Raw genomic sequence first — 115,343 nt, forward strand, 5'->3', positions numbered from 1 at the left:
TCCAGTTCAATCTCAAAGGAAACCCATTGACTGGGTTCATATAAGTTACTGGCTATTCGGCACGCTGTTGAGTTCTCAAAGAACACGCGCACACCATCTTGTTCCGCGTCTTACCGCGGTGCAATCCGGGGCTTGTGTTTGAAGCTTAGCAAGCGATTTTTCAGACTGTCAAATCGGCTTGCGAGGCATTCGATTCGCTTAAGTTTTTCGGCCTCCGCCTCAGCCCGTTTCCGGTCTGTGTCGCGGTGACAAGGAGAAAGTTACACCCCCATGAACCTGAGTCCAAATCGGGGGTACCCCTACGTCCAAGGTCAACAAAACCCCAGCTCGGGGCCCCTGTCCGACCTCTCAGAGTGCCCCGTTCGGCCCCGAATCACACACAACTGTGACCGGGACCACTGGAAGTTTCTTTCACTGCCCCGCGGCGGGCAGGTGCACGGTCACCGCGAGCCCTCCGCCGGGCACGGCTTCGGCGTGCACGCGCCCTTCGTGCGCGGACACCGCCGCCCGCACGATCGAAAGCCCGAGGCCGGTCCCGGTCCGCGCGGTCCGGTCGGTCCCGCCCCGGCGGAACGGCTCGAACAGCTCGTCCACCCGCTCCGGCGCGATCGGCGGCCCGGACGACGACACCCGCAGCACCGACCACTGCGGACCGCCCTCGGTGACCACGTCGATCCAGCCGCCGACCACGTTGTGCCGCACGGCGTTCTCCAGCAGGTTCCCCGCGATCCGCTCCAGCAGCGCCGGGTCGCCGACCGCGGGCGCGGGCGCGGTGCGCAGGCCGACCCGCAGCTGCCGGTCCACCGACTCCGTCCGCACCGCCCGCCACGCCGAGTCCACCACGGCGGCCAGGTCGACCGGCTCGTGCACGGCCAGCCCGATGCCCTCGGTGCGGGCCAGCAGCAGCAACGCGCTCACCAGCTGCTCGGCGCGTTCGGTCGCCGACCGCACCACCCCGGCCATCCGGCGCAGCTCGGCGTCGTCGGCGTCCGGGTCGGACAGCGTCACGTCCAGCTCGGTGCGGATCACCGACAACGGCGTCCGCAGCTCGTGGGAGGCGTTCGCGACGAACCGGCGCTGCGAGTCGAACGCCGCCTGCAGCCGGTCCAGCATCTCGTCGAACGTGTCGGCCAGCTCCGCGACCTCGTCGCGGGGACCGGCCAACCGCAGCCGCTCCCCCATCGAGTCCGCGGACAGCCTGCGGGCCGCGTCGGTCACGTCGTGCACGGGTTTGAGCACCCGGCCGGTCAGCGCCCACGCCAGGACCGCGGCGGCCAGCACCACGAAGCAGAACGCGATGGCGCCGGACCGCACGACGTCGGTGCGGGCGTGCGCGCCGAGCACCTGGCTCAGCGCGTCCGTGGCGACCTCGACGCCGTCCACCTGGACGGTGCTGCCCGCCGGGTAGGTCGGCATCGAGTCAACGACCCGGCCGACGAGCATCCAGGCCAGCAGGAGCAGCAGGCAGCTCACGAAGGCGACGAGCGCGGTGGCGAGCAGGGTGATCCGCAGGCGCAGGCCCGGCCCGCGCCGTCGGGTGAAGTCAGTCCTCAGCGGAGGTCCCCGCACTGGGCACCCGGTACCCCGAGCCCACGACGGTGTCGATGATGCCGGGCTCGCCGAGCTTCTTGCGCAGCGTCATCACGGTGACCCGGACGGTCGTGGTGAACGGGTCGGCGTTCTCGTCCCAGACCCGCTCCAGCAGCTCCTCGCTGCTGACCACGGACCCCTTGGCCGCGAGCAGGACCTCGAGCACGCCGAACTCCTTGCGGGTCAGCTCCACGAGCGCGCCGCCGCGCCGCACGGTCCGCCGCGCCGGGTCCAGCTCCACGTCGCGCGCGCTGAGCAACGGGGGCGTCGCGGGGGTCGCGCGGCGGGCCAGGGCGCGGACGCGCGCCACCAGCTCGGGGAACGCGAACGGCTTCGCGAGGTAGTCGTCCGCACCCAGCGACAGCCCGGCGACGCGGTCGTCGACGCCCGCGCTCGCGGTGAGCATCATGACCCGCGTCAGGGCGCCGGAGCTGAGGATCTCCTTGCAGAGCTCGTCGCCGGACATGCCGGGCAGGTCGCGGTCGAGCACGACCACGTCGTACCGCGTGATGGTGGACTTCTCGTGGCCGGACTCGCCGTCGTAGGCGACGTCCACGGCCATGCCTTCTCGCCGGAGGCCGCGCGCGATCGCGTCGGCCAACGGCACTTCGTCCTCAACAACCAGGATCCGCACACCTCAACGCTACCGGGGCCGTCGGGGTGCGACGTCCCCACAACGGGCGATGGCCTCCGCGGGGACGGTGGTCGTCCCCGCGGAGGCCATCGGCGGGTCGTCGGCTACTTCTCGGCCCTGGCGTCCATCTCGGACGGCCGGGACGTCTCGACCATGCGGCCCGCCACCCACTCGGTGACGCGCCGGGCGACGCCCTGCGCGGTCAGGCCGAGCGAGGCGAGCACCTCGGGGCGTTCGGCGTGCTGGTGGAACTCCTGGGGCACGCCGAGGTCGCGCAGCGGCACCTCGACGTCGGCGTCGCGCAGCGCGGCGGCCAGCGTCCAGCCGAAGCCGCCGTGGCGGCCGCCGTCCTCGACGGTCACCACGAGCTTGTGCTCGGAGGCCATCGCGACGAGCTCGGGCGCGATCGGGAACACCCAGCGGGGGTCGACGACCGTGACGCCGATGCCCTGGTCCGCGAGGCGCTGGGCGGCGGCGACGCCGAGCTCGCCGAAGGCGCCGACCGGGACCAGCAGCACGTCGTGGTGCTCGCCCTCGGCGGGCTTGTGCAGCACGTCGACCGAGCCGACGCGTTCCAGCGCGGGCAGGTCGGGGCCTACGGAGGCCTTCGGGTAGCGCACGACCGACGGTCCGTCGTCGATCTCCACGGCCTCCCGCAGCTCCTCGCGCAGCGTCGCGGCGTCGCGCGGGGCGGCCACGTGGACGCCGGGGACGAGACCGCAGATCGACATGTCCCACATGCCGTGGTGGCTCGCGCCGTCCGGGCCGGTGATGCCCGCGCGGTCCAGCACGACGGTGACGCCCTGCTTGTGCATGGCGACGTCCATCAGCAGCTGGTCGAACGCCCGGTTGAGGAACGTCGCGTAGACCGCGACCACCGGGTGCAGGCCGCCCATGGCCAGGCCCGCGGCCGACGTCATGGCGTGCTGCTCGGCGATGCCGACGTCGAAGCAGCGGTCCGGGTAGGCGGTGGCGAACTTGTCCATGCCGACCGGGCCGCGCATGGCGGCGGTGATGGCCACCAAGTCCTCGCGCTCGCCGCCGAGCACGGCCAGCTCGTCCGCGAAGACGTGCGTCCAGGTGCGCTTGGACGGGCCGACGGCCTCGCCGGTGATGGGGTCGATGACGCCGGTGGCGTGCATCTGGTCGGCCTGGTGGTTCTCGGCCGGGGCGAACCCGTTGCCCTTGCGGGTGACCGCGTGGACGATCACCGGCCCGCCGAACGCCTTGGCCCGCACCAGCGCGGATTCCAGCGTGGGCAGGTCGTGGCCGTCGACCGGGCCGATGTACTTCAGGCCGAGGTCCTCGAACATGGCCTGCGGGGCCAGCGCGTCCTTGATGCCGCGCTTGGCGGCGTGCAGGGCGGCGTAGAGGGGCTTGCCGAACACCGGGGTGCGCTGCAACGCGCGCCTGCCGCTCTCCAGCACCTGCTCGTAGCCCGGCCGCAGCCGCAACGAGGACAGGTGGTCCGCGAGTCCGCCGATGGTCGGCGAGTACGAGCGGCCATTGTCGTTCACGACGATGACGACCGGTCGGGTCTTGTCCGCCGCGATGTTGTTGAGCGCCTCCCAGCACATGCCGCCGGTCAGCGCGCCGTCGCCGACGACCGCGACGACGGTGCGCTGGGAGCCGGTGAGCTGGAACGCCTTGGCCAGGCCGTCGGCGTAGGACAGCGCGGTCGAGGCGTGGCTGTTCTCCTCCACGTCGTGCTCGCTCTCGGAGCGCGACGGGTAGCCGGACATGCCGTCGCGCTGGCGCAGCGTGTCGAACCCGTCGCGCCGCCCGGTCACGATCTTGTGCACGTAGCTCTGGTGACCGGTGTCGAAGACGACCGGGTCGTGCGGCGAGTCGAAGACCCGGTGCACGGCCATCGTCAGCTCGACGACCCCCAGGTTCGGGCCCAGGTGACCACCGGTCCGGGAGACCTTGTCGACCAGGAATCCCCTGATCTCCTCCGCGAGCCGCACCAGCTCCTCGGCGGTCATCCGTTTCAAGTCCGCCGGTCCCTGCACGGATTCCAGCAGCGTCACCGCTCCACCTCGCCTGTGGTCTGCGTCGGTTCGGATTACGCATCGTGGTGGACGCGCATCGTCCGGTCAGTCTACGGAGGCACGGCTGAGGCGCAGTTCCTCACCCGCTCCCCCTGACCAGGACGTGAAGACCACCCGTCCGGTTGGCTTCTCAGGGTGTATGGAGGCTCACGTCCGGGGGACGAGCAGCGCCACGCACTCGACGTGGTGTGTCATGGGGAACGCGTCGAAGGCCCGGAGTTCGGCCAGCTGATACCCCAGTTCCGCGAACGTCGCCACGTCCCGTGCCAGCGCGGCGGGGTCGCACGCGACGTAGACCACCCGAGCGGGTGAACGTCGGGCGATCTCGCCCACGACGACCTTCCCGGCGCCCTTGCGGGGCGGATCGAGCACTACGACGTCGGGGACCTGGTCGACGAAGTCGGGCGAGGACAGGACGTCCTCGACCTTGCCCCGCCGGAACTCGACCTGGGCGAGGTCGGACAGGTTCGCGACGCCGTCCTGGACGGCCCGGTGGGACGACTCGACGACCACGACGCGGCCGGTGGGGCCCACCTGCCCGGCGAGCACGGACGCGAACAGGCCGACGCCGCCGTAGAGGTCCCAGGCGAGCTGGCCTGGTTCGCCGCCGGCCCAGTCGCGGACGACGGAGGCGAGGGTGTCCGCGGCGGCCGGGTGGACCTGCCAGAAGCCCTCGGCGTCCAGCCTCCACGTGCGCTCGGCGGCCAGCTCGACGGCGGTGCCGCTGCCGCGCCTGCGGATCGGCCTGCCGGGCACCGCGCGGCGCCCGTTGCGCGGCTGCGGCTTGCCGGACTCGGTGACGTGCACCTGGCCGCCCGCGTCGCGGGTGATGGACAGCTCGCCGCCCACCGCCCACTCGCGGCGCACGGCCTCGTCCAGGGCGCCGGGCGCGGCGATCACGCACTCGTCGACCACGACGACGCTGTGCCTGCGGTGGCCGCGGAACCCGGCCCTGCGCTCGGGGCCGACCGCCATCCGCATCCGGGTGCGCCAGCCGTCCGGGCCGCCGGGCAGCTCCTCGACGACCACGGACCTGCGCACGTTCGCGAGCCGTTGCAGCTGCTCCTCGACCACGGCGGCCTTCAGCTCGCGCTGGGCGTCCCACGAGGCGTGCTGCCAGTCGCAGCCGCCGCACAGGCCGGGCCCGGAGAACGGGCACGGCGGCTCGACCCGGTCGGCGGAGGGGCGGAGGACCTCGACGGCGTCGCCGCGGCAGAACGAGCCGCCGGTGTCGTCGGTGACCAGCACGACCGCGAGCTCGCCGGGCAGCGCGTGCCGGACGAAGACGACCCGGCCCTCGTGGCGGGCGACGCAGTGGCCGCCGTGCGCCACCGCGCCGATCTCCACCTCGATGCGGCGGTGGCGCCAGTCGGGCTTGTCGACGACGGCGGGCCGTCCATCGGATACCTCGGCGGGCCGTCCATCAGGTACAGCAGCGGGCCGTTGCTCGGACTCGCCCGCGCGCGGGTCGTGGTCGGTGGGCTTGTCCTGCGAAGTCACCTGGGGTCCCTCTTGTCCAGACCGCGACGGATCGCGCCGGGCGCGACCACGTCCTTCTCGTGCACCCTGCTGGAGGACGCGAGCTGCCACGGCACGCTCGTCACCATCACACCGGGTTCGAACAGCAGTCGCCCCTTGAGCCGCAGCGCGCTCTGGTTGTGCAGGATCTGCTCCCACCAGTGGCCGACCACGTACTCCGGGATGAACACGGTGACCACGTCGCGCGGGTTGTCCGAGCGCATCCGCTTCACGTAGTCCAGCACCGGCTTGGTGATCTCGCGGTAGGGCGACTCGATCACCTTCAACGGGATCTTGAAGGCTTCCTTCTCCCAGTCTTGCACGAGCTTGCGGGTGTCCGCGTCGTCGACGTTGACCGTGACGGCCTCCAGCACGTCCGGTCGGGTGGCCTTGGCGTAGGCCAGCGCGCGCAAGGTCGGCATGTGCAGCTTGGACACCAGGACCATGGCGTGGTTGCGGGCGGGCAGCATCTTCTGCCGCTCCTGCTGCCGCAGCTCCTCGGCCACCCGGTCGTAGTGCCTGCGGATCGCGGTCATCAGCGCGTAGATGGCGGCCATCGCGGCGATGGCGATCCAGGCGCCCTTGGTGAACTTGGTGATGAGCACGACCACCAGCACGGACCCGGTCATCACCAGGCCGACGGTGTTGATCGTCTGCGAGCGCCGCATCCGGTTGCGGGCGGTCGGGTCCTCCTCGGTGGACAGCAGCCGGTTCCAGTGCCGGATCATGCCGAGCTGGCTCAGCGTGAACGACACGAACACGCCCACGATGTAGAGCTGGATCAGCCGGGTGACCTCGGCGTCGAACGCGATGACCAGCACGATCGCCGCGCCCGCGAGGAACACGATGCCGTTGCTGAACGCCAGCCGGTCGCCGCGGGTGTGCAGCTGGCGGGGCAGGTAGCGGTCCTGGGCGAGGATCGAGCCGAGCACCGGGAAGCCGTTGAACGCGGTGTTGGCGGCGAGCACGAGGATCAGCGCGGTGACCGAGGCGATGAAGTAGAAGCCGACCGGGAAGCCGTCGAACACCGCGCCCGCGATCTGCGCGACCATCGTCTTCTGCTCGTAGCCCGGCGGCGCGTTGACGATCTGCTCGGCCGGGTTCTCGGCCATCCGCACGCCCGTGACCTGCGCGAGCACGATCAGGCCCATCAGCATCATGACGGCCATCAGGCCCATCAGCAGCAGCGTCGTGGCGGCGTTGCGCGACTTCGGCTTGCGGAACGCGGGCACGCCGTTGCTGATCGCCTCGACGCCGGTCAGGGCCGCGCAGCCGGAGGAGAACGCGCGCAGCACGAGGAACACGAACGCGAGGCCCATCAGGTGGTCGTCCTCGGCCCGGATCTCGATGTTCGCGCTCTCCGCGTGCATCACGTCGCCGAGCACGAACACCCGGAACAGGCCCCAGCCGATCATCAGCAGGATGCCGATCATGAACGCGTAGGTGGGGATCGCGAAGGCGGTGCCCGACTCGCGCAGGCCGCGCAGGTTGATGGCGGTCAGCACCACGATCGCCGCCACCGCGAACTCGACCTTGTGCGTGGCCACGTACGGCAGCGCCGAGCCGATGTTCGCCATCGCCGAGGCGATCGACACCGCCACCGTGAGGATGTAGTCCACGAGCAGCGCGCTGGCCACCGTCAGGCCCGCCTGCCTGCCCAGGTTGACCGTCGCGACCTCGTAGTCACCCCCGCCGGACGGGTAGGCGTGCACGTTCTGCCGGTAGCTGGCGACCACGACGAGCATCACAGCCACGACCACGAGGCCGACCCAAGGTGCCAAGGTGTACGCGGACAGACCCGCGACGGAGAGCACCAGGAAGATCTCCTCCGGCGCGTACGCCACGGAGGACATCGCGTCCGAGGCGAACACCGGCAAGGCGATGCGCTTGGGCAGGAGCGTGTGGGCGAGTCGATCACTGCGGAAGGGCCTGCCGACGACAAGGCGCTTGGCCGCGGTTGCGAGCTTGGACACGAGGTCAGAGCGTAAGGGCTGCGCTCACCGTTTCGGACCAATCATGGGTAGGTTCGGTCACGCCAGTCGCGCACGTCGTGCGCGTACGACGAGGAGGCACGTGGTGCACGTGGTGATCATGGGTTGCGGCCGGGTGGGGACATCCCTGGCCAAGGCCCTGGAGCGACTTGACCACCAGGTCGCGGTCATCGACAAGAACGCGCAGTCGTTCCGGCGCCTGGGGGCCGACTTCCACGGCCAGCAGGTGATCGGCAACGGCTTCGACCGGCAGGTGCTGATCGAGGCCGGGATCGAGCGCGCGGGTGCCTTCGCCGCCGTCTCCAGCGGTGACAACTCGAACATCATCTCGGCGCGGGTGGCGCGCGAGACCTTCGGTGTCCAGCACGTCGTCGCCCGCATCTACGACCACAAGCGGGCCGAGGTGTACGAGCGCCTGGGCATCCCGACGGTCGCGACCGTGCCGTGGAGCACCGACCGGTTCCTCCGCGTGCTCGTCCCGGAGGGCGCGACGACGGCCTGGCGCGACCCGTCCGGGACGGTCGCCGTGCTGCCGATCAGCGTCCACGAGGACTGGGTCGGGCACTCGGTCGCGGAGCTGCAGGAGGCGACCGCGTGCCGGGTCGCGTTCATCATGCGGTTCGGCACCGGGGTGCTCCCGGACTCCAAGTCCGTCGTCCAGGCCGACGATGTGATCTACGTCGCAGCCCTGTCCGGGACGCTCACGGACGTGACCGCCGCGGCAGGCCGCGCACCTGAGGAGAGCTGATGCGGGTCGCCATCGCCGGAGCGGGCGCGGTCGGCCGCTCCATCGCGCAGGAGCTGGTGTCCGACGGGCACCAGGTGATGCTCATCGAACGCGACTGGGCGCACTTCGAGCCGCACACCGTCGAGCAGGCCGAGTGGGTGCAGGCCGACGCGTGCGAGCTGTCCTCGCTGGAGGACGCCGGGATGCAGCTCTGCGACGTCGTCATCGCCGCCACCGGCGACGACAAGGTCAACCTGGTGGTGTCGCTGCTCGCCAAGACGGAGTTCGCCGTCAAGCGCGTCGTCGCACGGGTCAACGACCCGGCCAACGAGTGGCTGTTCACCGAGTCGTGGGGCGTCGACGTCGCCGTGTCGACCCCGCGCATCCTGGCCGCCATGGTCGAGGAGGCCGTGACCGTCGGCGACGTGGTGCGCCTGCTCACCCTGCGCCAGGGCCAGGCCAACCTCGTCGAGATCACCCTCCCGCACGACACCCCGCTGGCGGGCGAGCCGGTCAGCGAGCTCGTGCTGCCGCGCGACGCCGCGCTGGTGACGATCCTGCGCGGCGGGCGGGTCATCGTGCCGTCGGTCGACGACACGTTCGAGGGCGGCGACGAGCTGCTGTTCGTGGCGACCGCGGCCGTCGAGCAGGAGATCCGCTCCGCGCTGGGGTACTGACGCGCTGGGCTGCTGACGACTCCGCCCCGCCCGGACGTCCGGGCGGGGCGGTTCCGGTGCTCCGGGGTCGTCAGCTCTCGGTGACCGGCTTGGCGGTCGGGTGCGGCTCGGGAGCGGTGGCGTAGCGGGCGCGCAGCTGCTCCTCGGTCTCGCGGACCTCGGTCGCCTCGGCCTCCTCGATCGCCTTGAGCCGCTTGTCGGAGCGGCGGACCGCCCAGACGGTGGCGGCGACGGCGATCGCCATGAGCGGGTAGCCCATGGCGAGGCGGGCGAAGGCGAGCCAGCCGACGGAGGCGGTGTCGTAGAGCCACTGCTGGACGACGAAGCGGGAGCCGAAGACGAGCGCCCACACCAGCGTGGCGATGTCGTAGTCGCGGACCGACGGCTTGTCCTTGCGCCAGGCCGTGCCGCGGCCGTTGAGGAACGACCAGACGACGCCCGCGAGCGGCCAGCGGACGACGATGGAGAGCACGAAGGCGCCCGCGTAGACGAGGCTCTGCCAGATGCCGAAGAGGAAGAAGCCCTTCGCGGAGCCGGTGCGGTAGGCGATGAACGCCGCGATGCCGACGCCGAACAGGCCGGACACCGCGGGCTGGATCGAGCCCTTGCGCACGGCCAGCACGACGCCGATGAGCACCGCGGAGCCCAGCGCGCTCCAGATCGCCGGGTACAGGCCCGCGAAGGTGTTGACCAGCACGAAGACGACGACCGGGAGCGAGGAGTAGACGAGGCCGCTGACGCCGCCCATCTGCTCGAGCATGGTCGGCATCTTCTCGGGTTCTTCTGTCTTCGTGTTCTCTTCCGTCACGTCCTGGCCGTTCGTCGGGGTCATGAGGCGTTCTGCAGCTCGTAGTACGGGTTGTAGAGCACCTTGCGGCCGTCGCGGACCGCGATGCGGCCGCGGGCCTTGATGGTGCGGCCCGGCTCGATGCCCGCGATGCGGCGGCGCCCCAGCCAGACCAGGGTGACGCCCTCGGTGCCGTCGAAGAGCTCGGCCTCCAGCGTGGCGGCCGAGTCGCGCGGGCACATCTCCACGGAGCGGAGCCTGCCCATCACGGTCACCTCCTCGCCGGACTTGCAGTCGCACGCCCTCATGGCGCCGACCGCCTCGGCCTCGCGGGAGAGGTCGTCCGCGTCCAGCTCGGTCACATCACTGGTGAGGCGACGCATGAGACGGCGCCAATAGCCGTCTCCTGAAACACTCATCCCCGACTCCTGGTGCATCGCAAGGGGCATCGGCAGCGAAGCCCGTCCAGTAACCAGCGTAACCGGGTATGAGGGCGCCGGTATCCGACTGGGGGAGGATCCTGGCCGTGATGCGCCCGATGGTCGGTCTGGTCGGTCAAACCGCTGTGATGCTGCCCGGAACAGCCTCTGACGAGGTGTTTGTCCGCAGTGTCTTCGAGGAGCCGTTGGCACAGGTGGGAGCGGGTCTGACCACGCCGGCGACGGTGTCGGTCGACGAGCACCTGGCCGCGTTGGACGCCGCGTGGACGGGCACCCCGCTGGTGGTCGGCGGGATCTCGCTCGGCGCGCACGTGGCCGCGGGCTGGGCGGTGCGGCACCCGGAGCGGTGCGCCGCGCTGCTGGTGGCCCTGCCCGCGTGGCACGGGCCCGCCGGGGACTCGCCTGCGGCGCTCGCGGCGCGGGCCAGCGCTGCCGTCGTGGACCGCGACGGCGTGGACGCGGCGCTGGTGGGGGTGGACGGGTGGCTCGGCGCGGAGCTGCGCCGGGTGTGGCACCGGCACGGGCCGCGGCTGGCCGGGACGCTGCGCGCGGCCGCGGGGTCGACCGCGCCCGAACCGGACGAGCTGGCGCGCTTGGCGGTCCCGGCGGGCGTGGCGGCGTGCTCCGACGACCCGGTTCACCCGTTGGGGATCGCCCGTTCGTGGACGGCGGCGCTTCCGGGGGCGGTGCTGCGCACCACGACGCTGGCCGCGCTGGGCGCGGACCGGGCGGCGCTCGGTCGCGCCGCCGTGCTCGCGCTGCTGAGCGCTTGGGGCCGAACCGCGGTGCCGAAGGGCTGATCTCGATCAGCACTGAAGCGATAGTCGGCGTGGGGATCCGGGTGGAGCCCCACGCCGACGGCTCAGCCGCCCGCCTGGGCGGCGATGTGCTTGGCGATGGCCTCGGGCAGCTCGATCGGCAGCGGCGTGCGCACCGGCATCGGCTGCGTGCCGCGCACGACGACCGTGCCGCGCAGCAGGTCGTAGAGGGCCGCGGCGATGGCGGGCGCGTGCTCCTCCGGGCCCGCGGCGACGCCGCGCAGCAGCCACCGGGGGCCGTCCACGCCGACGAAGCGCAGGTGCACGCCGCTGTTGCGGGCGGTGATCTCCTCGCCCCAGTCGCCGTTCTCCCGGTTGATGCGGGCGCCGTCCTCCTTGAGCTGCGCGATCAGCTCCGCGCCGACCTCCTTCCAGAGGCCGCCGGTGCGGGGCGCGGCGAACGCGCTGACCGTGAGCTGGCCGACGGGCGTGAGCAGGTGCACCGCGCGCACCGCGCCCGCCGGGTCCATCTCGACCTGCAGCTGCGCGCCGTCGGGCACCGGGAGCCTCACCGAGCCCAGCTCCAGCCGCGTCACTCCGTCGTTGGGGGCGTCGGCCTCGTCGTAGGGACCGTCGTCGGCCACGTCCAGCCCGTCGTCGTCGAGCTCGACGTCCAGCGCGGTCTCCCGGTTCGTCGCGTGCCTGCCCCGCTTGCGGCGCCGTCCGAACATCTGCGTTACCCCTCTGTCCGCTGCATGGCGTCGGCCTTCGCCGTCGCCGCGAGCACGCCGTGCCCGCCAGTAGAGCCGTACCCACCCGTGCCGCGCTCGGAGCCCGGCAGTTCGTCGACCTCGCGGAACACCGCGTGCTCGACGCGCTGCACCACCAGCTGCGCGATCCGGTCACCTCGGGAGAGCGTGATCGGCTCGCGGAGGTCGTGGTTCACCAGGCACACCCGGATCTCGCCCCGGTAGCCCGCGTCGATCGTGCCGGGGGTGTTGACCACGCTCAGCCCCACCCGCGCGGCGAGCCCGGACCTCGGGTGCACGAACCCCGCGTAGCCCTCGGGCAGCGCGATCGCGATGCCGGTGCCGACCACCGCGCGCTCCCCCGGTCCGATCACCACGTCCCGAGTCGTGACCAGGTCGGCACCCGCATCACCCGGACGGGCGTACGTCGGTGGTGGGACTCCTGGATCGAGCCGGGACAGCAATACCTCGACGCTGGGCACGGCGGGCGAGATTACCCTGAAGACGTGAGCGAGAGTGCTGTGACCGCCCCAAGTGCCTTCCAAGAGCGGCTCTACGTCCCCTGGTGGGGCTGGTTGCTGCCGGTGAGCGCCGCCGTGCTGCTGGCCGCGGAGATCCACATGGGGTTTCCAGGAGTCCGCTCCTGGCTGCCCTACGTGATCACCGTTCCGCTGGTCGTGCTGATGATCCTGCGGCTCGGCTCGCTGAAGGTCGCCGTCTCCGACGGGGAGCTGCGGGTCGGCGACGCGCACGTGCCGCTGGAGCTGCTCGGCGACGTGGAGGTGTTCACCGCGAAGACCAAGCGCAAGGCCATGGGGCCGAACCTGGACCCGGCCGCGTTCGTCGCGCACCGCGGCTGGGTCGGGCCGATGGTGAAGGTGGCGCTGGTCGACCCGGACGACCCCACGCCCTACTGGTTGTTCAGCGCCCGCAAGGCCGACCGGCTGGCCGAGCTGCTGAAGAAGTGAAAAGCGACTGGGCGCCACCCCTTCGGGTGAGCGCCCAGTTCGTTCTGTGGACTTGTCGTTCAGCGGAGACGCCCGCGGTTCGGTCGGCCCTCGGGCCGCGGCGCGGTCAGGCGCAGTCGCGGCAGATGTACTGCCCGTTGTGCTCCTCGGCGAGCCTGCTGCGGTGGTGCACCAGGAAGCACTTGGAACAGGTGAACTCGTCGGCCTGCTTCGGCAGGACCTTGAAGGTGAGTTCCTCACCGGACAGGTCGGCACCGGGCAGCTCGAAGTTCTCGGCAGTCGCGTCCTCGTCGACATCGACTACGCCGGACTGCGTTTCGTTGCGCCGCGCCTTCAGCTCCTCGAGAGAGTCTTCAGCGAGCTCATCGGCCTCGCTGCGACGCGGCGCGTCGTAGTCGGTCGCCATCTTGTTTTCACCCCTGCGGTCTACGGAGACTGTGTTCGTGTCGCTGGTTAACGTCCCAGCGCCCCTTTTTGTGCCCTCGTCGCCAAGTGACGGAGGTCTCGCCCCGGACGCCGTGCGCCAACCCCCTGCAGTCGACGCTTCTGGCGACTCGACGGTCCCGGAGCGCGCAGAGGGTAGCTCACGGTTCGGGGTGTTGTTCATCGGGTTCCCCCTAAATGAGCAGAAGGGTGACAGGACCCACGTAAGCTGGCCCGATAGGCTGTACACGGGCTCTTGCCCACCTGTCGGGGCCGTTGGCACCGCCCAAGCGGTTGTGAACCCTCCGCTACCGGGTGATTGCGGGCGGCTACGGCCGGTCGGGCACGCGGGATGGTCCCGGACCACCTAGGCTGGTTCACAGCGAGCACATGGGCACAACGCCAGGGGAGGTCGGCGGACGTGGGACCCGCGAGCAGCACGGGGAACAGCGGGTTGTCGCGGTACAAGCGACGACGGCCGCTACCCGCGCTCATCCTCTTCGTAGTCCTGGCGGTGGGCGCGATCTTCGTGTGGGCGAAGGTGCTGGACACCGCCAACGACGTCGACGCGGCCATCAAGTGCAACTCACCGGGGAACGTGGTCGCCAGCGCCTCCTCGGTGCCCCCGGTCGACCCCGCCGCACCTCCCGCGGCCCCGGTCGCCGAGGCGCCCAAGCTGGGCAGCGTCCTCGCGCACGACGCCCTGGACCGCACCGACCCCGCGCCGGTGTCGGACATCCAGTTCCGCGTCTTCAACGCCAGCACGCAGCGCAACCAGGCGCGGTTCGTCGCCACCACGCTGACCGAGCTCGGGCTGAAGCAGGCCGCGGAGCCCGACAACGACCCCGTCTACCCGGCGCAGGACATGACGTGCCGCGGGCAGATCCGGTTCGGGGCGCCGGGAGCCGGTGCGGCGCGGACGCTGAGCCTGATCGAACCGTGCCTCGAGCTGGTGCGGGACGAGCGGCAGGACGCGAGCGTGGACATCGCGATCGGGAAGAAGTTCGACGAGGTGAAGCCGAACCACGATGCCCGGAAGGTGCTGGACCAGCTGGCTTCGTGGGCGGAGCAGCAGCCGGAGCAGGGCGGGGGGCAGGTGGCCGAGGCCAGCAGTCCGACGCTGGTGGCGTCGAACGTGGCTGCGGCTCGGGATGTGCATTGTTGAGGGTTGGTTGTTGAGGGTTGGGTAGAGGTGAGGAAGCCCCCGTCGTGTTGGTTGCGGCGGGGGTTTTTGGTGGGTGGGGGTGGGGGGACTGCGCGAAGCCCGGCCCCCGGTGCGCGATTGTCTCAATGTCCTGCCCTAGTTTGTCAAGACGATAGAGCTGTCTTGACAAACTAGGGCAGGACAGGAGGGCGCTGTTTATCGGGGGCGGGAGGGGGTCTGGCTTCGCCAGCATCAGGCTGCGCCTGACTCAGGCATCGGGCTGCGCCCGACAAAGCATCCTCGACTTCGCCGTCGGACAAGGCATCGGCTGGCGCCGACAAGGCCCCAGGCGCTCCGCGCCGGATGCGCGCTGGCGGGCTGCGCCCAACGTGGAGGCCGTGCTCGGCTTCGCCGTCGGGTGGAGCGGGCGGGCGCTTCGCGCCGAGTGGGGTGACGGGGTGGCGGCTGCGTCGAAGTCTGTGTCGGGTTGGTGTTGGGCGGGTTCTTGGCTTGGTTTCCGTGGTTTTGGGGTGGGGTTGGGGAGGTTGGCTTTGTTTTGCCAAGTCGTCCCGCAAGTGGTCAAAAGCCTCAAACCGGGCAGCCGTCCCAGCCGAAAATGTCGTACCCCCTGAGTAGGTTGTGAATCGGGGGGTTCAACTCGAACGAGGACCCCTGGCGGGCCTTGCCCAGGGGAAGTCGGGGGCGTGCAACGGATCTAGCGTTGGCAAGCGCTTGCCTAGACGTTGGCGAAGCCGCATTCGATGAGGGCGGTGCGGAGGGCGGTTGCGATGGCGGGGGTGGCGGCGACGGTGGCGTCCGCGCCGAAGGCGGGGTCGGTGCCGGGGAGGTGGACGGTGGCGCCTGCTTCCGAGGCGATGAGGGCGCCGGCTGCCCAGTCCCAGCGGCCGAGGGCGTGTTCGGCGTAGCCGTCGAGCCAGCCGGCGGCGACGGCGCAGAGGTCCAGGGACGCGGCGCCCGCGCGGCGGATGTCGCGGACGCGGGTGGAGAGGGCGGCCCAGGTGGTGGCCTGGCGTTGGCGGCGTTCGGGGCGGTACGCGAAGCCGTAGCCGATCAGGGAGAGGTCGAGGCGGGTCGCCTTCGAGACCGACAGGCGGTTTCCGTCCAGGAAGGAGCCGTGGCCGAGGGCGGCGGTCCAGACGCGGCCGCTGACCGGTTCGACGACGGCGCCGGCGACCGACACGCCGTCGAGCTGGGCGGCGATCGACACGGCGTACCAGGGGTAGCCGTAGAGGTAGTTGACGGTGCCGTCGATCGGGTCGACGACCCAGGTCAGACCCTCGACGGCGGCGCTTCCGCCTTCTTCCTCGCCGATGACGGGTTCACCCGGACGGAGGACGGCGAGGCGGTCGCGGACCAACTGCTCCGACGCGCGGTCGGCGAGGGTGACCACATCGGTCTCGGTGCTCTTGGTGTCGACCTGGGCGGTGACGGCGTCGTGCCTGGCCCGCTGGACGAGAGCGGCGGCTTCCTTCGCGACGGTCACGGCGACGTCGACCAACGGGCGCGGATCGAAACTCAACTGTTCCACCTACGTCACTCTCGCGGGACTATCGGTGGTGCTCAGGCTAGTGTCTGCGGCCACGGTTACTGAATCGAGTAGGAAGGCCACCGGGGATGGGCATTACCCGCGGGTTCGGTGTGGACATCGGCGGCTCCGGCATCAAGGGCGGCCTGGTCGACCTGGAAGCAGGCGCACTGGACGGCGAGAGGCTGCGCATCGCCACGCCCCAGCCGTCGACGCCGGACGCGGTCGCCGACGTGGTGGCCGAGATCGTCGCCAAGTTCGAGTGGACCGGACCGGTCGGCGTGACGCTGCCGTGCGTGGTCAAGCACGGTGTGGCGCTGACGGCCGCGAACGTGTCCAAGCACTGGGTGGACACCGACGCGCGCGCCCTGTTCGCGAAGCGGCTGGGCAAGCCGGTCGAGGACGTCGTGGTGCTGAACGACGCGGACGCGGCGGGCATGGCGGAGATGCGGTACGGCGCGGGCGTGGACCGCGACGGCCTGGTCGTCCTGCTGACGTTCGGCACGGGCATCGGCAGCGCGCTGTTCCTGGACGGCAAGCTCGTCCCGAACACCGAGTTCGGGCACCTCGAGGTCGACGGCCACGACGCGGAGTCGCGCGCGGCGGCGTCGGTCAAGGAGGACAAGGGCCTGTCCTGGGCCGAGTGGGCGCCCCGCGTCTCGCGCTACGTCTCCGTGCTCGAGAACCTCATCTGGCCGGACCTGGTGATCGCGGGCGGCGGGGTCAGCAAGAAGGCCGAGAAGTGGTTGCCGCTCCTCGAAGTGCGCACCGAAGTGGTGGCCGCCTCGCTGAAGAACGACGCGGGCATCGTGGGCGCCGCCGCGGCCGCCGCGCAGGGCATCAAGCACTGATCCGGAAAATCTCCTTACTCGATCTAGCTGCGGGAACACGGGTCTGACCCCCTCGAAAACGAGCGGGGCGCAACAGCACGCGATTCTCGTCGTTACAATGGAACGGTGCCCCGCCGGAAGGCTTCGGCGGGCGCTCCCCCGAACTCTGGCGTCCGAGGTTTCGCGCCCTTCGGATCGCCGTGATCGACAGTCGCGAAAGGGCGTACGTGGCAGCCGCAGAAACCGCAACCCGACGCTCGAGCACCACGAGCGCCGCGAAGACGACCTCGGCCGCAGCCGGCGAGTCTGAGGAGACCCCCAAGGCCGCCTCGGCCCGCAAGGCTCCGGCTCGCAAGCCCGCCGCGGCGAAGACTGCGGCGGCCAAGCCGGCGGCCAAGGCGCCTCGCAAGACGGCCGCCAAGGCGACCGGTCCCGCCAAGACCAAGAAGGACGGCGACGACCCCGAGGACCTCGAAGCCGCTCCCGGCGACGAGGACCTCGGCGAGGACGTGGTCATCGTCGACGAGCCCGTGGTCGACGAGCCCGAAGAGCCCGAGGACGAAAAGAAGCCCGGCGAGGGCGACTTCGTCTGGGACGAGGAGGAGTCGGAGGCCCTGCGGCAGGCCCGCAAGGACGCCGAGCTCACCGCCTCCGCCGACTCGGTCCGCGCCTACCTGAAGCAGATCGGCAAGGTCGCCCTCCTCAACGCCGAAGAGGAGGTCGAGCTCGCCAAGCGGATCGAGGCCGGCCTCTACGCGGCCGAGCGGGTGCGCCGGGCCGAGGACGAGAACGAGAAGCTCACCCCTCAGATGCGCCGCGACCTGCGGTGGATCGTCCGGGACGGCGAGCGCGCCAAGAACCACCTGCTGGAGGCCAACCTCCGCCTCGTGGTCTCGCTGGCCAAGCGCTACACCGGCCGCGGCATGGCGTTCCTGGACCTGATCCAGGAGGGCAACCTCGGTCTGATCCGCGCGGTCGAGAAGTTCGACTACACCAAGGGCTACAAGTTCTCGACCTACGCGACGTGGTGGATCCGCCAGGCCATCACCCGCGCCATGGCCGACCAGGCCCGCACCATCCGCATCCCGGTGCACATGGTGGAGGTCATCAACAAGCTCGGCCGCATACAGCGCGAACTCCTCCAGGACCTGGGCCGCGAGCCCACGCCCGAGGAGCTCGCCAAGGAAATGGACATCACCCCCGAGAAGGTGCTGGAGATCCAGCAGTACGCCCGGGAGCCCATTTCGCTCGACCAGACGATCGGCGACGAGGGCGACAGCCAGCTCGGCGACTTCATCGAGGACTCCGAGGCCGTCGTGGCCGTGGACGCGGTGTCGTTCACGCTGCTGCAGGACCAGCTCCAGTCGGTCCTCGCGACGCTGTCCGAGCGCGAGGCGGGCGTGGTCCGGCTGCGCTTCGGCCTCACCGACGGCCAGCCGCGCACGCTCGACGAGATCGGCCAGGTCTACGGGGTGACCCGTGAGCGGATCCGGCAGATCGAGTCGAAGACGATGTCGAAGCTGCGCCACCCGTCGCGCTCGCAGGTCCTGCGCGACTACCTGGACTAGACAGCCACGCAGAAGGGCCCCGCGCACGTGCGCGGGGCCCTTCTGCGTGGCATCGCGCGTGTGGCACCGCGCGTTCGGCTCTCCGTAGTGCCGAGGTCACGGGAAGGTCTCCGGAGCGCGGACCAGGGGTCCTCGGCACGTCCGAATGGTGGAACCCAGGGCCTTGTTCGCTCTGAGCGGACCAAAGTGTTACCGATCACACCAACGGCCGCGCCGGTCCCACCTTTTGGAGCAATCCAGGGTCCTGGGCAGCCAAAACCGCAGGTCTGAAACCGTTGCCACGACTGCGGATAGTGATTTTGAACCGCCGAAATCGGCGTTCGGGCGGGATCGGCGCACCGTCGAGTGGCGAAAACGCGAGTGACGCGGGTCGCCACCACCACGGGAACACTGACTTCCGCGCGAACGTCTGAGAGAGTGGAGCCAGCGAGCACCACGCACCAGCCAGATGCGTAGTGGTCGCAGCTTGGTAAGAGGGCACCGAATCCCCGGTGCCGGGACGGAGGGAGACTCTAATGACTACACCCACGCTCACCCGCCCCGAGTTGACCGCTGCCGACCGCTGCGACCGCTGCGGGGCTGCTGCCCAGGTTCGCGCCGTACTCCCCTCCGGGGGCGAGCTGCTGTTCTGCGGGCACCACGCCCGTGAACACAGCACGAAGCTGCGCGAGCTCGCTGCCGAACTGCAGCAGGGCTAACAATCGGGGCCGTGTGTGGCCCTCAAGCACCCTTGCCGTTCCGGGGCGGGGATCCGAGAGGATCCCCGCCCCCCTCGCATTTCTGGGGGTTTTCGGGGGGTGCCGGGGTAGGTCTGGCTACGCCAGCATCCGACGCTCCGCGTCGGACAGGGCATCGGACTGCGTCCGACAAGGCGTGTGTCGCCCTCGCTGCGCGTCGGAGTGGGGTGGCTGCTGCGCGTCGGGTCAGACGATGCCGAGGACGGGTTCGAAGGCGGCTTCGGCTGCGCCGACGAGTTTGGCGTCGCGGCCCAGGGGGGAGCTGACGATGCGGGTGCCGCCCACGGCTCTGCTGACGAGGCTGCGGCGTTGGACGACGGCTCTGACCTCGGCGACCACGGGTTCCGGTAGGGCGGTGAAGAGGTCGCCGAGGACGACCAGTTCCGGGCCGAGCATGTTGACGACGGTGACCAGGCCTACGGCGAGCCATTCGGTGAACTCGCCGAGGCGGTGCATGACGCTGTCGGGGTCGGCGGCCAGGGAGCGCAGCTCGGCGACGACGGCGCCGCGGGAGGCGTTCTCGGGGAGGGCCAGGGCTCTGCACAAGGCTGCTTCGCCGACCTCGGTCTCCCAGCAGCCCTCACAGCCGCAATAACAACGCAGCCCGCCTGGGCGGACGACCATGTGGCCCAGCTCGCCCACGTACCCGCCGGTGCCGCGCAAGGGCATGCCGTTGGAGATGACGCCGCCGCCGACACCGACGTCGGCGGAGATGTAGACCATGTCCGAGGCGCCGCGGGCCGCGCCGCGGACGTGTTCGGCGAGGGCGCCCAGCTCGGCGTCGTTGCCGACCTGGACGGGCAGGCCCATGACGGCGCTGAGGCGTTCGCCGAGTGCGACGTTGGTCCAGTGGAGGTTGGGGGCCTCGTGGACCCAGCCGTCGGAGCGGCGGACGACACCGGAGACGGAGACGCCCACGGCGACGGGCTGGAGGTCCAGTTCGTCGGTCAGCAGCTTGGCCGAGTCGACGATGTGGGTGATGACCTCGCGGGGGTCGCGAGTGCGGGTGTGGAGGTTCCAGCTGTCCCGGCCGATGATCTCCCCGCCGAGCCCCACCATCGCCATGGCCACCTGCTCCACGCGGATGTCGATGGCCAGGACGACGGCGGCGTGCGGCTGCGGGAGGACCAGCAGCGAAGGTCTGCCGGCACCGCTGCGCTGTGCGGGGACCCGCTCGGCCACCACGCCGGTCTCGGCGAGACCGTCCACCAGGGCTTTGATCGTGCTGCGGTTGAGCCCGAGCTCAGCCGCGAGCGACGCCCTGGTGGACGGACCGTCGACGTGCAACCGGCGCAGCAGCGCCGTGCGGTTGTGCCTGCGGACCTCGTCGGGCCGGGCTCCCGCAGTCGGTGATGTCACAACTCCTACGAAGCGGCCGAACGACGACGCGACAGCGCATCCACGCTGGCGGCCAGGAGCAGCACGAGACCGGTGACGATGGAGACCACCGCGGCCTCCTGCTTGAGCAGGCCCAGACCGTTCGAGATGATCGCGATGACCGCGCCACCGATGACCGCGTCGCGCAGTCGGCCCTTGCCGCCGAACAGCGACGTACCACCGATGACCGCGGCACCGACCGCGAACAGCAGGGTGTTGCCGCCACCGGAGTCGGGCGCGACCGAGCCGACCTTCGAGGAGTACACGATGGCGCCGAGAGCGGCGACCGACGAGCAGATCACGAAGACGCTCATCCGGATCTTGGCCACGTTGATGCCTGCACGACGAGCGGCCTCGGCGTTGCCGCCGACCGCGTAGATGTGCCTGCCGTACTGGGTGCGGTCCAGGACGAACGTGCCGAGGGTGAGCAGCGCCAGGACGATCGGCACCACGTACGGCACCCCCAGGATGGTCACGGTCGGGTTGACCGCGCGGTTCTGGGTGAGCAGCAGGGTGGCGGCGGCACCGAGCACGACGACCGCGGCGACCTTGATCAGGACGAGCGGCGTGGGCTGGGCGACGAGGCCCTTGCGCAGCCGGGTGAAGTGCCTGCCGAGGACGACGGCGCCGTAGCCGCCTGCCGCGATCAGGAACAGGATCCAGCTGTTGACCGTGTTCAGGTTGCCGTTGGCGACGTCGAACAGGATCTTGTCGTTGCGGATGGGCAGGGTGCCGCCCTGGCCGATGTACTTCAGCACCACGCCGCCCCACGCCAGGAACAGCGCGAGGGTCACGACGAAGGACGGGATGCCGACCTTCGCGACGAGGTAGCCGGTCAGGCTGCCGATCGACGTGCCGATGCACAGCGCGAGCAGCATCTCGATCCACGCGTTCGGCGGCACGCCGAGCAGCAGGATCACCAGGCCGACGACGGGGAGGACGACGCCGGGCCAGATGCGCAGCAGCGCCGACAGGACCGCGGCGACCACCATGAACGCGCAGGTGATGTAGAAGACGCCGTCGCCGAAGGCGGACAGCATGTTGCCGCTCTTGACCAGGTGCAGCGCCATCACGGAGGCGGCGACGCCGGACGCGGTGCCCGCCGACAGGTCGATCTCGCCGAGCAGCAGCACGAAGACGAGGCCCATCGCGATGATCACGATGCCCGCGCCCTGCGCCAGCAGGTTCGCGATGTTGCCCAGGGTCAGGAAGGTCTCGGACTGCGCGCTGAAGAAGATCACCAGCACGAGCAGGCCGAGCAGCGCGGGCAGCGAACCGAAGTCGCCGCCGCGGACCTTGGCCCAGTACTCGCGCAGCGCCTCGCCAGCCGACTTGGACGTCGTGTCGATGCCGAAGTCGGAAATCGCCCCCGTCTCGGGGGCCTTCTCACCGGTGGAGGGTGTGTCAGTCATGCTCAGTTCCTCGGGCATCAGATGGTCGCGGTTTCCGGGCGGGCGATGCCCAGGTCGCCGGAGCGACCAGCGGTGATCAGCTCGACCACCTGTCCGTGGGTGACGTCCTTGGTCGGCAGCTGAGCCGCCATGCGCCCCAGGTACAGGCAGGCGATGCGGTCGGACACCTCGAAGACGTCGTTCATGTTGTGGCTGATCAGCACGACGCCGAGGCCCTGCTCGGCGAGCCTGCGGACCAGGTCGAGCACCTGGCGGGTCTGCGCGACGCCGAGTGCGGCGGTCGGCTCGTCGAGGAGCACGACCTTGCTGTCCCACAGCACGGACTTGGCGATCGCCACGGTCTGCCGCTGGCCGCCGGAGAGCGACGCGACGGACGTGCGGACGGACTTCACGGTGCGCACGGACAGCGAGGCGAGGGTCTTGCGGGCCGCCTGCTCCATGTCGGCCTCGTCGAGGAGCCCGTACTTGCCGCGCTCACGACCGAGGAACATGTTCTGGACGATGTCCAGGTTCTCGCACAGCGCGAGGTCCTGGTACACGACCTCGATGCCGTAGTCCGCCGCTTCGCGGGGACTGTGGATGGTCACCGGCTGGCCTTCGAAGAGCACTTCACCCGAGTCGATCGGGTGGATGCCGGCGATGGACTTGACCATCGTCGACTTGCCCGCGCCGTTGTCACCCACGAGCGCGGTGACCTCTCCGGCCCGCACGGTGAAGTCGATGTCGTGCAGCACGTGCACGGGCCCGAAGCTCTTGTTGATGCCGCGCAGCTCGAGAATCGGCTCGCTCACGGCTGTCCTCCAAAACCTGGTTCTTGCTTGCGGAAACCGCGGCGGGTGCCAGTCGGGGGCTGGCACCCACCGCGGCGGTTGCGGTGAAGCGGCTTGCTACTTGATGCCGAGCTCGGTGCAGGTGGCGGCCAGGTCGGCGACGCAGATCTCGGAGGCCTTGACGGCGCCCGCGTCGACCACGGTCTTGACCTTGTCCTTGGTGATCAGCTGGGCGTCGAGGAGCACCGACTTGACGTCGCGGTTCGCGGTGGTGTCCTTGGTGACGCCGGTGGCGATCTTGTCGGCACCCGCGGTGTCGCCCTTGGCGAGCAGACCGGCGAGCTTGGCGGTGGCCTCGGCCTCAGCCTTGATCGGCTTGAAGACGGTCATGTACTGGTCGCCGCGGAGCACGGCCTGCAGGCCGTCCGGGGTGGCGTCCTGGCCGGTGACCGGCACCTTGCCGTTGAGGCCGAACTTCTTCAGCACGGTGATGACCGCACCCGCGAGGCCGTCGTTCGCGGCGACGACGCCGTCGACCTTCTGGCCGTTGCCGGTCAGGATCTGCTCGAAGACCGTGGCGCCGATCTGGTTGTCCCACTTCTCGATCGGCTGGGACTGGACGAGCTTCAGGTCACCCGAGGCGTACAGCGGGGCGAGGACCTTCTTCTGGCCCTCGGCGAACAGCGTGGCGTTGTTGTCCGTCGGCGCACCCTCGATCTCGATGACCTGGGCACCCTTGTTGCTCGCCAGCGCGGTCTTCAGACCGGTGCCCTGGAGCTCGCCGACCTTCACGTTGTCGAAGGAGACGTAGTACTTCGACGTGCCACCGAGGTTCAGGCGGTCGTAGTCGATGACCGGAATGCCCTGGGCGTCGGCCTTGGCGGCCACCGCGGCACCGACCGAGGAGTCCGGCGAGGCGATGATCAGGACCTTCACGCCCGCGCTGATCATGCCGTCCGCCAGGGTGGTGAACTTCTGGTTGTCACCCTGGGCGTTCTGGATGTCCGCGTCCAGACCTTCGGCCTTGAGCGCCTCGGTGAGCAGGGGCTTGTCGAAGCCCTCCCAGCGGGCGGAGCTGGCGGTCTCGGGAAGGATCACACCGACCTTGACGCCACCGCCCGCGGACCCGGTGCTGCCGGCACTCGTGCTGCTGCCGCCGGTCGAACTGTTGGCACCACACGCCGTCATGGCCACGGCAAGGCCGGTACCTACGGCGATGAGGGCGAGGCTCTTGCTGCGCATCCGCCATCCCTTTCACTGCACTGCCCGAGGACCGGGCAGAAAATGTTGTGGCGCACAACGTATGCCCTGGGACCGGGTGACCGGAACCACACTGCATCGATAAAGAGGGCACGATGCTGCAACGGAGAGGTAACCGAGCCGACATGTGACTACTGCAAATGCATGTCCAAGTCACGTTCAGTCACATTAACCGGTTGCGTAGTGTGTCCGCCGTCTCAATTGGAACCGGGACGTGACGGCATCAACCGGACGTGTCGTCCGCGTTGCGGACGCGTGCGCCCGTCAAGCGAACAGATGGCCAACGGGCGTCGAACGGGCCGCCACGAACGGCCGAACGGGCGGCGGTTACCAGGACCGCAACGTGGCGATGCGCTCCTCGAGCTGCTCGATCGTCGCCATCGCGGTGGGCGGGCCGCCGCAGTGCTCGCGCAGGGCGTTGTGGATCTTGCCGTGCGGCTTCTTGGTGCGGTGGTGGTGCATCGCGACGAGCGAGTTGAGCTCCTTGCGCAACGCGGCCAGCTGCTCCTGCACGCCCTGCGGACGGGCGGCGCGCGGCGGCGCGGGCGGCGGCTCGGCGGCCTTGCGCTTGGCGACCTCGACGAGCTGGTGCTCCTGGCGCTGCCGCAGCAGCGCGCGCACCTGGTCGGGTTCGAGCAGGCCGGGCAGCCCCAGGTACTCCTGCTCGTCGTCGCTGCCCGCGAACGCGGCCGTGCCGAAGGAGGACCCGTCGTAGATCACCTGGTCCAGCTCGGCCGAGGCGCCGAGCGAGGTGAACGACTTCTCGTCCTCGCCCTCCTCGTCCTTGGTGCGGTTCGCGTCGGCCAGGAGCTCGTCGTCCCAGCCGTCCTTCTCGCGGTGCGGCTTGCCGAGGATGTGGTCGCGCTGCTGCTCCAGCTCGGAGGCCAGCCCCAGCAGCACCGGGACGCTGGGCAGGAACACGCTCGCCGTCTCGCCCTTCGCGCGCTGGCGCACGAACCGGCCGATGGCCTGGGCGAAGAACAGCGGGGTGGACGAGCTGGTGGCGTACACGCCGACGGCGAGCCGCGGCACGTCGACGCCCTCGGACACCATCCGGACCGCGATCAGCCAGCGCTCGGTGGTCTGCGAGAACTCCGCGATCCGCCCGGACGCCTTGGGGTCGTCGGACAGCACGACCGTCGCGGTGTGGCCGGTGACCCGGTGCAGGACCTCGGCGTACGCCTTCGCGGTCGTCTGGTCGGTCGCGATGATCATGGCTCCGGCGTCGGGCATGCCGCCGTTGCGGAGCTGGGTCAGCCGCATGTCGGCCGAGGTGATCACCGACTTGATCCAGTCGCCGCTCGGGTCCAGCGCCGTGCGCCACGCCCGCGCCGTCTGCTCCGTGGTCAGCGGCTCGCCGAGGCGGGCGGTGAACTCCTCGCCCGCGCTGGTCCGCCAGCTCGCCTCGCCGGAGTAGGCCAGGAAGATCACCGGCCGGACCACGCCGTCGCGCAGCGCGTCGGAGTAGCCGTAGGAGTGGTCGGGCTGGCTGCGCATCAGGCCGTCGCCGCCCGGCGCGTAGGAGATGAACGGGATCGGCGAGTCGTCGCTGCGGAACGGGGTCCCGGTCAGCGACAGCCTGCGCACGGCGGGCGTGAACGCCTCGCGGATCGCGTCGCCCCAGGACTTCGCGTCGCCGCCGTGGTGGACCTCGTCCAGCATCACCAGCGTCTTGCGGTTCTCGGTGCGGACGCGGTGCAGCGTCGGGTGCGCGGCGACCTGCGCGTACGTGACGGCGACACCGTGGTAGTCGCGGGAGGTGACCGCGTTGGTGTTGCGGAAGTTCGAGTCGATCGCGATGCCGACGGCCGCGGCCGCCTGCGCCCACTGGTGCTTGAGGTGCTCGGTCGGCGCGACGATGGTGATCGACTCGACGGTGCGGTCGGCCAGCAGCTCGGCGGCGACGCGCAGGCCGAACGTGGTCTTGCCCGCGCCGGGGGTCGCGACCGCGAGGAAGTCCTTCGGCTTCGCTGCCAGGTACTTCGTCAGCGCTCGCCGTTGCCAGGCCCGCAGCGGACGCTGGGCGACCGGGGACTCGACAACCTGCGTGTCGGGCTGTGCCACGAACTCATCGCTCCTTCAGCGCAGGTCAAAGGTGGGCTGTGACAGTCGAATGCCCTCAGGCCGGTGTGGTCCCGCGACAGCGCGGGAGCCCGGTGAGGGCGAAGTTCAGCCTACCCGTTCGCGGGCCGCAGGGCGGACACCGAGGCCGCCTCGGCCCGCCAGTGGCGCGGAACGGCCCGCCATGCACCATGCTTGACCTCGATGGGTCTGCCGACGGACGACAACAGGCGCGCCTCGCCCGCCACCGCGCAGGAGCCGGTGCGCCGCGGGTCGGGGCGCCTTGTCGCGCGCACGCTGAAGAAGGCTTGGCAGGGGAACCTGTTCTCCGAGGCGGCCGAGGCCGCGTTCTGGCAGACGCTGTCGTTCCCGCCGCTGCTGCTCGGACTGCTCGGCAGCATGGGCTACCTGGGCGACTGGCTCGGCCCGGAGGTGGTCAGCCAGGTCAAGGAGAAGATCATCGGCTTCTGCCGGACGATCTTCAGCCGGGACGTCGTGTCGGGGGTGATCGAACCGACGGTCGACCAGATCCTGACCACCGGCAAGGGCGAGATCGTCTCCATCGGCTTCGTGATCTCGCTGTGGGCCGGGTCGTCGGCGATGTCGTCGTTCGTCGACGCGATCACCGTGGCGCACGACCAGTACGGCGTGCGCAACGAGGTGTGGCAGCGGATCTTCGCCCTGCTGCTCTACATGGCCAGCCTGGTGCTGCTGATCATCGGTCTGCCGGTGCTCGCGCTCGGCCCCGACCTGCTGACCCAGTTCCTGCCCACGAGCTGGCAGAACACCGTGTCGTACTGGATCGGCGTCTTCTACTACCCCGGCCTCGCCGTGCTGCTGATCCTGGCGCTCGCCACGCTGTACAAGCTCTCGCTGCCGCGCAAGCTCCCGTGGCACCGCCTTGTCCCCGGCGCGGTGCTCGCGATGGCCGTCTTCCTGCTCTCCAGCATCGGGCTGCGGCTGTACATCCAGTGGATCACCACCACCGGCTACACCTACGGTGCCCTCGCGACCCCCATCGCGTTCCTGCTGTTCGCCTACTTCATCGGCCTGGCGATCACCATCGGCGCGTACTTCAACAGCGCCATCCAGGACATGTGGCCCGCGCGGATGACGCGGAGGCAGCGCAGGAGGTGGCGGAGGCTGGAGATGGAGAGGACGGCGGAGCGGATCCGGGCGGACGAGCGGTCCACCACCGAGCTGTCGCCGGAGCCCGCGCAGGAACCGGAGCCCGCGCCCGAACCGGAGCCCGGTAGCGCCCCCTCCCCCGCCGACACGACCCCGACGACCCGGCTGCCCGTGCCGCGGTCGCAGGGCTGAGCCCGCGGGCCTACTCGAACCGGCTGGGGTCGCCCGCGCCGACGCGGACGATCTCGGCCTCGCCGTTGGAGTAGTCGATGACGGTGGTGGGGACGGTGCCGCACTCGCCGGAGTCGATGACCGCGTCGACGACGTTGTCCAGCCGTTCCTTGATGTCCCAGCCCAGCGTCAGCGGCTCCTCCTGGTCGGGCAGCAGCAGGGTGCTGGACAGGAGGGGCTCGCCGAGCTCGGCGAGCAGCGCCTGGACGACCTTGTGGTCGGGGATGCGGACGCCGACGGTCTTCTTCTTGGGGTGCATGAGGCGCTTGGGCACCTCCTTGGTGGCGGGCAGGATGAACGTGTAGCTGCCCGGCGTGGCGGCCTTGATGGCGCGGAACGCGGTGTTGTCGACGTAGACGAACTGGCTCAGCTGCGCGAAGTCCTGGCAGACCAGCGTGAAGTGGTGGCCGTCGCCGAGGTGGCGGATCTCGCGGATGCGGTCGATGCCGTCGCGGTTGCCCAGCTGGCAGCCGAGCGCGAAGCAGGAGTCGGTGGGGTAGACGACCAGGCCGTCGTTCCGGATGAGGTCGACGGCCTGGGCGATCGACCGCTTCTGGGGGTTGTCCGGATGCACATCGAAGTACCTGGCCATGCGGGGAGCTTAAGGTCGCGCGGTCGGGCGAACACTTCGAGGTCGATCGACGCCCCGATCGCGCGGGCTCCGGGGCGGGTGATCGCCCAGGTCGGACGAGGTCGGACAGTGGCCGTGCGGGCCGTGCCCACCGGTCAACGAGCAGCCGAAACGCACGACGACGGCCCCCGCGCGGCAGACCGAAAAGGGGCGGGCGCCCGTGCGCACGCCCCTGGGACATCGGTCCTAGTCGTCGCCGCCGGGCGGCAGGCCGTCGTAGATCTTCTTGCAGTCCGGGCACACCGGCGAGCCGGGCTTGGCCGACTTGGTGACCGGGAAGACCTCGCCGCACAGCGCCACCACGTGCGTGCCCATGACCGCGCTCTCCGCGATCTTGGCCTTGCGCACGTAGTGGAACATCTTCGGCGAGTCGTCACCGGTGGAGTCGGTGCCCTGGGACCGCTCGTCGGTCTCCGGCAGCGTCTGGGTCAAGGTGCTCACCGCACCATGATGCCCCACCGCTCGTTTTCGGCCTAGCCGGTCGGTCGGCAATGATTACCGCTCGTGACGACTACGAGGATCGCCGAAGAGGTCGCCGACGCGTTGGCGGAGAACCGGGCAGTGGTGGCGCTGGAGAGCACCATCCTGGCCCACGGACTGCCGCCGGGCCGCAACCGCGAGGTCGCCGGACGGCTGGAGGCGGTCGTCCGGGCGGCGGGCGCGGTGCCCGCGACGATCGCCGTGCTCGGCGGCGTGCCGGTGGTCGGGCTGACCTCCCACGAGCTGGACCGGGTCTGCGACCCGGCCAACAACCTGGTGAAACTGTCCCGGCGCGACCTCGGACCCGCCTACGCGCTCGGCCGCGACGGCGCCACGACGGTGGCCGGCACCGCGGCTCTCGCCGACGCAGCGGGCGTGCACGTGTTCGCCACCGGCGGGCTCGGTGGGGTGCACCGCCGAGTCCCGTCCGCGGGGGCGGGCATCCACCAGAGCGCCCACGACTCGTGGGACGTGTCGGCCGACCTCGACGTGCTGGCCACGACGCCGGTGCTGGTCGTCTGCTCGGGGGTGAAGTCGGTGCTCGACATCGGCGCCACCCTGGAGCTGCTGGAGACCCGCTCGGTCCCCGTCCTGGGCTACCGCGTCGACCGCTTCCCCGCGTTCTACCTGCGGGAGTCGGAGTTCGACGTGCCGTGGCGGGTGGACGACCCGAAGCACGTCGCGGCGGTCGTGGCGGCGCACCGCGACCGCGTTCCCGGCCGGTCCGGGGTGCTGCTGGCCAACCCGGTGCCGTTCGAGTTCGAGATGGACCGGGACCTGCACGACCGGCTGCTCGCCGACGGCCTGGAGCTGCTCAGGACGCGCGGCGTGCACGGCAAGGACGTGACGCCGGTCCTGCTGGAGCACTTCCACAGCGCCAGCGGCGGCGTGAGCCTGGACACCAACGAGGCGCTCGTCATGTCCAACGCGCGGCTGGCCGCCGAGGTCGCCGTGGAGCTGGCGCCGTGACCATCGTGGTGGTCGGCGACGCCGGGCTGGACGTGGTCGCCCGGCACCACGGCCCCATCCCGCACGGCGGCGACGTGCGGGCGAACGTGACCATCGAACCCGGCGGCGCGGGTGCCAACACGGCCGCGTGGCTGGCCGAGTGCGGCGCCCGGCCGGTGCTCGTCGCACGGGTCGGCGCGGACTCCGCGGGCCGCCAGGTGCACGCCGAGCTGACGTCGGCGGGCGTGCGGTGCGCGTTCGCCGTCGACCAGGAGGCCGCGACCTGCTGCGTCGTGTGCCTGGTCGACCCGCAGGGCCAGCGCAGCATGCTGGCCGACCGCGGCGCGAACGCCCGCTTCTCCCCGCAGGACCTCGATCCGGGGCTGCTGGCCGACGCGACGCACCTGCACCTGTCCGGCTACGTGCTGCTCGACGCCTCCTCGCGGCCCGCCGCGCTGGCGGCGCTGGCCGCGGCGCACGAGGCCGGGCTGACGACGTCGGTGGACCCGCAGGCGTCCGTGCTGCTGGACCTGGATCCCCAGGGGTTCCTGGACGACGTGCGCGGCGTGGACTTCCTGATGCCCAACACCGAGGAGCTGGTCTCGTTGACCGGCTCGGCCGATCCCGCCTCCGCCAAGGCGCTGCTGGACGTGGTCGGCGCGGTCGTGCTGACCTCCGGCGCCGACGGGGCGAGCTGGGTCGACCGGGACGAGGTCGTCTCGGTGCCCGCCGAGCTGGTGGAGTGCGTCGACTCGACGGGGGCGGGCGACGCGTTCGACGCCGGGTTCCTGGCCGCGTGGCAGCGGGGCGCGTCCAAGCGGGACGCGCTGCTCGGCGGGATCAGGGCGAGCGCGCGGGCGGTGTCCTCGGTGGGGCCTCAGCCGTCGATGACCCGGTGATCCTTGCCCGACGACTCGATCGCCTTCGCCTCGACCCGGTAGCGGTTGGCCTTCTCGGCCTTGCGCGGCGGGCGGTCGTTCGCGATCAGCACGGCCATCCACGGCAGCGGGATCGACAGCACCAGCAGCGCCACGGACAACCACCAGATGTCGATGAAGACCATCGCCAGGATGATGCACGGGATGCGCGCGCTCATCATGATCGCGTACTTCCGCTTCCTGGCCTTGTGCTGCTCGTCCAGGGAGAGCGCCGCCTCGGTGATCAGCACCGGGGTGTCGTCACGCTCGGATGTGCTCACGACACCACCTCCGCCTTCCGTTGTCGCACCGCTGTTCCCCATCCAACACCCGGTCGAGTGACTCCCGCACAACAGGGCCGCCGCGCTTAGGATCCGCACGTGGTGGCCCTTGACCGGCTGGTCGACGTGCTCGGCAGTCTCGGCACGCACCTGAGCTGCGCTCCGCGCGGCCGGGACGTCGAGCTGCGCGGTGTCGCGCTGCACGACGCCGCCGAGCAGACGCCCGCCGCTCCGGACGACGTCCTGCTCGGCCTGGGCATTCCGTCACCCGCCGCCGCCGTCCGGTTGGTGGCCTCGACCAGTGCCGCCGTCGTCGTCCTGCACGGGCGGCCGCCGTTGGACGAGAAGATCGCCGCCGCCGCCCGCCGGTCCGGCGCGGCCGTGCTGCTGGTCGAGCCGTCGGTGCCGTGGAGCCAGCTGGCGAACGTGGCGCAGACGCTCGTGCTCGGCGGCCAGCAGAAGGGGTCCGGCGACCTGTTCGCGGTCGCCGACGCCATCGCCGCCGTGGTCGGCGGCCCCGTGACCATCGAGGACCAGCAGTCCCGCGTGCTCGCCTACTCCTACCGCCAGCAGGACGTCGACCAGGTCCGCGTGCAGACCATCCTCGGCCGCAAGGTGCCCGACGAGGCCCGCCGCGCCCTCGACTCCTACGGCGTCTTCACCCACCTCGGCGCCACCGACGAGCCCATCTACGTGCCCAGGCTCACCGACCAGCTCGGCGGCAGGCTCGTCGCCGCCGTCCGCGCCGGCCGCGAGCTCCTCGGCTCCGTCTGGGTCGAGGTCGACGCCCCCGTCGACCCCACCCGCGCCGCCGCACTCGTCGACGGCGCCAGGACCGCCGCCCTGCACCTGCTGCGCGCCCGCGCCAGCGCCGACCTCGAACGCCAGGCCGAAGCCGACCTGGTCATCGCCCTCCTCGACTCCCCCTCAGCCGCCCCCGCCGCCCTCACCCGCCTCGGCCTACCGCCGACGGACCTGCGCGTCATCGCCGTGCAGGCCCACGTCGGCGACGCCGACCACGGCGCCGCCCTGCTCGCGTTCGAACGCGCCACCGCCGGCTTCGGCTGGTCCCGCCCCGGCCGCAGCGCCCTGTTCGGCAACGTCCTCTACACCGTCATCCCCTGCGGCGACGACCCCACCGCCGCCCTCGACTGGGTCCACGCCCTCTCCCGCGAACTCCCCACCGAAGCCACCATGCTCACCGGCATCGGCGGCCCCGCCGACGCCATCCAGGTCTCCGCCTCCCGCCACGAAGCCGACGAATGCCTAACCCTCTCCACCGGCACCCCCCTCGTCTACGACCACTCCTGGGCCCGCGTCCTGCTCCACCGCCTGTCCGCAGCAGCGGACAGCGGCCGCCTCCCGACACGCGGCCCCGTGGCGGATCTGCTTCGGCACGACAAGGAACACGGAACCCACTACGCGATCACCCTGCGAGCCTGGTTGGCCGCTCAAGGGGACACGCGGGCAGCCTCGCGAACGCTTGCGGTGCACCCGAACACGCTGCGGTACCGCATGCAACGAATGGCCGAGGTGACGGCACTACCGCTGGACGACCCAGAACAACGACTCGCAATGGCCATCGCCCTGTCGGTACAGGCCCGCAGAGTCACCTGAAACACGCCTGGCCGAGGGTCCCCCGATTGTGAAGACCCCCCGATTCACAAGGTACTCAGGGGGTACGACATTTTCGTGGCCGCCGTAATGGACAGTCTGTCCAGCAAGCCCGAATGCCTGTTCCGACGCAAAGCGACGACGCCTGTCCCGCGCACCCCGATGGGCGCAGCCCGCCACCCCGCACCCGGCGCGGAGCGCCCCACAGCTTTGTCCGACGCGCAGCGAGGATCCCCACGTCGGGCGAAGCCCGCCAACGCGCATCCGGCGCGGAGCGCCTGGGGCCTTGTCGGCGCCAGCCGATGCCTCGTCCAACGGCGAAGCCGAGGATGCCTTGTCGGGCGCAGCCCGATGCCCTGTCGAGCGCAGCTCGATGCTGGCGAAGCCAGATCCCCTCCCGCCCCCGATACACAGCGCCCTCCTGCCCCACCCCCGTTTGTCAAGACAGCTTTATCGTCTTGACAAACGGGGGTGGGGCATTGAGACAATCGCGCACCGGGGGCCGGGCTTCGCGCCCCGGAAACCCCAAAACGAGCCTCACCAGCCAATGCACAACCAAAACCCAAGGTCCCCCCACCGTGAGCACCCCCCGAAACCCAAGCTACTCACCGGGTCCGACATTCCCCATCCCCCGGATGAAACCATGACCAAGTGCTCCCCAACTTCACCCCCGACCTCACCTCCCGCCTCCGCGACTCCTTCCTCACCGCCGGCTACGACACCGACGGCGTCCTCTCCGCCCTGGGCCCCCAGGCCCAGTCCGCCCTCACCCGCGGCGAACCCGAACCCGCCCGCCGCGCCACCAAGGACGCGGGCCCCCTCGGCACCCTGATCCGCCTCTTCCTCCTCGGCGACCCCGAACCCGAACCCGACATCCGCACCGCTTTCAAGTCCCTCGACATCGACACCCTCCTCGCCACCGAGCTGCTCCGGAGGACCGACCAGGGTCTCCGCGCGGGTCTGGACGTCCGCCCGTACGCGGACACCTCCTGGTGGGTCATCGCCGACCTGGACGCCGAACAGCGCGGCGGCCCCGTTCCCGCCGATCACGTCCTGGGCATCGGCCAGGCTTCGATCAGCCTCGCCAGGGCCACCGCGCGACGCCCCGTGGGCACCCTCCTGGACCTCGGCACCGGCTGCGGCGTCCAGGCCCTCCACGCCTCCCGGCACGCCGGGCGGATCACCGCGACGGACCTCTCCGAGCGCGCCCTCGCGCTGGCCAAGGGCACCTTCCTGCTCAACGAGCTGGACGTGGAGGTGGCGCAGGGCGAGTGGTTCGCGCCGGTGCGGAACCGCCGGTTCGACCAGGTCGTCTGCAACCCGCCGTTCGTGGTCGGCCCGCCGCGGGTGGACTACACCTACCGCGACTCCGGGCTCGGTGGTGACGACGCGAGCGCGCTGGTGGTGCGGCAGATGCCGTCGTTCCTGAACGAGGGCGGCGTGGGGCAGCTGCTGGCGTCTTGGCTGCACCGCAAGGGCGAGGACTGGGCGGACCGGGTTTCCGGGTGGTTGCCGCGGGGTGGGGTGGACGCGTGGTTCGTGCAGCGGGACGTCGCGGACCCGGCGCTGTACGTGGGGACGTGGCTGCGGGACGCCGGGGTCGACCCGCGGTCGCCGGAGGGGCGCGAGAAGGCCGCGGTGTGGCTGGACTGGTTCGCGCGCAACGACGTGGAGGGCGTCGGGTTCGGGTTCGTGACGGTGCGGCGCACCGGCGGGGAGCACGCGGAGGTGGTGTGCGAGGACCTGCGGCACGCCTACGTCGACCCGCTGGGCCCGGAGACGTCGGCGTGGCTGGACCGGGTGGACTGGCTGCGGGCGAACGGGTCGGCGGAGTCGTTGCTGGCGACCCGGTTCACGGTGCCGGAGTCCGTGCTCCTGGAGGAGGTGTCCTCACCGGACGAGGAGGGCTGGACGGCGGTCGTGCGCAGGCTGCACCGGCAGGACGGGCCGGGGTGGCAGCACGAGCTGGACGAGGTCGCGGCGGCGCTGCTGGCGGGCTGCCGGGGCGCGCTGCCGCTGGAGGACCTGGTGACGCTGCTGGCGTTCGCGCACGACCAGCCGCTGGACGGGCTGATCGCCAACGCCCTGCCGGTGGTCCGGGACCTGGTGCGGCACGGCATGTTGAGGCCCGCGTGAGGGCCGTTGTGGCACGAGTCACACAGGCCAGCGTGGTGGTGGACGATCTGGTCGTCGGCGCCATCGACGAGCCCGGCCTGTTGGTGCTGCTCGGGGTGCACGTGGACGACAACGAGGCGCTGGTTCCGGTCATGGCGCGCAAGCTCCACGAGCTCCGCGTGCTGCGGGACGAGGAGTCCTGCGCCACGACCGGCGCACCGCTGCTGGTTGTGAGCCAGTTCACCTTGTACGGGGAGACGCGGAAGGGGCGGCGTCCGTCGTGGACGGCCGCCGCCCGGCCGGAGAAGGCGGAGCCCTTGATCGAGGGAGTGGTGCGGGAACTGCGGCAGAAGGGCGCGCGAGTCGAAACAGGACGGTTCGGCGCGATGATGTCGGTGCACAGCGTGAACGACGGTCCGTTCACGGTGATGGTGGATCTCTAAGTCGAGCTCTCAGGAAATCCTCAGCATTGCGGGCGCAACGCGTGTGATGGCGACGACGTCTTCAGTTCAGGGAGTCGGGAACGAATTGGCATTCCGACGCGTTTCCCAAGTGTCCAGCCGGCAAGCGATGGGTACCCAGCGGGCCCCGACGCCGAAAGGCTCACTGCGCAGTGCAGCGCAGGTGTGTGACGCACCCGCACGCCAGCCCGCGACAAAGGGGGAGGGAGTTCCATGACCGTCCCGAGGGTCTTCGACCGAGAGGTCGACACCACAACCACCAGCACGCTCACCGCCGCCGAGTTGGACCTCGACGCACAGGGCCCGGCCGCCGATCTCGTTCGAGTCTACCTGAACGGAATCGGCAAGACCGCCCTGCTCACAGCGGCCGAAGAGGTCGAGCTCGCCAAGCGGATCGAAGCCGGGGTCTTCGCTCAGCACATGGCCGAGACCGCCAAGCGCCTGTCCCCCACGCGCCGCGAGGAACTGCGCGCGTTGGTGCGGGACGGCCACGTGGCAAAGAACCACCTGCTCGAAGCGAATCTCCGTCTCGTCGTTTCGCTCGCCAAGCGATACACGGGTCGCGGAATGCCGCTGCTCGATCTGATCCAGGAAGGCAACCTGGGCTTGATCCGCGCGGTGGAGAAGTTCGACTACACCAAGGGCTTCAAGTTTTCGACCTACGCGACGTGGTGGATCCGCCAAGCGATCACCCGCGGAATGGCGGATCAAGGCCGCACCATCCGCCTTCCCGTCCACCTGGTGGAACAGGTGAACAAGTTGGCGCGGATCAAGCGCGATCTGCACCAGCAGCTCGGTCGGGAAGCGACGACGGAGGAGTTGGCGAAGGAATCGGGCATCAGCCCGGAGAAGGTCTCCGACCTCCTCGACCACGCCCGCGACCCGGTGAGCCTCGACATGCCGGTCGGCGCCGAGGAGGACGCCCCGCTGGGCGACTTCATCGAGGACTCCGACGCGACGGACGCCGAGAGCGCGGTCATCTCCGGCCTGCTCCAGGACGACCTGCGGCGGGTGCTCTCGACGCTGGACCCGCGCGAGCAGGCGGTCATCCGGCTCCGCTACGGCCTGGAGGACGGGCAGCCGCGGACGCTGGACCAGATCGGCAAGCGGTTCGGGCTGTCCCGCGAGCGGGTCAGGCAGATCGAGCGCGAGGTCATGTCGAAGCTCCGCCAGGGCGAGCGCGCGGAGAAGCTGCGCGCGTACGCGAGCTGAGTCACCCGATTGGCCGCGTTGACTTGTGATCCGAGTCACGGCACGGTCTTGCTCTACACAGACCTTGCGGCAACCCCCACCCCATCTCGTGGGGGCGAGTCGCATGCCAAGGAAGGTCGGGGCGGTCGGGGGCCGGCCCGGCCTTCCGCTATTCCCCGACCCGGATCTCAGGTCAGGTCGGCGGCCAGCCGCTCCCGGTAGAAGCGCACCGCCTTCTCGTGGTCCTCGCCGACGAACCCGCGGGGCGCGCACTCCACGATCATGATCAGGTAGAGGTACACCCGGTAGAGCCGGACGCGCTGCCGCGCGGACTCCGTCAGGTCCACGGCCCCGTAGCCGAGCAGGAAGTCCGGTTCGTCCTCGATGTCGCCGAACAGGGCGAGCGAGACGAAGTCGGCCAGCGGGTCGCCCCAGAACGCCCGCTCGGGGTCGATGATCCCGACCACCGCCGGGGCGGCCGGGTCGACGAAGATGTTGCCCGGCCAGAGGTCGAAGTGGACGAGGACCGGTGTGGTCACCTCGTCGAGAACGGCTGAGCGGGCCTGGAACCAGTCGGAGAGGCCCTCCGGGAGCCCGACACCGAACACGTCCGCGTCGGCCAGCACGGAGGCCACCATGGCCAGGAAGGCCCCTCGCCAGGTGTCACCGCCCGGTCCCTCCGGGTAGCCGAACGAGTCCCCTTCGATCCGGTGCAGCCGGGCCACGATCCCGCCCAGCTCACGCCTCAGCGAGGCGCGCGCCCCCGGCGCCAGCTCCTGGTCCAGCGACGCCCAGGACCCGCCGTCCAGGCAGCTCATCACCAGCAGGCCGTCCTCGGCGTGCAGCACCTCCGGCACCGGCACGCCGTGCGCGGCCATCAGCCGGAACGCCATCACCTCGGTGCGCATGATGTCCCGCTCGTAGGTCATCAGCGGTGTCCCCGGCGGCGGCGCGACCTTGAGCACCACCACCCGCCCGTCGTCGGTGGTGAGCCGGTAGGCCGCGTTGAACATGCCGTCGGTCAGCTCGACGTGCTCCGCCAGCCCCGCCCCCGTCGCCCGGCGGGTGATCGACGACAGCTCGGACCCGGTCAGCTTCCGCTTGGTGTCGCTGTGCACGACGCGAATCACATCACGACGGCTCGGTCGCCCGATGGCGATCGGATACGGTCGGCGGATTCCGAAGCGCGCAAGGGAGCCCGCGACGTGTCCACCACCACGACCCCCTTCCACTACTCAGACGTCCTCCCCTTGGCGAAGGACACCACCACCGAGTACCGGCTCGTCACGGCCGACGGCGTCAAGGTCGTCGAGGCCGCGGGCCGCACGTTCCTGGAGATCGCGCCCGAGACGCTGACGCTGCTGGCGAAGGCGGCCATCCGCGACATCCAGCACCTGCTGCGCCCCTCGCACCTGGCGCAGCTGCGCGCGATCGTGGACGACCCCGAGGCCAGCGGCAACGACCGGTTCGTGGCCATGGACCTGCTGCGCAACGCGAACATCGCCGCGGGCGGCGTGCTGCCCATGTGCCAGGACACCGGCACCGCGATCATCATGGGCAAGCGCACCGAGACCGTGCTCACCGGCGGCACCGACGAGGAAGCCCTGTCGCGCGGCATCTTCGAGGCCTACCAGGAGCTGAACCTGCGCTACTCGCAGATGGCGCCGACGACGTTCTGGGACGAGAAGAACACCGGCACCAACCTGCCCGCGCAGATCGACCTGTTCACCGCGCCCGGCACGGAGCCGAAGTACGAGTTCCTGTTCATGGCCAAGGGCGGCGGCAGCGCGAACAAGACGTTCCTTTACCAGGAGACCAAGGCGCTGCTGAACCCCAAGCGGCTGGCCACGTTCCTGGACGAGAAGCTGCGCTCGCTCGGCACGGCGGCGTGCCCGCCCTACCACCTCGCGGTGGTCGTCGGCGGGCTGTCGGCCGAGCAGAACCTCAAGGTCGCCAAGCTCGCGTCGGCCCGCTACCTGGACGACCTGCCGACCGAGGGCTCCCCGCTGGGCCACGCGTTCCGCGACACCGACCTGGAGCAGCAGGTCCTGGAGCTGACCCGCAACTTCGGCATCGGCGCCCAGTTCGGCGGCAAGTACTTCTGCCACGACGTGCGCGTGGTCCGGCTCCCCCGGCACGGCGCGTCCTGCCCGGTCGGCATCGCCGTGTCGTGCTCGGCGGACCGCCAGGTCAAGGCGAAGATCACCGCGGACGGCGTGTTCCTGGAGCAGCTGGAGCGCGACCCGGCGCACTTCCTGCCCGACGTGCACGACGAGCACCTGTCCGACGAGGTCGTGAAGATCGACCTGACCCGGCCGATGGACGAGATCCGCGCGACCCTGTCCTCCCTGCCGGTGAAGACGCGGGTGTCGCTGACCGGCCCGCTGGTCGTGGCGCGCGACATCGCCCACGCGAAGATCAAGGAACGCCTGGACGCGGGCGAGGGCATGCCGCAGTACCTGAAGGACCACCCGGTCTACTACGCCGGTCCGGCCAAGACGCCCGAGGGGTACGCCTCCGGCTCGTTCGGCCCGACCACCGCGGGCCGGATGGACTCCTACGTCGAGGAGTTCCAGGCCGCGGGCGGGTCGCTGGTGATGCTGGCCAAGGGCAACCGGTCCAAGCAGGTCACCAACGCCTGCCAGACTCACGGCGGCTTCTACCTGGGCTCCATCGGCGGCCCGGCCGCGCGGCTGGCGCAGGACTGCATCCGCAAGGTCGACGTGCTGGAGTACGCCGAGCTGGGCATGGAAGCGGTGTGGAAGATCGAGGTGGAGGACTTCCCCGCGTTCGTCGTGGTCGACGACAAGGGCAACGACTTCTTCTCCGAGACGTCGGCCCCGCTGCTGCAGGTGTCGTTCCGCAGGTAGGCAGGCGGGGAGGGGACCCGGCGTCCCCTCCCCCACCCGTCACGCGGCGTCTTGGCGGGCTTCCAGGACGACCTTGCGGTCGCCCAGGGGCGCGGCGAGGGTGACGTTGAGCGGGACGTCGCGGATCTCCTGCGTGCACACACCGCCCGCACCGGGCGCGTAGTACGTGGTCACGAGGGTGATCTGCACCTGGTCGGCGGCCTGCGTGGTCACCTCGGCGGTGGCCGTCTTGCAGCCACCCGCCTGGCCGACCACCTGCAGCGTCCGGCCGTCGGAGGCCACGCTCACCTGCGTCTTGTACGTCTCCGGCAGCACCGTGCCGTCCACCTTCGACGGCGGCACCTCGGTCGACCCGCCCGGCAGCGGCGGCGCGCTCGACTGCGACGGCTGCGGCGGGACCTGGCTCTGGCCGGGCGGGCGGACGCCCGAGGACGGCAGGGTGGCCGTCCCACCGGGCAGACCGGACGCCGACGGCGACGACGAGGCCGTGGACGGCGACGACGAAGGCGTGCCGGACGATCCACCTGCCCCGAACGGGGCATCTCCACTACCGCAACCGGCTAGTGCGCACAGTCCCACGGCGAGGGCGACGAGCACCTTGGCGTTCCTCATATCGCAAGGACGGTACAGGCGCCGATGTGGTTGCAGGACCCCGCCGGACCGGACAAGACAGGACAGAAAGGCGCCCGACCAGCGGTGTCCGGCCGACGGGGCGTCGACCGGACACCGGGTCGGAGCCGGTTACTGCTGCTGGCGGGTGGCCAGCGCGACGGTCCGGTCGCCCAGGGGCGCGTCGAGCTTCGCGGTCAACGGCGGGAAGCGGATGTCCATGGTGCACATCTGCTGGGTCGACGGCATCGTCTCGACGAGGACCAGCCGGACCGTGGTCGGGGACTGCTCGGCGACCTCGGCGGTCACCTTGCTGCACCCGCCCTCCTGGCCGATCACGCCGATGACGGAGCCCTCGCTCTCGGTCCAGACCTGGCGCGGGTACTGCTCGGGCAGCGCGGCCGCGTCGATCTTCTCCGCGGGCACCGCGACACCGCCGTTGGGCGGCGGCTCACCGACCGCGACCCCCGGATCCGTCGAGGTCGTCGTGGGTGCGGGCGAGGACGAGATGCTGAGCTGCGGTTCGCCGGACCCGCTCCCGGCGTCGACCGATGACTGGGGGTTCGCACACGCGGCCACCAGCAGGAACAGAACGCCGGCGCCGACTGCGGTTCCTAGGCTTCTCATGTGAACAGGACGGAGCAACCCGGTTTTTGGGTTGCTCCGTCCTGTTCACGCCTTGGCCGTTCTTCTGTGAAACAGCCGGAGCAACCCCGTTCTCGGGTTGCTCCGTCCTGTTCACGCCTTGCCTGCTTTTCTGTGAAACAGCCGGAGCGACCCGCCCCCGACTACCGGTCGAGGTACTCCTTGATCCCCGCGACGGCGTGCTTCACCGCGTCCAGCCTGGGCCGGGAGGCCAGACCCGCGTGGTAGAGGTGGAACTCCTCGACGCCCTCGTCGGCGTAGTGCTTCCACTCGGTCAGCAGTGCCTCGCCGTCGACCGCCTTCGGCGGCAGCGCGAGGACGTAGCCCGCGATCCGGGCGTCCGGCCCGGCGACCTCGCGCAGCGCGCGGATGCCGGGGGTGCTCGCCTCCGCACCGCCCCAGCAGAACACGGTCAGCACGTCCACCTCCGCCCCCACGGCGGGCGCGACCGTGGCGAACGGGCCGGTGGCCCACTTGTCAGCGGTGGCGTGCAGGACGACCCGGATGCCCGGCGCCCGCTCGCGCACCAGCTCCACCAACGCCCCGCGCAGCTCCCGGACGATCCCGGTGCGCACCAGCGACACCTGCTTCGCCCGCTCCCCCAGCGCTTCCTCGACGCTCGGCGCGCCCGCGTCGACCCCGGCTCGCACGACGGCCCGCAGGTCGTCGACGTCGAGACCCGCGTCCTGGTAGCGGACGGCGCACGCGACGCAGAAGCACAGCGAGAGCAGCTTCTGCCGGACCGGGTCCCAGTCGGCGCCGTCGGTCTTCTCGTGGTGGCCGCCGTGGAAGAAGCCGAGCGGTCCGCACGCCTCCAGCACGATCCCGTCCGGGCGACCGAGGTCGAGGACCTCGGTCACGAGTGTGCGCGCGTACTCGACGACGTCGGGGTTCGCCGTGCACAGCGCGTACGGGTAGCGGTCGCCGAAAGCGTTGACAACGTTGACATCCGGGTGCAGGTCGCCGAGCCTGCTACTGTGCGTCAGGACCGTCCACGCGTACACCGGCAGCCCGACCGCGCGCAGCGCGTCCGCCGCGGCGCCGAAGGAGTTGTCACCGTCCACCCAGGACGGTTCGGCGGGCACGAGCCGCTTGCCGTGCCAGGCCTCGTCGCGGACCGGCAGGTAGAACGCCGCGTGCCGGGCGTCGACCATCCGGTGCTCCGGGTGCAGCGGGGTCGCGGCGCGCACGGTGTGGTATGACGCCGCGAGCGCGACCGCGTCCACGCCGAGGTCCGCATACCGTTGTGCCGCAAGGGGATCGCCGACGACGTCCCAGGGGTAGACGTGCGCGACGCTCTTCACCACCGGGGACGCAGCCTTTCGTAGGTGGGGTCGAACTTCTGCATGTAGCCGGTGTCGTCGCGCTGGACGATGCCGCACGTGCGGTAGTTCTCGGCCAGCCTGGCCAGCGCGTCGCGGTCCAGCTCGACGCCGAGCCCCGGCGTGGTGGGCACCGGCACGGCACCGTCCACGAAGGTCAGCGCGCCGGGCAGGACGACGTCGTCCTCCCGGTTCCACGGGTAGTGGGTGTCGCAGGCGTAGCTCAGGTTCGGGGTCGCGGCGGCGAGGTGCGTCATCGCGGCGAGGCTGATCCCGAGGTGGGAGTTGGAGTGCATCGACAGGCCGATGCCGAACGTCTCGCAGGTCGACGCGAGGTTGCGCGACCGGCTCAGCCCGCCCCAGTAGTGGTGGTCGGACAGGACGACCTGCACCGCGTCCACCGCGACCGACGGGGCGATGTGCTCGAACGCGACGACGTACATGTTGGTGGCCAACGGCATCGGGGCCTTGGCCGCGACCTCGGACAGGCCGGGGATGCCCTCGGTCGGGTCCTCCAGGTACTCCACGACGCCGTCGAGCGCCTCGGCGACGCGGATCGACGTCTCCACCGACCACGCGGCGTTCGGGTCCAGCCGCAGCGGGAGGGTCGGGAAGGCCTCGCGCAGCGCGTGGATGGCCGCGATCTCCTCGTCGGGCGGGAAGACACCGCCCTTGAGCTTGATCGAGCCGAACCCGTACTCGGCGATCAGCCGCTCGGCCTGCGCGACGATGCCCGCCGGGTCGACCGCCTCGCCCCACTGGTCGGGCTCGGCGCCGGGGTGCCCCGCCCATTTATAGAACAGGTAGGCGCTGTACGGGACGGCGTCGCGGACGGCGCCGCCGAGCAGGTCGGACACCGGGCGGCCGAGGGCCTTGCCGCGGATGTCCCAGGTCGCGACCTCGAACGGCGAGAACACCCGGTCCACGGTGCCCTCGACGGTGAGCTTGCCGGTCAGGCCGTGCCGGTCGTCGCCGGACTTGCCGCCCAGCACCTCCGCGACGCGCCGGTGCATCACGTTGAGCTGGTGCACGTCCAGGCCGACCAGCGCGGGCGCGACCCGGCTCAGCCGGTCGAGGTGGCCGATGTCGCCGTAGCTCTCGCCCAGCCCGCTGACGCCCTCGTCGGTGTGCACCTCGACGATCGACCGCAGCGCCCACGGCTCGTGGACGCCCGCGGAGTTCAGCAGCGGCGGGTCCCGGAAGGCGACGGGGGTGATGGTGATGTCGGTGATCCTCATGCCGCCAGCGCCCTTCCCACCGCGATGATCCGCTCCAGCTCCTCGACGTGCTCCGGTGTCGGGTCGACCAGCGGCGGCCGCACACCCCCGGCGTCCAGGCCGCCGAGCCGCACCGCGGCCTTGATCAGCGCCACGGCGTAGCCGGGCACCCGGTCGCGCAGCTCGACCAGCGGCACGAAGAACTCGCCGAGGTAGCGGCGCACCAGCGCGGTGTCGTCGTCCTGCACGGCCTGGTAGAAGCCGAGGGAGATCTCCGGCGCGAACGCGAACACCGCCGAGGAGTACAGGTCCACGCCGATGCCGCGGTAGGCGGGCACGGTCAGCTCGGCGGTCGGCAGGCCGTTGAAGAACTGGAACGGCTTGTCGACGCGGGCCCGCACGGCCAGCACGATCCGCTGGAGCTGGTCGATGTCGCCGAGGCCGTCCTTGAACCCGACGACGGTCGGCAGCGACGCGACCTCCACCGCGGTGTCGGGCGTGAACACGGCGTTGTTGCGCTGGTAGACGATCACCGGCAGGTCGGTGGCGGCGGCCACGTCGGTGACGTAGCGCACCAGGCCCTTCGGGGGGTTGGTCACCAGGTACGGCGGCATCAGCAGGAGCCCGTCGGCACCCGCGCGCGCCGCGGCCCTGGCGAAGTCCTTGGCGATGGGCAGCGGACCGCCCGCGCCCGCGAAGACCGGTACGCGACCCGCGGTCGCCTCGACCGCCACGGCGACCGCGCGTTCGAACTCCTCAAGGCCGAGCGCGTGGAACTCCCCCGTGCCGCAGGCGACGAAGACCGCGCCCGGCCCCGCCGAGACGCCGTGCTTGACGTGCTCGGCCAGCACGTCCTCGGCGATCGCACCCGTCGGGTCGAACGGCGTTACCGGAAAGAACAGCACCCCATCGAGTTGCATAGACCTTCATCCCTTGATCGCTCCGGTGGTGATCCCACGCAGGAAAGACTTCTGCAGCGACAGGTACACGAGCAGGCTCGGTACCAGCGCCAGCAATGCTCCGGCCAAGACGATCCCAGGTCCGACCTCCTGGTCGGACCTCAACGACAGCAGGGCGACGGTCAGGGTGTAGTCGGAGGGGTCGTCGGCGACGATCAGCGGGAGCAGGTACTGCTCCCAGACCATGGTGAACCCGAACACGGCCACCACGCCGAGAGCGGGCCTCACCAGCGGCAGGATGATCTGGGCGAAGATCCGGAGCTCGCCCGCCCCGTCGACCTTCGCGGCCTCCTCGAGCTCCACGGGGATCTCCTTCATGAACTCCGTCATGACGAAGATGGAGAAGCCCCAGGCACCCAGGGGCAGGATCACGCCGAGCAGGGTGCCCTTCAGGCTGACGTGCAGCAGCGGGAGGTCGCCGATCACCAGGGACAGGGGGATCGCGATGACCTCCTCGGGCAGCATCATCGTGGTGAGGATCAGCAGCAGCACGGCCGCCTGTCCCCGGAACTTCTTGCGCGCCAACGCGTACGCGGCGAACACGCTCACCGCGAGCTGGAGCAGCAGCGCCCCGCCCGCGATGATCAGCGAGTTCGCCAGGTAGCCCCAGACGCCCTTGTCGCCCGCCTCGGTGAAGTTGACCATCGAGGGCCGGTCGGGCAGCAGGGAGAGCCGCGTGGGGTCGGGGTTGTGGTCGAACGCGCCGGAGAACACGGTGACCAGCGGCCCCGCGAACAGCAGCACGGCACCCGCGCTGAGCAGGATCCTGATCCCCTTGCCCAGCCGGGCCCCGCGGCCGGTCGACCACCCGAGCGCGGTGTCGCACTCCTCCGCGATGCTCACCCGGCCTCCTTCCGCCGTCGGTGGACCTGGACCACGACCGTCAGCGCGAACGTGACCAGGAAGAGCAGCACCGAGCCCGCGGACGCGACGCCGATCTCGTCGCGCTCGAAGGCGACGGTGAACACCCGCGTCATCCACACGTCCGTCGAGCCCGCCGGTCCGCCGCCGGTGAGGACGTAGACCTCGGTGAACACCCGCAGGCCGCGGATCGACGCCAGCGTCAGCAGGATGGTGATCACCGGGCGCAGCGCGGGCAGCGTGATGTGCCGGACGCGCTGCGCCGTGGAGGCGCCGTCGATGGCGGACGCCTCGTACTGCCGGCGGTCGATCCCCGCGAGTCCCGCGAGGATCAGCACCATGTCGTAGGGGGCGCCCTTCCAGATCCCGACGAACACCACCGAGGCCAACGAGGTGTCGGGGCTGTCCAGGAACGTCCACGGGCCGAGGCCCACGAGGGAGAGGGCGCTGTTGACGAACCCCTCCGGCGCCGGGAAGAACAGCAGCCGCCAGATCTCGCCGATGACCGCGGTCGCCGCGACCACCGGCAGGAACACCGCGGACCGCACGAACCACAGCGACTTCGCGTGGCCCTCCAGGAGCAGCGCCAGCGCGAACCCGATCACCATCGAGCCCAGCGTCTGGCCGACGGCGAGCACGAGCGTGTGCCCGATCGCGGCGCGGAACCGCTCGTCGCCGAGGATGCGGGCGTAGTTGTCCAGCCCCACCCAGAGGTCACCGAGGAACGGCCGGACCCGGTAGAGGCTCAGCCGGACGCCCTCGGCCATCGGCAGGTACTTGAAGACGGCGAAGATCAGCAGTGCGGGCAGCAGGAACAGCCACGGCGTGAAGGTGGATCCCGTGAGGCGACGCCGGTGGCGCCGCCTCACGGGGTGGGAGCCGACGGCACCGCCGCCACTAGCCGCCGGTCCCACGTCTCTGGTGTCGTGAACGGTGTCGGACACCGTCACTTCGACATTCCCTGTGCCCGCAGCTCCTCCTCGAGGTTCCCGGCCAGCTTGCCGAGGTCGCCCTCGACGTCACCGCCGCAGGTCGCGAACAGGGAGTTCAGCGTCTCGGAGAACTGCTGCCGGAAGGGCTGGAAGTTCGGCACGCTCGGGAACGGCCGCGCGCTGTCGGCGTAGACCTTCGCGGTGGTCGTCCAGCGCGGGTCGTCGTAGACGGCGTCGACGTCGACCTTGCTGTTGACGGGGAGCCGGACCACGGGGGTCGGGTCGCCCTTCATGCCCGCCCGCTGCGCCTCGGCGCTGATCAGGTACTCGGCCAGCTGCTTCTGCGCGTCCGCCCTCGGCGAGCCCGCCATCAGGTAGATGTTCTCGCCCTCGCCCAGCACGGTGTCGCCCGCCGGGCCCTTCGGGGCCGCGATGACCTCGTACTTGTCCTTGCCGAGGTTCTTGTCGAACCTGCCGAACATGTAGGGGCCGGTCACGTAGATGCCGGTCTTGCCGGTCTCGAAGAACGCGTGCGCGTCGTTCGTGCCCGTGGTGAGGGCGCCGGGCTGGACGACCTTGGTGTCGCAGAACATCTTCCGCAGGTACTCGACGGACCTGACCGTCTCGGCGGAGTCCACGGCGACGGTGAACTTGTCGCCGTCCTGCTTGACGACGTCACCACCGCCCTGCCAGACGAAGCTCGACGCCCACCAGCCGAGGTAGCCGCGGTCGGTGGTGCCGGGCACCAGCATCCCGTAGGTGTCGGCCTGGCCGTTGCCGTCCGGGTCGTCCTTGGTGAACGCGGTCGCGAGGTCCGCGAGCTCGTCCCACGTCCTCGGGACCGGCTTGCCGAGCTTCTCGCGCCAGTCCTTGCGGACCAGCGTGACCATCGCCTGGGTGGAGAACGGGATCGCGTAGTACCTGCCGTCGGAGGCCTTGCCGTTGTCCCAGGCCCGTTCGCCGATGTCGGCGCCGCCCGCGACGGAGCCCTTGTCGACCTCGCCGACCAGGCCCTGGGAGGTGAAGACGCCCAGCGAGCCGGTGTCCGTGACGACCAGGTCGGGCAGGTCCTTCGACGCCGCGCGCTGCTGGATCTGCTTGTCGAAGTCCGCGAAGACCGGCTTGTAGTCCACCCGCACCCCGGTCTTCGCGCTGAAGTCGGCGAAGATCTTCCCGTAGACCTTCGCGGTGGCCTCCGTGCTCCGCGTCCAGACCTCGAACGCCGCGTTCGGGTCCTGTGCGACCCCGGCACTCCCGCCGCTCGTGGCAGCGGGCTTCGAGCCGCACCCCGCGAGGACGACCCCCACAGCGACCAGCGCGGCAGTCGCGGAGGCGTACCGGGAACGGGGCATCTCACTCTCCTCGTTGTTCACATCCATGAAACGGAGTCGTACTTGTGAACCTGATGCCGGACTGTAAGAATCAGCACAGCAACGTGTCAAGAGCGTGTTGCCGGAATGTTTCCCTGGAGGACCTGGTGACCGAGGCCGCTTCGCCCACCCGCCCCGGGGCGGTGAAATCCGCCGACCGGACCGTCGAGCTGCTGGAAGTCCTGTCGGCGTCCGACCGCAGGCTGACCCTCACCGAGCTGCACCGGGAGCTCAGCTACCCGAAGTCGAGCCTGTACATGCTGCTGCAGACGCTCGTGAACCGCGGCTGGGTGGAGGTCGAGCCGGACCGCGGCACCTACGGCATCGGCGTGCGGGCCCTGCTCGTCGGTACGTCCTACCTCGACCACGACCCGGTCGTGCGCGCCGCGATCCGGGTCATGGAGCAGGTCCGGCAGACCGTCAACGAGACCGTCCACCTCGCGCGGCTCGACGGCGCCGACGTGGTCTACCTCGCCAGCCGCGAGTCGGAGCACCACCTGCGGGTCGTCTCCAGGGTCGGTCGCAGGCTGCCCGCGCACTCCACGTCGCTGGGCAAGGCGGTGCTGTCCACCCGCACCCCGCAGGAGGTCGACGCGCTGCTGCCCGCCGAGCTCGTGCCGCTCACGCCGAACACCGTCGTCGAACGCGGGGCGCTGCACGCGCAGCTCGCGGGCTTCCGCAACACCGGCTACGCCCACGAGCGCGAGGAGAACACCCCCGGCCTCGGCTGCTTCGCCGTCGCGCTGCCCTACCGCAACCCCGTGCTCGACGCGATGAGCTGCTCGGTCCCGCTGGGCAGGCTCGACGACGAGCACGAGCGGCAGGTCATCGCCGCGCTGCTCGACGCCGCCCGCACGATCACCGAGCTGCTGCGCCAGTTCGGCCGCTGACCGTCCACACCGCACTCCGGAGGGGTCCCACCCGTGACCGCACGAATCCTGATCACCGGCGCCGCCGGTGGGCTGGGCACGCTCATGCGCCCCCGGCTCGCCGAGGGCGACCGGGTCCTGCGCCTGCTGGACATCGCCGAGATCCCGGCGGCGGACGGCGGCGAGAACGTCGAGGTGGTCCAGGCCTCGGTCACGGACATGGCCGCGATGGAGGAGGCGATGTCCGGGGTGGACGCGGTCATCCACCTCGGCGGGCTCAGCCTCGAGAGCTCGTGGGAGCGGACGCTCGAGGTCAACATCGACGGCACGCACACCGTGCTGGAGGCGGCGCGCAGGCAGGGCGTGACCCGCGTGCTGCTGGCCAGCTCCAACCACGCCGTCGGCTACGCGCCGAGGTCCGACGGCGAGGCGGGCGACTACCTGTTCCCCAGGCCCGACACGTACTACGGCGTCAGCAAGGTCGCGATGGAGGGGCTCGGCAGCCTCTACGCCGACCGCTACGGCATGGACGTGATCGCCATCCGGATCGGGTCGTGCTTCGAGAAGCCCCGTGACGCCCGGATGCTGTCCACCTGGTTGTCCCCCGACGACGCGGCCCGCCTGTTCGAGGCGTGCGTCGCCGCGCCCAGCCCCGGTTTCCGGGTCGTGTGGGGCGTCTCCGACAACACCCGGCGCTGGTTCTCCCTCGACGAGGCGTTCGCGCTGGGCTACGAGTCCAAGGACGACGCGGAGGTGTTCGCGTCCGAAGTGGGTACCCCCGACCCGGACTCCCTGGCGCAGAGGCACGTCGGCGGCGTGTGGTGCGGTCCGGAGTTCGACACCGCGGTGAAGGAGGCGGGCAAGTGATCGTGCAGGGCTACAACCCCCGGACCGGCGAGCCCATCGGCGAGCCCGTGACCGAGACCACCGACAGCGAGGTCGACGGAGTCGTGACCGCCGCGGCAGCCGCGTTCGAGGCGTGGTCCACTACGCCCGCCGCCGACCGCGCGGTGGTGCTGGAGGCCGTCGCCGACGCGCTGGACGCCGAGTCAGAGCTGCTGGTCGCCACCGCCGACGGCGAGACCGCGCTCGGCGTGCCCCGGCTGACCACCGAGCTGAAGCGCACCACCAACCAGCTCCGGCTGTTCGGCGAGGTGCTGCGCGAGGGCAGCTACGTCGAGGCGACCATCGACTCGCCGGACCCCGACACCGTCCCGCCCCGCCCGGACCTGCGCCGCGTGCTCCGTCCACTCGGGACGGTCGCCGTGTTCTCCGCCTCGAACTTCCCGTTCGCCTTCTCCGTCGCCGGCGGCGACACCGCCTCCGCGCTCGCGGCCGGGTGCGCCGTCGTCGTGAAGGCCCACTCCGCCCACCCCGGCACCTCCCGCGAGACCGCGCGCGTCGTCACGGCCGCGCTCGCCGCGGCCGGTGCCCCCGAAGGCCTGTTCGGCATCGTCCACGGCGTCCAGGCGGGTGTCGCGCTCGTCCGGCACCCGCGGGTGCGCGCCGTCGGCTTCACCGGCTCCACCGGCGGCGGCCGCGCCCTGTTCGACATCGCCCAAGGCCGCCCCGACCCCATCCCCTTCTACGGCGAGCTCGGCAGCGTGAACCCGGCGGTCGTGCTGCCGGACGCCGCCGCCGCGCGCCCCGAGGAGATCGCCACCGCGTTCGCGCAGTCGCTCACCATGGGCGTCGGCCAGTTCTGCACCAACCCCGGCCTGCTCTTCGCACCCGAGGCGCTGGTCGAACCGCTCGGCGCGGCGGTCGCGGCCAGCCACGGCGGCACCATGCTCAACGAGCGGATGTGCGACTCCTACCGGTCGGGCACCGACGCGCTGGCGGCGGGCGACCTGGTCACCGAGGTCTCCACCGGCGACCGGCCCGCCGACGGCTGGAGCGTGGCACCGCGGCTGTTCACCGTCCCGCTCGCGGTGTTCGCCGACAACGTCGAGAAGCTGACCGAGGAGCACTTCGGTCCCGCGGCCCTGGTCGTGACCTACGACGACCCGGCCGACCTGCTGGCCGTGCTGCCGAAGCTGCCGGGGACGCTCACCGGCACCGTGCACTCCGACCCGACCGAGCACCCGCTGGCCGGGCAGGTCGCCGAGGTGCTGCGCCGGGTGGCGGGACGGCTGGTGTTCAACGGCTGGCCGACCGGCGTCGCGGTCGCCTGGGGCATGCACCACGGCGGCCCGTGGCCGTCGACCACCAACCCGCTGCACACCTCGGTGGGCTCCACGTCCATCCGCCGCTGGATCGCCCCGGTCACCTACCAGTCCTGGCCCGACGGCCTGCTGCCCGCCGAGCTCAAGGACGGCAACCCGCTGGGCATCCCGCGCCGGGTCGACGGCGTGCTGGGCACGCACTAGCGACGACCGCCGGGGTCCCGTCGCGCGCACCGGGACCCCGGCACCCGTCCGCCCTGCTCACGACCCCGCCGCCTGCCTCGCCCGGTAGGCCCGCTGCTGGCACGCCCGTGAGCAGTACTCCTTCGGGCGCCCGGTGGCCGGTTTCTCCACCGGCTTCCCGCACGTGACGCAAGTACCCGGAGTTTCATCACGATCCGAGGTTTCACCACGGCCGCGGACCAGCATCTCGATGCCGTCGAGCACGCGCTGGAGCCCGAACTCGAAGTCGTCGACCATGCCCTCGTAGCCGCCGCCCATCCACACGCGCGCCAGCGTCGGGTACCGGTCCTCGGTCAGGTGCCCCCACAGCGACACCCGCGAGGTCCACCACTCCTCCAGGCTCACGCCGCTGGTCCGCTCGGCCTGCTGCGCCTCCGCGACCCGCCGGGCGGCGCCTTCCACGTACTGCGACACCAGGTTCGCCACGGCCATGATCTCCCGGCCGCTCAGCCCCGTCCCCACCAGCAGTTTCAGCCGGGCCTCGAAGTCGGCCATGTAGTGCGGGCCCGGCACGCTCCGGGTGGAGGCGACCTGCACCATCCACGGGTGCCGCTGGTAGAGCTCCCAGTCCTGCCGGGCCGAGTAGGCGAGCCCCGCGCGCCACCCCATGCGGTGGTCCGGCAGCACGACTTCGGCCACGACCGCGTCCTGCATGAGGTCCAGCAGCTCAGCCTTGCCGGGCACGTACCGGTAGAGCGACATGGTCGTGAACCCGAGCTTCTCCGCGACCCGCCGCATGGACAGGGCGGCGAGCCCCTCCTGGTCGGCGACCTCGACCGCGGCCGCGACCACGCCGTCCAGGGTCAGCGCGGGTTTCGGCCCCCGGCCGGGGTGCGTCTTCCCACCCCAGAGCAGTTCCACACTGCGTTCCGGATCACCCACTTCCGAGACCATCCCGGGCTCCCTCGCCTTGACATCGTGCCACACAACTGTATATATAGTACACAGGGTGTACGACATACACAGTTTAGGAGGTTGTCGTGAGCTCACCTGTTCTCTTCGCTGAAGGCCTCCGCAAGCGGTTCGGCGGGTACTACGCACTGGACGGATTCGACCTGTCGGTCCCAGCGGGAACGGTTTGCGGGCTGCTCGGCCCCAACGGCGCAGGGAAGACGACGGTGCTGCGAATCCTCTCCACCCTGATGCGCCCCGACGGCGGGCGCGCCACGGTCGCCGGGTACGACGTCACACGACAAGCAGCGGAGGTCCGCAACAACATCGGGATGATCGGGCAGCAGTCCACGGTCGACGACATCTTGACCGGTCGGGAGAACCTCGCCCTCTGGGGCAGGCTCTACCACCTGAGCGCGGCCAACGCGAAGCGCCGCGCGGACGAGCTCCTCGAGCAGTTCGGCCTCAACGCGGCGGCCAGCAAGCAGGTCAAGTACTACTCGGGCGGCATGCGCCGCAGGCTCGACCTCGCGTCGAGTTTCATCACGGCACCGCGGGTCATGTTCCTGGACGAGCCCACCGCGGGCCTCGACCCGCGCAACCGCATCGAGATGTGGTCGGCGGTGCGCGCGCTGGCCCAGGCGGGCACCACCGTGCTGCTCACCACCCAGCTCCTCGACGAGGCGGACCAGCTGGCGGACCAGATCGTGCTGATGGACGGCGGTCGTGAGATCGCCAGCGGCACGCCCGACGAGCTCAAGGCGCGCACCGGCGGCGACTGGATCGACGTCACCGTCCGGAACATCGCCCAGCTGCCGGCGGCGGCGGGCGTGATGGCGCGCGCCGCGGGCGGCAAGCTCCAGACGGCCGCCGGGGAACACCGGATCAGCGCGGCCGTGGCCGACCGGGCGCACGCGCTGACCGACGTCACGCGGGCCCTGCACGACGCGGGGATCGACGCGGAGGACGTCACGCTGCGCAGGGCGACCCTCGACGAGGTGTTCCTCCTGCTCACCGGGAAGGACGCGGAAGAGGTGGAAGCGGTATGACACTCACCCTGCCCCCCAGGACCCCCATGGCGTCGCGCAGCCTGGTGCAGCGCTTCCGGTGGGTGGTCAGCGACACGTGGAACGTCGCCTCGCGCGACCTCATCCACTGGGTCCGGCAACCGGTCCGGATCTTCAGCAGCGTGATGTACCCGGTGGTCTCGATCCTGATCTTCGGGTACGTGTTCGGCAACGCGGTGATGGTCGCCAGCGGCGGCTGGAACTACCGGGAGTTCCTGATGCCCGGCCTGTTCGGCCAGAGCGTGGTGCTCGGCGTCGGCGTCACGCTGGTCGCGATAGCCGAGGACACCCACCGGGGCGTCAACAGCAGGTTCCGCTCGATGCCCATGTCGAGCACCGGCTTCCTGGCGGGCCGCAGCGCCGCGGACCTGCTGAACTCCACGCTCGACATCGCGGTGCTGATGGTGTGCGGCCTCGCGGTCGGCTGGGAGTGGCGGCTGGGCTTCGGCAACGTGCTGGCGGCCTTCGGGCTGCTCCTGCTGCTGAGGTTCGCGATGATCTGGCTGGGGATCTTCCTCGGCCTGGTCATCAAGCCGGAGAACACCTCCGTGGTGTGGACGATCCTGCTGCCGCTGACCATGTTCTCCGACACCTTCGTGTCGCCGCAGACGATGCCGCACTGGATGGGCGTCATCTCGGAGTGGAACCCGCTGTCGGCCACGGTGGGCGCGATCCGCGGCCTGTTCGGCAACCCCGGCTGGGGTGGCGACTCGTGGGTCGCGCAGCACTCGCTGCTGATGGCGGTCGTGTGGCCGCTCGCGATCACCGCGGTGTTCTGGCCGCTGGCCGTGCGCCGCTACCGCAGCCTGAGCTGACCGTCCGGACGGCGGGTCGGGGACTCCCCCACCCGCCGTCCGGACCACCGACCACGGCGCGGCACACGGCGGTGTCGACGCGATCCGCGACACCGCCGGCGAAGCGCGCCGCGTCGCCGCCGGACCGGTCCCCCCGGTCCGGCGGCGTTCTGGTGTTCCGATATCACCTGGTCAGGGGGGCGCGAGCGCAATTCGGACGAAATTGTCGGTGCGCACCCGCATCATGTGCGGATGGCAGACGCAATCCTGGCCGAAGGCCTGGTCAAACGCTACGGGGCCGTCGTCGCGCTCGACGGTCTCGACCTCGCGGTGCCCGAGGGCACCATCATGGGCCTGCTCGGCCCCAACGGCGCGGGCAAGACGACGGCCGTGCGGGTGCTCACCACGCTGCTGGAGTTCGACGGCGGCAACGCGTCGGTCGCGGGCCTCGACGTGGTGAAGGGCGCGCGGGAGCTGCGCCGCAAGATCGGCCTGTCCGGCCAGTACGCGGCCGTCGACGAGAACCTGACCGGCTTCGAGAACCTCGACATGGTGGGCAGGCTCTACCACCTCGGCAAGCAGCCCAGCCGGGACAGGGCGCGCGAGCTGCTGGAGCGCTTCGACCTCGTCGAGGCGGCCGACCGGCCCGTGAAGGGCTACTCCGGTGGCATGCGCAGGCGCCTGGACCTGGCCGCGGCGCTGGTGGCGAAACCGGTCGTGCTGTTCCTCGACGAGCCGACCACGGGCCTCGACCCGCGCAGCAGGCTCGGCATGTGGGACGTGATCGAGGAGCTGGTCGCAGGCGGCACCACCGTGCTGCTGACCACGCAGTACCTGGAGGAGGCCGACCGGCTGGCGGACAAGATCGCCGTCATCGACCACGGCAGGGTCATCGCCGAGGGCACCTCCGACCAGCTCAAGGCCCAGGTCGGCGGCGAACGGCTGGAGCTGACCGTCGCGTCGGCCCGCGACGTCGCCCTCACCAAGGCCGCCCTCGCCCCGCTCGCCATCGCCGACATCTCCGTCGACGAACGCGGCAACCACGTCATCGTGCCCGTCTCAGGCGGTGCCGACGTGCTCGTCGAAGCCGTCCGGCTCCTCGACGGCGAGGCCATCAAGGTGCTCGACGTCGGCCTGCGCAGACCGACGCTGGACGACGTGTTCCTGACGCTGACCGGCCGCGCGGCCGAGGAAGACCTGACCGACGGGGAGAGTGGCGCGTGAACGGGTTCGTCGAGGCGCTGGCGGACGGCGCGGTCGTCGCCAAGCGCAACCTCATCAAGGTCAAGCGGGTCCCCGACCTCATCGTCTTCTCGACCCTGTCCCCCATCATGTTCGTGCTGCTGTTCGCCTACGTGTTCGGCAGCGCGATCGAGATCCCCGGCATCAACTACCGCGAGTTCCTGATGGCGGGCATCTTCGCCCAGACCGTCCTGTTCGGCGCCACCATCACCGGCACAGGCCTGGCCGAGGACATGCAGAAGGGCATCATCGACCGGTTCCGGTCACTGCCGATCGCGCGGTCCGCGGTGCTGATCGGCCGGACCACCAGCGACCTGGTGAACAACGTCATCGTGATCGTGGTGATGTCGGTGACCGGGCTGATCGTGGGGTGGCGGATCCACTCGTCGTTCCTGGAGGCGCTGGCCGGGTTCGGGTTGCTGCTGCTGTTCGCCTACGCGGTGTCGTGGGGGATGGCGGTGGTCGGGCTCGCGGTGCGCAGCCCGGAAGTGGTGAACAACGCGAGCTTCATCGTGATCTTCCCGCTGACGTTCATCGCGAACACCTTCGTGGGGACCACGAACCTGCCTGGGCCGCTGAAGGCGTTCGCGGAGTGGAACCCGATCTCGGCGGTGACGCAGGCGGCCAGGGAGCTGTTCGGGAACACGAGTCCGCAGTTCCCGCCGCCGGACGTGTGGCCGTTGAAGCACTCGGTGGTGGCGTCGGTGGTGTGGAGCGTGGTGATCTTGGCGTTGTTCGTGCCGTTGGCGATTCGGCAGTATCGGAAGGCTGTGGCTCGGTAGGGGTGGGGGTTGAGGGGCAAGAGCGAAGCCCGGCCCCCGGTGCGCGATTGTCTCAATGCCCCACCCCTGTTTGTCAAGACGGTGAAGCTGTCTTGACAAACAGGGGTGGGGCAGGAGGGCGCTGTTTATCGGGGGCGGGAGGGGATCTGGCTTCGCCAGCATCAGGCTGCGCCTGACTCAGGCATCGGGCTCCGCCCGACGAGGCATCCACGGCTTCGCCGTTGGACGGGGCATCCGCGCTTCGCGGCGGACAGGGCATCCTTGCTGCGCGGCGGACAAGGCCCCAGGCGCTCCGCGCCGGATGCGCGCTGGCGGGCTGCGCCCAACGTGGCTGAGGTGGGGTGGGGTGGGGTGGGTGGTTGCTCCGCGTTGGGCGAGTGGCGGGTGTTCCGCGTCGGATGCTTGGTGGTGGTGTGGGGTTCGGGATTCCTTGCTGGGCTTTGGATAGAGGGTTCTGACTCCTTTCCTTCTGCTCTTGGTTGTTGTGGTGGTGTTCGCATGTGGACTTGGTGTCGCGGGTGGGGGTGGGTGCGGAAAGCGTTCGGGGTCAAGGGATCTTGGTTGGCGGGTGGCGACTGAACGTGTGCGGGTGGTTGCGTTCGGGGGTTGGGTGCGGCCTTTTGCAGTAGTGGTCTGCGCCGCTGGAAACACGATGTTTATCCCTGTGGCACAAGGGAACCCGTGCTTCGTCAACTCTTCCCCCCGACCGAAGGAGGCTGCGATGTCCACGGGCGCCATCATCGGCATCGTCGTCGTGCTGGTCGTACTTGCTGTGATCGCAGTCCTGTTGAACAAGTACCTCCAGAGGCGGCGGTTGCAGGAGAAGTTCGGCCCTGAGTACGACAGGGCGGTGGAGGGCAGTGGCGACCGCACGGCTGCGGAGCGCGAGCTGCTCGACCGCCAGAAGAAGCACGCCGAACTGGAAGTGAAGGAGCTGAGCCCGCAGGCGCGGGACAGCTACGCGCGGCACTGGACCCGCATCCAGGAGCAGTTCGTCGACGCCCCCGCCGGTGCGGTGGCCGAGGCAGATGTGCTCGTGACCGATCTGATGTCCGAGCGCGGCTACCCGACCGAGGGCTACGAGAAGCAGGCGGAGCTGTTGTCCGTCGAGCACTCGAACACGCTGGAGCACTACCGCTCCGCGCACGAGATCTCGCAGCGCGACGAGGCCGGGGACGCCACCACCGAAGACCTGCGCAACGCCATGGTGCACTACCGCACCCTGTTCCAGGACCTCCTCGGCACCACGACCACCGACGACCGGGCCCACAAGGCCTGATGAGAGGGAGCGAAACCATGACCGAGCGCCAAGACGTCCGGCCGCTCAGCACTGAGGACCTGCTGCCCGACGACCGGAACAGGACCGAGGGGCACGCCGACCTCACCGACAAGGGCGAGCACTACGACGACCGCCCGGCCGGGTCGGGGCAGTACGACGACGTGGCCGTGGACGCCGAGAAGTACGACAACGCCCAGTACGACGACCAGCCGGCGAGCCAGTACGACGAGCAGCCCGCGACGCACGACGACCCGACGGCCGCGCACCACGCGGTCGACCACGACACCAGGACCGACGCGGACACCGCGGCGGACGACTCCGTGGACGACCTGCACGACTCGGACGACGTCGTGGCAGACGAGGACACCGTGGTCGACGAGGACACGGTCGACGACGAGCCGGTGGCGGTCGAGGAGCCGGTGCAGGCGAAGCCCTCCACGAACGACGACGTCTCCATCGCCACGCTGTTCACCGGCGAGGAGGTCGACCGGTTCCGCACCGAGTGGCGCGGACTGCAAGCCGACTTCGTCGACAGCCCCCGTGACGCCGTGCAGCACGCCGACGAGCTCGTCGCGCAGGTGATGCAGAGCCTCGCCACCACGTTCGCCGACCACAAGCGGTCGCTCGAAGGCCAGTGGAGCGCGGGCGAGGAAGTCCAGACCGAGGAGCTGCGGGTGGCGCTGCGCCAGTACCGCGCCTTCTTCGACAAGCTGCTGAACGTCTGAACCACCGCACGCGGTGACCCGCGAACCCGTTGCGCACCCGGAACGACCACCGGCCGCGCAACGGGTTCCGCCGTGTCCGGGGTCAGCCGGGGAGCTCGCGGATCTCCATCTCCAGCACGTCGATCTCGTCGTGCACGGCCTCGTCGAGCAGGTCGTCCAGCAGGGCGGCGCAGTCGGCGTCCGCGCCCCCGAACGTGGGCACCCGCTCCCACCAGACGGCCGGGTTGTTCCAGAACGAGCCGGACCCCTGGTCGACACCGGCCAGGCAGCGGAGCTTGGGGTCGTCCTCCGGCAGCAGCCGGACGTACTCGATGAACCGCGCGAGCGCACCGGGGTGGCTCACCGGCACCACCCCGTAGCCGCGCAGGCAGTCCTCCAGCTCTGCGAGGAACTCCGCCTTGAACGTCACGGCACACCTCGATCCGTCCGCCGCGTCGCGGACGCCGCGCAGCTGCGTCGCACCACGGTACCCCGGTCGAGGCCGGCCGAAGTTCCTGCTAACGGGCGGTTGTCGGCAACGGCTCGGCAACGGTGCCGACGGGTGTCCTCAGTGGACGGACAGGTCACTTCTCCGCGGTCAGCCTGGCCACGAAGCTGAAGCGGTCACCCCGGAACAGGGACCGGACGCGCTCGATCGGCTCGCCGGCGGTGTCGTAGGAGACGCGGTGCAGCAGCAGCATCGGCAGGGCGGGGTTGTTGCCGACGAGCAGCGCCTCGCGCGGTGTCGCCAGCACCGTCTCGACCCGCTCCTCCGCCTCGTCGAACACGACACCGAAGCGGTCGGTCAGGCAGGAGTAGAGCGACGTCGTCGCGTCGAACACGTCCAGCAGGTCGGGGAACCGGGCGACCGACAGGTAGGTCGACTCCAGCCCCACCCGCTCCTCGTCGGCCAGCAGCACCCGCTCCAGGTGCACGACCGGCGCGCCGACGTCGAGCCTGAGGTCGCGCGACAGCACCTCGTCGGCGGGCAGCAGCTCGCAGGTGATCACGGTGCGCGCCGGGGCGACCCCCTGGCGGAGCATGCCCTCGGTGTAGCTGACCAGCGACAGGGGCTGGACGAGCTTGGGCGGGGCGACGAAGGTGCCACTGCCTTGGCGACGTTGCAACTTGCCCTCCAGGACGAGCTCGCCGACCGCCTGCCTCAGGGTCACCCTGGACACGGAGAAGCGTTCGGCGAGTTCTCGCTCGGACGGTAGCGCGGCACCCTCCCCGAGTGCGTCGACCAACCACAGGAGTTCTGTCTTGACGGCGTAGTAGCGGGGGATCCGGCCGTGATCGGGGATACCGGCCCGTACCGGGCCGTCGGCCCGGTACGAGGGGATGCGATGCGTAGCAGTCACGAGCAGTGAGCCTACGTCGCTCACAGTGCGCATACGAGTGAACCCCGAGTGTGGACCGTCTCAGGAAGCCACCGTCGGCGGGTCCGGGATCACATATCCTGACGGGCCGACGTTGCGTTCGATGATCTTCCGCCATTCACCGCTCGAGATCATCTTCCGGACGGCGTCGGCGATCTTGGCCTTGCCGGGGGCGTCACCTTTCCGCAGGCCGATGCCGTATTCCTCCTTGCTGAACGGATGGCCGACCACCCGCAGCAGTTCGGGGTTCTGAGCGGCGTAACCGGCGAGGATCACGTCATCGGTGGTCATCGCGTCGGCGTTGTCCGCCAGCACCGCCGTGACGCAGTCGCTGAACTTCGGGTACTCGACGAGTTTTACGTTTTTCGCGAACTCCGTCTTCACGAACTCCGCCGATGTCGTGCCCTGCACGGAGCACAACCTGAGATTGGGATCGTCATTGAGCGACTCGGGTCCGGTGATCCGACCATCGTCCATTCGGACCAGCAGGTCCTGACCCGCCAGGAAGTACGGACCGACGAAGTCGATGACCTCCTTCCGCTTCTCGGTGATCGAGTAGGTGGAGAGCACCAGATCGACCTGGCCGGAGGTCAGCAGCTTCTCCCGGTTGGCCGGTTGGGCCTCCGACCAGGTGATTCCCGTCTCATCCACGCCCAGTTCGCCCGCCACGTACCGCGCGACGTCGACGTCGATGCCCTTGAACGTCCCGTCCAGCCTCCGCACGCCCAGCCCCGGCTGGTCGAACGAGATGCCGATGTCGATCGTCCCCTTGCCCGCTTTGCCGACCAGACCGGACTCGTCACCGGAACCGCAGGCGCCGACGAGCAAAAATGCGGAACAGGCCGCGACCAGCCGCAACAACGATTTCGGCACTGTTCTTCCCCTCCGCGGGAGTCGTCGACGGACGCATCCGTCGAACACCCGTCCGATAATCGGACGGGTCATCGGTTATCGGTCCACGTGCTCGCCGGGAATCTAGGCGGCGAAAACGTTTCCGTCTAGGCCCGATCGCGAAAACGCCATCCTGACCGGTCAAGGATCCGATAAATGTCAACGCTGACGTCGCGAGCCGTAACCGCGATAAGAAAATCCGATTACCGTCCGATGCCGGTCGACCGCAATCGTCGGGGTCCGCCGTCGTTGCGCGACGGAGGTGGGCCGACAACAATGCGAGCACTACTCACAAAAGCGCCCGCGGCCGACGCCAGCACCGGTTCGAGCGCCAGCGACCTGACTTCGGGCAGGTCTTCGGCCAGTGCGGCCAACCGGAGCACCAGGTCCTCCAGCGCGGGCAGGTCGGCGGGCACGTCGCCCCGGTAGCCCGCCAGCAGCGGGGCTGCCTTGGGCGCGCGGACGAGCGCGGCGGCGTCGGTGTCGCTCACCGGGACCGACCGGTACGCCCGGTCCCCCAGCAGGTCGCTGACCAGCCCGGACAGCCCGAACGACAGCAGCGTGCCGAACGACGGGTCGTCCTGCAGGCCGAGGGTGCACGAGATGCCCTTGGGCGCCATCCGCTGCACGTACGCGCCGGGCCCGTCGGCCACCTCGGTGAGCGCCTCGTACGCCGCCCGGACCGCCTCCTCGCCGCCCAGGTCCAGCCGCACCCCGACCAGGTCGTAGCGGTGCCGCAGCCGGTCGTCGGTCGACTTCATCGCCACCGGGTAGCCCAGCTCCACGGCCGCGGCGACCGCGTCGTCCGCCGACGTCACCACCCGGAACGGCACCACGTCGATGCCGTAGCAGGCCAGCAGGCGGACCGACGTGTCGTCGTCCACCCGTTCCACGCCCTCCGCAAGCAGGGCTGTGACCAGGGCGGACGCCCTGTCGCTGTCGATGCCGGACGGCCGGGTGAACGTGCCCTGCGGCGCCGAGCGCCACCGCGCGTACCGCGTCGCGCGGGAGAGCGAGAGCACCGCGCGTTCCGGCGAGGGGTAGGACGGCACGGAGCCGCGGCCCGGCGCGCCGCCGGGACCGGCCACGGCCAGCTCGTCCGGCACGCCCTCGACCGCGAGGAACGTCGAGGCGATCGGCTTGGCCAGCCCGGACTCCTCCACGACCTCGCGCAGCGCGCGGGCGTACGCCGTGCCGGGCACCGCCAGCGGCGGCACGAAGACGACCACCAGCGCGTCGGTGTCGTCGCGCAGCAGCGCGTCGCGGACGGCCGCGGCGAACTCCTCCGGCCCGCCCTGCGCGCCGATGTCCACCGGGTCGCCCGCCAGCTCCAGCCCCTGTGCGAGGGCGGTGTCCGCCGCGAGCAGGCCGATCGCGGTCGAGTTGCCGACCACCGCGACCCGGTTGCCCCGCGGCAGCGGCTGGTGGGCCAGCAGCAGCGCGGTGTCGAACAGCTGGGCCAGCGACTCGACCCTGATCACGCCCGCCTGCTCGAACAGCGCCTGCACGCTCGCCTCGTCCATGGCGACCGAGTTCTCGGCCAGCGCGGGCGTCACGGCGTGCCTCCCGGACTTCACCGCGACGATCGGCTTGGTGCGGCCGAGCCGCCGGGCGAGGCGGGCGAACTTGCGCGGGTTGCCGAACGACTCCAGGTACAGCAGCACCAGGTCGGTGGCCGGGTCGGTCTCCCAGTACTGGAGCAGGTCGTTGCCGGACACGTCCGCGCGGTTGCCCGCCGAGACGAAGGTCGACAGGCCGAGGCCGCGTTCGGCGGCGTTGGCCAGGATCGCGGTGCCCAAGGCGCCGGACTGGCAGAAGAAGCCGGTGCGGCCGCGGGCGGGCAGCCGGGGCGCGAGGGTGGCGTTGAGCCGGACCCCCGGATCGGTGTTGAGCACGCCCAGGGCGTTCGGGCCGACCACCCGCATGCCGTGCGACCGGGCCTCGGCGGCGAGCCTGCGTTCCGCGCTGCGGCCGTCCGGGCCGGTCTCGCCGAACCCCGACGACACCACCAGCAGCGCCTTTACGCCCTTGGCCAGGCACGCGTCCATGACCTCGTCGACGCTCGCCGCGGGCACCGCGACCACGGCGAGGTCCACGTCGTCCGGGATGTCCAGCACGGACGGGTACGCCCGGACCCCGCGCACCGAGCGGTGCTCGGCGTTGACCGGGTAGACCGGGCCGGTGAAGTCGGCGGCGAGCAGGTTCGACAGCACCGCGTTGCCGATCTTCGTAGGGTCCGTGGAGGCCCCGATCACCGCGACCGACCTGGGGTGCAGCAGGTTGTGCACGCTGCGCGCCTCGGCGGCCTGCTCGCGGGAGCGCGCCACCTCGACGGACTGGTCGGTCGGGTCGATGGCGAACTCCAGGTGCAGCACGCCCTCCTCGAACTCGCGGCTGACCACGTACCCGGCGTCGCGGAAGACCCGCACCATCTGGCCGTTCTCGGCGAGCACCTCGGCGACGAACCGGCCGAGCCCGCGTTCACGGGCCGCCGCGGCCAGGTGCTCCAGCAGGATCGACCCCAGCCCGCGCCCCTGGTGGCCGTCCTGGACGACGAAGGCGATCTCGGCGGAGTCGCCACCGTCCAGCCGGTCGAACCGGCCGACGGCCACGATGTCGTCGCCCAGCGACGCCACCAGCGCGACGCGGTCGCGGTGGTCCACCGTGCTGAAGCGCTCCAGGTCCCGCTTGGGCATCCGCGGGTACGGGCCGAAGTAGCGGAAGTAGCGGGTGCGCTCGGACAGCCTGCCGTGGAAGGCCAGCAGCCGTTCGCCGTCGTCGGGCGTGATCGGCCGCAGGTGCACGGTGCCACCGTCGGACAGCACGACGTCGGCCTCCCAGTGCTCCGGGAAGTCGTACGGGTCGACCTCGGCCATGTCCGCCACCGGTTCCACTCTTCCTTGGGTTCGGGTACCCCCACAGTGACCGACCCGGACGGCGAGCGCTGGTCGGCGCTCAGTCCCGCGGGTCGTCGGGGTCCAGGCCGTGCAGCGGGTGGACCGCCCGCCGGGTGTTGCGGATCGCCCCGTCGACCGGGGTGTCGCCGTCGCCGCCCCACGGCGTGAAGGTGGTGTCGGCGGCGTCGGTCATCGACGACGGCAGCGGCCGGTTCGGGGCCAGCCGGGAGGCGTGCGACACCCAGCCCGGCGGCAGCGGGACGTTCGGCTCCACGTCGCGGTCCAGCACCGTGGCCAGCAGGTGCGTCCACGACCTCGGGACCACCCGCAGCAGCTCGTAGCCACCGCCGCCGAGCGCGAGCCACTTCCCGCCGGCGTGCGCCTCGGCGAGGTCGCGCAGCGCGCGGTAGATCGCCCGGTGGCCGTCCACCGACAGCGAGAGGTCGGCCAGCGGGTCCTCGCGGTGGCTGTCGACGCCGCACTGGGTGACCAGGATCTGCGGCCGGAACGCGCCGAGCAGGCCGGGCACCACGGCGTGGAAGGCGCGCAGCCAGTTCCCGTCGCGGGTGCCGGGCGGCAGCGGCAGGTTCACCGCCGTGCCCTCCGCGCCCTTCCCGCCCAGCTCGGCGGGCCAGCCGGTGCCGGGCCACAGCGTCATCGGGTTCTGGTGCACCGAGATCGTCAGGACCCTCGGGTCGTCGTAGAACGCGTTCTGCACGCCGTCGCCGTGGTGCACGTCGACGTCGACGTAGGCGATCCGGTCGAACCCGTTGTCCAGCAGCCACGAGATCGCGACCGCGCAGTCGTTGTAGACGCAGAAGCCCGCGGCGTGGTCGCGCATCGCGTGGTGCAGGCCGCCCGCGATGCTGACCGCCCGGTCCGCCTCGCCGGACGCGATGCGCCGCGCCGCCTCCATCGTGCCCCCGACGATCAGCGCGGACGCCTCGTGCATCCGCTCGAACACCGGGTTGTCGCTGGTCCCGAGGCCATGACCGACGTCCCAGGCCGCGTGCGGGGCCGCCCGGACGGCGTTGAGGTAGGCCGCCTCGTGGACGCGTTCGATGTCGTCGTCGGTCGCCGCGTCGGGGGCGATCAGGGAGACGCCGTCGAGCACGCCGAGCTCCGTCGCGAGCCGGATCGTGAGATCCAGCCGGACGGGGTTCAGCGGGTGGTCCCCGCCCAGGTCGTACCCGAGGAAGGACTGGTCCCAGACGACTGCGGCTGCCTTGCCCATGGGTCGCAACCTAGCCCAGATCACAGGTTGGCAGCCCTGCGGACGGCGGGGGCGGCCCGCACCTAGAGTCCTCCCGAAGACGCCCGCCATCGAGGATGGAACCGCGTCCAACGGAACGAGGTCAGAGCCCCCATGCACATGCGACGAGTCCCCGCGCTGGCCGCCGCCCTGACCGTGGCCCTGACCCTCGGCCTCGGCGGCTGCGCGCAGAAGATCAACGGCACCGCGGTCATCGCCGCCGACGCGGGCCCGGTCGAGACCACCTCGACCACGAAGCCGTCGACCACCGGCAAGGCCCCGACCAGCGCGTCGAAGCCCACCGCCGCGTCGACCGGCTCCACCGGCACGACGGGCAAGCCCACCGGCAAGATCAAGATCACGACCAAGAAGAAGACCTCCGGCTACGAGAACTGCGACCTGCTCACACCCGCGGAGGTCGGCGCCGCCGTCGGCGCCAAGCCCTCCCCCACCAAGGGCTGCGTCCAGACCACCTCCGACCCGTTCGCCGTGGTCCTGATGATGGTCACCCTCGCCGAGTACGAGGGGCAGGCCAAGGAGATCGAGGTGGCGGGCAACACCGCCTACGAGATCAAGGACGGCGAGGACTGCTCCGTCATGGTCATGCTCACCGACGACCCCGACGAGATCACCCCTGCCTTCCTCGCCTCGGTCACCCCGGTCGACCAGATCGACACCTGCGGCATCGCCCTGAAACTCGCCACCGCAGGCTTCAACAAAATCCCCAACGCCTGACCCCACCCCGCCCGACACACCCCGCTCCGGTGGGGTGGGTCGGGCGGGGGGTGAGCCGAGGGGAGCGGTGGATGTGTCCGGGGGGGCCGAGGTCCGGGGGCAGGTGGGCATTCCGGAACGCGGCCGGCGAGCGCCGGACGCGGTCGCAGGGTGGCCAAGCACCCGCGCAAGAGCTGCGCCGACGAGCAGACCACCGGCGGCCGAGCACCCGCGTGCAATGTGGGCAGGCAAGGCGACCGCACCAGCGACCAGCGACGGCGCCCACCCGCGCGCGGCTACGCCGAGACGCACCACACCGGTGCCCTCCGGCGGCAGGACACCCGCATGCAGGCTGTGTGGAAGCGCGCCGCACCGGCCCCCGGACAACCGAACACCGCGTACAGGCCACACCGAGGCGCGGGGCGCCCGGCATCCGGCCAAGAACCCGCGTGCGGGGGGTGAGCCGAGCGGACCACGCCAGCCATGCACCGACGGCAGAACACTCGCCTGCGGCTACTCCGAACGCACCACACCGGCGCCCTCCAGCGACGGGACACCCGCGTGCGGGTGAGCTGGCGAGCAGACCAACAGCGACCTCTGACGGCGGGCCGTACGAGTACGGGCTGCGCCGAAGCACGGACCACACCGGCCCCGACAGCAGAACACCCGCATGGCGGGCTCCACCAACAAGCGGACCAGACCGGCACCTAACGGGGGGCGAGCACCAATGTGCGGACTACACCGAGGAGCGGTCCGCGCCGCCATCCCGGCGGCTGAGCACCCGTGTGCAGGGTGAGCCGGTGAGCGAACCACCGGTCCCACTACCACGGCAGGACATCCGTGCGAGGGCAGCGCCGAAGCGCAGACCACCCCGGCACCCTCCGACGGCAGGACATCCGCGTCAGAGCTGCGCCGACGGGCCAAACACACCACCCCCTCCGGCGGCAGGGCGCCGGAGGGGGTGGGTCAGCCCGCGTCGGGGCCGGTGGCGGTTGGGCGGGTGGGGTCGGTGGACCAGTTGGACCAGGAGCCCGCGTAGAGGGTGGCGGGGGTGGTTTTGTCGGTCAAGCCTGCGACTTCCAGGGCCAGGATGACGGAGGAGGCGGTGACGCCGGAGCCGCAGTAGGCGCCGATGGGTGTGTCGGCGGTGACGCCTAGGGACTGGAAGCGGGTGGCGAGAGCAGCCGCGGTGAGCCAGCGGCCGTCGGCGCCCACGTGTTCGGCGGACGGGGCGTTGAGGGCGCCGGGGATGTGGCCCGCCCTGGGGTCGACGGGTTCGGTCTCGCCGCGGTAGCGGGCGCCCGCCCTGGCGTCGAGCAGGACGCCGGTGCGGGCGAGGGTGGCGGCGCCGTCGGCGTCGACCACGGGCATGGCGCCGGGGCGGACCTCGATGTCGCCGGGCTTCGGGGCCGGGGTGGCGGCGGTGACCTCGCGGGCCTCGGAGGTCCATGCCGCGAAGCCGCCGTCGAGGACGGCGACCTCGTCGTGGCCCGCCCAGCGCAGCAGCCACCAGACGCGCGCCGCGACCGAGCCGTCACCACCGTCGTAGGCGACCACGGGGTGGCCCGCGCGGACGCCCGCGGCGCGCAGGACGCGCTCCAGTGCCACCGGTTCGGGGAGCGGGTGCCTGCCGCCCGGACCGGGTGGTGAGGAGAGTTCCTGGTCGAGGTCGACATATTCCGCACCGGGAATATGCGCGACCTCGTAGTCTTGACGTCCTGGTGGTCCACCGAGTCGCCAACGCACGTCCAGAACGACTGGTGGACGGTCACCGCTCAGTGCCGCGGCGAGCGCTTCGGTGCTGATCAAGGGATGCACGACACCATCCTGCACCGCCCGCGACCGACCTCGGCACCACACGTGGCCTGTAGTGACCTCGGGTGCGACTAGCATTGACGACATACGAAGGGGAGCGGGCGTGAACGACCTCATCGACACCACGGAGATGTACCTCCGGACCATCTACGAGCTCGAGGAAGAGGGCGTGGTGCCCCTGCGGGCTCGGATCGCCGAGCGCCTTGGGCAGAGCGGTCCGACCGTGAGCCAGACCGTCGGCCGCATGGAGCGCGACGGTCTCGTGATCGTGGCCGGGGACCGGCACCTCGAGCTGACCGACCAGGGCCGCAACCTGGCCATCGCGGTCATGCGCAAGCACCGGCTCGCGGAGCGCCTCCTCGTCGACATCATCGGGCTGGAGTGGGAGCACGTCCACAGCGAGGCCTGCCGCTGGGAGCACGTCATGAGCGAGGCGGTGGAGCGCAAGCTCGTCAAGCTGCTCAACAACCCGACGACCTCGCCCTACGGCAACCCGATCCCCGGCCTGGACAAGCTGGGCGACGGCAAGCCCGCGCCCGCCGCCGAGGCGGACCTGATCCGCATCGACGAGGTCGCCCGCCGCGGCGGCGGCAAGGTCGAGGTGCGCCGGATCGCCGAGCACATCCAGCTCGACCCCGACCTGATGGCCGAGCTGAAGGACGCGGGCGTCGTGCCCGGCGGGACCGTCGAGGTCGACCCGCTCGCGGGCGCCAAGGTGATCAAGGTCCGCGGCAACGGCAGCAGCGCCACGCTCGACCCGTCGGTCGCCCACGCCGTCATGGTGCAGGCGCGGTGACGACGGCGGACCGAGCCGCCGCAGCGTTCCAGCAGGTGTACGGCCGGGTGCCCGACGGCATCTGGTCGGCCCCCGGCCGGGTGAACCTGATCGGCGAGCACACCGACTACAACGACGGCTTCGTGCTGCCGTTCGCGCTGCCCTACCGGATCGCGGTGGCGGCGGCGCCTCGCGCGGACGGCGTCCTCGCCGTCGGCACCCTGGGCGTCGACGGCAACGTCCAGCACGCGGACCCGTTCCCGATCGCGGACCTGGAGCCCGGCCTCGTGTCCGGGTGGGCCGCGTACCCCTCGGGGGTGGCCTGGGTCCTGCGGTCGCAGGGCATCACCGGCGGGGCCGACCTGATGGTCGCGGGCGACGTGCCCGCGGGCGCGGGCCTGTCCTCGTCGCACGCGCTGGAGTGCGCGGTCGCCCTCGCGCTGCTCGGCCTCGCGGGCCTGTCCCCCGACGGCGACGAGGCCTCCTCGCCGACCCGCCAGGAGATCGCCCGGTGGGTGCAGCGCTCGGAGAACGACTTCGTCGGCGCCCCGACCGGGCTGCTCGACCAGACCGCGTCGCTGTGCTGCGTCGAGGCGCACGCGCTGTTCCTCGACGTGCGGTCCGGCAAGTCCGAGCAGGTCCACTTCGACGCGGCCGCGGCCGGGCTCGAGGTGCTGGTGGTCGACACCCGCGCCAGCCACTCGCACACCGACGGCGGCTACGGCGCGCGCCGGGCGGGCTGCGAGCGGGCCGCAGGGATCCTCGGCGTGCCCGCGCTGCGCGACGTCGAGGTCAGCGAGCTGACCGGGACGCTGGCCAGGCTGCCCGAGGACCTGCGGCCACTGGTGCGGCACGTGGTGACCGAGAACGACCGGGTCCTGCAGACCGTCGACCTGCTGCGCGCCGGCGGACTGGGCGACATCGGCCCGCTGCTGAGCGCCTCGCACGCCAGCCTGCGCGACGACTACCGGGTCTCGTGCCTGGAGCTCGACCTCGCCGTCGACGCCGCCATGGCCGCGGGCGCGCTGGGCGCGCGGATGGTCGGCGGCGGGTTCGGCGGCTCGGCCATCGCGCTGGTGCCGGTCGACCGGCACCCGGCCGTCGAGAAGTCGGTCCTCGCCGCGTTCGCCGAGCGCTCGCTGCCCAAACCGAGGCTGTTCACGGCCGTGCCCTCCGCGGGCGCGGGCCGGGACCGCTGACCTCACGACCGAACAGATCCACGAACGAAAGCGAGGACCACGGTGAAGCTGCTCGTGACGGGCGGTGCCGGGTACGTCGGCAGCGTGTGCGCGGCTCGACTGATCGAGTCCGGCCACGAGGTGGTCGTGCTCGACGACCTGTCCACCGGGCACGCGGACGCGGTCCCCTCCGGCGCCCGGTTCGTCGAGGGCGACATCAACGAGGTCATCGGCTCGGTGCTCGCCGAGGGCTTCGACGGCGTGCTGCACTTCGCGGCCAAGTCGCTGGTCGGCGAGTCGATGGTGGACCCGGCCAAGTACTGGCAGGGCAACGTCGTCACCTCGCTGCGCCTGCTGGACGCGATGCGCGAGCACGGCACCCCGCGGCTGGTGTTCTCCTCCACCGCCGCCACCTACGGCGAGCCGGAGGAGGTGCCGATCGCCGAGTCCGCGCCGACCCGCCCGACGAACACCTACGGCGCGACGAAGCTCGCGATCGACCACGCCATCACCTCCTACGCCGCCGCGCACGGCCTGGCCGCGGTCAGCCTGCGCTACTTCAACGTGGCGGGCGCGCACGGCCCGGTCGGCGAGCGGCACGCGGTCGAGACGCACCTCATCCCCCTGGTCCTCCAGGTCGCGCTCGGCCAGCGCGAGCAGATCCAGATCTACGGCGAGGACTGGCCCACCGAGGACGGCACCTGCGTGCGGGACTACATCCACGTCACCGACCTCGCGGACGCCCACCTGCTGTCGTTGGAGCACGCCGTCGCGGGCGAGCACCGGATCTACAACCTCGGCAACGGCACCGGTTTCTCGGTGAAGCAGGTCATCGACACCTGCCGCGAGGTCACCGGCCACCCCATCCCCGCCGTGATCGCACCCCGGCGCGCGGGCGACCCCGCCGTCCTGGTCGCCTCCAGCGAGCGGGCCCGGACCGACCTCGGGTGGAAGCCCGAGCGCGCCGACCTGACCGGAATCGTGCGCGACGCCTGGGAATTCACCCGGTCCCGTCAGGAGGCATGAGCCCGGATGACCACCAGTTCGGCGACAGCCGCGGACTTCGCGGATCTCGCCACCTTCAACGCCCTGCCCCGCGTCGGTTCGCCCGCGCTCTCGCCGGACGGGTCGCGCCTCGTGGCCGTCGTGTCCGAGCTCGCGCCGGACGGCAAGACCTGGCAGGGCGCGCTCTGGGAGATCGACCCGAAGGGCGAGGGGGCGCCCCGGCGGCTGACCAGCGCCACCAAGGGCGAGTCCAGCCCCGCTTTCGCTCCGGACGGCTCGCTGCTGTTCCTCTCCAGCCGCCCCGACCCGCAGGCCACCGACAAGGACAAACCCGGCAAGGACAAGACCGCGCTGTGGCTGCTGCCCGCCGCCGGTGAGGCCAGGGAGGTCTACCGGCCCGCGGGCGGCGTCGAGAAGTTCGCCGTCGCCGCCGACTCGGGCACCCTGCTGCTGTCCGCGACCGCGCACCCCACCGCCGCGTTCGGCGAGGAGGACGCGACCAAGCGCAAGGCCCGCGAGGACTCCGGGATCACCGCGATCCTGCACGAGGGCTACCCGATCCGGTACTGGGACTCCGACATCGGCCCCGCCTATCGGCGCGCGCTCACCACGGGGCCGGTCACCGCGGACAGCGGGCGGGTCGACGCCGCCGACGTGCGCGACCTGACCCCGGACGCCCGCAGCACCATCGAGGACATCATCGCGATCAGCCCCGACGGGCGGTGGGCGCTGTACTCCGAGCAGGTGCCGGTCAGCCCGGCCTACGGCGACCGCTACAACCTGCGCCTCGCCGCGACCGACGGCAGCTCGAACCGGGTGCTCGCCGACGAGCCGGACCACTCCTTCGTCGGTGGCGCCTTCACCCCGGACTCGACGGCCGTGATCGCCGTCCGCGTCGTCGACTCGACCGCCGACAGCCCCTGGTTCGGCACCCTGGTGCGGATCGACGTGGCCACCGGCGAGACCACCGACCTCACGCCGGACTTCCCCGAGGAGCCCGCCTCCCCGGTCGTCAGCCCCGACGGCTCCGCGGTCTACTTCACCAGCAGCCACCGCGGCCACCAGCCCGTGTGGCGGCTCGACCTGGCGTCCGGCGACGTCACCCGGTTGACCGCCCGCGGGGCCTACACCGACGTCATCGTGAGCCCGGACAGCACCACGGTGTACGCCATGGGCGGTGCCGTCGACCACCCGCCGACCCCGGTGCGCCTGGACGCCACCGCCGTCGAGCAGGAGCCCGTGCGACTGCCCGCGCCCGGCACCGTGTCCTCGCTGCCCGGCACCCTCACCGAGATCGAGACCACCGTCGCCGACGGCCGCACCGTCCGCGCCTGGCTGGTCCTGCCCGAGGGCGCCTCCGCCGACCGCCCCGCCCCGCTGCTGCTGTGGGTGCACGGCGGCCCGGTCATGAGCTGGAACAACTGGAGCTGGCGCTGGAACTGGTGGCTCATGGCCGCCCGCGGCTACGCCGTCCTCCTGCCCGACCCGGCGCTGTCCACCGGCTACGGCCACGACTTCGTCAAGGCGGGCTGGGGCCGCTGGGGCGCCGAGCCGTACACCGACCTGATGGCCATCACCGACGTCGCCGAACGCCGCGACGACATCGACAACAGCCGCACGGCCGCCATGGGCGGCTCGTTCGGCGGTTACATGGCCAACTGGATCGCCACCCAGACCACCCGGTTCCGCGCCATCGTCACGCACGCGTCCCTGTGGCACCTCGACGCGTTCACCGGCAGCACCGACGGCAGCTTCTACTGGATCCGCGAGATGGGCGACCCGCTCACCCAGCCCGACCGGGTCAAGGCCAACTCGCCGCACCTGTACGTCGCCAACATCGAGACACCGATGCTCGTCATCCACGGCGACAAGGACTACCGGGTCCCGATCGGCGAGGGCCAACGCCTGTACTTCGACCTGCTGCGCCACGGCGTCAACGCCAAGTTCCTGTACTACCCCACCGAGAACCATTGGATCCTCACCCCCGGCAACAGCCGGATCTGGTACGAGACGATCTTCGCCTTCCTCGCCGAACACGTGCTCGCCGAGGACTGGAAACGACCTGAACTGCTCTGACACAGGGCTTCACGCTGGGGCAGACCGAATCCGGTCTGCCCCAACCCCGTTTCGGGGTTGGAACGCTTGTCCGACCCAAGCGCCAGATGCCGTGCCAACAAGGGCCGGACACCGTCAGCGCCAGCCGATGCCTTGTCCGACGCGCAGCGAGGATGCCTTGTCAGGCGAAGCCCGATGCCTGGTCAGGCGAAGCCTGATGCTGGCGAAGCCAGACCTACCCTCTGCCCCCGATCCGAAGCGCCCTCCTGGCGCACCCCCGCTTGTCAAGATGGCTTTATCGTCTTGACAAGCGGGGGTGCGGCATTGAGACAATCGTGCGAGCGGGGGCTGAGATCTTTCCCTGAAGCCACCACAGAATCACCAGGAACCAACTGAGTGGAACGACCCGCCCAGCGCCAGACCAGAACCCACCGCCACCAGCCCACCCGAGCAGCCTTCACCACCCGATGACGCCCCCCGGACCGCCCCGCTGAACTCCCCCCGGACCTCCCCCCGGACAAGATCACGGCCATCGCGGACCATCCGAGGACCACCCCGACCGGGAAGCGTTGAGGATCATCCGCGTCAACTGCTCCGGCGGCAGCGCCGCATCCAGTGCCCCGCGCAGCAACGAGGCCAACCGGTGGTTCGGATGCGCCTCCTCCGCCTGGTCAAGCGCCACCGACGCCAAGGCACCATCCCCACGCAGATAAGCCGAGAACGCGAGCAGAGCCGCGGGCTGGGCCCGTTCGGGTATCGGCGTGACTCTGGTCAGCTCCGTCCACAGCCGTTCCGCCGCCATCACCTGCGGCCCGATCGCGAAGGCCAGACACCGGTCGCGGACCCACATGTCGCCGAGTGCGATCGTGAGGGCGACGACCTCCTCGTCGGCGAGCGGTGTTGCGCGGTCCGCGGCTTCGGCGACGGCGCGGCCGACCAGCGCCACCCCCTGGTGGGCGGCCTGTTCCGGGTCGTAGGCGTCCTCCGCGGCGAGGGTCGCCTCGTCGAGCAGCTTCGCCCGTCTGGCCAGGCTCTCGTCGTCGTCCGGGGCGACCACGGCCGCCAAGTCCGCTCGGCTGGCGAACGTGACCATCCCGGCCGCCGTGCACGCCGCGGCCATCTCGCTGCTGTCCGGGTCGGCGACAGTCCCCCGGTCGGTCGGGTCGCCGTAGCTGATCCACGGCGCACCGTGGGCGGTGGCGGAGGTCCACACCGTGCAGGCGACCTCGACGCCCTCGGAGTCGAGCGCGGCCCACATCGACTCGACCAGCCCCCGGTGCGGCAACGAGTGCGGCGGGTCGGCCGTGCCACCGCCGACCACCACGAGCACGACCGGACCCTCGGTCTCGGTGATCGGGACCAGCAGCTGGTGGGCCAGTGCGCGTCGATGTCGGGGCGCGGGCAGGTCGACCCGCAGGCTCAGGACGACCCGCTTCGGACCGGTCCGGCCGAGCACCAGGGCGACCAGGGAGTCGACCGGGTGGAACGCGAGCAGGTACGGGAGCGCGGCGATGAGGTCGCCGGGGTTCTCCACCTGGACGGGGAAGGGCTGTGCGGTTCTCATGCTTCGACGATGGACCGCCGGAGGGCCCGGCGACAGGGTGAATCCCTCCACTGTGGACAACCGGTCGGCCTGTGGACAACTCGACGTCCGCCGAGCGGTTCTGTCGGTGCCGACGAGTACCCTGCGCCGCCCCCGGAACGGGACGTGCGGGGCTCCCGAAGTCGGAAGCCCCGCACGTCCCGGCGGAAAGATCAGCCGACAGCGCCGCGCAACGCGGACTTGCCGCCGACGACGGGCAGGTCGAGCGTGGTGCGGTTGAGGTCGACGGACAGCCCCGCGCCGGGCTTCGGGCGCAGCGTGTAGTCGTAGTCGCTGGACAGGACCACGAACTCCAGGCTGTGCCCGGCCGCGAACACGTAGTCCTTGGGCTCCAGCTCGACCTCGATCTGGTACCGCTTGCCGGGCTGCACGGCCTGCGTCCGGTCCGGCCGCGAGCGGTTCTGCGGGTCGGTCCAGCCGCGGGTGACGATCTTGCTCGTGCCGTCCGGGAACCGGTCGACCAGCAGGGCGGTCACGTTGGCCGCGGGCCGGTCGAACGAGACCGACAGGTCGACCTTCGGCGTCCCGGACAGCCGCAGCGCCGTCGTGGTGGCCTTGGTCGCGTACGACAGCCGGTTCGGCGACGTGGCCGCGTCGACCAGCGTCTCCGCCAGGATCGACGAGTCGTCGCGCAGGCTCTCCACCACGGAGCGGCCGGCCGGCGGACGCGTCGACAGACCACCCTTCGCGACACCACCCGCGGTGGGCCTCAGCGACGCCTTGGAGGTGCCGGGCGCGGGCCAGTCGGCCTCGTCCACCCACGTCTTGTCCTCGCGCTGGATGGTCGCCTTGGGCTCCCGCTCCACCCCGTTGGCCACGCCGTACAGGTAGTGGCTGAACCAGCGGTTCAGCGTCCGCCGCCACTCGACGGACCGCAGCGTGTCGGGGTCGGTGTGGCCGGACTGGTGCCACCAGATCTTGTGCTCGACCCCGTTGCGCCGCAACGCCTCGTACCACTGGACGACGTGCTTGCCCTTGACGTTCCAGTCGTTGAGGCCGTGCACCGCGAGGACCGCGGCGCGCACCTTGTCGGCGTCCTTGACGTAGTTCCGCTCGTCCCAGAACGCGCTGTAGTCACCGGTCACGCGGTCCTGCGCGGCGGCGACCTCGGCGATGACCGGCTTGCAGATCTCCCGGTCGGCGCGGGTGTAGACGTACTCGGCGAGCACGTCGAGGTCCTCGCCCTGGTACGTGCCGGGCGCCACGACCGCGCCGTCGGCCCGGTAGTAGTCGTACCAGCTGGAGATGGCCGCGATCGGGACGATGGCCTCCAGGCCGCGCACCCCGGTCGAGGCGACCGCGTTGGGCAGCGTGCCGTTGTAGGACACGCCCATCATCGCGGTCTTGCCGGTGGTCCACGCCGCCTTGACCGGCGCGCTCGTCGTGGCGTCGCGGGCCGTGGCCCGGCCGTTGAGCCAGTCGACGACCGACTTGGCGCCGATGGTCTCGTTGCGCCCGCCGGAGGTGGGGCAGCCACTGGACTTGCCGGTGCCGAGCGACTCGGCGTAGACGACGGCGAAGCCGCGGGCGATGAAGTAGGCCTCGTAGCGGCCGGACGTGATCGGTCCGGCGTTCGGTCCGACCGCCGCGGCGATGCGCTCGTCCGCCTGCGCGGTGAGCGCGCGCCCGTCGCGCCGGTCGTAGTGCCCCCGGCCGTCGGGCACGTACAGCTCCACGTCCACGTCGTGGTTGGCCACGTCGTTGCCGCCGGAGAAGTACGGGCTGTTCATGTAGACGACCGGCACCTTGAGGCCGCGGTCGGTCGCCTTGGGGCGGACGACCTCGGTGTAGACCTCGTCGGGCTTCCCGTCGCGGTCGCTGTCGACCGGCGCGCGCACGTAGAGGCTCTCGCGCACCACGTCCGCCGGGTCGAACACCGGCTGCGCCTCGCCGTCGACGAACACCGGCCCCTCGGCCGCGGCGTGCGCCACCACCGGGGCCAGCGTCAACGGCAGCGACACCAGCGCCGCCACCATGGCGATTCTTCGAGCAGCCCTCACCGGGACCCCCATCCGAGACCGAACCGAACAGACCGACCCGCACCCTCCCGCTTGTCCGCGAGCCGTGTCAAGACCTCGACAGTCCACAAAGGACTTAAGACGCAGACCCGACGATCGGCGGTTGACCAGCGGGGATCGGTGTGCCGTCAGAGGAGTCCGGCGACCTTGTACGCCACCAGCGAGCCCGCGACGGCGACGTTGAGCGAGTGCCCCGCGCCGACCATCGGTATCTCCACGACCAGGTGGAGCAGGTCGAGCGCGTCCTCCGGGATGCCGTCGGACTCGTGCCCGAGGACGACGACCGTGCGCTCCCGAGCCGCGGGCAGGTCACCCAGCCGAACGGCCTCCTCGGCCAGTTCCACGCCGATCAACTTGGTCCCGGCGGCGCGCTGCGCGGCCAGCCAGCGCACCGGGTCTCCCACCCGGTGGACGCATCCGGGGCGGCGCAACGTGTTCCCGCGCGCGACCGCCTCGTCCACCCACCGGAACGGCGGCACGACGAGGCAGGCGCCGACGGCGTCGCAGGTGCGGAGCAGGGTGCCGAGGTTCGAGCCGTGCAACGGCCACAGGGGCGCGACCAGCAGGTGGTCCCAGCAGCGGTGGGGGCGCGGACGGCGTTGCCTGGACAGTTCCGAACGGGTGCGCGTGCGCACGACCATGGGGAGGGCGTTTCGCGGCACGCCCGAGCCATCGAAGGCGGTGGAGTCACCCCGAGGGTAGTACAAAGGCCGCATGAGGCTGGTGATCCTGGGTGGCGGTGGGTTCCGCGTCCCGCTCGTCCACCGCGCGCTGCTGGCGGACCGCACGCCGGGGCGCGTGACCGAGCTGGTGCTGCACGACCTGGACCGCGGACGGCTCGACGCCATCGGCCGGGTGCTCGCCGAACGCTCGGAGGGCGTGCCGGACGCCCCCGTCGTCACGGCGACCACGGACCTCGACGAGGCGCTGCGGGGCGCGGACTTCGTGTTCTCCGCGATCCGCGTGGGCGGCCTGGAAGGCCGGGCCGTCGACGAGCGGATCGCCCAGGAGCAGGGCGTGCTCGGCCAGGAGACCGTCGGCGCGGGCGGCATCGCCTACGCGCTGCGGACCGTCCCCGTGGCGGTCGACATCGCCCGCCGGATCGCCGCGATCGCCCCGCGCGCGTGGGTCATCAACTTCACCAACCCCGCGGGTGTGGTCACCGAGGCCATGTCGCACCACCTGGGCGACCGGGTGATCGGCATCTGCGACTCCCCCGTCGGCCTCGGCCGCCGGGTCGCCCGCGCGCTCGGCGCGGACCTGGACACGGCGTGGCCGGACTACGTGGGCCTCAACCACCTCGGCTGGCTGCGCGGTCTGCACGTCGGCGGCGAGGACCTGCTCCCCCGGCTGCTGGCCGACCCGGCGAGGCTGGAGTCGTTCGAGGAGGGCAGGCTCTTCGGCGCGGACTGGCTGCGCGCGCTCGGCGCGATCCCCAACGAGTACCTGCACTACTACTACGACACCAGGGAAGCCGTCGCCTCGGGTGCGGCGCGCGGCGCGTTCCTGCTGGAGCAGCAGCAGGGGTTCTACGCGGGCGAGCCGTCGTTCGCGAACTGGGACCGCACCCGGCTGGAGCGCGAGGCCACCTACATGGCCGAGACGCGCGCGGAGGAGCGCGACTCCGGCGACTTGGACGGCGGCGGCTACGAGCAGGTCGCGCTGGCCCTCATGCACGCCATCGCGAACGACCGGCGCGCGACGCTGATCCTCAACGTCCCCAACGGTTCCACGCTGTCCATCCTGGACTCCGACGCCGTCGTCGAGGTGCCCAGCCTGGTCGACGGGAACGGCGCCCGCCCGCTGTCGGTCAACCCGCTGGCCGACCACGCCGCCGGTCTGGTCACCAGCGTCAAGGCCGTCGACCGGGCGATCCTCGCCGCGGCCGCGTCGGGGTCTCGGGCCGACGCGCTCAGGGCGTTCGCGCTGCACCCGCTGGTCGACTCCGTCGGGGTCGCGCGCAGGCTCCTCGACGGCTACCGCGCGCACCACCCCGGACTGGCCTACCTGAGCTGAAGGCGGCCCAGCGAGTCGGCCCGCCGGGTGGTCTCCGGGAGCCGGAACTCCGTGCACAGCCGCAGCACCTCGGCGCACGCCCGGTCGAGGTCGAGGCGGTGCCCGACCGACACGAACACCGGCTTCACGCCCGCACGCGTGCGCAGCGCGCGCCCGACGACCTCGTCGTCGAGCAGCAGGTCCGTGGCCGAGCCGCGCTCGTCGTCGGGCATCGTGAACGGCCCCATCGGCGTCTTCGCCACGCCGACGCTGGGCAGCCCGGTCACCACGCCGAGGTGGCAGGCCAGCCCGAACCGGCGCGGGTGCGCGAGCCCCTGCCCGTCGCACACCAGCAGGTCCGGCGCGACCGACAGCCGGTCCAGCGCGGTGACCAGCGACGGCAGCTCGCGGAACGCGAACAGGCCCGGCACGTACGGGAAGTCGGAGGTGCCGAGCACCACGACCTCGTCGAGCGTCTCCAACGTGACCGCGTCCAGCACGACCACCGCGGCGGCGAGCCGGTCGTCGTCGGCGTACCCGACGTCGAGGCCCGCGACCGCGCGGACCTCCAGACCGGGGTCGGTGGTGGTGCTGACCAACGGGCGGAGTCGTTCCTGCAGGGCTATCGCGGCCTCGGGCGTGCGCGGCCAGTCGGGTTCCACCGGATCAATGATCCACTTCAGCGTGGTGCGCCGCCAGCAGGTCGTCGCCGAAGTCACCCGCGTGCCTGCGCCACACCGCGTGCACGTGGTTCGCGCCGTTGGCGGTGTTGTCGTACTCGATCAGCAGCTCGGGCGCCTGGATCCGGTAGTAGTGCCCCTCGCCGGGCCGGTCGGAGCCCTCCCAGGCGAAGTGCACGCGGTCCAGGTCGAGCCGGGCCAGCTCGGCGGCCGCGAGGTCGGGCCGCAGGCGGTCGAGGTAGTAGCGGACGACGTCGACGAACAGCTCCCGCGCCTCGCCCGCCAGGCTCGACATGGCGATGCCGACCGGTTCCAGCACCGGACCCAGCCGCGGGGCGTTGCGGGTGCGCACGTCCTCGGGGGCGCGGTCGGACACGACGGCCACCAGCCGGTTCGCCGCGCCCATCCGGTCGAGCAGCAGCCGGGGCAGCTCCTCCTCCAGCCGCAGCGGCCGCACGACGGAGTGCCCGGCGTAGGTCGTGCGGGCGGGGTTGGCGCCGAGGAAGAACGGCGTCGCTGACACCCGGCCGCCGACCACGACCACGCTGAGCGAGATGTGGTGGCCCTCGAACCGCCAGCCCCACGCGTCGTCACCGGGAGTGCCGAACACGACGAACCAGTAGTCACCCTGGTGGCGGTCGCGGTCGCCGCCCTCGCGGTGGTCCAGCACGTCCTCCAGCGCCATGATCGTGGCGACCTGCGCGTAGGCGTGCGGGCTGAGCACCTCGGCCAGCAGCCGCAGCACGGCCTTGCGCTGCCCCCTGGCCAGGTCGCCGTAGACGACGCCGGGCCGTGGACCGGGGGTGTACGCCCAGCGGTGCCGCAGGTCGTCGTCGGTGATCGGGCGCAGCGCGACGGCCCGCTGCCGCTCGTCGAACGAGGCGACGAGCGCGCGGGTGGACTCGGTGAGGACGTCGGTCATGGTCAGTCGACTCCAACCGGACCGACGGGGAGCCCCCGGCCCGCACGACGGGCCGGGGGCACGCCTCAGCCCTGCGCGATGTAGGCCTGGAGCTGGTTGTGGCTCTCCTCGAGCTGGCTGATGTGGCTCTTCACCACGTCGCCGATGCTCACGATGCCGATGAGCACCCCGTCGCCGAGCACCGGCACGTGCCGGATGCGGCGTTCGGTCATCTGCACGGTCAGGCTGTCGACCGTGTCCTGCGGGTCGCAGGAGAACACCATCTTGGTCATGATCTCCGAGACCGGCGCGTCCAGCAGTTCCGCGCCGCGCTCGTGCAGCCTCCGGACGACGTCCCGCTCCGAGACGATCCCCGCGATGCCGTCGGGACCCAGGACGACCATGGCACCCACGTTGTGCTGGGCCAGACCCGCCAGCAGCTCTCTCACCGGGGTTCTCGGCTCGACCGTCGCCACCGCCGAGCCCTTGGTCCGCAACACGTCAGCGATCTTCATGTGGCGCCTCCGATCCGCACTGGACGGTGACTAACCTCACCCAGGCTAGTTCGGATCGGCGCCGAACGGGAGGTCGGGACGCCCGATAGGACCACTGCGGCCGCCGATCCGGTGGTGACCCGGATCGGCGGCACGGCCGCTCAGCCGCTGCGGCGGTTGGTGAACGAGCGCTTCCCGACCACGTTGCTGTTGTGCATCTGGCCGGGGATGCTGCTGTTCTGGTTCGCCTTCTTGGCGCCCCCGCGGCGGTCCCTGCGGTTCGGGACGAACTCGGGCACGGCCTCGGCTTCGGGGTTCGGAGCCTCGACGGCCTCGACGGCTGTGTCGGTCGCGTCGGTCGCGTCTTTCGATGCCGGTGTCTCGGTCATGGGAGCCTCCTGTGGATTCGGTCGGAAGCGTATCCGGCACGCTCCGGAGCGGTCGGCGGTCGTGGTCGTTTCCACCCGCCGGGGCGACGGGCCCGCCCCCGCCGGTGGGAGGATGCGCCGGGTGAGACTGGAGAACCGGGTCAGGACGGCCGCGTCCGCGCTCCTGGCCAAGCGGAAGTTCGTGGCGCCGCTGGACCTGTTCACGACGATGGGGTGGCTGCCGGACAAGCAGCTCGACCGGTGGCGGCGCGGCCAGGTCGACCACCTCGGCGTGGTGCTCGCGGTGACCCCGGACAAGGCGCGGGAAGCGCTGGACGTGCTGCGGCGGTGGGCCGAGTCCGAGGGGTTGGCGGCCACCGAGGTGGAGTACCCGGCGGCGACGCTGGACCGGCGGCCGCTGCGCTTCGACACCGGGCCGGAGACGGCCTACCGGACGCACTGGATGGCCGTCGGCCTGTCCGAGACGCGGCGCAGGAGCCTGGTGGAACGGCAGAACAAGGCGCCCGACCTGGTGGTGGACGTGGCCACGGCCGACTGGTCGTGCACGGAGTGCCGCGGCACCGGCGACCTGTTCGTCGCCGACCCCGGCGGACCGCTCTGCCTGGTCTGCGCGGACCTGGACCACCTCGTGTTCCTGGGCGCGGGCGACGCGACGCTGACCCGGCGGGCCAAGAAGGCGAGCGGGCTGTCGGCGGTCGTGCGGCGGTTCGAGAAGTCGCGCAAGCGCTACCAGCGCAAGGGGATCCTGGTAGAGGAGGCCGCGTTGGAGGAGGCCGAGGACTCCTGCCTCGCCGACGAGGACGTGCGGCTGCGCAGGCGGGAACGCGACCGCGAGCGCCGCGCGGACTGGGACGTCGACTTCCAGGCCGCGCTGGCCGAGGAGATCCTCCGGCTGTTCCCGCGCTGCCCCGCCGAGCGCGCCGAGGCCATCGCCGTCCACGCCGGGACCCGCGGCAGCGGCCGGGTCGGCCGGTCGGCGGCCGGCCGCGCCCTGGACGAGCGGAAGACGACGCTGGCGGTCATCGCTTCGTTGCGGCACGAGGACACCGACTACGACCGGATGCTGATGTCCGGTGTGGACAGAGCCGTGGCGCGCGAACGGATCCGCGCGGACGTCGACCGGTTGCTGGCGGACTGGCGCGGATGAGACGGGGAGCGGGCTCGCACCCGCTCCCCGCCGCACTACCCGCGCCTGCGGACGGCGTACTGCCGCTGGGCCGCCACGGGAGCGGCGAACGCCCGCGGCGGGACCTGGGACCTGCGGGCCGCCCTGCGGTCCCGCCTGCCGGCGGGAACGGCGTCGGACTCGGGAACTGGCGGTTCGGAGCGCGTGGTCATGAGCGCCTCCTCACTGTCGGGATGGCGTGCGTCGTCGACGACCGCGACGGGTCGTCGGGAAGAGCCCGCGAGGGCTACCGGTGGGATGAGGTCACGCGCGGCACGCGAACGTCGGCGGCGGCGCGGAGGGTTCCTTCTCACTTCACCCGGCGACCGTAACAAGGCCCCGCGAAGGCCCGCCACCTATTTACCGGCGGCCAGGAACTCCTCGAACGTGCCCTTGCCGTCGGCGTGCTCGGGGGTGGTGACCCGCCCCTCGCGCAACGCCCGGAAAGCCTTGCCCGGCAGGGAAAGGGACACGACCCGGCGCTTGAGGCCACGGGCCGTCGCGTAGGCCGCGGCGAGGTCCGCGACCGCCCGCACCTGCGGACCGCCGAGGTCGTCGACCCGCCCCGCGGGCTCGGCGTCGGCCAGGTCGACCAGCCGGGCGGCGACCTCGCGGACCTCCACCGGCTGCATCCGCGCGGTCGGCACGATCATCAGCAGCGGCACCCGTGCCAGCGCGCCGAGCGCGGTGGCCACCAGGTCGTGGAACTGGGTGGCGCGCAACAGGGTCCACGGCACGCCGGACTCCTCGACCACGCGCTCCTCGGCCAGCTTCGCCCGGTAGTAGCCCATGGGGACGTCCTCGATGCCGACGATCGAGATGTGCACGAGGTGCCGCACGCCCGCCGCACGCGCCGCCACGACCAGCCGCCGGGTCGACTCGACGAGGCCCTTCCGCACGTTCGCGCAGTGCACGACCACGTCCGCGCCCTCGACCGCCACCGCGAGCCCGGCACCGGTGCCCAGGTCGACCGGCCACTCCGGCGAGCTGCGGCCGACCGCGCGGACGTCGTGGCCGCGCGCCCGCAGCAGCTCCACGACCACGCGCCCCAGGGTGCCGGTGCCACCGGTCACCACGACCGTCTTCACGTCCGAATCGTCGCTCATGACCAGTGGACGGGCCAGGCGAGCCGAACGTGACACCAGCTCACGGGTACGGCCTGAGCTCCGGCAGCTCGCCGGTCAGCGACCCGACCGGCGTGCGCCCCGCGGCCCACGCGGCAAGGTCGTTGCGGGCACCGCGGACCTCCACCGGCGTGCCGCTCCCCCACGTCCACACCTGCCCGTCGTCGGCGCGCAGCAGGACCTGGACGCCCTCGGGCGCGCGGGGCGCGGTGAACGCGAGCAGGTGGTCGGCGAACTCGGGCAGCCAGGTCGCGGGCGTGTAGCCGAGCCGCAGGTCGGTGCTGTGGATCTCGATCTCGCGCCAGTAGCCCAGCACCACGTCGGCGACCGTGCCGTCGCGGTAGACGACCGCGCGGTCCCAGTCGTCGTCGCCGATCTTCGCCAGGGCGCGGTCGAACGAGCCGGCCGCGGCCAGCACGGACTCGACCAGGTCCACGGCCGGGTTGCCCGCGTTCGCGGCGATGGCGGCGTCACGGGCCGGCCTGCCGCCGTCGTAGGGCTCGATCTTGCGGCCTTCGAGGGCGTACTCGACCTGGCGGGTGAACGCCGAGGCGACCCCGGCCAGGTGGGCGAGCACGTGCCCGCGGGACCAGCCGGGCAGCGTCGAGTCGGCGTGCACCGCGCTGTCGGTCAGCCCGTGCAGCAGACCGGGCAGGCGGGTGTTCGCGGCCCACACGGGAACGGGGTTCACGGCCACAACGACTCCTAACGGGCTTCAACGGGGATGCCATTAGAGACTAGCGACCGCAGTCTTATGGGAACAAGCCCGAAGACCGTTAGGATCACCTGGTGGACACCCATCCAACCCTCGCCTTCGTGGGCACGGTCCGGTACGAGAGGGACGACCTCGCCACCGCGGCCGGGTTCGCCGACTGGCTCGGCCTGCACACCGACGCCCCCGTCGCGCTGGCGGCGGACGACCAGGTCAGGGCGCGTGTCCTGGCGTTGCGCAAGGCGGTCCGGACGCTGTTCGCCCGCGCGGTCGAGCCGGGGCCGCCGAGCCGGGCCGACGCGGACCGGTTGTTGGACCCCGGCGCCGCATTGGACCAGGTCAACGAGGCCGCGGGCGCCGTGCTGCGCGCGCCGCGGCTGGAGTGGCCGTCGGCGCACGCGCCGCGGGTCACCGAGCGGCTGACCGAGGCCGACCAGGCGACGCGGCTGGTCGCGGACTTGGCGCGCGCCGCGATCGAGTTCCTGGTGAGCGAGGACCGCGACCGGCTGCGGGCGTGCCCGGCGCCGCGGTGCGTGCGGTACTTCGTGCGCGACCACCCCCGGCAGGCGTGGTGCAAGCCGTCGTGCGGCAACCGGGCGCGGGCGAGCCGGTACTACCAGCGGCACCACTCAGACCCCGACGGCTGACCTCCGCCGCGCGGCCCGGCGCACGGCCGGACCCATCGCCAGGCCCGCGACCAGGAACACCCCGCCCAGCACCAGCCAGCCCGCGGTACCCCAGCCGATGACCAGCGCGGTCAGCAGCAGCGGCCCGGCCATCCTGGCGACCGGCACCCCCGTGCCGAAGAAGCCCTGGTACTGGCCCTGCTTGTCGGCCGGAGCCAGGTCGAAGCCGATCTCCCACGCCCCCGAGGCCAGCATCATCTCGCCGAGCACCTGGAGGACCGCGGCCACCAGCAGCGCCAGGACCGCCGTCCACGCCGAGCCGCCCGCCGACAGCGCGAACACCGCGCACGACGCCAGCATCGCGAACCCCGCGCGGCGGACGAGCCGCGCGGCCGAGTCCAGCCCGGTCACCCGCCGGGCCACGCGGACCTGGAACAGCACGACGCCGACGGTGTTGAGCACGAGCAGCGCGGCGACCATCCACCGGGGCGCCTCGGTCCGCTGCACGATCCACAGCGGCACCACCAGGCTCAGCAGCGGCATGTAGAGCAGCATCACCGCGTTGAGGCACGTCACCAGCGCGTACGGCCGGTCGCGGAGCACCGCGAACACCGGTCCCCCGGTCGTGGTCACCGGGACCGGCGGCACCGGCGGAAGGCCGCGCAGCACGGCCGCCGCGGCGAGGAACCCGAGCACGTCCAGCGCGAACACCACCAGGTAGGCCGCACGGGTGTCGACCTGCAGGGCCAGCCCGCCGACCCCGGCGCCGATCGCCAGCCCGGCGTTGACCGTGGACTGGAGGTAAGCGCGGACGGCCGTCCGCTCCGCCTTGTCCACCAGCGCCGCCAGCAGCGCCTGCCGCGCGGCGGACAGGCCGGACTGGCAGCTCGCGTAGAGGCAGGCCGCGACGACGAACGGGACGAACGAGCGGACCACCAGGAACGACCCGACGGCGACGGCCGTGGCGACCGCGAGCAGCACCGCCGTGCCCTTGGGACCGCGCCGGTCGGCGAGGTGGCCCAGCGGAATGCCCGCGACGGACCCGACCGCCCAGCCCAGCGTGAGGCCGAACCCGATCTGCGTCGCGGACAGCCCGACGATCCGGGTGAAGTACAGCGCCGAGCACACGAGGTACGCGCCGTCGCCGAGCGAGTTCGCCAGCTGCGCCAGCGCGAGCACCCGAGCCGGTCCGGGAGGCGGCAGGAATCCGTTCACACCGGAACCCTAGGAAGCCGATTGGCCGGGGGTAAGGTCCGATTCCGAGCGATCCGATTGGGCCAATCCGATGGACTTCCACGTCACCCTCGACGGGCGCGGCGACCGGTCGACCAGGATCTACCGGCAGCTGCTGGAGGCGATCCTGGACGGGCGGCTGCGGCCGGGCGAGCGCGTGCCGCCAACCCGTGAGCTGGGCGAACGGCTCGGTGTCGCGCGCAACACGGTGGCCGTGGCCTACGACCGGCTGACCGCGGAGGGGTTCCTGGTCGGCCGTGTCGGCGCCGGGACGTACGTGTACTCCGACGGCGACCGGCCGCGGTCCCGGCAGGCACCCGCGGGGGCCGACGTGCGGCCGCGCGCGACGTGGGCGGCAGCGGCCGAACCCGAGCGCGACACCGCCTCCGGGCTGCCCTACGACTTCAGCGCGGGCGTGCCGGACGTCGGGCTGTTCCCGTTCGGCACGTGGCGCAGGCTGTTGCGGCCCGAGGCGGCGCGCGCCGACTACGGCGACCCGTCCGGGCTCCCCGAGCTGCGCGAGGCGATCGCGCGGCACGTCGGGGTGTCCCGGTCGGTGCGCGCGGACACCGACGACGTGCTGGTGACGCAGGGCGCGCAGCAGGCGCTGGACCTGGTCTGCCGGGTGCTGGTCGAACCGGGTGAGTGCGTCGCGGTCGAGGACCCCGGCTACCCGTTGGCGCGCGCTCTGTTCCGGTCGCACGGCGCGCGCGTGGTCGGTGTGCCCGTGGACGGCGAAGGGCTGGTGGTCGACGCGCTGCCCCCGTCGGCGCGGCTGGTGTACACGACGCCGTCGCACCAGTTCCCGCTCGGCACGCCGATGTCGTTGCGGCGGCGGACCGCGCTGCTCGACTGGGCGCGGCGGCACGGCGCCGTGGTGGTGGAGGACGACTACGACAGCGAGTTCCGGTACTCCGACCGGCCGCTGGAACCCTTGCAGAGCCTCGATCGGGCCGGGCGGGTGGTCTACGTCGGGTCGTTCTCGAAGACGCTGCTGCCGACGTTGCGGCTCGGGTTCCTGGTGGCTCCCGCGTCGCTGCGCCCGGCGTTGCGGGCGGCGAAGCAGCTCACCGACTGGCACGGCGACCCGATCGCGCAGGCCGCGTTGGCGCGGTTCATCGACGAGGGCCTGCTGGCGCGGCACATCCGCAGGGCGACGCGGGTGTACGCGGCGCGGCACGCGCGGATCACCGCCGCGCTGCGCGACGACTTCGCCCGGTGGCTGGAGGTCGTGCCGTCCGCGGCGGGCATCCACCTGGCCGCGCGGACCCGGTGCGACCCGGACGAGGTGGTCGGGGTCGCCCGGTCCCGCGGTGTCGCGATCCGCGCGTTGAGCTCGTTCTCGCCGGAGGTCCACTTCGGACTCGTCATCGGGTTCGGCGCGATCCCGGTGGACCGCATCGACGACGGGCTCCGCTTGCTGGCGGGGAGTTTCCCTCAGTCCTGATCGGCCGGGACGACCGTGCCGAGTGCACCGTCCACGGTGATCAATTGGCCGGTGGTGATCCGGTCGACCGCCTCCGCGACGCCGACCACGGCCGGGATGCCGTACTCGCGGGCCACCACGGCACCGTGCGAGTTCGCGCCGCCCATCTCCATGACCAGGCCGCCCGCGGTGAGGAACAGCGGCGTCCAGCCGGGGTCCGTCGACGGCGCCACCAGGATCTCGCCGGGCTCCAGGTGCGCGCCTACGGGGTCGAGCACGACCCGCGCGCGACCGGTGACCGTGCCCGCCGAAGCGGGTGTGCCGACCAGTGCCCCCGGTCCCGTGGGACCGCCCTGCGAGGCCACCGCCTCCGGCTCGGTGCCGTCGGACAGCAGCACCCGCGGCACCCGGCGACGACGCATCTCGCGGTCGTAGACCTCGTGCCGTGCCGCCACCTCGGCGCGGAAGTCCTTGCCTCCCAAGGCTTCGCGGATCTCCTTGAAGTCCAGGAAGTACACGTCGTCGACGGTCTCCAGAAGTCCCTCGGCCGCCAGCTCGGCGCCGATCAGCCCGACCTGCTCCCGGACGTGGGCGAACGCGACGACCAGGTGGTACTTCGGCATCTCGCGCAGGCCGACGAGCAGCCTGGCCCGGCCCAGCGCGAACCGCACGAACCGACCGCGGACCCGGCCCACCCTGCGCGCCAGGCGTCGCACGGTCTCCTCCGCCTCGGCGGCACCGCGGGCGAACTGGACGTCCGGGGCCAGCGCCGGGTCGTCCAGCCGCAGGTAGTTCGCCAGCACGCCGAGGATGTGCGCCGGGTCGTCGGACCACCGCGGCAGCCCGAGGTCGATCTCGGCGACCGCGCGGTGCCCGTAGTCGCGCAGGAACCCGGCGAGCCCGCGCTGGGCGACCTCCGGCAGCGCGCCCTCGTGGAAGAGGGCCGCCAGCTCGCGCGCCGACCGGTCGCGCAGGGCGGCGCCCGACTCCGCGTCGGCCCGGATCGCGACGGCGACGTGCCAGAGCTCCAGGTCCATCTCGGTGGTGACGTTGTGCGGCAGGCCGCGCAGCACCGGCTGCAGGTCACCGGGCCGCCACTGCTTGCCGAGCACCTTGCCCGCGAGCCCCAGCATCGCGAACCCGGCGGCGGCCAGCGGGAAGATCATCGGCAGCACCCGGACCGTGCGCTCGCCCAGCACGTCCTCGCAGTGGTCGAGCCGTTGGACGGCCGTCGCGGTGTCGGAGACGGCCAGCAGCTCCCGTTGGGTCGCGGCGATCTGCGCCATGCGCCGGTGCGCGGACGCCGGGTCCGCCACGGCGCGCACGATGTGCACCGGGAGCCGGTAGCGGGCGGCCACCCGTGCGAACCGGCGGAGGAACGGCCGCCACGACGTGTGCACCAGGCTGAACCGCGGGTCGTCGAACAGGCCGCGCAGCACGACCGAGGACCGCGTCTCCATCACGTCCAGCGCGCGCGGCACGATCGCCCGGCCGGGCTTGCTGCGCACCAGCGTGGTCGCGTCCACCCACAGCCGCTGCCCCGCCTCGCGGTAGGGCGCCGGGCCCGCGAGGCGGTCGCGCGCCGGACGGCCGAACAGGTCCGCGAGACCCGACGCCATCAGCCGGAACCCCGCCAGGCCGATCGGCGTGATCGGCCGTTGCAGGCCCTGGGCGACGCTGAAGCACAGGAAGACCCGCGGGTCCTCGGCCGTGGCGCCGTCGGGCAGCGGGAACAGCGTCGTGATCGGCCGCGCCTGCGTGAGCCAGAGGGTGCCGTCCGCGTCGAGCGCCCACTCCGTGTCCTGCGGCGCCCCGTAGTGCGCCTCCACCCGTGCGCCGAGCGCGGCCAGGTCGCGCACCTGCTCGTCGGTCAGGCACGCCCCGTCCGCCGTGTGCTCCACCTGTTCGGTGCCACCGCCGGGCAGCGACCGGATCAGCACCCGCTTGTCCCCGAGCCCGCGCTCCCGGATCTCGCCGGACTCCGTGTCGACCACGAAGTGGTCCGGGTTCACCGCCCCCGACACCACCGCCTCACCGAGCCCCGGACTCGCGTCGACCACCGCCTCGCGGCGCCTGCCGGTGACCGGGTTCGCGGTGAACAGCACACCCGCCACCGCCGACTGCACCATCTCCTGCACCACCACCGCGAGCCGCACCACGTCGTGGTCGATCCCGTTGCTCTCCCGGTACGCCACCGCCCGGTCCGTCCACAACGACGCCCAGCACCGCCGCACCGCGTCCAGCACCGCCTCCGCGCCTACCACGTTCAGGAACGTGTCCTGCTGCCCCGCGAAACTCGCGAACGGCAGGTCCTCCGCCGTCGCCGACGACCGCACCGCCACCGGCGTCGCGACCCCCAACCGCTCGTACCCCGCCACCACCGCGTCCCGCACGTCACCCGGCATCTCCGCCGCCAGCAACAGCTCCCGCGCCTTCGCGGGCTCCCCGCTCACCCCACCGACGCTCTCCGCCACCCGCCGGTACGCCTCCGTCATCACGCAGAACCCCAGCGGCACAGGCAGTCCCGCCCGCGTCAGCTCCCCCAGGTTCGCCGCCTTGCCGCCGACCTCCGCCAGCATGCGCGCGTCGATCGCCGTGAAGTCGCGGATGAGCCGGTCGTCGAGGCGTGTCTCCATGGCGAGGAGGTTACGAGGGTTCGACGGAAAGTTCAACGGGTGTTGAATTATTGGGAGACGGCATCACCCGAGTGGCGGCGCCGTCCGGAACTCCACGACCGAACTACGGCCGCGTCCTGAAGAACCGCCCTTCCTTCGCTCCCAAGAACTTCCGCCCGACGAACGCCGACGAGGGCGGCCCCGGATCGGGGCCGCCCTCGTCAGGTGGGGAGTACTAGCTGCAGCCGGAGGTGCTGCCGCAGCCCTCGCAGAGGTAGCAAGAGCCTGCGGGGCGCATCTTGGTGCCGCAGGTCATGCACAGGGGGGCGTCGGCGGTGGTGCCGAGGTGCAGTTCGAGCAGCTCGGTGGAGCTGCCGACGCGGACGTCCTGCTTGCTGGGCTTGGTCTCCTTCGCGGGGCTGGCGTCGACGGAGGTCTGCAGGCCCACGATGTCCACGTCCGCGCCGCCGCCGTACTCGTTGGCGACCGTGGCGGTGCGCTCGTCGGCGGTGAAGATGCCGAGCTGGGAGCGCTTCTCGTAGGGCAGGTAGTCCAGGGCGAGCCTGCGGAACAGGTAGTCCAGGACGCTGGTGGCGATCCGGACGTCCGGGTCGTCGGTCATGCCCGCGGGCTCGAAGCGGAGGTTCTGGAACTTCGAGATGTAGAACTCCAGCGGGATGCCGTACTGGAGGCCGACGGAGATGGACATGGAGAACGCGTCCATCACGCCCGCGAGCGTGGAGCCCTGCTTGCCGAGCTTGACGAAGATCTCGCCGAGGCCGTCGTCGGGGTAGGAGCCCGCGTGCAGGTAGCCCTCGGCGCCGCCGACGGTGAACGACACCGTCTGGCTGGGGCGCTTCTTCGGCAGGCGCTTGCGGACCGGGCGGTACTCCACGACGGTCTCGACCTTGGGAGCGGCCGACGAGGTGGCCTCGCCACCGGTGTTGGCGCCCTTGCCCGCGGACAGCGGCTGGCCGACCTTGCAGTTGTCGCGGTAGATCGCGAGGGCCTTGATGCCCATCTTCCAGCCCTGGAAGTAGATCTCCTCGACGTCCTCGATCGTCGCGTTCTCCGGCATGTTCACCGTCTTGGAGATCGCGCCGGAGATGAACGGCTGCACGGCCGCCATCATCCGCACGTGGCCCATGGGCGCGATGGAGCGCTCGCCCATGGCGCAGTCGAAGACCTCGTAGTGCTCGGGGCGCAGGCTCGGCGCGTCCACGACGTTGCCGTGCTCGGCGATGTGCTCGACGATCGCCTCGACCTGCTCGTCCTGGTAGCCCAGGGCGGACAGGGCGCGCGGCACCGTCTGGTTGACGATCTGCATGGAGCCGCCGCCGACGAGCTTCTTGAACTTGATCAGCGCGAGGTCGGGCTCGATGCCGGTGGTGTCGCAGTCCATCATCAGGCCGATGGTGCCGGTGGGCGCGAGCACGCTGGCCTGCGCGTTGCGCCAGCCGTTGCGGGCGCCGATCTCGATGGCCTCCTGCCACGCGCGGGTCGCGACCTTGTGCACGGCGCCGTCGTTGACGCCGAGCGTGCGGATCGAGTCGTTCGCGGCGGCGTGCTTGCGGATGACGCGCTTGTGGGCGTCGGCGTTGCGGGCGTAGCCCTCGTACGCGCCGACCATGCCCGCGAGCTCGGCCGAACGCCGGTAGGCGACGCCGTTCATCAGCGAGGTGATGGACGCGGCGAGCGAACGGCCGCCCTCGGAGTCGTACGCGTGGCCGGTGGCCATCAGCAGCGCGCCGAGGTTGGCGTAGCCGATGCCCAGCTGGCGGAACTTGCGGGTGGTGTCGCCGATGGGCTCGGTCGGGAAGTCCGCGAAGCAGATGGAGATGTCCATCGCGGTGATGACGACCTCGACGGCCTGGGCGAACGTGCCCGCGTCGAACGTGCCGTCCTCGCGCAGGAACTTCATCAGGTTCAGCGACGCCAGGTTGCAGCTCGAGTTGTCGAGGTGCATGTACTCCGAGCACGGGTTGGACGCGGTGATCCGACCGGACTCCGGGCAGGTGTGCCAGTCGTTGATCGTGCCGTCGTACTGGATGCCGGGGTCGGCGCACTCCCACGCGGCCTTGGCGAGCTTGCGGAACAGGTCCTTGGCGTCGACCTTCTCGATGACCTCGCCGGTCTGGCGGGCGCGCAGGCCGAACTGGCCGCCGGACTCGACGGCGTTCATGAACTCGTCCGAGACGCGGATGGAGTTGTTGGCGTTCTGGTACTGCACGGACACGATGTCCTTGCCGCCCAGGTCCATGTCGAAGCCGCCGTCGCGCAGGACGCGGATCTTCTCCTCCTCGCGCGCCTTCGTCTCGATGAACTCCTCGACGTCGGGGTGGTCCACGTCGAGGACGACCATCTTGGCCGCGCGGCGGGTGGCGCCACCGGACTTGATGGTGCCCGCGGACGCGTCGGCGCCGCGCATGAAGGAGACCGGGCCGGACGCGGTGCCGCCGGAGGACAGCAGCTCCTTGGACGACCGGATGCGGGAGAGGTTCAGGCCGGCACCGGAGCCGCCCTTGAAGATCAGGCCCTCCTCGCGGTACCAGTTGAGGATCGACTCCATCGTGTCGTCGACGGCGAGGATGAAGCACGCGCTGACCTGCTGCGGCGAGCTGGTGCCCACGTTGAACCACACCGGCGAGTTGAAGCTGAACACCTGGTGCAGGAGCATGTAGGTGAGCTCGTGCTCGAAGACCACCGAGTCGGCCTCGGTGGCGAAGTAGCCGTGCTTGACGCCCGCGGCCACGTACGTCTTCACGACGCGGTCGATGAGCTGGCGCAGGCTGGTCTCCCGCTGCGGGCTGCCGACGGCGCCGCGGAAGTACTTGCTCGTCACGATGTTCGTGGAGTTGAGCGACCACGAGGCCGGGAACTCGACGCCGCGCTGCTCGAAGTTGACCGTGCCGTCGCGCCAGTTCGTCATGACGACGTCGCGGTGCTCCCAGGTCACCTCGTCGTAGGGGTGCTTGCCCTCGGTCGTGTAGACCCGGCGCACCTTCAGAGCGGCCCCCCGCTTGTCCCCACTGCCGTTGCGCGCGGCTGTCTTCTTGCCTGCGCCGCTGACGGTCTCCGTCATGCCCGGTCTCTCCCTATGTGCTCAAGAAAAATACGTGCACGGCCCAGCGTCCGGAGAGCCCGTCCGATGCGGTCTGCGTGCGAGTGGTGCCCTACGAACGCGGTTCGTCTACCCGCGCCGTACGAAGATCCGAAATCTCCTTCTCGAAGTCCTCGACGGACGAGAAGGACCTGTAAACGCTGGCGAACCTGAGGTAGGCGACCTCGTCGAGCTCCCGTAAGGGTCCGAGGATCGCCAGTCCCACCTCGTGGCTGGGGATCTCCGCGCTGCCCGTCGAGCGGATGGACTCCTCGACCCGCTGGGCGAGCTGCTGGAACGCGTCCTCGTCCACGGGACGGCCTTGACACGCCCTGCGGACACCGGTGACGACCTTGTCCCGGCTGAACGGCTCGGTCACGCCGGACCGCTTCACGACCGCGAGGACCGCTTCCTCTACGGTGGTGAACCGGCGGCTGCACGCCGAGCAGGAGCGCCTGCGCCTGATGACCTGCCCTTCATCGGCCTCGCGGGAGTCCACCACGCGAGATTCCGAATTCCGGCAAAACGGGCACCGCACCCCAACTCACCCCTTCTCAGGGCAGCACCTACCGCATCAGCCCCAGGAACCGGGTTACCCACAACCTGTGGACTGACTTCGTCGGTACAACCACTAGATGTAGGGGTGAACCTATGCGACAAGTCGACGCGAGGCAACTCAGACACACCCCCCGTTCGACGGAACGAGCGGTCCGTCCACGAGCGCGATCGGACGACTACGGAGCGGGTTCCACCACGCCCTGCGGGACGACCAGGGACTGTCCGGGGAGGACCTCGGAGTCGGCCAACCGGTTGAGTTCCCGGATGCGCTCGACGACGGCGTCCGGATCGCTGTTCGGGGCGGAGCGCACGGCGACGTCGTGCAGGGTCTCACCCACTTGGACGTACGCGACGCCCGTCCGTTCGGGGACGCTCGTCGCGCCCGACGCGTACAGGTAGAGCAGCCCCAGGCAGGCGGCGAGCACGACCGCCAGGACGCAGGCGCCGACCAGCCGGAGGGCGGAACCGCGCTCGCGGCGCTCAGGACCGCACTCGATCGCGTCCGGCGTAGCAGGGACGGAGAGGGTCTTGGTCCGCGAGGCGGGCCTGCGGCCGTCGCCGACGTCGAAGCGCCGGAGGACGCGCGGACCGGGTCGGAGTCCACGTTCGGACGAGACGTCCTGGAGGTCGTCCGCGTCCACCAGCTCGAAGCCGGACCGGGTCCCGATCAGCACCGCCATGACACCCTCCATCGCAGGTCAACCGAACAAGATCGAACACAGGTTCGATCGAACGTCCGTGCGAATGTCTACCACTTCGGGCCTCGAATATCGAGGACACGCCGACTATTACTTCGAACAGGTGTTTGATCTGGACATCAAGTGCGACTACCGTCGAACGTGAAGATCGACGGATATCCGGCCTGGGCGATCGGGACCGGTGAGGAGGAAGCACCGTGGCGCGCAAGATCATCGAGGACCTGGCCACCGCGGCAGGTGACCCCGTCCTTCCCAAGCAGCAGACGGACATCGCGGGCAACGCGGGCCTGACGCTGCGGCAGCGCAAGGTGCTCGACGTGATCCGCGACTGGCTGGACCGGTTCGGGTACCCGCCCAGCGTCCGCGAGATCGGCGAGGCCGTGGGCCTCACCTCCACCTCGTCCGTCGCGCACCAGCTGCGGGCCCTGGAGCGCAAGGGCTTCCTGCGCCGGGACCCGAACAGGCCGCGAGCTGTCGGCGTGCTGCCGACGGAGATCGACGCCGGGATGGACCCGAGCCACAAGCCGACGCCCGCCTACGTGCCGATGGTGGGCCGGATCGCCGCCGGTGGGCCGATCCTCGCCGAGGAGTCCATCGAGGACGTGTTCCCGCTCCCGCGCGAGATCGTGGGCGAGGGCGAGCTGTTCCTGCTGAAGGTGGTCGGCGACTCGATGATCGACGCCGCCATCACCGACGGCGACTGGGTCGTGATCCGCCAGCAGCCGACCGCCGACAACGGCGACGTGGTCGCGGCGATGATCGACGGCGAGGCGACCGTGAAGACGTTCAAGCGGCGCGACGACCACGTGTGGCTGATGCCGCACAACCCGGCCTACGAGCCGATCCTGGGCGACGAGGCCAGCATCCTCGGCAAGGTCGTGGCCGTGCTGCGCAGGCTCTGACAGAACTCCGCGTCCGGATCGGGTGCCTCCCTCGGGAGGCACCCGATCCGCGTGTTCAGGCCCTGCGCCGCGACCGGCGCACGAACGCGCCGACCAGCACCAGCGCGACCACCCCGAACCCGACCACGGGCCACAGCGGGGTCGACTCCGCGGCGACCACGGGCGCGGCGGAGGTGCCGGTGGGCGCGGGAGCCGGGGTGCTGGACGACGGGGGCGGTGGGGGCGCGGCCAGCGCCGCCGCCCCGGCCACCGCGGTGATGGTCGACGAGGTGTCCTTGCCGAACTCGGACCCGGACAGCAGCGTCCCGTCCGGGTCGAACGCGATCGCCTCCCCCTGCGCCTCGTTCGGCAACGGGATCCGCACCGGGTCGGCCTTCAGCGCGGCCACGACGTCGCCGTCGGGCATCGGGTAGAGGTAGGCGTCGGTGTAGGTCCGCAAGGCGATCACCTTGCCGTCCCGCGACACCGCCCCGCCGGTCACCACCCTGGTGACGACGGAGCTCTGCAACGGCCCACCGGGCGTGTCGGTCCCCTTGATGGACACCGACGCGACCTTCTCCATCGGCACGGTCGCGCCGTCCACCAGCGGCCCGGCGGGCCGGTAGACCAGCGCCGACCCGATCGGCTCCTTGGTGACGACGTACGGCACGCCCTTGCCGTCCAGGAGGATCGCCTCGGCGTCGTGCTTCCCGTCCGGGTAGGTCAGCCGGTACAGCGCGGAGTCCCCCGCCTGCGACACGACGTGCAGCGCGACCGTCTCGCGGGTGCGGTTGTTGTCGCCGGTGTCGGCCAGCCACAGCGCGCCGTCCGGGGCGAGCGCCAGGTCCTCCACGTCGAACGGGTTCACCGCGACGGTGATGGTGTCCCGGACCTCGCAGTCGCGGCCGACGACCTGGACGGCGATCCCGCCGTCGTCGCTGTCGTTGACGGCGAACAGCCGGTCGCCGTCGGAGGCGAGCCCCGACAGCTCCTCCAGGCGCTGGTCGGTCACGGTGCACAGCGCGACGGGAACGGCCGGGTCCGCGTGGGCGGACCCGGCCGTGACGAGCAGGAGCAGTCCTGCGACGAGCGGAACGCGCACGTTCAGGCGTGGCTTCCGACCGCGTACTGCTCCAGCAGTGCGGCGAGCGTGGGGTGGACGCGGGCGCTGAGCTCGGTGCCCTCCTCCGTGTGCTTCTCCGAGAGGACCTCGCCCTCCCGGTGGATCCTGGCCACGATCTCGCCCCGCGCGTACGGCACGAGGGCCTCGACGGTGACCTCGGGCCGCGGGATGAGCTGCGCGATGCGCTCCCGCAGCTCCGCGATGCCCTCGCCGGTGTGCGCGGAGACGAACTGCGCGCCGGGGAACAGGTGGCGCAGCCGGGCGATCACCAGGTCGCCGACGGCGTCGGTCTTGTTCACCACCAGCAGCTCGGCGGGCATCGGGTCGTCGCGCTTCTCGCCGATGTCCGCGATGACCTCGCGCACGGCCTTGACCTGCGACTCCGGCATGCCGTCGGAGCCGTCGACCACGTGCACGACCAGATCGGCCTCGGCGACCTCCTCCAGCGTGGAGCGGAACGCCTCGACGAGCTGGTGCGGGAGGTGGCGGACGAAGCCGACCGTGTCGGTCAGCGTGTACGGCAGGCCCTCCGGGGTCTCGCTGCGCCTGGTCGTCGGGTCCAGGGTGGCGAACAGCGCGTTCTCCACCAGGACACCGGCGCCGGTCAGGGCGTTGAGGAGGCTGGACTTGCCCGCGTTCGTGTACCCCGCGATGGCCACGCTGGGCACCTCGGCGGAGTGCCTGCGCCCGCGCTTGGTGTCGCGGGTCGTGCTCATCCCGGCGATCTCGCGGCGCAGCTTGGCGATGCGGGACCGGATGCGGCGGCGGTCGGTCTCGAGCTTGGTCTCACCGGGACCGCGCGTGCCCACGCCGCCACCGCCGGAACCACCCGCGCCACCGCCCTGCCGGGACAGCGACTCACCCCAGCCGCGCAGCCTCGGCATCATGTACTGGAGCTGGGCCAGCTCGACCTGCGCCTTGCCCTCCCGCGAGCTCGCGTGCTGGGCGAAGATGTCCAGGATCAGCGCGGTCCGGTCGACCACCTTGACCTTGAGCTTCTCCTCCAGCTGCCGCAGCTGGCCGGGCGAGAGCTCACCGTCGCAGATGACCGTGTCCGCGCCCGAGGAGATCACGACGTCGCGCAGCTCGGCGACCTTGCCCGAGCCGATGTAGGTGGCCGGGTCCGGCTTGTCGCGGCGCTGCACGAGCCCTTCGAGGACCTCGGAACCGGCGGTCTCGGCGAGCAGCTTCAGCTCGGCCATCGACGCCTCGGAGTCCTGCGCCGTCCCCTCGGTCCACACGCCGACGAGCACCACCCGCTCCAGGCGGAGCTGCCGGTACTCGACCTCGGTGACGTCCTCGAGTTCGGTGGAGAGCCCGGCGACGCGGCGCAGTGCCGCGCGGTCGGCGAGTGCGAGGTCGCCCGTGGACATGTTCTCGTCCTCGTCGGCCCAGTCGGTGGTGTCGGTGTTCAGCGTGTTTTCCGTCATTTGCCCTTCATTGTCCCACGGAGCGCCCACTCGGCCGAGTGGTTAACCACCGGGGTACACGGCCAGGTAGATGGCTGTGCCGGGCGCCTCGGGGTCGACGGGGTGGGCGGCTAGCTCCTCCATCAACGAGTAGAGGCGCCGCTTTAGTTCCGCTGGATCGATCTTGACGATGAGCCTGGTCTGCTCCAACGCGGTGGGGCCGACGTCGGCGACCTCGCCGAGGTAGGCCTGGAGGATCGCCTCCGCGGTGCCCGACGACAGCCCGACGTCGTCCAGCCGCCAGGACAGGCCGGTCGACAGGTACGGGATCTCCTTCGCTCCCCGGTTGCCGGAGCGGGCGGGCTGGGCTTCGAGGAAACCGGTGGCCACCAGCTTGCGGACGTGGTGCAGGGTCGTGGCCGGGTCCTTGTCCAGCCGTTCGGCGATCTCCTTGTTGGTCAGCGCGTCCCGGTAGGTCAACCGGATGATCCGCAGCCGGACGGCGGACGCCAGCGCGGCGGCTTCCTCGGGGGTGGCTCTTCGCCTCTGCACCCGACCAGCATAAGTGATTGACTGTTTCCAATCACTTCGGCGACACTCGTCGCATGGCTCTCCGGACGCACCGGGACTTCCGGCTCCTCTGGGCTGGCGACACCGTCAGCCAGTTCGGCTCCTCGATCGGGCGAACCGTCCTCCCGCTGCTCGCGGCGACCACGCTGGCCGCGTCGCCCTGGGAGATGGGCGTGCTCAGCGCGGCGGGCACGGCCGCGTTCCTGCTGATCGGCCTGCCCGCGGGCGTGTGGGTCGACCGGGTGCGCCGACGGCCGCTGATGATCTCCACCGACCTGCTGCGGGCCGGACTGATGCTGTCCGTGCCGCTCGCCTGGTGGCTCGGGGTGCTGACGCTGGCGCAGCTCGTCGTGGTCGCGCTGCTGGTCGGCGTGTGCACGGTGTTCTTCGACGTCGCCTACCAGTCGTACCTGCCGTCGCTGATCGGCCGGGAGCACCTGGTCGAGGGCAACTCGAAGCTCCAGGCCAGCCAGTCGGTCGCCGACGTCTCGGGGCCCGCGCTGGCCGGTGGCGTCGCCCAGGCGATCGGCGCCGCGAACGGCGTCCTCGCCACCGGGGTCGGCTACCTGGGCTCGGCGCTGTTCCTGTGGCGGATCAAGGGCGTCGAGCCCCCTCCACGACCGCACGGGGGCCGCTCGCTGCGCACCGACATCGCCGAGGGCCTGCGGTTCGTGGTCGGCAACCGGTCGCTGCGGGCCATCGTGGGCTGCACCGGCACGTCGAACCTCTTCGCGGGCCTGGAGATGGCCGTGCTGATCCTGTTCCTGATCCGCGACATCGGCCTGTCCGAGGGCGTGGTCGGCGTGCTGCTCAGCGCGGGCGGCGTGGGCGGAGTGCTCGGCGCGGTCTCGGCGAACCGGTGGAACCGGCGACTGGGCCAGACGCGGGTGATCTGGCTGTCGATGCTGGTCACCCAGCCGTTCGGCCTGCTGCTGCCGCTGGTGGCGGACGGTTGGCGGGTCGGACTGGCCATGGTGGGCGTGGCGATCGCGACCTGCGGGGCGACCGTCTACAACGTCAGCCAGGTCAGCTTCCGGCAGACCGTGTGCCCGGACCACCTGCTCGGCCGGATGAACGCCAGCATCCGGTTCCTGGTGTGGGGCACGATCCCGCTCGGCGGCCTCGTCGGAGGCGTCCTGGGCGGTTGGGTCGGCCTGCGCACCACGCTCTGGATCGGCATGATCGGGCAAGTCCTCGCCGTCGTCTGGGTTCTGCTCTCACCTCTGCGGACGGCGCGCGACCGAGCGACTACCGTCTCCGACCATGGCTGACACCACCGTTCTCCTCGACGGACTCCACTTCGGCGAAGCGCCTCGGCACGGTCCGGACGGCAGGTTCTACATCTCCGACTTCTACGAGAAGGCCGTCTTCACGGTGGACCTCGAGACCGGGGAGAAGCAGGTCGTCTGCTCGCTGCCCGGACAGCCCTCGGGCCTGGGCTGGCTGCCCGACGGCAGGCTGCTCGTGGTGTCGATGCTGGACCGCACGGTGCGCAGGCTGGAGCCGAACGGCGTCCTCTCGCTGCACGCGGACCTGGTCGACATCGCCGGGTACCACACCAACGACATGCTGGTCGACGCCCGCGGCCGCGCCTACGTCGGCAACTTCGGGTTCGACCTGCACAAGACGATCAACGACGAGGGCATCGAGGCCGTCCTGGCCCCCGACTACGTGTCGCCGAGCACGTCGCTCGCGCTCGTCGAGCCGGACGGCACGACCAGCGTGGCCGCGACCGACATGCACTTCCCCAACGGCACGGTGCTGCTGCCCGACGGTTCGCTGCTCGTGGCCGAGACGACCGCGTTCCGGCTGACCGCGTTCGACGTCGCCGAGGACGGGTCGCTGTCCAACCGGCGCGTGTGGGCCGACCTGCGCGGCCAGATGATCGCGCCGGACGGGATCTGCGTGGACTCCGAGGGTGGTGTCTGGGTGGCCACCGCCCTGCAGCCCGTCGTCGTGCGGGTCGTCGAGGGCGGCGCGATCACCGACCGCGTCGAGACCAGCCAGCTCACCTACGCCGTCGGCCTGGTCGGCAACACGCTGGTCGTCTGCACCGCGCCCACGTCGGACCCCGACGTGGTGGGCAAGCAGCACGTCGGCAGGTTGGAGACCGTCCAGGTGAAGGTCGGCGAGTAGCTAGAGGGCGTCCCACCAGGCCTGGTCGAGCTCGCCGCGCGCGACGAGCACGGCCGGGCCGGTGAGGGTGGCGGTCCGCTCGCCGACGACGACGGTGACCTGCCCGCCGGGAACGTCCACGGTGGCCCGGCCGGTGCTCCGGCCGGTGCCGTGCAGCCACGAGGCGACCGCGGCGACGGTGCCGGTGCCGCAGGACCGGGTCTCCCCCACGCCGCGCTCGTGCACGCGCATCCGGAGGGCGCCGTCGCGCAGGACGTTGACGAACTCCAGGTTGACGCCGTTCGGGAACACCGCGGGGTCGAAGTGCGGCTGCTCGGTGAGGTCGAGGGTCGCGACGGGCACGTCGGTCACGCACGCCAGGTGCGGGTTGCCCACGTCGACACCGACGCCGGTGAACTCGACGCCGTCGGTCTTCGTGGTGGACTCGCCGGTGATCCGCGCCGGGCCCATGTCCACGGTCACGCCGCCGTCCGGGTGCACGACGACGGGCTTGTCACCCCCGCGGGTGCCGACGACGAACTCGCCCGCGGGCACCAACCCGGCCTCGACGAGGTAGTGCGCGAACACCCGCACGCCGTTGCCGCACATCTCCGCGATCGAGCCGTCCGCGTTGCGGTAGTCCATGAACCAGGGGCTCGCCGCCGAGGCGACATCGGACGCAGCCGGCCGCACGACGCGCAGCACGCCGTCCGCGCCGAGGCCGCGCCGCCGGTCGCACAGCGCCCGCACGCGCGCCTCGGTCAGGTCCAGCACGCCGTCCGGATCGGGCAGCAGCACGAAGTCGTTCTCGGTGCCGTGCCCCTTGAGGAACTCCACTCCACCCACGCGCACCAGGCTACTTGCCGACCAGCGCCAGCACGTCCCCGACCAGGTCGGGACGGCCCGCGTCGAACCAGGTGACCCGCCGGTCGCGGCGGAACCAGGACCGCTGCCGCCGGACGAATCGCCGGGTGGCCCGCGCGGTCTCCTCGACGGCCACCGCGAGGTCCCCGTCGCCGTCGAACGCCGCGAGCACCTGCTGGTAGCCCAGAGCGCGCGCCGCCGTCCTGCCCTCACGCAGCCCGACGGCCTCCAGGGCGCGGACCTCGTCGACGAGCCCGGCCTCGAACATCCGCCGCACCCGGAGGTCGACCCGCCCGTCCAGCTCGGCCACCTCCCGGTCCAGGCCCACGACCACGGTGCCGTAGCGGGCGGGCCCCGGCTTGGGCAGGTTCGCCGAGAACGGCTCGCCGGTCAGCTCGATGACCTCCAGCGCGCGCACGACGCGGCGGACGTTGCCGGGCAGGATCGCCAGCGCGGCGGCCGGGTCGAGCACGGCCAGCCGCTCGTGCAGCGCGGGGCCGCCGACCACGGCCAGCTCCTCCTCCAGCCGGGCGCGGATGCCCTCGTCGGTGCCGGGGAACCTGAGGTCGTCGAGCACGGCCTGGACGTACAGCCCGGAGCCGCCGACGAGGACCGGGGTGCGCCCGGCCGCCAGCAGGTCCTCGACCACCCCGCGGGTGTGCTGCTGGTAGGCGGCCACGGACGCGGTCTCGGTCACGTCGAGCACGTCGAGCAGGTGGTGCGGGACGCCGCGGCGCTCGGCCTCGGTGACCTTCGCCGTGCCGATGTCCATGCCCCGGTAGAGCTGCATCGCGTCGGCGTTGACGACCTCGCCGCCCAGTCGCAGGGCGAGGGTCACGGCGAGGTCGGACTTGCCCGTGGCGGTGGGGCCGACGACGGCTACGGGGACGGTCACACCCCAGTTTCCCAGACGGCCACGTGGTAGCCGACGCCGTACGGCACGAGCAGCTCCGAGCGGGTGCACCGCCACGGCCCGGTGGCCTCGGCGAGCCCGGCGAGCACCTGCCAGGCGGCCCGGCCGTCCGCGCCCAGCTCGGCCGCCAGCCAGGGGTCCAGCGCCAGCAGCGCCTCAGGGTCGGCGGCGGCCAGCGCCGCGCGCACGCCGTCGTCGAACGGCCCGGCGCGGTCGTCGGGGCGGCCGACCGACGCGTCGCCGTGCCGGTGCGAGCCGGTGCCGAGCACGAGGAAGCCGACCTCCGGCTCGTCGGCGAGGCGCTTGCCCACCGCGAGGCAGTCGGCGGTCGGCAGGTCGGGGTGGACGAGCTCGACCCGGACGTCGAGCGCGCCCGCCCGCGCCCGCAGCCAGCCCGCCGCGAGGGCGGCCAGCGGCAGGCCGGGGTCCGAAGAGGACTCGACGGCCGAAAGGGCGACCGGAACATCGACGCCGTATCCGCGGAACGTCCCGGAGATGTCCGGGCCGATGGTGCGCGGACCGGACGGATCGCCCGCGATCGCCACCCAGTGGGGTGAGCTGTCCGCCAGCTCCCGCGCCGCCGCGACGCACGCCGCGCGCAACGGTTCGGTCTCGTCGGCGGCTCCTCCGACCAACTCGGGCACGAGCAGCGGCGCGTGCGGCAGGATCGCGAGGCGGAGGATCACAGCTCGTCACGGTACCCATCTTCGAGACCGCAGTACCGGGCTGAGCTCTGACCTGTTTGAATGCGCGCGGGGTACTGGGGACGATGAGGCGGAACCAGGTACCCGGTGCTGGGCCCCGCCGGTGGCGGGGCGCCCGTGGTTGGCACGGGCACCACGAAGTGGGCAGGCGAGGAGGAAGCCGGCGATGACGGAGCACGAGACGACACCGGAGACCACTGGTGACAGTGGCGGCACGACAACGGTGGTCGAGGGAACGAAGCAGGAGAGCGCCCCGGTGGCCGCTCCGCCGGTCCCCGTGGCGTCGGACCACCCTGACCGCTGGGGACGTGTGGACGCGGACGGGACGGTCTACGTGAAGACCGCCGACGGCGAGCGCGTCGTGGGGTCGTGGCAGGCGGGCGAGCCCGCCGAGGGCCTCGCGCACTTCGCGCGCCGGTTCGACGACCTGCGCACCGAGGTCGAGCTGCTGGTCGCGCGGCTGTCCTCCGGCGCGGGCGACCCGAAGCACGCCCTGACGAGCGCCAAGCACGTGCGCGAGACCCTCAAGGACGCCGCCGTCGTGGGCGACCTGGAGTCGTTGGCCAAGCGCGTCGACCACGTGCTGGCCAAGGCCGAGGAGGGCCTGGAGAAGGCGAAGACGGCCAAGGAGGCCGCCCGCACCCAGTCCGTGGCGCGCAAGCAGGAGCTCGTCGAGGAGGCCGAGACGCTGGCCAACGAGTCGACCCAGTGGAAGACCACGGGCGACCGGCTGCGGCAGATCCTCGACGAGTGGAAGACCATCCGCGGCGTCGACCGCAAGACCGACGAGCAGCTGTGGCGGCGGTTCTCCAAGGCGCGCGACGCGTTCAACCGGCGCCGGGGCTCGCACTTCGCGGACCTCGACCGGCAGCGCGGCGTGGCGAAGAACCGCAAGCAGGAGCTCGTGGAGGAGGCGGAGAAGCTCGTCCAGTCCGACGACTGGGGTCCGACCGCCGGTCGGTACAAGGACCTCATGGTCGAGTGGAAGAGCGCGGGCCGGGCGCCCAAGGAGGCCGACGACGTGCTGTGGCAGCGCTTCCGCGCCGCCCAGGACGCGTTCTTCGCGCGCCGCTCCGAGGCGTTCAACGAGCGCGACGCGGAGTTCGGCACCAACGCGCAGCTCAAGGAGGCCCTGCTCGCCGAGGCCGAGGCCATCGACCCGGGCAGCGACCTCGAGGCCGCGCGCAACCAGCTGTACAAGATCCAGGAGCGCTGGGACGCGATCGGCAAGGTGCCGAGGGAGCGGGTCCGCGAGCTGGAGGGCAAGCTGCGCGCCATCGAGGAGAAGGTCCGCGGCGCGGTCGACGCCCAGTGGCGCCGGTCCGACCCCGAGGCCGAGGCCCGCGTGGCCCAGTTCCGCGAGCGCGTCGAGCAGTTCGAGGCCCAGGCCGAGAAGGCTCGGTCGGCGGGCGACAAGCGTCGTGCCGAGCAGGCCGAGGCGCAGGCGAAGCAGTGGCGCGAGTGGCTGTCCGCGGCCGAGGCGGCCGTCGCCACCCGCTAGCCGGTCCACCACGACGGGGGCTCTCAGCGCGCTGAGAGCCCCCGTCGTGCTTGGTCGGTCAGGGCGACCAGGGCCGGCACGTCGTCGACGTTGGCCAGCGCCGCGACCGAGACGCCGAGCTCCGGCACCCGCACGACCCTGGCCGTCCAGCCCGGCCAGCTGCCGCCGTGGCCGTGCACCAGCACCCCGTCGGACCGGGTGACGCCCACGCCCCAGGCGTAGTCCAGCGGCGTGCCGTCGTCGAGGTGGCCGGGGGTGTGCACCAGCGTCCGGACGCGCCCGTCGAAGTGGCCGCCGGGCATCAGCGCGTCGTTCCAGCGCAGCAGGTCCCCGGCGGTGCTCCACGCCCCGCCGTCGCCCAGGCTCAGCGGTCGAGGCCACGGGCCGTCGCCGTCGGGGTTGGCCGGAGCGGCCTCCGCGGGGACGGCGTCGGCGGCGAACCGGGTGCGCCGCATGCCCAGCGGCTCGAACAGCAGCTGCCGGGCCAGGTCGGCGAACGGGGTGCCGGAGACCCGTTCCAGCACGGCCGCGAGGCAGATGTAGCCCGCGTTGTCGTAGCGGTGCTCGGCGCCGGGCGGGAAGCGCGGCTCGGGGCACTCGGCCAACGCCCGCAGGACCGAGGGGCTGTCCCACCCGAACGGCATGCGCTCCTGGAGCTCGGCGTCGTCGGGCAGCCCGCCGGTGTGGTGCAGGAGATGGCGCAGGCGGACGCCGTCGGCCCACCTGGGCAGGTCCGGCAGCCAGTGCCGCACGGAAGCCTCGGTGTCGACGTCGAGGAGCGCGGCGCACACGCCCACCATCTGCTTGGACACCGACGCGCAGTAGGACACGGTGTCCGCGGTGAACGGCTCGCCCGGCCGGGCGTGGCCGCGGGTCGTCGAGGTCACCGAGCCGTCCCGGTGGCGGACCACGACCGCGACACCCCGGTCGGGGCGGTCGTAGTCCGCCAGGAGGTCGGTCACAGCCCCGGTCGGGACGCCGCCAGCTTCAGCCACCGCACCAGCAGGACGAGCATGGCCAGCACCGCGACGATCAGCCCCGGCCCCGGTCCGGGACCGGGTGCGTGGCTGGTCGTCGTCTGCTGCATCCAGATGGACAGCACGCCGATGACCGAGCCCGCGAAGCAGCCGAGCGCGCAGAACCACACCACCACCCACTGCCGCAGCAGCAGGCCGAGCGCGGACAGCAGCACGCCGGCGACCACGGCGGCGAAGGCGAACAGCCTCGGCAGCGCGCCGACCCTCACCCCGTCGGGGATCTGGCCGAGCAGGATGTGCCAGCCGCGCGCCTCCCCCGCCCACGGCAGCAGCTCGGCGACGAGCAGCGCGAACACCGCGACGGCGATGAGCAGCGCGCCCGCGCCGGGGTCGACGCGCTTGGCCGCCGACTTGCCCACCTGGTCGATCTCGTCCCGCAGCCGGGACAGGTCCTCGGACTCACCGCTCACTGGACGGCGCACCCGCCGACCGCGGCGGGCAGGGGCTCGGGGGCGCCGAACGACGGCAGGCCGAGCGTGATGCCGGGTGTCTTCGGCTTGAGGCCCGCCTCGGACATGTCACCGGCCCTCGTGCGCCGGTGGCTGATCAGCGGGCCGTCGGCGACCACGTAGTGCGGCGCGCCGTAGGTGACCACGGTCTCGACCACGTCACCGGGCCGCACGGCCGCGTCGCCGGGCGTGAAGTGCACCAGCCTGCCGTCGCGGGCCCGGCCGCTGAGCCTGCGCGTCTCGGTGTCGCGCTTGCCCTCGCCGGTCGCGACCAGCACCTCGATCCGGCGGCCGACCTGCTCCTGGTTGAGCTCCAGGGCCATGGCCTCCTGCAGCTCGACCAGCCGGTCGAACCGCTCCTGCACGACCTTCTTCGGCAGCTGGTCGGGCAGCGACGCGGCGGGCGTGCCGGGGCGCTTGGAGTACTGGAACGTGAACGCGTTGGTGAACCGGGACTGGCGGACGACGTCGAGAGTCGCCTGGAAGTCCTCCTCGGTCTCGCCGGGGAAGCCCACGATGATGTCGGTGGTGATGGCCGCGTCCGGCATGGCCTCGCGCACCTTGTCCAGGATCGACAGGTACTTCGCCGAGCGGTACGAGCGGCGCATCTCCTTGAGCAGCCGGTCCGAGCCGGACTGGAGCGGCATGTGCAGCGAGTGGCACACGTTCGGCGTCTCGGCCATCGCCGCGATCACGTCGTCGGTGAAGTCCTTCGGGTGCGGCGAGGTGAACCGCACCCGCTCCAGCCCGTCGATCGCCCCGGTGGCGCGCAGCAGCTTCCCGAACGCCAGCCGGTCGCCGAACTCGACGCCGTAGGAGTTGACGTTCTGCCCGAGCAGCGTCACCTCCAGCACGCCCTGGTCCACCAGGGCCTGGACCTCGGCGAGCACGTCGCCGGGACGGCGGTCCTTCTCCTTGCCGCGCAGCGACGGCACGATGCAGAACGTGCACGTGTTGTTGCAGCCCACCGACACCGACACCCAGCCCGAGTAGGCCGAGTCGCGCTTGGCGGGCAGGGTCGACGGGAAGGTCTCCAGCGAGTCCAGCAGCTCGACCTGCGCCTCCTGGTTGTGCCGGGCGCGTTCGAGCAGCACCGGCAGCGACCCCAGGTTGTGGGTGCCGAACACCACGTCCACCCACGGCGCGCGGCGGACGATCTCCTTCTGGTCCTTCTGGGCCAGGCAGCCGCCGACGGCGATCTGCATGTCCGGGTTGGCCGTCTTCGCGGGCGCGAGGTGCCCCAGCGTGCCGTACAGCTTGTTGTCGGCGTTCTCCCGGACCGCGCAGGTGTTGAACACGACGACATCCGGCGCGACGTCCCCGGTGGCGGCCGCGTACCCGGCGTCCTCCAGCAGGCCGGCGAGGCGCTCGGAGTCGTGCACGTTCATCTGGCACCCGAACGTGCGGATCTGGTAACTGCGGGTCACTGCACCCATCCTTCCGTCGGGTTCAGGGTAGAGCGCGAACATGACACGATGCGCAGGTGTCGGGAACGGTGCGACGAGTACACGCCGCTGGGGCCGTGTTGGCCCTGGCGGCCATGGCGCTGAGCGCCTGCGGGAACGACCTGTCCGCGCTGAAGCTGACCATGGCGTCGGGCGTCGAGAAGGGTGTCTACAACCGGCTGAGCATGGCGTTGGCGGACGCCTGGACCGAGCAGCTGGGGATCGAGCACCCGCAGGTGGTGTCGACCAACGGGTCGGTGGACAACCTGGGGCGGCTGCGGACCGGGCAGGCCAACGTCGGGTTCTCGCAGGCGGACGCGGCCGAGGAGGCGGCGGGCACGCCGGGGCAGCACAAGCTGTACGCGCTGGCCCGGATGCACGACGACTACCTCCAGGTGGTCGTCCGCGCGGACCTGAAGGTGAACCGGCTGGCCGACCTCAAGGGCCTGCGGGTGTCGATCGGGTCGTCCACGTCGGGCGTGCGGCTGATCGCGGACCGGCTGCTGAAGTCGGCGGGCATCTCGCCGGACGCCGACCTGCGGGTGCAGCACCTCGACCTCAACGACGCGAGCGCCGCGATGCTCGCGGGCAACCTGGACGCGTTCATCTGGTCCGGGGGCCTGCCGACCGCGCAGGTCACCCAGCTCGCGCAGTCGGTCAAGGTGACCATGCTCGACCTGAGCGACGTCCTGACCAAGCTGCGCGCCGACTTCCCCGTCTACGGGTCGGCGGAGCTGCCCGCCTCGGCGTACAACCTGCCCGGCCAGGACGAGCCGATCACCACCCTGGTCGTGCGCAACTTCCTGCTGGTCACCGACGCCATGAGCGACGACGCCGCCGAAGCCCTGGTGCGCGGCCTGATCGAGGCGCAGCCACGCCTGGAGGCGGCCAGCCTGGCCGCGCGGTCCATCGAGATCCGCTCCGCCATCGAGACCACGCCCATCCCGCTGCACCCCGGCGCGCTGCGCTACTACCGGGACGTGAAGGTCTAGGGCGGACGTCCCCTGGCCCGGTGGTCACCGCGCTAGTCGACCGCGGGCAGCGTCACGACGACCTCCAGCCCGCCGCCCTCGGGGCTCTCCAGCACGACCTCGCCGTCCACCCGCTCGACGATCCGCCGCACGATCGACAGCCCCAGCCCGGACCCGGACACGTTCTGGTGGGCCTGGCTCCGCCAGAACCGGTCGGTGGCGCGCTCCAGCTCGTCGGCCGCCAGCCCCGGCCCCTCGTCGCGCACCGAGATCCGCACCCAGCCGTCGCGACGGCGGACGTCGACGTGCACGAGGGTGTCCTCGCGGGTGAACTTGAAGGCGTTGTCCAGCAGCGCGTCGAGGATCGCCTCGACGCCCCGCGGCGGTGCCAGGGCAGCCCCACCGCGTTCGCCGTCCAGCACGAGGTGCACGTTCTTGGCCACGGCGGCGGGCTGCCACGCGGACAGCCGTCCCGCGACGGCCCGGTCGACGTCGACCACCAGCGGGTCGACGGAGCTGGACTCGGCGCGCGCCATCGACAGCAGCTCGTCCAGGATCCGGTTGAGCCGGTCGGCCTCCGCGACCGCCGCCACCTGGTGCACCTCGGCCGACTCGTCGACGTGTCCCTCCAGATTGGACAGTCGCAGCTTGAGGGCGGTCAGCGGGTTGCGCAGCTGGTGCGAGGCGTCGGCGACGAACGCCCGCTGCGCGGCCAGCGCGTCGCCGACGTTGGCGGCCATCTGGTCGAACGACCGGCTGAGCTGGCGCAGCTCGGGCGGGCCGCTGGACGCCCCGACCGGCGTCACCGGTCTGCCCGACACCACCGCGGCCAGCAGCTTGCCGGTCGCGTCGTCGAGCCGCTCCACCGGTCGCAGGGTCCACCGGACCAGCGGCAGCGCGGCGAGGACGGCCAGCGACAGGGCGAGCGCGCTGCCGGTGAGCAGCACCGACCACCAGACCAGCACCTGGCCGCGGGCCTTGTCGGTGGGCGAGAACGTGACGACCGCGCCGCGCACCTCCCCGTCGACCAGCACGGGCTCGGCCAGCACCAGCTGCTCCTCGTCCCACGGCATCAGCACCGGCGGCGCCGAGGGCAGCCGCCCGACCAGCGCGCCGGTGATCATCTCCGACACGCCGTCCGCGTCGAGGTCCACGTCCGCCCGCGAGGCGGCCTTGACCTGGCGTTCGCGGTCGAGCAGGACGACCGTGATCCCGTAGACCTCGTCGTAGCGCTGAAGGGCCGGGACGAGCAGCTCGGGCCGTCCGTCGATCAGCGGCCGCTGGGCGACCGAGGCGAACCTGCTGGTGTCGGTGAGCCGGTCCAGGAACAGCTCCTGCTGCTCGGCCGCGGCCACCCCCCGCCCGAGCGGCCCGCCGAGCCCGACCAGCACCAGCACGACCAGTGCCAGCACGATGCCGAGGAGCCGTGAGCGCACGTCAGCCGTCGCCCGGTTCGGCGGTGGGCGTGCCCAGCCGGTAGCCGACACCGCGGACGGTCTCCAGCAGCCACGGGCGGCCGAGCTTGGTCCGCAGGGTCGCGACGTGGACGTCCAGCGTCCGGTTGGCGCCCGACCAGGTGCGCCCCCAGATCTCGGCCAGGATGCGCTCGCGGGTGCAGACCGCGCCGCCCGCCGCGACGACCAGCGCCAACACCTGGAACTCCTTGCGCGACAGCGCGACGGACGCGCCCGCGACCGTCACCTCGTGCCGCGCCAGGTCGACCCGGACGTCGCCGATCGTGAACACCTCGGTTCCGGTACCGCCGAGGCCCACCGGGTCGCCGCGGCGCCTGCGCACCGCGTGCACCCGCGCCACCAGCTCACCCACGTCGTAGGGCTTCACCAGGTAGTCGTCCGCGCCGGCGTGCAGCCCCAGGATCCGGTCGTCGATCTCGCCGCGCGCGGACACCACGATGATCGCCACGTCGCTCGCCGCGCGGATGCTCCGGCACAGCGTCACACCGTCCACATCGGGCAGACCGAGATCGAGCAAGACGACATCCACCCCTAACAATCTGTCTAAAGTACCCCTACCGGTAGCTTGACGATCTACCGTGAACCCACGTCGCGTCAGCGCCGGGACCAGCGCTTCTGCGACACGGTCGTCGTCCTCGACGAGCAGCACACGCACTGTGGTCCCTTTCGGGTAGGGGTCGCCGACCTGTGACAGAGTTGAGACCCTAAGTCTTGCTCAATGTCGTGGACTGGTGTGGTGGCGCACACCTAGGTTTTGCCCAGCGCTGACAATTGCCAGTTGGAGGATTCGATGACCGCCCCCACCACCGCACCGCCGATGATCAAAATGGCGGGCGTGGACAAGTTCTTCGGCCCTCTGCACGTTCTGAAGAACGTCAACCTGGAGGTGCCCAAGGGCCAGGTGGTCGTCGTGCTCGGCCCCTCGGGCTCCGGCAAGTCGACGCTGTGCCGCACCATCAACCGCCTCGAGCCCATCGACTCCGGCACGATCGAGGTCGACGGCCAGCCGCTGCCCGCCGAGGGCAAGGAGCTCGCCCGGCTCCGCGCGGACGTGGGCATGGTGTTCCAGTCGTTCAACCTGTTCGCGCACAAGAGCATCGTCGACAACGTGCTGCTCGCGCCGGTGAAGGTGCGCAAGGTCCCGCAGAACGAGGCGCTCGAGCACGCGACGGAGCTGCTGGAGCGGGTCGGCATCGCGAACCAGGCAGGGAAGTACCCCGCCCAGCTGTCGGGCGGGCAGCAGCAGCGCGCCGCGATCGCGCGTGCGCTGGCCATGCGGCCCAAGGTCATGCTGTTCGACGAGCCGACCTCCGCGCTGGACCCGGAGATGGTCCAGGAGGTGCTGGACGTCATGACGACGCTGGCCAAGGAAGGCATGACGATGCTCGTCGTCACCCACGAGATGGGTTTCGCCCGCAAAGCCGCGGACCGCGTCATCTTCATGGCCGACGGGGAGATCGTGGAGGACTCCACCCCGAAGGAGTTCTTCTCCGCCCCGAAGTCCAACCGCGCGAAGGACTTCCTTGGCAAGATCCTGACCCACTGAAGTCCCAGCACTCGCGACGCCCGACAGGCGTCGCCTGATCTACACAGAGCAGGAGAAGGACGATGAGGGCTCGTACCCTTGCGGCGGTGCTGCTTGCCGGCGGCCTCGCGCTGACCGCATGCGGCAAGGAAGGCACCCCTGGAGACACGGGGGGCACGGCCCCCTCGCAGGCTGTCGCATCCGACGTGAAGCTGGACGGCTCGCCGACGTTCGAGAAGATCAAGTCGCGCGGCCGCGTCGTCATCGGCGTCAAGGAGGACCAGCCCGGTCTGGGCTTCAAGGACCCGACGACGAACAAGTACAGCGGCTTCGACATCGAGATCGCCAAGCTGGTCGCCGCGAAGCTCGGCTTCGCCGAGGACAAGATCGACTACAAGGCGATCGCGTCCGCCGGTCGTGAGCAGGCCCTGATCAACGGCGACGTCGACTACTACGTCGGCACGTACACGATCAACGCGGGCCGCAAGGAGAAGGTCGGCTTCGCGGGCCCGTACTACACCGCGGGCCAGGACCTGCTGGTGCGCAAGGACGACACGGCGATCACCGGCAAGGACGCCCTCAAGGGCAAGAAGGTCTGCTCCGTGACCGGCTCGACGCCGATCAAGAAGGTCAAGGAGGAGGGCCTGACGGAGCCGGAGAACATCACCGAGTTCCAGAACTACTCGCAGTGCGTCTCCAAGCTGGCCGAGGGCTCGATCGACGCCGTCACGACGGACGACGCGATCCTCAAGGGCTACGCGGCGCAGGAGCCGGACAAGTTCAAGGTCGTCGGCAAGCCGTTCTCGAACGAGCCCTACGGCATCGGTCTGTCCAAGGAGGACACCGTGCTGCGCGGCAAGCTCTTCGACATCCTCGAGGCGGCGCTGAAGGACGGCACGTGGCAGTCGATCTACGACTCCACGCTGGGCAAGTCGGGATCCGCGGCCACCAAGCCGTTGATCGAGCGCTACTGACCCACGACGGTGGCCGGTGACCGCGCCTGAGGGCGGGTCACCGGCCATCTCTCTACCCGAGCCCACCGGCAAGGAACCCCGATGAGTCTCCTTTCCACCTATTCCGGCCTCTTCCTGAGCGCGTTCGCCACCACGTTGAAGCTGTTCGCGTTCTCGGCGGTCGGATCCCTGCTGCTGGGGACGATCCTCGCGATGATGAGGGTCAGTCCCGTGCCGGTGTTCCGGGCAGCCGGGGCCACCTACGTCACGCTGGTCCGCAACACCCCGCTGACCCTGGTGTTCTTCTTCTTCACGTTCGCCTACCCGCTGCTGAAGATCCTCAAGTTGGACTACGAGCAGGGTGCGATCGTGGCCCTGACCCTGTACACCTCCGCGTTCATCTGCGAGGTGGTCCGTTCGGGCATCAACACCGTTCCGGTCGGCCAGGCCGAGGCGTCGCGAGCGCTCGGACTCACCTTCACGCAGATGCTCGGGAGCGTCGTGCTGCCGCAGGCCATGCGGTCGGTCGTCCCGCCGCTGGTGAGCACCCTGATCGCGTTGCTGAAGAACACGACCGTGTCGGCGGGCTTCTCCGTCGGCGACGCGGGCGCCATCCAGTCGACGCTCTCCGAGGAGGGCGCGAACATGCTGGTCGGCCTGTCCTGGGTCGCGTTCTTCTTCGTGGTCCTGGTCCTGCCGCTGACCTTCCTGCAACGCAGCCTCGAGAAGCGCTGGAGCGTCGCCCGATGAGCAACGTGCTGTTCGACGTACCCGGTCCCAAGGCCAGGCTGCGCCACCAGATCCTCGCCGTGGTCGGCGTCATCGGCGTGGCGGGCATCGTCGGGTTCATCGGCTACCGCTTCTACGACAGCGGCCAGTTCGCCCCGAAGATGTGGGAGTGGCTGCAGTACACGACGATCCAGGAGCAGCTCGCCGAGCGGATCCTGGCCACGCTGAAGGCCTTCGCCCTCGGCGCCGTCATGGCCATGCTGTTCGGCGCGATCCTCGCGGCGGGCAAGCTCTCGGAGCACGCCATCTGGCGCGGACCGGCGACGGTCATCGTCGAGGTCTTCCGGGCCATCCCGCTGCTGATCATGATCTTCTTCTTCTACTTCGGCCTCCCCGCCATCGACATCAAGATGTCGCAGTTCACCGCGGTCGTCGTCGGTCTGACCCTGTACAACGGGTCGGTGCTCGCCGAGGTCTTCCGCGCGGGCATCATGTCGCTGCCGCGCGGGCAGACCGAGGCGGCATACGCGCTCGGCATGCGCAAGACCCAGGTGATGGTGCTGGTCCTGCTCCCGCAGGCCCTGCGGGTGATGCTGCCGACCATCGTCAGCCAGCTCGTCGTGCTGCTGAAGGACACCGCGCTCGGCTTCATCATCAACTACAAGGAACTGCTCGACTACGCGAAGTACCTCGGCGGCCAGGGCCAGTTCGGCAGGCCCCTGGTGCCGGTGACCCTCGTGGTGGCCGCGATCTACGTGACGATGTGCCTGCTGCTCACCTGGCTGGCCGTCACGCTGGAGAAGCGCAACCGCCGCGACAAGAAGCTCACCCCGATCGACACCAAGGCACTGGACGACGTGGCGATCCCGGCCGCCTCCCAGTCCATGTAGCGGTCTAGGCAGCGACCAGGGTCCATCGAGCGATCCGGGTCAGGCAAAGCCTGGCGCCGCGACACCTGGCGCTGTGACGGCTGGCGCTGTGAAGCTTGGTGGTCAGTCCCGAAGGGGGCGCTCCCGGAACTCCGGGGGCGCCCCTTTCGCGTACCGCTCCAGGTTCACCCGTGACCCGCACTCACCGGGCCGGCCGCACGTGCAAAGCAAGCCGCACGCACAGGGCAAGCCGCACCGACCAGGCAAGCGCGCTCACCGCACCTGCCTGCTCACCGCGCTCACCGGACGAGCCGCACCAGCCCACGAGCCTCGGTCACCTGGACCCGCGCATCCGGAACCCCTCATCTCAGGCCGGGGTCACCGGAAAGCCGCCCACCGGATGGACGACCGCGCCCTCGTCACCTCACGAGGACGAGCTGCCGTCGCATCCGCTGGACCCGTCACCATCGATACCCGCCATGACCTTCCCCTCCCACCTCGGTGCCGCCCACTGACCAACGTATCCAGATCCACGTGGTCATCCCATGGGCGATAGGCACACGATCGGGTGGAGAACCCGGTCAGGGCTGGCGGCGGAAGATCTTGTTGCCCAGCCAGACGATGGGGTCGTACTTGCGGTCGGCGACGCGCTCCTTCATCGGGATCAGGGCGTTGTCGGTGATCTTGATGTGCTCGGGGCACACCTCGGAGCAGCACTTGGTGATGTTGCACAGCCCCAGCCCGTGCTGCTCCTGCGCCGCGTCGACCCGCCCGCCCTCGTCCAGCGGGTGCATCTCCAGCTCGGCGACCCGCATGAGGAACCGGGGGCCCGCGAAGGCCTCCTTGTTCTCCTCGTGGTCGCGGATCACGTGGCAGGTGTCCTGGCACAGGAAGCACTCGATGCACTTGCGGAACTCCTGCGAGCGCTCCACGTCGACCTGCTGCATCCGGTACTCGCCCGGCGCGAGCCCCTTCGGCGGCTTGAACGACGGGATCTCGCGGGCCTTGGTGTAGTTGAACGACACGTCGGTCACGAGGTCGCGGATGATCGGGAACGTGCGCATGGGCGTGATCGTGATGGTCTCGCCCTCGGTGAACGTGGACATGCGGGTCATGCACAGCAGGCGCGGCCTGCCGTTGATCTCCGCCGAGCACGAGCCGCACTTGCCCGCCTTGCAGTTCCACCTCACGGCCAGGTCCCCGGCCTGGGTGGCCTGCAGGCGGTGGATGACGTCGAGGACGACCTCGCCCTCGTTCACCTCGACGGTGAAGTCCTCCAGCCCGCCTCCGTCGGCGTCCCCGCGCCAGACCCGGAAGTTCCCCTGGTAACCCATGTCAGCTCCCCAACTCGTCACCGGTGAGGTACTTCTCCAGCTCGCCCCGGTCGAACAGCTCCAGCAGGTCCTCGCGGATCGGGATCTGCGCCTTGACCTCGACGTCCACTTCGGACGGTCCGGTCGTCCTGCACACCAGCAGCTTGCGCCGCCACTCCGGGTCCATGCCGGGGTAGTCGTCGCGGGTGTGGCCGCCGCGGCTCTCGGTGCGCAGCAGCGCGGCCTTGGCCACGCACTCGCTCACGACGAGCATGTTCCGCAGGTCCAGGGCGAGGTGCCAGCCGGGGTTGAACTGCCGGTGGCCCTCGACGGTCAGCGTGCGGGCGCGGGCCTTCAGGCCCTCCAGCCGTTCCAGCGCCTGCTCGATCTCCTCGGCCTTGCGGATGATGCCGACGAGGTCGTTCATCGCCTGCTGGAGCTCCATGTGCAGGGTGTACGGGTTCTCCCCGCCCTCACCGGAGAACGGGGCCAGCGCGGTCGCCTGCGCCTCCGCCACGGCCGCCTCGGACGGCACCGGCCGCACCGGCAGCGCGCTCACGTAGTCCGACGCGCCCGTTCCCGCCCTGCGGCCGAAGACCAGCAGGTCCGACAGCGAGTTGCCGCCGAGCCGGTTGGAGCCGTGCATGCCGCCGGACACCTCGCCCGCCGCGAACAGGCCGGGCACCGACGAGGCGCCGGTGTCCGGATCGACCTCCACGCCGCCCATGACGTAGTGGCAGGTCGGCCCGACCTCCATCGGCTGGGCGGTGATGTCGACGTCGGCCAGCTCCTTGAACTGGTGGTGCATCGACGGCAGCCGACGGGTGATCTCCTCGGCGGGCAGCCGGGTCGACACGTCCAGGAAGACGCCGCCGTGCTCGGTGCCGCGCCCGGCCTTCACCTCGGAGTTGATCGCGCGCGCCACCTCGTCGCGCGGCAGCAGCTCCGGTGGCCGCCGGTTGTTGTCGGCGTCGGTGTACCAGCGGTCGCCCTCGGCCTCGCTGTCGGCGTACTTCTCCTTGAAGACCTCGGGGATGTAGTCGAACATGAACCGCTTGCCTTCGGAGTTCCGCAGCACACCGCCGTCGCCGCGGACCGACTCGGTGACCAGGATGCCCTTCACGCTGGGCGGCCAGACCATGCCGGTCGGGTGGAACTGGATGAACTCCATGTTGATCAGCGAGGCACCCGCGCGCAGCGCCAGCGCGTGGCCGTCGCCGGTGTACTCCCAGGAGTTCGAGGTGACCTTGAACGACTTGCCGATGCCGCCGGTCGCCAGGATCACGGCGGGCGAGGTGAACAGCGCGAACCGGCCGGACTCGCGCCAGTAGCCGAACGCGCCGGCGATCCGGCCGTCCTCGACCAGCAGGTCGCTGACCGTGAACTCCTGGAACACCCTCAGCTTGGCCTCGTGGTCGCCGGTCTCGGCGTGGTCCTCCTGCTGGAGCGACACGATCTTCTGCTGGAGGGTGCGGATCAGCTCCAGGCCGGTGCGGTCGCCGACGTGCGCGAGCCGCGGGTACTCGTGGCCGCCGAAGTTGCGCTGGCTGACCCGGCCGTCTGCGGTGCGGTCGAACAGCGCGCCGTAGGTCTCCAGCTCCCAGACCCGGTCCGGGGCCTCCTTGGCGTGCAGCTCGGCCATCCGCCAGTTGTTGAGGAACTTGCCGCCGCGCATCGTGTCGCGGAAGTGGACCTGCCAGCTGTCGTTGGAGTTCACGTTGCCCATGGCCGCGGCGATGCCGCCCTCGGCCATGACCGTGTGCGCCTTGCCGAACAACGACTTGCAGAGCACCGCCGTGCGCATCCCGTGCTCGCGGGCCTCGATCGCGGCTCGCAGTCCGGCGCCTCCGGCACCGATGACGAGGACGTCGAAGGAGTGCCGTTCCAGCTCGGCCAAGGTTGTGCTCCCTAGTTGACGAAACGCAGGTCGCCGATGACCCCGGAGGCGACGAGCGCGATGTAGAGGTCGGTCAGGCAGACGAAGATCAGCGACGACCAGGCGAGCTGCATGTGCTTGCCGTTGAGCGTGGAGATCCTCTGCCACATCCAGTAGCGGACGGGGTGCTTGGAGAAGTGCTTGAGCTTGCCGCCCATGATGTGCCTGCACGAGTGGCAGGACAGCGTGTACGCGGCGAGCAGGCCGACGTTGACCAGCAGGATGATGTTCCCGAGTCCGATGCCGAAGCCCTTCTCACCGGAGAAGGCGGCTATCGCGTCGTAGATGTTGATCAGCAGCAGGATCGAGGCCGCGTAGAAGAAGTAGCGGTGCAGGTTCTGCGCGATCAGCGGCGCCTTGGTCTCGCCGGTGTACGTCTTGTGGGGCTCCGCCACGGCGCACGCGGGCGGCGACATCCAGGCCGCCC

107 protein-coding genes (1 of these 107 running past the window's edge) are annotated in these 115,343 nt (G+C 71.2%); 43 read left to right on the top strand and 64 right to left on the bottom strand.

The window, feature by feature from the left end; genetic code table 11:
- Positions 1-411: 411 nt before the first annotated feature.
- The 5 genes from CLV43_RS45095 to CLV43_RS45115 all read right to left on the bottom strand — a co-directional run bounded on the left by CLV43_RS45095 (position 412) and on the right by CLV43_RS45115 (position 7,766).
- The gene (locus CLV43_RS45095) at positions 412-1,569 is read right to left on the bottom strand and encodes a sensor histidine kinase (RefSeq protein WP_245887504.1); all 1,158 of its coding nucleotides are present in this window, start codon (positions 1,567-1,569) and stop codon (positions 412-414) included.
- Positions 1,544-2,224, bottom strand: a complete 681-nt coding sequence (locus CLV43_RS45100; RefSeq protein WP_106196718.1) for a response regulator transcription factor — start codon at positions 2,222-2,224, stop codon at positions 1,544-1,546. Before CLV43_RS45100 ends, CLV43_RS45095 begins: the two co-directional genes overlap by 26 nt.
- 104 nt (positions 2,225-2,328) lie before the next feature.
- Positions 2,329-4,254, bottom strand: a complete 1,926-nt coding sequence (gene dxs / locus CLV43_RS45105) for a 1-deoxy-D-xylulose-5-phosphate synthase (RefSeq protein ID WP_106196719.1) — start codon at positions 4,252-4,254, stop codon at positions 2,329-2,331.
- Between the two features lie 168 nt (positions 4,255-4,422).
- Positions 4,423-5,628, bottom strand: coding sequence for a class I SAM-dependent RNA methyltransferase (locus tag CLV43_RS45110; RefSeq protein ID WP_106196811.1), 1,206 nt, complete (start codon positions 5,626-5,628; stop codon positions 4,423-4,425).
- A gap of 143 nt (positions 5,629-5,771) precedes the next feature.
- On the bottom strand, positions 5,772-7,766 hold the full coding sequence (locus CLV43_RS45115) for an APC family permease (protein ID WP_106196720.1): 1,995 nt from the start codon (positions 7,764-7,766) through the stop codon (positions 5,772-5,774).
- A 103-nt stretch (positions 7,767-7,869) separates the two neighbouring features.
- Here CLV43_RS45115 and CLV43_RS45120 point away from each other — a divergent pair, with 103 nt between their 5' ends.
- Both CLV43_RS45120 and CLV43_RS45125 read left to right on the top strand, forming a co-directional pair.
- Entirely contained in the window at positions 7,870-8,532 is a 663-nt protein-coding gene (locus tag CLV43_RS45120) for a potassium channel family protein (RefSeq protein ID WP_106196812.1), read from the top strand.
- On the top strand, positions 8,532-9,188 hold the full coding sequence (locus CLV43_RS45125) for a potassium channel family protein (protein ID WP_106196721.1): 657 nt from the start codon (positions 8,532-8,534) through the stop codon (positions 9,186-9,188). The genes CLV43_RS45120 and CLV43_RS45125 overlap by 1 nt, the downstream gene beginning before the upstream one ends.
- Before the next feature lie 70 nt (positions 9,189-9,258).
- Here CLV43_RS45125 and CLV43_RS45130 read toward each other — a convergent pair whose 3' ends face one another.
- Both CLV43_RS45130 and CLV43_RS45135 read right to left on the bottom strand, forming a co-directional pair.
- A complete protein-coding gene (locus tag CLV43_RS45130; protein ID WP_245887505.1) occupies positions 9,259-10,020 on the bottom strand; it encodes a DUF3159 domain-containing protein in 762 nt (253 codons plus the stop codon).
- Positions 10,017-10,394 (bottom strand): OB-fold nucleic acid binding domain-containing protein, encoded by a 378-nt coding sequence (locus tag CLV43_RS45135; RefSeq protein WP_106196814.1) that lies wholly within the window; start codon positions 10,392-10,394, stop codon positions 10,017-10,019. The genes CLV43_RS45130 and CLV43_RS45135 overlap by 4 nt, the downstream gene beginning before the upstream one ends.
- 215 nt (positions 10,395-10,609) lie before the next feature.
- Between CLV43_RS45135 and CLV43_RS45140 the strand changes: the two genes are divergently transcribed.
- Complete coding sequence (locus CLV43_RS45140; RefSeq protein WP_342749857.1) at positions 10,610-11,215, top strand: alpha/beta fold hydrolase; 606 nt, start codon at positions 10,610-10,612, stop codon at positions 11,213-11,215.
- 62 nt (positions 11,216-11,277) lie between these two features.
- Here the strand turns inward: CLV43_RS45140 and CLV43_RS45145 are convergent, their stop codons facing one another.
- The gene (locus CLV43_RS45145; protein ID WP_106196722.1) at positions 11,278-11,904 is read right to left on the bottom strand and encodes a DUF3710 domain-containing protein; all 627 of its coding nucleotides are present in this window, start codon (positions 11,902-11,904) and stop codon (positions 11,278-11,280) included.
- 5 nt (positions 11,905-11,909) lie between these two features.
- On the bottom strand, positions 11,910-12,404 hold the full coding sequence (gene dut / locus CLV43_RS45150; RefSeq protein ID WP_106196723.1) for a dUTP diphosphatase: 495 nt from the start codon (positions 12,402-12,404) through the stop codon (positions 11,910-11,912).
- 24 nt (positions 12,405-12,428) lie between these two features.
- Between dut and CLV43_RS45155 the strand changes: the two genes are divergently transcribed.
- Entirely contained in the window at positions 12,429-12,890 is a 462-nt protein-coding gene (locus CLV43_RS45155; protein WP_170156296.1) for a DUF3093 domain-containing protein, read from the top strand.
- A 106-nt stretch (positions 12,891-12,996) separates the two neighbouring features.
- Here the strand turns inward: CLV43_RS45155 and CLV43_RS45160 are convergent, their stop codons facing one another.
- A complete protein-coding gene (locus CLV43_RS45160; protein WP_106196725.1) occupies positions 12,997-13,296 on the bottom strand; it encodes a DUF4193 domain-containing protein in 300 nt (99 codons plus the stop codon).
- Positions 13,297-13,734: 438 nt separating this feature from the next.
- Between CLV43_RS45160 and cei the strand changes: the two genes are divergently transcribed.
- Positions 13,735-14,478: an envelope integrity protein Cei gene (gene cei / locus CLV43_RS45165; protein WP_106196726.1), complete on the top strand. Its 744-nt coding sequence runs from the start codon at positions 13,735-13,737 to the stop codon at positions 14,476-14,478.
- A gap of 715 nt (positions 14,479-15,193) precedes the next feature.
- Here the strand turns inward: cei and CLV43_RS45170 are convergent.
- Entirely contained in the window at positions 15,194-15,997 is an 804-nt protein-coding gene (locus tag CLV43_RS45170) for an inositol monophosphatase family protein (RefSeq protein WP_106196727.1), read from the bottom strand.
- 95 nt (positions 15,998-16,092) lie between these two features.
- Between CLV43_RS45170 and ppgK the strand changes: the two genes are divergently transcribed.
- The 3 genes from ppgK to CLV43_RS45185 all read left to right on the top strand — a co-directional run bounded on the left by ppgK (position 16,093) and on the right by CLV43_RS45185 (position 19,099).
- Positions 16,093-16,854, top strand: a complete 762-nt coding sequence (ppgK, locus tag CLV43_RS45175; RefSeq protein ID WP_106196728.1) for a polyphosphate--glucose phosphotransferase — start codon at positions 16,093-16,095, stop codon at positions 16,852-16,854.
- A 206-nt stretch (positions 16,855-17,060) separates the two neighbouring features.
- Complete coding sequence (locus CLV43_RS45180) at positions 17,061-18,401, top strand: RNA polymerase sigma factor (RefSeq protein WP_106196816.1); 1,341 nt, start codon at positions 17,061-17,063, stop codon at positions 18,399-18,401.
- Between the two features lie 515 nt (positions 18,402-18,916).
- Positions 18,917-19,099 (top strand): DUF7455 domain-containing protein, encoded by a 183-nt coding sequence (locus tag CLV43_RS45185; RefSeq protein ID WP_106196729.1) that lies wholly within the window; start codon positions 18,917-18,919, stop codon positions 19,097-19,099.
- Positions 19,100-19,324: 225 nt separating this feature from the next.
- Here the strand turns inward: CLV43_RS45185 and CLV43_RS45190 are convergent, their stop codons facing one another.
- The 5 genes from CLV43_RS45190 to CLV43_RS45210 all read right to left on the bottom strand — a co-directional run bounded on the left by CLV43_RS45190 (position 19,325) and on the right by CLV43_RS45210 (position 26,021).
- Positions 19,325-20,497, bottom strand: a complete 1,173-nt coding sequence (locus tag CLV43_RS45190; RefSeq protein ID WP_106196730.1) for an ROK family transcriptional regulator — start codon at positions 20,495-20,497, stop codon at positions 19,325-19,327.
- Between the two features lie 5 nt (positions 20,498-20,502).
- Positions 20,503-21,927, bottom strand: coding sequence for a sugar ABC transporter permease (locus CLV43_RS45195; protein WP_106196731.1), 1,425 nt, complete (start codon positions 21,925-21,927; stop codon positions 20,503-20,505).
- A gap of 17 nt (positions 21,928-21,944) precedes the next feature.
- Entirely contained in the window at positions 21,945-22,718 is a 774-nt protein-coding gene (locus CLV43_RS45200) for an ATP-binding cassette domain-containing protein (RefSeq protein ID WP_106196732.1), read from the bottom strand.
- Positions 22,719-22,814: 96 nt separating this feature from the next.
- Entirely contained in the window at positions 22,815-23,939 is a 1,125-nt protein-coding gene (locus CLV43_RS45205) for a sugar ABC transporter substrate-binding protein (protein ID WP_106196733.1), read from the bottom strand.
- Between the two features lie 345 nt (positions 23,940-24,284).
- The gene (locus CLV43_RS45210; protein WP_106196734.1) at positions 24,285-26,021 is read right to left on the bottom strand and encodes a DEAD/DEAH box helicase; all 1,737 of its coding nucleotides are present in this window, start codon (positions 26,019-26,021) and stop codon (positions 24,285-24,287) included.
- 201 nt (positions 26,022-26,222) lie between these two features.
- On the opposite strand from CLV43_RS45210, the gene CLV43_RS45215 reads away from it, so the two are divergent.
- Positions 26,223-27,338 (top strand): YihY/virulence factor BrkB family protein, encoded by a 1,116-nt coding sequence (locus tag CLV43_RS45215; protein WP_106196735.1) that lies wholly within the window; start codon positions 26,223-26,225, stop codon positions 27,336-27,338.
- A gap of 10 nt (positions 27,339-27,348) precedes the next feature.
- Here CLV43_RS45215 and CLV43_RS45220 read toward each other — a convergent pair whose 3' ends face one another.
- Together CLV43_RS45220 and CLV43_RS45225 are read right to left on the bottom strand one after the other, a co-directional pair.
- Entirely contained in the window at positions 27,349-27,969 is a 621-nt protein-coding gene (locus tag CLV43_RS45220) for an L-threonylcarbamoyladenylate synthase (RefSeq protein ID WP_106196736.1), read from the bottom strand.
- Between the two features lie 225 nt (positions 27,970-28,194).
- Positions 28,195-28,449: a DUF3039 domain-containing protein gene (locus CLV43_RS45225; RefSeq protein ID WP_245887506.1), complete on the bottom strand. Its 255-nt coding sequence runs from the start codon at positions 28,447-28,449 to the stop codon at positions 28,195-28,197.
- Between the two features lie 63 nt (positions 28,450-28,512).
- Here CLV43_RS45225 and CLV43_RS45230 point away from each other — a divergent pair, with 63 nt between their 5' ends.
- Both CLV43_RS45230 and CLV43_RS45235 read left to right on the top strand, forming a co-directional pair.
- The gene (locus CLV43_RS45230) at positions 28,513-29,457 is read left to right on the top strand and encodes a pseudouridine-5'-phosphate glycosidase (RefSeq protein WP_106196737.1); all 945 of its coding nucleotides are present in this window, start codon (positions 28,513-28,515) and stop codon (positions 29,455-29,457) included.
- Positions 29,454-30,335, top strand: a complete 882-nt coding sequence (locus CLV43_RS45235; protein ID WP_106196738.1) for a carbohydrate kinase family protein — start codon at positions 29,454-29,456, stop codon at positions 30,333-30,335. The genes CLV43_RS45230 and CLV43_RS45235 overlap by 4 nt, the downstream gene beginning before the upstream one ends.
- Here CLV43_RS45235 and CLV43_RS45240 read toward each other — a convergent pair.
- Positions 30,314-30,676, bottom strand: coding sequence for a DUF3099 domain-containing protein (locus tag CLV43_RS45240; RefSeq protein WP_106196739.1), 363 nt, complete (start codon positions 30,674-30,676; stop codon positions 30,314-30,316). The two genes, CLV43_RS45235 and CLV43_RS45240, sit on opposite strands and share 22 nt — an antisense overlap.
- A gap of 57 nt (positions 30,677-30,733) precedes the next feature.
- Here CLV43_RS45240 and CLV43_RS45245 point away from each other — a divergent pair, with 57 nt between their 5' ends.
- The 4 genes from CLV43_RS45245 (at position 30,734) to CLV43_RS45260 (ending at position 36,036) form a co-directional block, all read left to right on the top strand.
- A complete protein-coding gene (locus tag CLV43_RS45245; RefSeq protein WP_106196740.1) occupies positions 30,734-32,251 on the top strand; it encodes a PucR family transcriptional regulator in 1,518 nt (505 codons plus the stop codon).
- Positions 32,252-32,899: 648 nt separating this feature from the next.
- A complete protein-coding gene (locus tag CLV43_RS45250; protein ID WP_106196741.1) occupies positions 32,900-34,384 on the top strand; it encodes a DUF7782 domain-containing protein in 1,485 nt (494 codons plus the stop codon).
- Positions 34,381-34,806 carry a D-aminoacyl-tRNA deacylase gene (dtd, locus tag CLV43_RS45255; RefSeq protein WP_106196742.1) on the top strand — a complete coding sequence of 142 codons (426 nt, stop codon included), beginning with the start codon at positions 34,381-34,383 and terminating at the stop codon, positions 34,804-34,806. Before CLV43_RS45250 ends, dtd begins: the two co-directional genes overlap by 4 nt.
- Before the next feature lie 231 nt (positions 34,807-35,037).
- Complete coding sequence (locus tag CLV43_RS45260) at positions 35,038-36,036, top strand: sigma-70 family RNA polymerase sigma factor (RefSeq protein WP_106196743.1); 999 nt, start codon at positions 35,038-35,040, stop codon at positions 36,034-36,036.
- 167 nt (positions 36,037-36,203) lie between these two features.
- Here CLV43_RS45260 and CLV43_RS45265 read toward each other — a convergent pair whose 3' ends face one another.
- Positions 36,204-37,133 (bottom strand): phosphotransferase family protein, encoded by a 930-nt coding sequence (locus CLV43_RS45265; protein ID WP_106196744.1) that lies wholly within the window; start codon positions 37,131-37,133, stop codon positions 36,204-36,206.
- Positions 37,134-37,220: 87 nt separating this feature from the next.
- On the opposite strand from CLV43_RS45265, the gene CLV43_RS45270 reads away from it, so the two are divergent.
- Complete coding sequence (locus CLV43_RS45270) at positions 37,221-38,885, top strand: fumarate hydratase (RefSeq protein WP_106196745.1); 1,665 nt, start codon at positions 37,221-37,223, stop codon at positions 38,883-38,885.
- 39 nt (positions 38,886-38,924) lie between these two features.
- Here the strand turns inward: CLV43_RS45270 and CLV43_RS47500 are convergent, their stop codons facing one another.
- The 8 genes from CLV43_RS47500 to CLV43_RS45310 form a co-directional block, all read right to left on the bottom strand.
- A complete protein-coding gene (locus CLV43_RS47500) occupies positions 38,925-39,497 on the bottom strand; it encodes a hypothetical protein (protein ID WP_146175160.1) in 573 nt (190 codons plus the stop codon).
- Positions 39,498-39,626: 129 nt separating this feature from the next.
- Positions 39,627-40,121 carry a hypothetical protein gene (locus CLV43_RS45280; RefSeq protein WP_106196747.1) on the bottom strand — a complete coding sequence of 165 codons (495 nt, stop codon included), beginning with the start codon at positions 40,119-40,121 and terminating at the stop codon, positions 39,627-39,629.
- Between the two features lie 161 nt (positions 40,122-40,282).
- Positions 40,283-41,446, bottom strand: coding sequence for a hypothetical protein (locus CLV43_RS45285; protein WP_106196748.1), 1,164 nt, complete (start codon positions 41,444-41,446; stop codon positions 40,283-40,285).
- On the bottom strand, positions 41,440-42,699 hold the full coding sequence (locus CLV43_RS45290) for a glucarate dehydratase family protein (protein ID WP_106196749.1): 1,260 nt from the start codon (positions 42,697-42,699) through the stop codon (positions 41,440-41,442). The genes CLV43_RS45285 and CLV43_RS45290 overlap by 7 nt, the downstream gene beginning before the upstream one ends.
- A complete protein-coding gene (locus CLV43_RS45295; protein WP_106196750.1) occupies positions 42,696-43,598 on the bottom strand; it encodes a 5-dehydro-4-deoxyglucarate dehydratase in 903 nt (300 codons plus the stop codon). Before CLV43_RS45295 ends, CLV43_RS45290 begins: the two co-directional genes overlap by 4 nt.
- Positions 43,599-43,604: 6 nt before the next feature.
- Complete coding sequence (locus tag CLV43_RS45300; protein ID WP_106196751.1) at positions 43,605-44,480, bottom strand: carbohydrate ABC transporter permease; 876 nt, start codon at positions 44,478-44,480, stop codon at positions 43,605-43,607.
- Positions 44,477-45,367 (bottom strand): carbohydrate ABC transporter permease, encoded by an 891-nt coding sequence (locus CLV43_RS45305; protein ID WP_211304873.1) that lies wholly within the window; start codon positions 45,365-45,367, stop codon positions 44,477-44,479. Before CLV43_RS45305 ends, CLV43_RS45300 begins: the two co-directional genes overlap by 4 nt.
- A gap of 77 nt (positions 45,368-45,444) precedes the next feature.
- Positions 45,445-46,782 (bottom strand): ABC transporter substrate-binding protein, encoded by a 1,338-nt coding sequence (locus CLV43_RS45310; protein WP_170156298.1) that lies wholly within the window; start codon positions 46,780-46,782, stop codon positions 45,445-45,447.
- A gap of 125 nt (positions 46,783-46,907) precedes the next feature.
- Between CLV43_RS45310 and CLV43_RS45315 the strand changes: the two genes are divergently transcribed.
- From CLV43_RS45315 to CLV43_RS45325, 3 genes are read left to right on the top strand one after another with little or no spacing between them, the layout of a single operon-like run.
- Positions 46,908-47,690 carry an IclR family transcriptional regulator gene (locus CLV43_RS45315; RefSeq protein WP_245887507.1) on the top strand — a complete coding sequence of 261 codons (783 nt, stop codon included), beginning with the start codon at positions 46,908-46,910 and terminating at the stop codon, positions 47,688-47,690.
- A gap of 33 nt (positions 47,691-47,723) precedes the next feature.
- Positions 47,724-48,536, top strand: coding sequence for an NAD-dependent epimerase/dehydratase family protein (locus CLV43_RS45320; protein ID WP_106196753.1), 813 nt, complete (start codon positions 47,724-47,726; stop codon positions 48,534-48,536).
- Positions 48,533-50,038, top strand: coding sequence for an aldehyde dehydrogenase (NADP(+)) (locus CLV43_RS45325; RefSeq protein WP_106196754.1), 1,506 nt, complete (start codon positions 48,533-48,535; stop codon positions 50,036-50,038). The genes CLV43_RS45320 and CLV43_RS45325 overlap by 4 nt, the downstream gene beginning before the upstream one ends.
- Positions 50,039-50,095: 57 nt before the next feature.
- Here the strand turns inward: CLV43_RS45325 and CLV43_RS45330 are convergent, their stop codons facing one another.
- Complete coding sequence (locus CLV43_RS45330; RefSeq protein WP_106196755.1) at positions 50,096-50,971, bottom strand: TetR/AcrR family transcriptional regulator; 876 nt, start codon at positions 50,969-50,971, stop codon at positions 50,096-50,098.
- An 86-nt stretch (positions 50,972-51,057) separates the two neighbouring features.
- Between CLV43_RS45330 and CLV43_RS45335 the strand changes: the two genes are divergently transcribed.
- The 6 genes from CLV43_RS45335 to CLV43_RS49890 all read left to right on the top strand — a co-directional run bounded on the left by CLV43_RS45335 (position 51,058) and on the right by CLV43_RS49890 (position 56,857).
- Positions 51,058-52,017 (top strand): ATP-binding cassette domain-containing protein, encoded by a 960-nt coding sequence (locus CLV43_RS45335; RefSeq protein ID WP_106196756.1) that lies wholly within the window; start codon positions 51,058-51,060, stop codon positions 52,015-52,017.
- Positions 52,014-52,850: an ABC transporter permease gene (locus CLV43_RS45340; protein WP_106196757.1), complete on the top strand. Its 837-nt coding sequence runs from the start codon at positions 52,014-52,016 to the stop codon at positions 52,848-52,850. The genes CLV43_RS45335 and CLV43_RS45340 overlap by 4 nt, the downstream gene beginning before the upstream one ends.
- Before the next feature lie 231 nt (positions 52,851-53,081).
- On the top strand, positions 53,082-54,053 hold the full coding sequence (locus tag CLV43_RS45345) for an ATP-binding cassette domain-containing protein (protein WP_106196758.1): 972 nt from the start codon (positions 53,082-53,084) through the stop codon (positions 54,051-54,053).
- Positions 54,050-54,853 (top strand): ABC transporter permease, encoded by an 804-nt coding sequence (locus CLV43_RS45350; protein ID WP_106196759.1) that lies wholly within the window; start codon positions 54,050-54,052, stop codon positions 54,851-54,853. The genes CLV43_RS45345 and CLV43_RS45350 overlap by 4 nt, the downstream gene beginning before the upstream one ends.
- Before the next feature lie 721 nt (positions 54,854-55,574).
- Positions 55,575-56,132 carry a hypothetical protein gene (locus tag CLV43_RS45355; RefSeq protein WP_106196760.1) on the top strand — a complete coding sequence of 186 codons (558 nt, stop codon included), beginning with the start codon at positions 55,575-55,577 and terminating at the stop codon, positions 56,130-56,132.
- A 17-nt stretch (positions 56,133-56,149) separates the two neighbouring features.
- Positions 56,150-56,857 (top strand): hypothetical protein, encoded by a 708-nt coding sequence (locus tag CLV43_RS49890; RefSeq protein WP_245887508.1) that lies wholly within the window; start codon positions 56,150-56,152, stop codon positions 56,855-56,857.
- Positions 56,858-56,939: 82 nt separating this feature from the next.
- Here CLV43_RS49890 and CLV43_RS45365 read toward each other — a convergent pair whose 3' ends face one another.
- The 5 genes from CLV43_RS45365 to CLV43_RS45385 form a co-directional block, all read right to left on the bottom strand.
- Positions 56,940-57,266 (bottom strand): hypothetical protein, encoded by a 327-nt coding sequence (locus tag CLV43_RS45365; RefSeq protein WP_106196761.1) that lies wholly within the window; start codon positions 57,264-57,266, stop codon positions 56,940-56,942.
- A gap of 154 nt (positions 57,267-57,420) precedes the next feature.
- The gene (locus CLV43_RS45370; RefSeq protein ID WP_245887509.1) at positions 57,421-58,197 is read right to left on the bottom strand and encodes a GntR family transcriptional regulator; all 777 of its coding nucleotides are present in this window, start codon (positions 58,195-58,197) and stop codon (positions 57,421-57,423) included.
- Between the two features lie 60 nt (positions 58,198-58,257).
- Entirely contained in the window at positions 58,258-59,076 is an 819-nt protein-coding gene (locus tag CLV43_RS45375; RefSeq protein WP_425445811.1) for a glutamate ABC transporter substrate-binding protein, read from the bottom strand.
- Positions 59,077-59,309: 233 nt separating this feature from the next.
- Entirely contained in the window at positions 59,310-61,982 is a 2,673-nt protein-coding gene (locus CLV43_RS45380; RefSeq protein WP_106196821.1) for a bifunctional acetate--CoA ligase family protein/GNAT family N-acetyltransferase, read from the bottom strand.
- 79 nt (positions 61,983-62,061) lie between these two features.
- A complete protein-coding gene (locus CLV43_RS45385; RefSeq protein ID WP_106196764.1) occupies positions 62,062-63,237 on the bottom strand; it encodes an acetoin utilization protein AcuC in 1,176 nt (391 codons plus the stop codon).
- 132 nt (positions 63,238-63,369) lie between these two features.
- On the opposite strand from CLV43_RS45385, the gene CLV43_RS45390 reads away from it, so the two are divergent.
- On the top strand, positions 63,370-63,990 hold the full coding sequence (locus CLV43_RS45390) for a DUF3558 domain-containing protein (protein WP_106196765.1): 621 nt from the start codon (positions 63,370-63,372) through the stop codon (positions 63,988-63,990).
- A gap of 945 nt (positions 63,991-64,935) precedes the next feature.
- Here CLV43_RS45390 and CLV43_RS45395 read toward each other — a convergent pair.
- A complete protein-coding gene (locus CLV43_RS45395) occupies positions 64,936-65,787 on the bottom strand; it encodes a sulfurtransferase (RefSeq protein ID WP_106196766.1) in 852 nt (283 codons plus the stop codon).
- Positions 65,788-65,887: 100 nt separating this feature from the next.
- Here CLV43_RS45395 and CLV43_RS45400 point away from each other — a divergent pair, with 100 nt between their 5' ends.
- Genes CLV43_RS45400 through CLV43_RS45415 form a run of 4 tightly spaced genes read left to right on the top strand, consistent with a single transcriptional unit; the run spans position 65,888 to position 70,818 of the window.
- Complete coding sequence (locus CLV43_RS45400) at positions 65,888-66,580, top strand: iron-dependent transcriptional repressor DtxR (protein WP_106196767.1); 693 nt, start codon at positions 65,888-65,890, stop codon at positions 66,578-66,580.
- Complete coding sequence (gene galK / locus CLV43_RS45405; RefSeq protein WP_106196768.1) at positions 66,577-67,758, top strand: galactokinase; 1,182 nt, start codon at positions 66,577-66,579, stop codon at positions 67,756-67,758. The genes CLV43_RS45400 and galK overlap by 4 nt, the downstream gene beginning before the upstream one ends.
- Before the next feature lie 42 nt (positions 67,759-67,800).
- Entirely contained in the window at positions 67,801-68,763 is a 963-nt protein-coding gene (galE, locus tag CLV43_RS45410) for a UDP-glucose 4-epimerase GalE (protein ID WP_106196769.1), read from the top strand.
- A gap of 6 nt (positions 68,764-68,769) precedes the next feature.
- Positions 68,770-70,818 (top strand): S9 family peptidase, encoded by a 2,049-nt coding sequence (locus tag CLV43_RS45415; RefSeq protein WP_106196770.1) that lies wholly within the window; start codon positions 68,770-68,772, stop codon positions 70,816-70,818.
- A 502-nt stretch (positions 70,819-71,320) separates the two neighbouring features.
- Here CLV43_RS45415 and CLV43_RS45420 read toward each other — a convergent pair.
- The 3 genes from CLV43_RS45420 to CLV43_RS45430 form a co-directional block, all read right to left on the bottom strand.
- The gene (locus CLV43_RS45420) at positions 71,321-72,361 is read right to left on the bottom strand and encodes a DUF4192 domain-containing protein (RefSeq protein WP_106196771.1); all 1,041 of its coding nucleotides are present in this window, start codon (positions 72,359-72,361) and stop codon (positions 71,321-71,323) included.
- A gap of 191 nt (positions 72,362-72,552) precedes the next feature.
- A complete protein-coding gene (locus CLV43_RS45425) occupies positions 72,553-74,376 on the bottom strand; it encodes a Xaa-Pro dipeptidyl-peptidase (protein WP_106196772.1) in 1,824 nt (607 codons plus the stop codon).
- A gap of 170 nt (positions 74,377-74,546) precedes the next feature.
- On the bottom strand, positions 74,547-75,059 hold the full coding sequence (locus CLV43_RS45430; RefSeq protein WP_106196773.1) for a TrmH family RNA methyltransferase: 513 nt from the start codon (positions 75,057-75,059) through the stop codon (positions 74,547-74,549).
- A 73-nt stretch (positions 75,060-75,132) separates the two neighbouring features.
- Between CLV43_RS45430 and CLV43_RS45435 the strand changes: the two genes are divergently transcribed.
- A complete protein-coding gene (locus CLV43_RS45435; protein ID WP_106196774.1) occupies positions 75,133-76,434 on the top strand; it encodes a 6-phospho-beta-glucosidase in 1,302 nt (433 codons plus the stop codon).
- Here CLV43_RS45435 and CLV43_RS45440 read toward each other — a convergent pair.
- From CLV43_RS45440 to CLV43_RS45455, 4 genes are all read right to left on the bottom strand, one after another.
- On the bottom strand, positions 76,422-77,075 hold the full coding sequence (locus CLV43_RS45440) for an endonuclease V (RefSeq protein WP_245887510.1): 654 nt from the start codon (positions 77,073-77,075) through the stop codon (positions 76,422-76,424). The two genes, CLV43_RS45435 and CLV43_RS45440, sit on opposite strands and share 13 nt — an antisense overlap.
- Positions 77,076-77,079: 4 nt before the next feature.
- On the bottom strand, positions 77,080-78,015 hold the full coding sequence (locus tag CLV43_RS45445) for a DUF3500 domain-containing protein (RefSeq protein ID WP_106196775.1): 936 nt from the start codon (positions 78,013-78,015) through the stop codon (positions 77,080-77,082).
- Positions 78,016-78,080: 65 nt separating this feature from the next.
- Positions 78,081-78,509: a CBS domain-containing protein gene (locus CLV43_RS45450; protein ID WP_106196776.1), complete on the bottom strand. Its 429-nt coding sequence runs from the start codon at positions 78,507-78,509 to the stop codon at positions 78,081-78,083.
- A gap of 140 nt (positions 78,510-78,649) precedes the next feature.
- Positions 78,650-78,877 (bottom strand): hypothetical protein, encoded by a 228-nt coding sequence (locus tag CLV43_RS45455; RefSeq protein ID WP_106196777.1) that lies wholly within the window; start codon positions 78,875-78,877, stop codon positions 78,650-78,652.
- 112 nt (positions 78,878-78,989) lie between these two features.
- Here CLV43_RS45455 and CLV43_RS45460 point away from each other — a divergent pair, with 112 nt between their 5' ends.
- Positions 78,990-80,024: a DUF2293 domain-containing protein gene (locus CLV43_RS45460; protein WP_106196778.1), complete on the top strand. Its 1,035-nt coding sequence runs from the start codon at positions 78,990-78,992 to the stop codon at positions 80,022-80,024.
- A 35-nt stretch (positions 80,025-80,059) separates the two neighbouring features.
- Here CLV43_RS45460 and CLV43_RS48325 read toward each other — a convergent pair whose 3' ends face one another.
- The 3 genes from CLV43_RS48325 to CLV43_RS45470 form a co-directional block, all read right to left on the bottom strand.
- Positions 80,060-80,215, bottom strand: coding sequence for a hypothetical protein (locus tag CLV43_RS48325; RefSeq protein ID WP_170156299.1), 156 nt, complete (start codon positions 80,213-80,215; stop codon positions 80,060-80,062).
- Positions 80,216-80,398: 183 nt separating this feature from the next.
- Positions 80,399-81,148: an SDR family oxidoreductase gene (locus tag CLV43_RS45465; RefSeq protein WP_211304874.1), complete on the bottom strand. Its 750-nt coding sequence runs from the start codon at positions 81,146-81,148 to the stop codon at positions 80,399-80,401.
- Between the two features lie 40 nt (positions 81,149-81,188).
- On the bottom strand, positions 81,189-81,857 hold the full coding sequence (locus tag CLV43_RS45470) for a maleylpyruvate isomerase family mycothiol-dependent enzyme (protein WP_245887511.1): 669 nt from the start codon (positions 81,855-81,857) through the stop codon (positions 81,189-81,191).
- A 98-nt stretch (positions 81,858-81,955) separates the two neighbouring features.
- Between CLV43_RS45470 and CLV43_RS45475 the strand changes: the two genes are divergently transcribed.
- On the top strand, positions 81,956-82,525 hold the full coding sequence (locus tag CLV43_RS45475) for a CGNR zinc finger domain-containing protein (RefSeq protein ID WP_245887512.1): 570 nt from the start codon (positions 81,956-81,958) through the stop codon (positions 82,523-82,525).
- On the opposite strand, the gene CLV43_RS45480 is transcribed toward CLV43_RS45475, so the two are convergent.
- The gene (locus tag CLV43_RS45480; protein ID WP_106196782.1) at positions 82,508-83,719 is read right to left on the bottom strand and encodes an MFS transporter; all 1,212 of its coding nucleotides are present in this window, start codon (positions 83,717-83,719) and stop codon (positions 82,508-82,510) included. The genes CLV43_RS45475 and CLV43_RS45480 overlap by 18 nt on opposite strands.
- 70 nt (positions 83,720-83,789) lie before the next feature.
- Between CLV43_RS45480 and pdxR the strand changes: the two genes are divergently transcribed.
- The gene (gene pdxR / locus CLV43_RS45485) at positions 83,790-85,184 is read left to right on the top strand and encodes a MocR-like pyridoxine biosynthesis transcription factor PdxR (RefSeq protein ID WP_106196783.1); all 1,395 of its coding nucleotides are present in this window, start codon (positions 83,790-83,792) and stop codon (positions 85,182-85,184) included.
- On the opposite strand, the gene CLV43_RS45490 is transcribed toward pdxR, so the two are convergent.
- The 4 genes from CLV43_RS45490 to CLV43_RS45505 all read right to left on the bottom strand — a co-directional run bounded on the left by CLV43_RS45490 (position 85,175) and on the right by CLV43_RS45505 (position 92,116).
- Positions 85,175-87,799 carry a PEP/pyruvate-binding domain-containing protein gene (locus CLV43_RS45490; protein ID WP_106196784.1) on the bottom strand — a complete coding sequence of 875 codons (2,625 nt, stop codon included), beginning with the start codon at positions 87,797-87,799 and terminating at the stop codon, positions 85,175-85,177. The genes pdxR and CLV43_RS45490 overlap by 10 nt on opposite strands.
- A 214-nt stretch (positions 87,800-88,013) precedes the next feature.
- Positions 88,014-90,860 carry a vitamin B12-dependent ribonucleotide reductase gene (locus CLV43_RS45495; RefSeq protein WP_106196785.1) on the bottom strand — a complete coding sequence of 949 codons (2,847 nt, stop codon included), beginning with the start codon at positions 90,858-90,860 and terminating at the stop codon, positions 88,014-88,016.
- A 91-nt stretch (positions 90,861-90,951) separates the two neighbouring features.
- Positions 90,952-91,416 carry a transcriptional regulator NrdR gene (gene nrdR / locus CLV43_RS45500; protein WP_106196786.1) on the bottom strand — a complete coding sequence of 155 codons (465 nt, stop codon included), beginning with the start codon at positions 91,414-91,416 and terminating at the stop codon, positions 90,952-90,954.
- Positions 91,417-91,612: 196 nt separating this feature from the next.
- Positions 91,613-92,116 (bottom strand): LysM peptidoglycan-binding domain-containing protein, encoded by a 504-nt coding sequence (locus CLV43_RS45505; protein ID WP_146175161.1) that lies wholly within the window; start codon positions 92,114-92,116, stop codon positions 91,613-91,615.
- Positions 92,117-92,403: 287 nt separating this feature from the next.
- Here CLV43_RS45505 and lexA point away from each other — a divergent pair, with 287 nt between their 5' ends.
- Entirely contained in the window at positions 92,404-93,036 is a 633-nt protein-coding gene (gene lexA, locus CLV43_RS45510; protein WP_245887518.1) for a transcriptional repressor LexA, read from the top strand.
- Between the two features lie 55 nt (positions 93,037-93,091).
- Here lexA and CLV43_RS45515 read toward each other — a convergent pair whose 3' ends face one another.
- From CLV43_RS45515 to CLV43_RS45525, 3 genes are read right to left on the bottom strand one after another with little or no spacing between them, the layout of a single operon-like run.
- On the bottom strand, positions 93,092-94,117 hold the full coding sequence (locus tag CLV43_RS45515) for a hypothetical protein (protein ID WP_245887513.1): 1,026 nt from the start codon (positions 94,115-94,117) through the stop codon (positions 93,092-93,094).
- A gap of 2 nt (positions 94,118-94,119) precedes the next feature.
- The gene (gene hflX / locus CLV43_RS45520) at positions 94,120-95,568 is read right to left on the bottom strand and encodes a GTPase HflX (protein ID WP_106196788.1); all 1,449 of its coding nucleotides are present in this window, start codon (positions 95,566-95,568) and stop codon (positions 94,120-94,122) included.
- 42 nt (positions 95,569-95,610) lie between these two features.
- Positions 95,611-96,099, bottom strand: a complete 489-nt coding sequence (locus tag CLV43_RS45525; protein WP_106196789.1) for an ArsR/SmtB family transcription factor — start codon at positions 96,097-96,099, stop codon at positions 95,611-95,613.
- A 53-nt stretch (positions 96,100-96,152) separates the two neighbouring features.
- On the opposite strand from CLV43_RS45525, the gene CLV43_RS45530 reads away from it, so the two are divergent.
- Both CLV43_RS45530 and CLV43_RS45535 read left to right on the top strand, forming a co-directional pair.
- Positions 96,153-97,388, top strand: coding sequence for an MFS transporter (locus tag CLV43_RS45530; protein ID WP_106196790.1), 1,236 nt, complete (start codon positions 96,153-96,155; stop codon positions 97,386-97,388).
- Positions 97,381-98,253: an SMP-30/gluconolactonase/LRE family protein gene (locus tag CLV43_RS45535; protein WP_106196791.1), complete on the top strand. Its 873-nt coding sequence runs from the start codon at positions 97,381-97,383 to the stop codon at positions 98,251-98,253. The genes CLV43_RS45530 and CLV43_RS45535 overlap by 8 nt, the downstream gene beginning before the upstream one ends.
- On the opposite strand, the gene dapF is transcribed toward CLV43_RS45535, so the two are convergent.
- Genes dapF through CLV43_RS45550 form a run of 3 tightly spaced genes read right to left on the bottom strand, consistent with a single transcriptional unit; the run spans position 98,254 to position 100,695 of the window.
- Positions 98,254-99,078, bottom strand: coding sequence for a diaminopimelate epimerase (dapF, locus tag CLV43_RS45540; protein ID WP_106196825.1), 825 nt, complete (start codon positions 99,076-99,078; stop codon positions 98,254-98,256).
- Positions 99,079-99,088: 10 nt separating this feature from the next.
- Complete coding sequence (gene miaA, locus CLV43_RS45545; protein WP_106196792.1) at positions 99,089-99,991, bottom strand: tRNA (adenosine(37)-N6)-dimethylallyltransferase MiaA; 903 nt, start codon at positions 99,989-99,991, stop codon at positions 99,089-99,091.
- Positions 99,988-100,695 (bottom strand): class III extradiol ring-cleavage dioxygenase family protein, encoded by a 708-nt coding sequence (locus CLV43_RS45550; protein ID WP_106196793.1) that lies wholly within the window; start codon positions 100,693-100,695, stop codon positions 99,988-99,990. Before CLV43_RS45550 ends, miaA begins: the two co-directional genes overlap by 4 nt.
- A 184-nt stretch (positions 100,696-100,879) precedes the next feature.
- Here CLV43_RS45550 and CLV43_RS45555 point away from each other — a divergent pair, with 184 nt between their 5' ends.
- Positions 100,880-102,214, top strand: coding sequence for a DUF349 domain-containing protein (locus tag CLV43_RS45555; protein WP_106196794.1), 1,335 nt, complete (start codon positions 100,880-100,882; stop codon positions 102,212-102,214).
- Between the two features lie 23 nt (positions 102,215-102,237).
- Here the strand turns inward: CLV43_RS45555 and CLV43_RS45560 are convergent, their stop codons facing one another.
- Genes CLV43_RS45560 through miaB form a run of 3 tightly spaced genes read right to left on the bottom strand, consistent with a single transcriptional unit; the run spans position 102,238 to position 105,127 of the window.
- On the bottom strand, positions 102,238-103,176 hold the full coding sequence (locus tag CLV43_RS45560; RefSeq protein WP_170156300.1) for a serine hydrolase domain-containing protein: 939 nt from the start codon (positions 103,174-103,176) through the stop codon (positions 102,238-102,240).
- On the bottom strand, positions 103,173-103,661 hold the full coding sequence (locus CLV43_RS45565; protein ID WP_106196796.1) for an Rv2732c family membrane protein: 489 nt from the start codon (positions 103,659-103,661) through the stop codon (positions 103,173-103,175). The genes CLV43_RS45560 and CLV43_RS45565 overlap by 4 nt, the downstream gene beginning before the upstream one ends.
- Complete coding sequence (miaB, locus tag CLV43_RS45570) at positions 103,658-105,127, bottom strand: tRNA (N6-isopentenyl adenosine(37)-C2)-methylthiotransferase MiaB (RefSeq protein ID WP_211304876.1); 1,470 nt, start codon at positions 105,125-105,127, stop codon at positions 103,658-103,660. Before miaB ends, CLV43_RS45565 begins: the two co-directional genes overlap by 4 nt.
- A gap of 68 nt (positions 105,128-105,195) precedes the next feature.
- Between miaB and CLV43_RS45575 the strand changes: the two genes are divergently transcribed.
- The gene (locus CLV43_RS45575) at positions 105,196-106,137 is read left to right on the top strand and encodes a TAXI family TRAP transporter solute-binding subunit (protein WP_281262211.1); all 942 of its coding nucleotides are present in this window, start codon (positions 105,196-105,198) and stop codon (positions 106,135-106,137) included.
- A gap of 32 nt (positions 106,138-106,169) precedes the next feature.
- Here the strand turns inward: CLV43_RS45575 and CLV43_RS45580 are convergent, their stop codons facing one another.
- Complete coding sequence (locus CLV43_RS45580) at positions 106,170-107,552, bottom strand: sensor histidine kinase (protein ID WP_106196797.1); 1,383 nt, start codon at positions 107,550-107,552, stop codon at positions 106,170-106,172.
- Position 107,553: 1 nt separating this feature from the next.
- A complete protein-coding gene (locus CLV43_RS45585; RefSeq protein ID WP_106196798.1) occupies positions 107,554-108,246 on the bottom strand; it encodes a response regulator transcription factor in 693 nt (230 codons plus the stop codon).
- 162 nt (positions 108,247-108,408) lie between these two features.
- Between CLV43_RS45585 and CLV43_RS45590 the strand changes: the two genes are divergently transcribed.
- From CLV43_RS45590 to CLV43_RS45605, 4 genes are all read left to right on the top strand, one after another.
- On the top strand, positions 108,409-109,137 hold the full coding sequence (locus CLV43_RS45590) for an amino acid ABC transporter ATP-binding protein (RefSeq protein WP_211304884.1): 729 nt from the start codon (positions 108,409-108,411) through the stop codon (positions 109,135-109,137).
- A 62-nt stretch (positions 109,138-109,199) separates the two neighbouring features.
- Entirely contained in the window at positions 109,200-110,090 is an 891-nt protein-coding gene (locus tag CLV43_RS45595) for a glutamate ABC transporter substrate-binding protein (RefSeq protein WP_106196800.1), read from the top strand.
- A gap of 81 nt (positions 110,091-110,171) precedes the next feature.
- On the top strand, positions 110,172-110,819 hold the full coding sequence (locus CLV43_RS45600) for an amino acid ABC transporter permease (RefSeq protein WP_106196801.1): 648 nt from the start codon (positions 110,172-110,174) through the stop codon (positions 110,817-110,819).
- On the top strand, positions 110,816-111,688 hold the full coding sequence (locus tag CLV43_RS45605; protein ID WP_106196802.1) for an amino acid ABC transporter permease: 873 nt from the start codon (positions 110,816-110,818) through the stop codon (positions 111,686-111,688). Before CLV43_RS45600 ends, CLV43_RS45605 begins: the two co-directional genes overlap by 4 nt.
- A 560-nt stretch (positions 111,689-112,248) precedes the next feature.
- Here the strand turns inward: CLV43_RS45605 and CLV43_RS45610 are convergent.
- The 3 genes in view from CLV43_RS45610 to CLV43_RS45620 are tightly spaced (at most 11 nt apart) and all read right to left on the bottom strand, a layout consistent with a single transcriptional unit that may run on beyond the window.
- Entirely contained in the window at positions 112,249-113,001 is a 753-nt protein-coding gene (locus tag CLV43_RS45610; protein ID WP_106196803.1) for a succinate dehydrogenase/fumarate reductase iron-sulfur subunit, read from the bottom strand.
- Between the two features lies 1 nt (position 113,002).
- The gene (locus CLV43_RS45615) at positions 113,003-114,877 is read right to left on the bottom strand and encodes a fumarate reductase/succinate dehydrogenase flavoprotein subunit (protein WP_106196804.1); all 1,875 of its coding nucleotides are present in this window, start codon (positions 114,875-114,877) and stop codon (positions 113,003-113,005) included.
- Between the two features lie 11 nt (positions 114,878-114,888).
- On the bottom strand, positions 114,889-115,343 hold the 3' portion of the coding sequence (locus tag CLV43_RS45620; RefSeq protein ID WP_106196828.1) for a hypothetical protein. The gene runs 319 nt beyond the window's last position; only the last 455 of its 774 coding nucleotides appear in the window; its start codon lies off the right edge, out of view; it ends in the stop codon at positions 114,889-114,891.

It is taken from the genome of Umezawaea tangerina, from assembly GCF_003002815.1.
Taxonomy (GTDB): domain Bacteria; phylum Actinomycetota; class Actinomycetes; order Mycobacteriales; family Pseudonocardiaceae; genus Umezawaea; species Umezawaea tangerina.

Bases quoted from the DNA above. Each gene is read 5' to 3' on its own strand.
- CLV43_RS45605 (WP_106196802.1), top strand. From the start codon at position 110,816: ATGAGCAACGTGCTGTTCGACGTACCCGGTCCCAAGGCCAGGCTGCGC.
- CLV43_RS45430 (WP_106196773.1), bottom strand. From the start codon at position 75,059: ATGGTCGTGCGCACGCGCACCCGTTCGGAACTGTCCAGGCAACGCCGT.
- CLV43_RS45195 (WP_106196731.1), bottom strand. From the start codon at position 21,927: ATGACTGACACACCCTCCACCGGTGAGAAGGCCCCCGAGACGGGGGCG.
- CLV43_RS45130 (WP_245887505.1), bottom strand. From the start codon at position 10,020: ATGACCCCGACGAACGGCCAGGACGTGACGGAAGAGAACACGAAGACA.
- CLV43_RS45535 (WP_106196791.1), top strand. From the start codon at position 97,381: ATGGCTGACACCACCGTTCTCCTCGACGGACTCCACTTCGGCGAAGCG.
- CLV43_RS45260 (WP_106196743.1), top strand. From the start codon at position 35,038: ATGACCGTCCCGAGGGTCTTCGACCGAGAGGTCGACACCACAACCACC.
- CLV43_RS45290 (WP_106196749.1), bottom strand. From the start codon at position 42,699: ATGAGGATCACCGACATCACCATCACCCCCGTCGCCTTCCGGGACCCG.
- CLV43_RS45435 (WP_106196774.1), top strand. From the start codon at position 75,133: ATGAGGCTGGTGATCCTGGGTGGCGGTGGGTTCCGCGTCCCGCTCGTC.
- CLV43_RS45445 (WP_106196775.1), bottom strand. From the start codon at position 78,015: ATGACCGACGTCCTCACCGAGTCCACCCGCGCGCTCGTCGCCTCGTTC.
- CLV43_RS45220 (WP_106196736.1), bottom strand. From the start codon at position 27,969: ATGGCCAGGTACTTCGATGTGCATCCGGACAACCCCCAGAAGCGGTCG.
- CLV43_RS45425 (WP_106196772.1), bottom strand. From the start codon at position 74,376: ATGGTGGCGGCGCTGGTGTCGCTGCCGTTGACGCTGGCCCCGGTGGTG.
- CLV43_RS45610 (WP_106196803.1), bottom strand. From the start codon at position 113,001: ATGGGTTACCAGGGGAACTTCCGGGTCTGGCGCGGGGACGCCGACGGA.
- ppgK (WP_106196728.1), top strand. From the start codon at position 16,093: ATGGGCATTACCCGCGGGTTCGGTGTGGACATCGGCGGCTCCGGCATC.
- CLV43_RS45495 (WP_106196785.1), bottom strand. From the start codon at position 90,860: ATGACGGAGACCGTCAGCGGCGCAGGCAAGAAGACAGCCGCGCGCAAC.
- CLV43_RS45420 (WP_106196771.1), bottom strand. From the start codon at position 72,361: ATGAGAACCGCACAGCCCTTCCCCGTCCAGGTGGAGAACCCCGGCGAC.
- CLV43_RS45380 (WP_106196821.1), bottom strand. From the start codon at position 61,982: ATGGCCGAGGTCGACCCGTACGACTTCCCGGAGCACTGGGAGGCCGAC.
- CLV43_RS45385 (WP_106196764.1), bottom strand. From the start codon at position 63,237: ATGGGCAAGGCAGCCGCAGTCGTCTGGGACCAGTCCTTCCTCGGGTAC.
- CLV43_RS45465 (WP_211304874.1), bottom strand. From the start codon at position 81,148: ATGAGCGACGATTCGGACGTGAAGACGGTCGTGGTGACCGGTGGCACC.
- CLV43_RS49890 (WP_245887508.1), top strand. From the start codon at position 56,150: ATGACCGAGCGCCAAGACGTCCGGCCGCTCAGCACTGAGGACCTGCTG.
- CLV43_RS45125 (WP_106196721.1), top strand. From the start codon at position 8,532: ATGCGGGTCGCCATCGCCGGAGCGGGCGCGGTCGGCCGCTCCATCGCG.
- CLV43_RS45490 (WP_106196784.1), bottom strand. From the start codon at position 87,799: ATGGAGACACGCCTCGACGACCGGCTCATCCGCGACTTCACGGCGATC.
- pdxR (WP_106196783.1), top strand. From the start codon at position 83,790: ATGGACTTCCACGTCACCCTCGACGGGCGCGGCGACCGGTCGACCAGG.
- hflX (WP_106196788.1), bottom strand. From the start codon at position 95,568: ATGACGGAAAACACGCTGAACACCGACACCACCGACTGGGCCGACGAG.
- CLV43_RS45455 (WP_106196777.1), bottom strand. From the start codon at position 78,877: ATGACCGAGACACCGGCATCGAAAGACGCGACCGACGCGACCGACACA.
- CLV43_RS45215 (WP_106196735.1), top strand. From the start codon at position 26,223: ATGGGTCTGCCGACGGACGACAACAGGCGCGCCTCGCCCGCCACCGCG.
- CLV43_RS45145 (WP_106196722.1), bottom strand. From the start codon at position 11,904: ATGTTCGGACGGCGCCGCAAGCGGGGCAGGCACGCGACGAACCGGGAG.
- CLV43_RS45530 (WP_106196790.1), top strand. From the start codon at position 96,153: ATGGCTCTCCGGACGCACCGGGACTTCCGGCTCCTCTGGGCTGGCGAC.
- CLV43_RS45590 (WP_211304884.1), top strand. From the start codon at position 108,409: ATGATCAAAATGGCGGGCGTGGACAAGTTCTTCGGCCCTCTGCACGTT.
- CLV43_RS45340 (WP_106196757.1), top strand. From the start codon at position 52,014: ATGACACTCACCCTGCCCCCCAGGACCCCCATGGCGTCGCGCAGCCTG.
- CLV43_RS47500 (WP_146175160.1), bottom strand. From the start codon at position 39,497: ATGAGGAACGCCAAGGTGCTCGTCGCCCTCGCCGTGGGACTGTGCGCA.
- CLV43_RS45355 (WP_106196760.1), top strand. From the start codon at position 55,575: ATGTCCACGGGCGCCATCATCGGCATCGTCGTCGTGCTGGTCGTACTT.
- CLV43_RS45135 (WP_106196814.1), bottom strand. From the start codon at position 10,394: ATGAGTGTTTCAGGAGACGGCTATTGGCGCCGTCTCATGCGTCGCCTC.
- CLV43_RS45390 (WP_106196765.1), top strand. From the start codon at position 63,370: ATGCACATGCGACGAGTCCCCGCGCTGGCCGCCGCCCTGACCGTGGCC.
- CLV43_RS45295 (WP_106196750.1), bottom strand. From the start codon at position 43,598: ATGCAACTCGATGGGGTGCTGTTCTTTCCGGTAACGCCGTTCGACCCG.
- CLV43_RS45205 (WP_106196733.1), bottom strand. From the start codon at position 23,939: ATGCGCAGCAAGAGCCTCGCCCTCATCGCCGTAGGTACCGGCCTTGCC.
- CLV43_RS45160 (WP_106196725.1), bottom strand. From the start codon at position 13,296: ATGGCGACCGACTACGACGCGCCGCGTCGCAGCGAGGCCGATGAGCTC.
- CLV43_RS48325 (WP_170156299.1), bottom strand. From the start codon at position 80,215: ATGACCACGCGCTCCGAACCGCCAGTTCCCGAGTCCGACGCCGTTCCC.
- CLV43_RS45460 (WP_106196778.1), top strand. From the start codon at position 78,990: ATGCGCCGGGTGAGACTGGAGAACCGGGTCAGGACGGCCGCGTCCGCG.
- CLV43_RS45330 (WP_106196755.1), bottom strand. From the start codon at position 50,971: ATGGTCTCGGAAGTGGGTGATCCGGAACGCAGTGTGGAACTGCTCTGG.
- CLV43_RS45280 (WP_106196747.1), bottom strand. From the start codon at position 40,121: ATGAGAAGCCTAGGAACCGCAGTCGGCGCCGGCGTTCTGTTCCTGCTG.
- CLV43_RS45310 (WP_170156298.1), bottom strand. From the start codon at position 46,782: ATGCCCCGTTCCCGGTACGCCTCCGCGACTGCCGCGCTGGTCGCTGTG.
- CLV43_RS45600 (WP_106196801.1), top strand. From the start codon at position 110,172: ATGAGTCTCCTTTCCACCTATTCCGGCCTCTTCCTGAGCGCGTTCGCC.
- CLV43_RS45555 (WP_106196794.1), top strand. From the start codon at position 100,880: ATGACGGAGCACGAGACGACACCGGAGACCACTGGTGACAGTGGCGGC.
- CLV43_RS45185 (WP_106196729.1), top strand. From the start codon at position 18,917: ATGACTACACCCACGCTCACCCGCCCCGAGTTGACCGCTGCCGACCGC.
- CLV43_RS45415 (WP_106196770.1), top strand. From the start codon at position 68,770: ATGACCACCAGTTCGGCGACAGCCGCGGACTTCGCGGATCTCGCCACC.
- CLV43_RS45595 (WP_106196800.1), top strand. From the start codon at position 109,200: ATGAGGGCTCGTACCCTTGCGGCGGTGCTGCTTGCCGGCGGCCTCGCG.
- CLV43_RS45505 (WP_146175161.1), bottom strand. From the start codon at position 92,116: ATGGCGGTGCTGATCGGGACCCGGTCCGGCTTCGAGCTGGTGGACGCG.
- CLV43_RS45450 (WP_106196776.1), bottom strand. From the start codon at position 78,509: ATGAAGATCGCTGACGTGTTGCGGACCAAGGGCTCGGCGGTGGCGACG.
- CLV43_RS45345 (WP_106196758.1), top strand. From the start codon at position 53,082: ATGGCAGACGCAATCCTGGCCGAAGGCCTGGTCAAACGCTACGGGGCC.
- CLV43_RS45240 (WP_106196739.1), bottom strand. From the start codon at position 30,676: ATGGGGAACAGCGGTGCGACAACGGAAGGCGGAGGTGGTGTCGTGAGC.